This is a genomic window from Dokdonella sp. (assembly GCF_019634815.1).
Taxonomy (GTDB): Bacteria; Pseudomonadota; Gammaproteobacteria; order Xanthomonadales; family Rhodanobacteraceae; genus Dokdonella_A.
The window spans coordinates 57672-173014 of the sequence record NZ_JAHCAP010000004.1; the positions used below are offsets into that span (position 1 = coordinate 57672).

The 115343-nt window shown below is 65.2% G+C and carries 94 protein-coding genes, 1 tRNA gene and 1 riboswitch (2 of these 96 cut by a window edge); of the genes, 50 read left to right on the plus strand and 45 right to left on the minus strand.

What is annotated here, in order from left to right; all coding sequences use genetic code 11:
- Positions 1 to 14: the 3' portion of a 5-(carboxyamino)imidazole ribonucleotide mutase gene (purE, locus tag KF759_RS03480; RefSeq protein ID WP_291223009.1), read on the plus strand. The gene continues 496 nt to the left of window position 1, outside the view; only the last 14 of its 510 coding nucleotides appear in the window; its start codon lies off the left edge, out of view; its stop codon occupies positions 12 to 14.
- A gap of 111 nt (positions 15 to 125) precedes the next feature.
- Complete coding sequence (locus KF759_RS03485) at positions 126 to 1262, plus strand: 5-(carboxyamino)imidazole ribonucleotide synthase (RefSeq protein WP_291223010.1); 1137 nt, start codon at positions 126 to 128, stop codon at positions 1260 to 1262.
- A 56-nt stretch (positions 1263 to 1318) separates the two neighbouring features.
- Here the strand turns inward: KF759_RS03485 and KF759_RS03490 are convergent, their stop codons facing one another.
- Positions 1319 to 1897: a Fe-Mn family superoxide dismutase gene (locus KF759_RS03490; RefSeq protein WP_291223011.1), complete on the minus strand. Its 579-nt coding sequence runs from the start codon at positions 1895 to 1897 to the stop codon at positions 1319 to 1321.
- Positions 1898 to 2057: 160 nt separating this feature from the next.
- Between KF759_RS03490 and grxD the strand changes: the two genes are divergently transcribed.
- The 4 genes from grxD (at position 2058) to KF759_RS03510 (ending at position 7683) form a co-directional block, all read left to right on the plus strand.
- Entirely contained in the window at positions 2058 to 2375 is a 318-nt protein-coding gene (gene grxD, locus KF759_RS03495) for a Grx4 family monothiol glutaredoxin (protein WP_291223012.1), read from the plus strand.
- 2 nt (positions 2376 to 2377) lie between these two features.
- Entirely contained in the window at positions 2378 to 3142 is a 765-nt protein-coding gene (locus KF759_RS03500; protein ID WP_291223013.1) for an SDR family NAD(P)-dependent oxidoreductase, read from the plus strand.
- A 131-nt stretch (positions 3143 to 3273) separates the two neighbouring features.
- Positions 3274 to 3864, plus strand: a complete 591-nt coding sequence (locus KF759_RS03505) for a YhgN family NAAT transporter (RefSeq protein WP_291223014.1) — start codon at positions 3274 to 3276, stop codon at positions 3862 to 3864.
- 522 nt (positions 3865 to 4386) lie between these two features.
- Positions 4387 to 7683, plus strand: coding sequence for a TonB-dependent receptor (locus KF759_RS03510; RefSeq protein ID WP_291223015.1), 3297 nt, complete (start codon positions 4387 to 4389; stop codon positions 7681 to 7683).
- A 129-nt stretch (positions 7684 to 7812) separates the two neighbouring features.
- Here KF759_RS03510 and KF759_RS03515 read toward each other — a convergent pair whose 3' ends face one another.
- Positions 7813 to 8094, minus strand: a complete 282-nt coding sequence (locus tag KF759_RS03515) for a PsiF family protein (protein ID WP_291223114.1) — start codon at positions 8092 to 8094, stop codon at positions 7813 to 7815.
- A 274-nt stretch (positions 8095 to 8368) separates the two neighbouring features.
- Positions 8369 to 9862 (minus strand): aminotransferase class III-fold pyridoxal phosphate-dependent enzyme, encoded by a 1494-nt coding sequence (locus tag KF759_RS03520; RefSeq protein ID WP_291223115.1) that lies wholly within the window; start codon positions 9860 to 9862, stop codon positions 8369 to 8371.
- Positions 9863 to 10098: 236 nt separating this feature from the next.
- Between KF759_RS03520 and KF759_RS03525 the strand changes: the two genes are divergently transcribed.
- The 9 genes from KF759_RS03525 (at position 10099) to secF (ending at position 19831) form a co-directional block, all read left to right on the plus strand.
- A complete protein-coding gene (locus tag KF759_RS03525) occupies positions 10099 to 10989 on the plus strand; it encodes an ABC transporter ATP-binding protein (protein ID WP_291223016.1) in 891 nt (296 codons plus the stop codon).
- A gap of 28 nt (positions 10990 to 11017) precedes the next feature.
- A complete protein-coding gene (locus KF759_RS03530; RefSeq protein ID WP_291223017.1) occupies positions 11018 to 11812 on the plus strand; it encodes an ABC transporter permease in 795 nt (264 codons plus the stop codon).
- Between the two features lie 46 nt (positions 11813 to 11858).
- Positions 11859 to 13028: a sensor histidine kinase gene (locus tag KF759_RS03535; RefSeq protein ID WP_291223018.1), complete on the plus strand. Its 1170-nt coding sequence runs from the start codon at positions 11859 to 11861 to the stop codon at positions 13026 to 13028.
- 105 nt (positions 13029 to 13133) lie between these two features.
- Positions 13134 to 13736, plus strand: a complete 603-nt coding sequence (locus KF759_RS03540) for a response regulator transcription factor (protein WP_291223116.1) — start codon at positions 13134 to 13136, stop codon at positions 13734 to 13736.
- A 379-nt stretch (positions 13737 to 14115) separates the two neighbouring features.
- Positions 14116 to 15138 (plus strand): tRNA preQ1(34) S-adenosylmethionine ribosyltransferase-isomerase QueA, encoded by a 1023-nt coding sequence (gene queA / locus KF759_RS03545; protein ID WP_291223019.1) that lies wholly within the window; start codon positions 14116 to 14118, stop codon positions 15136 to 15138.
- A 195-nt stretch (positions 15139 to 15333) separates the two neighbouring features.
- Positions 15334 to 16452 carry a tRNA guanosine(34) transglycosylase Tgt gene (tgt, locus tag KF759_RS03550; RefSeq protein WP_291223020.1) on the plus strand — a complete coding sequence of 373 codons (1119 nt, stop codon included), beginning with the start codon at positions 15334 to 15336 and terminating at the stop codon, positions 16450 to 16452.
- 109 nt (positions 16453 to 16561) lie between these two features.
- Entirely contained in the window at positions 16562 to 16894 is a 333-nt protein-coding gene (yajC, locus tag KF759_RS03555; RefSeq protein WP_291223021.1) for a preprotein translocase subunit YajC, read from the plus strand.
- Positions 16895 to 16958: 64 nt separating this feature from the next.
- On the plus strand, positions 16959 to 18878 hold the full coding sequence (gene secD / locus KF759_RS03560) for a protein translocase subunit SecD (protein ID WP_291223022.1): 1920 nt from the start codon (positions 16959 to 16961) through the stop codon (positions 18876 to 18878).
- Between the two features lie 11 nt (positions 18879 to 18889).
- The gene (gene secF / locus KF759_RS03565) at positions 18890 to 19831 is read left to right on the plus strand and encodes a protein translocase subunit SecF (protein WP_291223023.1); all 942 of its coding nucleotides are present in this window, start codon (positions 18890 to 18892) and stop codon (positions 19829 to 19831) included.
- 52 nt (positions 19832 to 19883) lie between these two features.
- Here secF and KF759_RS03570 read toward each other — a convergent pair whose 3' ends face one another.
- Positions 19884 to 21980 carry a tetratricopeptide repeat protein gene (locus KF759_RS03570; RefSeq protein ID WP_291223024.1) on the minus strand — a complete coding sequence of 699 codons (2097 nt, stop codon included), beginning with the start codon at positions 21978 to 21980 and terminating at the stop codon, positions 19884 to 19886.
- Between the two features lie 104 nt (positions 21981 to 22084).
- Here KF759_RS03570 and KF759_RS03575 point away from each other — a divergent pair, with 104 nt between their 5' ends.
- Both KF759_RS03575 and KF759_RS03580 read left to right on the plus strand, forming a co-directional pair.
- The gene (locus KF759_RS03575; protein WP_291223025.1) at positions 22085 to 24022 is read left to right on the plus strand and encodes a hypothetical protein; all 1938 of its coding nucleotides are present in this window, start codon (positions 22085 to 22087) and stop codon (positions 24020 to 24022) included.
- A 280-nt stretch (positions 24023 to 24302) separates the two neighbouring features.
- Positions 24303 to 26300, plus strand: a complete 1998-nt coding sequence (locus KF759_RS03580) for a hypothetical protein (RefSeq protein WP_291223026.1) — start codon at positions 24303 to 24305, stop codon at positions 26298 to 26300.
- Positions 26301 to 26386: 86 nt separating this feature from the next.
- Here the strand turns inward: KF759_RS03580 and KF759_RS03585 are convergent, their stop codons facing one another.
- Positions 26387 to 28771, minus strand: coding sequence for a penicillin acylase family protein (locus tag KF759_RS03585; protein WP_291223027.1), 2385 nt, complete (start codon positions 28769 to 28771; stop codon positions 26387 to 26389).
- Between the two features lie 330 nt (positions 28772 to 29101).
- Between KF759_RS03585 and KF759_RS03590 the strand changes: the two genes are divergently transcribed.
- The 3 genes from KF759_RS03590 (at position 29102) to KF759_RS03600 (ending at position 42028) form a co-directional block, all read left to right on the plus strand.
- Entirely contained in the window at positions 29102 to 33514 is a 4413-nt protein-coding gene (locus KF759_RS03590; protein ID WP_291223028.1) for a GEVED domain-containing protein, read from the plus strand.
- Positions 33515 to 34143: 629 nt separating this feature from the next.
- Positions 34144 to 40446 carry a hypothetical protein gene (locus KF759_RS03595; protein WP_291223029.1) on the plus strand — a complete coding sequence of 2101 codons (6303 nt, stop codon included), beginning with the start codon at positions 34144 to 34146 and terminating at the stop codon, positions 40444 to 40446.
- A 304-nt stretch (positions 40447 to 40750) separates the two neighbouring features.
- Positions 40751 to 42028, plus strand: a complete 1278-nt coding sequence (locus KF759_RS03600; RefSeq protein WP_291223030.1) for a hypothetical protein — start codon at positions 40751 to 40753, stop codon at positions 42026 to 42028.
- 271 nt (positions 42029 to 42299) lie between these two features.
- On the opposite strand, the gene parC is transcribed toward KF759_RS03600, so the two are convergent.
- From parC to KF759_RS03620, 4 genes are all read right to left on the minus strand, one after another.
- Positions 42300 to 44540 (minus strand): DNA topoisomerase IV subunit A, encoded by a 2241-nt coding sequence (parC, locus tag KF759_RS03605; protein ID WP_291223031.1) that lies wholly within the window; start codon positions 44538 to 44540, stop codon positions 42300 to 42302.
- A gap of 279 nt (positions 44541 to 44819) precedes the next feature.
- Positions 44820 to 47360 carry a serine/threonine-protein kinase gene (locus tag KF759_RS03610; RefSeq protein WP_291223032.1) on the minus strand — a complete coding sequence of 847 codons (2541 nt, stop codon included), beginning with the start codon at positions 47358 to 47360 and terminating at the stop codon, positions 44820 to 44822.
- Positions 47357 to 48025 (minus strand): ECF-type sigma factor, encoded by a 669-nt coding sequence (locus tag KF759_RS03615; RefSeq protein ID WP_291223033.1) that lies wholly within the window; start codon positions 48023 to 48025, stop codon positions 47357 to 47359. The genes KF759_RS03610 and KF759_RS03615 overlap by 4 nt, the downstream gene beginning before the upstream one ends.
- A 445-nt stretch (positions 48026 to 48470) precedes the next feature.
- A complete protein-coding gene (locus KF759_RS03620) occupies positions 48471 to 49433 on the minus strand; it encodes a LysR family transcriptional regulator (protein WP_291223034.1) in 963 nt (320 codons plus the stop codon).
- Between the two features lie 389 nt (positions 49434 to 49822).
- Between KF759_RS03620 and KF759_RS03625 the strand changes: the two genes are divergently transcribed.
- A complete protein-coding gene (locus tag KF759_RS03625) occupies positions 49823 to 50440 on the plus strand; it encodes a DUF805 domain-containing protein (RefSeq protein WP_291223035.1) in 618 nt (205 codons plus the stop codon).
- 127 nt (positions 50441 to 50567) lie between these two features.
- On the plus strand, positions 50568 to 51410 hold the full coding sequence (locus KF759_RS03630; RefSeq protein ID WP_291223036.1) for a hypothetical protein: 843 nt from the start codon (positions 50568 to 50570) through the stop codon (positions 51408 to 51410).
- A 76-nt stretch (positions 51411 to 51486) separates the two neighbouring features.
- Here the strand turns inward: KF759_RS03630 and cfa are convergent, their stop codons facing one another.
- From cfa to crcB, 3 genes are read right to left on the minus strand one after another with little or no spacing between them, the layout of a single operon-like run.
- On the minus strand, positions 51487 to 52605 hold the full coding sequence (cfa, locus tag KF759_RS03635; RefSeq protein ID WP_291223037.1) for a cyclopropane fatty acyl phospholipid synthase: 1119 nt from the start codon (positions 52603 to 52605) through the stop codon (positions 51487 to 51489).
- Positions 52606 to 52647: 42 nt separating this feature from the next.
- Positions 52648 to 52971 (minus strand): DUF190 domain-containing protein, encoded by a 324-nt coding sequence (locus KF759_RS03640; protein ID WP_291223038.1) that lies wholly within the window; start codon positions 52969 to 52971, stop codon positions 52648 to 52650.
- Positions 52972 to 52984: 13 nt separating this feature from the next.
- Entirely contained in the window at positions 52985 to 53371 is a 387-nt protein-coding gene (crcB, locus tag KF759_RS03645) for a fluoride efflux transporter CrcB (RefSeq protein ID WP_291223039.1), read from the minus strand.
- Between the two features lie 77 nt (positions 53372 to 53448).
- Positions 53449 to 53509: riboswitch (Fluoride riboswitch) on the minus strand.
- 76 nt (positions 53510 to 53585) lie between these two features.
- Between crcB and KF759_RS03650 the strand changes: the two genes are divergently transcribed.
- From KF759_RS03650 to KF759_RS03665, 4 genes are all read left to right on the plus strand, one after another.
- Positions 53586 to 54470 carry a hypothetical protein gene (locus tag KF759_RS03650; RefSeq protein ID WP_291223040.1) on the plus strand — a complete coding sequence of 295 codons (885 nt, stop codon included), beginning with the start codon at positions 53586 to 53588 and terminating at the stop codon, positions 54468 to 54470.
- A gap of 105 nt (positions 54471 to 54575) precedes the next feature.
- A complete protein-coding gene (locus KF759_RS03655) occupies positions 54576 to 55796 on the plus strand; it encodes a multidrug effflux MFS transporter (protein ID WP_291223041.1) in 1221 nt (406 codons plus the stop codon).
- A gap of 227 nt (positions 55797 to 56023) precedes the next feature.
- Positions 56024 to 56692, plus strand: coding sequence for a hypothetical protein (locus tag KF759_RS03660; RefSeq protein ID WP_291223042.1), 669 nt, complete (start codon positions 56024 to 56026; stop codon positions 56690 to 56692).
- A gap of 109 nt (positions 56693 to 56801) precedes the next feature.
- Positions 56802 to 57773: a CPBP family intramembrane glutamic endopeptidase gene (locus KF759_RS03665; protein ID WP_291223043.1), complete on the plus strand. Its 972-nt coding sequence runs from the start codon at positions 56802 to 56804 to the stop codon at positions 57771 to 57773.
- Positions 57774 to 57833: 60 nt separating this feature from the next.
- On the opposite strand, the gene KF759_RS03670 is transcribed toward KF759_RS03665, so the two are convergent.
- The 6 genes from KF759_RS03670 to KF759_RS03695 all read right to left on the minus strand — a co-directional run bounded on the left by KF759_RS03670 (position 57834) and on the right by KF759_RS03695 (position 61241).
- Positions 57834 to 58079 (minus strand): hypothetical protein, encoded by a 246-nt coding sequence (locus tag KF759_RS03670; RefSeq protein ID WP_291223044.1) that lies wholly within the window; start codon positions 58077 to 58079, stop codon positions 57834 to 57836.
- A 90-nt stretch (positions 58080 to 58169) separates the two neighbouring features.
- Complete coding sequence (locus tag KF759_RS03675) at positions 58170 to 58649, minus strand: hypothetical protein (RefSeq protein ID WP_291223045.1); 480 nt, start codon at positions 58647 to 58649, stop codon at positions 58170 to 58172.
- Entirely contained in the window at positions 58646 to 58936 is a 291-nt protein-coding gene (gene minE, locus KF759_RS03680; protein ID WP_291223046.1) for a cell division topological specificity factor MinE, read from the minus strand. The genes KF759_RS03675 and minE overlap by 4 nt, the downstream gene beginning before the upstream one ends.
- 3 nt (positions 58937 to 58939) lie before the next feature.
- Complete coding sequence (gene minD / locus KF759_RS03685; protein WP_291223117.1) at positions 58940 to 59752, minus strand: septum site-determining protein MinD; 813 nt, start codon at positions 59750 to 59752, stop codon at positions 58940 to 58942.
- A gap of 80 nt (positions 59753 to 59832) precedes the next feature.
- Positions 59833 to 60624, minus strand: coding sequence for a septum site-determining protein MinC (minC, locus tag KF759_RS03690; RefSeq protein WP_291223047.1), 792 nt, complete (start codon positions 60622 to 60624; stop codon positions 59833 to 59835).
- Entirely contained in the window at positions 60621 to 61241 is a 621-nt protein-coding gene (locus KF759_RS03695) for a GNAT family N-acetyltransferase (RefSeq protein WP_291223048.1), read from the minus strand. Before KF759_RS03695 ends, minC begins: the two co-directional genes overlap by 4 nt.
- A gap of 192 nt (positions 61242 to 61433) precedes the next feature.
- Between KF759_RS03695 and KF759_RS03700 the strand changes: the two genes are divergently transcribed.
- The 3 genes from KF759_RS03700 to KF759_RS03710 all read left to right on the plus strand — a co-directional run bounded on the left by KF759_RS03700 (position 61434) and on the right by KF759_RS03710 (position 64655).
- Positions 61434 to 62621 carry a histidine kinase gene (locus KF759_RS03700; RefSeq protein ID WP_291223049.1) on the plus strand — a complete coding sequence of 396 codons (1188 nt, stop codon included), beginning with the start codon at positions 61434 to 61436 and terminating at the stop codon, positions 62619 to 62621.
- Positions 62618 to 63259, plus strand: coding sequence for a response regulator transcription factor (locus KF759_RS03705; RefSeq protein WP_291223050.1), 642 nt, complete (start codon positions 62618 to 62620; stop codon positions 63257 to 63259). Before KF759_RS03700 ends, KF759_RS03705 begins: the two co-directional genes overlap by 4 nt.
- Positions 63260 to 63500: 241 nt before the next feature.
- Positions 63501 to 64655 carry a polyketide cyclase gene (locus tag KF759_RS03710; RefSeq protein ID WP_291223051.1) on the plus strand — a complete coding sequence of 385 codons (1155 nt, stop codon included), beginning with the start codon at positions 63501 to 63503 and terminating at the stop codon, positions 64653 to 64655.
- A 122-nt stretch (positions 64656 to 64777) separates the two neighbouring features.
- Here the strand turns inward: KF759_RS03710 and KF759_RS03715 are convergent, their stop codons facing one another.
- On the minus strand, positions 64778 to 65716 hold the full coding sequence (locus KF759_RS03715; protein WP_291223052.1) for a hypothetical protein: 939 nt from the start codon (positions 65714 to 65716) through the stop codon (positions 64778 to 64780).
- Positions 65717 to 66061: 345 nt separating this feature from the next.
- Positions 66062 to 66568 (minus strand): transcription elongation factor GreB, encoded by a 507-nt coding sequence (greB, locus tag KF759_RS03720; RefSeq protein WP_291223118.1) that lies wholly within the window; start codon positions 66566 to 66568, stop codon positions 66062 to 66064.
- A 107-nt stretch (positions 66569 to 66675) separates the two neighbouring features.
- Here greB and KF759_RS03725 point away from each other — a divergent pair, with 107 nt between their 5' ends.
- Positions 66676 to 68172 (plus strand): rhomboid family intramembrane serine protease, encoded by a 1497-nt coding sequence (locus tag KF759_RS03725; protein WP_291223053.1) that lies wholly within the window; start codon positions 66676 to 66678, stop codon positions 68170 to 68172.
- Between the two features lies 1 nt (position 68173).
- On the opposite strand, the gene KF759_RS03730 is transcribed toward KF759_RS03725, so the two are convergent.
- On the minus strand, positions 68174 to 69451 hold the full coding sequence (locus KF759_RS03730; RefSeq protein WP_291223054.1) for a hypothetical protein: 1278 nt from the start codon (positions 69449 to 69451) through the stop codon (positions 68174 to 68176).
- An 88-nt stretch (positions 69452 to 69539) separates the two neighbouring features.
- Positions 69540 to 71027: a helicase HerA-like domain-containing protein gene (locus KF759_RS03735; protein ID WP_291223055.1), complete on the minus strand. Its 1488-nt coding sequence runs from the start codon at positions 71025 to 71027 to the stop codon at positions 69540 to 69542.
- Between the two features lie 143 nt (positions 71028 to 71170).
- On the opposite strand from KF759_RS03735, the gene KF759_RS03740 reads away from it, so the two are divergent.
- The gene (locus KF759_RS03740) at positions 71171 to 72679 is read left to right on the plus strand and encodes a transglycosylase SLT domain-containing protein (protein WP_291223056.1); all 1509 of its coding nucleotides are present in this window, start codon (positions 71171 to 71173) and stop codon (positions 72677 to 72679) included.
- Between the two features lie 44 nt (positions 72680 to 72723).
- Here KF759_RS03740 and KF759_RS03745 read toward each other — a convergent pair whose 3' ends face one another.
- The 3 genes from KF759_RS03745 to KF759_RS03755 are packed head-to-tail and all read right to left on the minus strand — an operon-like array spanning position 72724 to position 78218.
- A complete protein-coding gene (locus KF759_RS03745) occupies positions 72724 to 74334 on the minus strand; it encodes a Ppx/GppA phosphatase family protein (RefSeq protein ID WP_291223057.1) in 1611 nt (536 codons plus the stop codon).
- Positions 74335 to 74346: 12 nt separating this feature from the next.
- Positions 74347 to 76425, minus strand: coding sequence for a polyphosphate kinase 1 (ppk1, locus tag KF759_RS03750; protein ID WP_291223058.1), 2079 nt, complete (start codon positions 76423 to 76425; stop codon positions 74347 to 74349).
- Between the two features lie 56 nt (positions 76426 to 76481).
- Entirely contained in the window at positions 76482 to 78218 is a 1737-nt protein-coding gene (locus KF759_RS03755; protein ID WP_291223059.1) for a M48 family metalloprotease, read from the minus strand.
- 168 nt (positions 78219 to 78386) lie between these two features.
- Here KF759_RS03755 and grxC point away from each other — a divergent pair, with 168 nt between their 5' ends.
- Together grxC and KF759_RS03765 are read left to right on the plus strand one after the other, a co-directional pair.
- Entirely contained in the window at positions 78387 to 78650 is a 264-nt protein-coding gene (gene grxC, locus KF759_RS03760) for a glutaredoxin 3 (protein ID WP_291223060.1), read from the plus strand.
- Positions 78647 to 79015 (plus strand): carboxymuconolactone decarboxylase family protein, encoded by a 369-nt coding sequence (locus KF759_RS03765; protein ID WP_291223061.1) that lies wholly within the window; start codon positions 78647 to 78649, stop codon positions 79013 to 79015. The genes grxC and KF759_RS03765 overlap by 4 nt, the downstream gene beginning before the upstream one ends.
- Before the next feature lie 17 nt (positions 79016 to 79032).
- On the opposite strand, the gene KF759_RS03770 is transcribed toward KF759_RS03765, so the two are convergent.
- Entirely contained in the window at positions 79033 to 80148 is a 1116-nt protein-coding gene (locus KF759_RS03770) for a hypothetical protein (RefSeq protein ID WP_291223062.1), read from the minus strand.
- A 162-nt stretch (positions 80149 to 80310) separates the two neighbouring features.
- Between KF759_RS03770 and KF759_RS03775 the strand changes: the two genes are divergently transcribed.
- Both KF759_RS03775 and KF759_RS03780 read left to right on the plus strand, forming a co-directional pair.
- Positions 80311 to 81321, plus strand: a complete 1011-nt coding sequence (locus tag KF759_RS03775) for an isocitrate dehydrogenase (protein ID WP_291223063.1) — start codon at positions 80311 to 80313, stop codon at positions 81319 to 81321.
- A 342-nt stretch (positions 81322 to 81663) separates the two neighbouring features.
- Positions 81664 to 82692 (plus strand): hypothetical protein, encoded by a 1029-nt coding sequence (locus tag KF759_RS03780; RefSeq protein WP_291223064.1) that lies wholly within the window; start codon positions 81664 to 81666, stop codon positions 82690 to 82692.
- A gap of 94 nt (positions 82693 to 82786) precedes the next feature.
- Here the strand turns inward: KF759_RS03780 and KF759_RS03785 are convergent, their stop codons facing one another.
- The 3 genes from KF759_RS03785 to KF759_RS03795 all read right to left on the minus strand — a co-directional run bounded on the left by KF759_RS03785 (position 82787) and on the right by KF759_RS03795 (position 85319).
- The gene (locus KF759_RS03785) at positions 82787 to 84184 is read right to left on the minus strand and encodes a PhoH family protein (protein ID WP_291223065.1); all 1398 of its coding nucleotides are present in this window, start codon (positions 84182 to 84184) and stop codon (positions 82787 to 82789) included.
- Positions 84185 to 84267: 83 nt separating this feature from the next.
- Entirely contained in the window at positions 84268 to 84729 is a 462-nt protein-coding gene (locus KF759_RS03790; protein ID WP_291223066.1) for a peroxiredoxin, read from the minus strand.
- Positions 84730 to 84731: 2 nt separating this feature from the next.
- Complete coding sequence (locus KF759_RS03795; RefSeq protein WP_291223067.1) at positions 84732 to 85319, minus strand: glycine cleavage system protein R; 588 nt, start codon at positions 85317 to 85319, stop codon at positions 84732 to 84734.
- Positions 85320 to 85520: 201 nt separating this feature from the next.
- Between KF759_RS03795 and dapA (KF759_RS03800) the strand changes: the two genes are divergently transcribed.
- Together dapA (KF759_RS03800) and KF759_RS03805 are read left to right on the plus strand one after the other, a co-directional pair.
- The gene (gene dapA, locus KF759_RS03800) at positions 85521 to 86420 is read left to right on the plus strand and encodes a 4-hydroxy-tetrahydrodipicolinate synthase (protein WP_291223068.1); all 900 of its coding nucleotides are present in this window, start codon (positions 85521 to 85523) and stop codon (positions 86418 to 86420) included.
- Positions 86421 to 86453: 33 nt separating this feature from the next.
- On the plus strand, positions 86454 to 87098 hold the full coding sequence (locus KF759_RS03805) for a hypothetical protein (protein WP_291223069.1): 645 nt from the start codon (positions 86454 to 86456) through the stop codon (positions 87096 to 87098).
- A 48-nt stretch (positions 87099 to 87146) separates the two neighbouring features.
- On the opposite strand, the gene fdxA is transcribed toward KF759_RS03805, so the two are convergent.
- Positions 87147 to 87470: a ferredoxin FdxA gene (gene fdxA, locus KF759_RS03810; RefSeq protein WP_291223070.1), complete on the minus strand. Its 324-nt coding sequence runs from the start codon at positions 87468 to 87470 to the stop codon at positions 87147 to 87149.
- Positions 87471 to 87589: 119 nt separating this feature from the next.
- Positions 87590 to 87665: transfer RNA gene (locus KF759_RS03815), tRNA-Glu, on the minus strand.
- Between the two features lie 74 nt (positions 87666 to 87739).
- On the opposite strand from KF759_RS03815, the gene pcnB reads away from it, so the two are divergent.
- From pcnB to panD, 5 genes are all read left to right on the plus strand, one after another.
- A complete protein-coding gene (pcnB, locus tag KF759_RS03820; protein ID WP_291223071.1) occupies positions 87740 to 89116 on the plus strand; it encodes a polynucleotide adenylyltransferase PcnB in 1377 nt (458 codons plus the stop codon).
- The gene (gene folK / locus KF759_RS03825; RefSeq protein ID WP_291223072.1) at positions 89109 to 89612 is read left to right on the plus strand and encodes a 2-amino-4-hydroxy-6-hydroxymethyldihydropteridine diphosphokinase; all 504 of its coding nucleotides are present in this window, start codon (positions 89109 to 89111) and stop codon (positions 89610 to 89612) included. Before pcnB ends, folK begins: the two co-directional genes overlap by 8 nt.
- A gap of 57 nt (positions 89613 to 89669) precedes the next feature.
- Positions 89670 to 90485 carry a 3-methyl-2-oxobutanoate hydroxymethyltransferase gene (gene panB / locus KF759_RS03830; protein WP_291223073.1) on the plus strand — a complete coding sequence of 272 codons (816 nt, stop codon included), beginning with the start codon at positions 89670 to 89672 and terminating at the stop codon, positions 90483 to 90485.
- Positions 90485 to 91333 carry a pantoate--beta-alanine ligase gene (gene panC / locus KF759_RS03835; protein WP_291223074.1) on the plus strand — a complete coding sequence of 283 codons (849 nt, stop codon included), beginning with the start codon at positions 90485 to 90487 and terminating at the stop codon, positions 91331 to 91333. Before panB ends, panC begins: the two co-directional genes overlap by 1 nt.
- Positions 91334 to 91695: 362 nt before the next feature.
- Complete coding sequence (panD, locus tag KF759_RS03840; protein WP_291223075.1) at positions 91696 to 92076, plus strand: aspartate 1-decarboxylase; 381 nt, start codon at positions 91696 to 91698, stop codon at positions 92074 to 92076.
- Positions 92077 to 92107: 31 nt separating this feature from the next.
- Here the strand turns inward: panD and queG are convergent, their stop codons facing one another.
- The gene (gene queG, locus KF759_RS03845) at positions 92108 to 93169 is read right to left on the minus strand and encodes a tRNA epoxyqueuosine(34) reductase QueG (RefSeq protein ID WP_291223076.1); all 1062 of its coding nucleotides are present in this window, start codon (positions 93167 to 93169) and stop codon (positions 92108 to 92110) included.
- Positions 93170 to 93219: 50 nt separating this feature from the next.
- On the opposite strand from queG, the gene KF759_RS03850 reads away from it, so the two are divergent.
- The 4 genes from KF759_RS03850 to mutL all read left to right on the plus strand — a co-directional run bounded on the left by KF759_RS03850 (position 93220) and on the right by mutL (position 98530).
- On the plus strand, positions 93220 to 94710 hold the full coding sequence (locus tag KF759_RS03850) for an NAD(P)H-hydrate dehydratase (protein ID WP_291223077.1): 1491 nt from the start codon (positions 93220 to 93222) through the stop codon (positions 94708 to 94710).
- Positions 94707 to 95198, plus strand: coding sequence for a tRNA (adenosine(37)-N6)-threonylcarbamoyltransferase complex ATPase subunit type 1 TsaE (gene tsaE, locus KF759_RS03855; RefSeq protein WP_291223078.1), 492 nt, complete (start codon positions 94707 to 94709; stop codon positions 95196 to 95198). Before KF759_RS03850 ends, tsaE begins: the two co-directional genes overlap by 4 nt.
- Positions 95199 to 95281: 83 nt before the next feature.
- Positions 95282 to 96652 (plus strand): N-acetylmuramoyl-L-alanine amidase, encoded by a 1371-nt coding sequence (locus KF759_RS03860; protein ID WP_291223079.1) that lies wholly within the window; start codon positions 95282 to 95284, stop codon positions 96650 to 96652.
- Positions 96653 to 96727: 75 nt separating this feature from the next.
- A complete protein-coding gene (gene mutL / locus KF759_RS03865) occupies positions 96728 to 98530 on the plus strand; it encodes a DNA mismatch repair endonuclease MutL (protein WP_291223080.1) in 1803 nt (600 codons plus the stop codon).
- Between the two features lie 15 nt (positions 98531 to 98545).
- Here mutL and KF759_RS03870 read toward each other — a convergent pair whose 3' ends face one another.
- The 7 genes from KF759_RS03870 to KF759_RS03900 all read right to left on the minus strand — a co-directional run bounded on the left by KF759_RS03870 (position 98546) and on the right by KF759_RS03900 (position 106158).
- Entirely contained in the window at positions 98546 to 100114 is a 1569-nt protein-coding gene (locus tag KF759_RS03870) for an APC family permease (RefSeq protein ID WP_291223081.1), read from the minus strand.
- Between the two features lie 120 nt (positions 100115 to 100234).
- Complete coding sequence (locus KF759_RS03875; RefSeq protein WP_291223082.1) at positions 100235 to 101719, minus strand: aldehyde dehydrogenase; 1485 nt, start codon at positions 101717 to 101719, stop codon at positions 100235 to 100237.
- 4 nt (positions 101720 to 101723) lie between these two features.
- Complete coding sequence (dapA, locus tag KF759_RS03880) at positions 101724 to 102593, minus strand: 4-hydroxy-tetrahydrodipicolinate synthase (RefSeq protein ID WP_291223083.1); 870 nt, start codon at positions 102591 to 102593, stop codon at positions 101724 to 101726.
- Between the two features lie 17 nt (positions 102594 to 102610).
- On the minus strand, positions 102611 to 103903 hold the full coding sequence (locus tag KF759_RS03885; protein WP_291223084.1) for an FAD-dependent oxidoreductase: 1293 nt from the start codon (positions 103901 to 103903) through the stop codon (positions 102611 to 102613).
- Entirely contained in the window at positions 103896 to 104141 is a 246-nt protein-coding gene (locus KF759_RS03890; RefSeq protein ID WP_291223085.1) for a 2Fe-2S iron-sulfur cluster-binding protein, read from the minus strand. Before KF759_RS03890 ends, KF759_RS03885 begins: the two co-directional genes overlap by 8 nt.
- Entirely contained in the window at positions 104138 to 105235 is a 1098-nt protein-coding gene (locus tag KF759_RS03895; protein WP_291223086.1) for an FAD-dependent oxidoreductase, read from the minus strand. Before KF759_RS03895 ends, KF759_RS03890 begins: the two co-directional genes overlap by 4 nt.
- Positions 105232 to 106158 (minus strand): proline racemase family protein, encoded by a 927-nt coding sequence (locus KF759_RS03900; RefSeq protein ID WP_291223087.1) that lies wholly within the window; start codon positions 106156 to 106158, stop codon positions 105232 to 105234. The genes KF759_RS03895 and KF759_RS03900 overlap by 4 nt, the downstream gene beginning before the upstream one ends.
- Before the next feature lie 127 nt (positions 106159 to 106285).
- Between KF759_RS03900 and KF759_RS03905 the strand changes: the two genes are divergently transcribed.
- A complete protein-coding gene (locus tag KF759_RS03905) occupies positions 106286 to 106609 on the plus strand; it encodes a hypothetical protein (RefSeq protein WP_291223088.1) in 324 nt (107 codons plus the stop codon).
- Positions 106610 to 106615: 6 nt separating this feature from the next.
- Here the strand turns inward: KF759_RS03905 and KF759_RS03910 are convergent, their stop codons facing one another.
- Positions 106616 to 107617, minus strand: a complete 1002-nt coding sequence (locus tag KF759_RS03910; RefSeq protein ID WP_291223089.1) for a polyprenyl synthetase family protein — start codon at positions 107615 to 107617, stop codon at positions 106616 to 106618.
- Between the two features lie 87 nt (positions 107618 to 107704).
- Here KF759_RS03910 and KF759_RS03915 point away from each other — a divergent pair, with 87 nt between their 5' ends.
- The 3 genes from KF759_RS03915 (at position 107705) to KF759_RS03925 (ending at position 110569) form a co-directional block, all read left to right on the plus strand.
- Positions 107705 to 108283: a mechanosensitive ion channel family protein gene (locus KF759_RS03915; protein ID WP_291223090.1), complete on the plus strand. Its 579-nt coding sequence runs from the start codon at positions 107705 to 107707 to the stop codon at positions 108281 to 108283.
- Between the two features lie 88 nt (positions 108284 to 108371).
- Positions 108372 to 108896: a single-stranded DNA-binding protein gene (ssb, locus tag KF759_RS03920; protein WP_291223091.1), complete on the plus strand. Its 525-nt coding sequence runs from the start codon at positions 108372 to 108374 to the stop codon at positions 108894 to 108896.
- A gap of 269 nt (positions 108897 to 109165) precedes the next feature.
- A complete protein-coding gene (locus KF759_RS03925; protein ID WP_291223092.1) occupies positions 109166 to 110569 on the plus strand; it encodes a choice-of-anchor Q domain-containing protein in 1404 nt (467 codons plus the stop codon).
- A 19-nt stretch (positions 110570 to 110588) separates the two neighbouring features.
- Here KF759_RS03925 and KF759_RS03930 read toward each other — a convergent pair whose 3' ends face one another.
- The 5 genes from KF759_RS03930 to KF759_RS03950 all read right to left on the minus strand — a co-directional run.
- Positions 110589 to 110939 carry a hypothetical protein gene (locus tag KF759_RS03930; RefSeq protein WP_291223093.1) on the minus strand — a complete coding sequence of 117 codons (351 nt, stop codon included), beginning with the start codon at positions 110937 to 110939 and terminating at the stop codon, positions 110589 to 110591.
- 98 nt (positions 110940 to 111037) lie between these two features.
- Positions 111038 to 112273: a dicarboxylate/amino acid:cation symporter gene (locus KF759_RS03935; RefSeq protein WP_291223094.1), complete on the minus strand. Its 1236-nt coding sequence runs from the start codon at positions 112271 to 112273 to the stop codon at positions 111038 to 111040.
- A gap of 12 nt (positions 112274 to 112285) precedes the next feature.
- Positions 112286 to 113080 (minus strand): L,D-transpeptidase family protein, encoded by a 795-nt coding sequence (locus KF759_RS03940; protein WP_291223095.1) that lies wholly within the window; start codon positions 113078 to 113080, stop codon positions 112286 to 112288.
- A complete protein-coding gene (locus KF759_RS03945) occupies positions 113080 to 114174 on the minus strand; it encodes a dipeptide epimerase (protein ID WP_291223096.1) in 1095 nt (364 codons plus the stop codon). Before KF759_RS03945 ends, KF759_RS03940 begins: the two co-directional genes overlap by 1 nt.
- A protein-coding gene (locus tag KF759_RS03950; protein ID WP_291223097.1) for an SH3 domain-containing protein crosses the window boundary here: on the minus strand, positions 114171 to 115343 show its 3' portion. The gene runs 279 nt beyond the window's last position; the window shows 1173 of its 1452 coding nt (coding positions 280-1452); its start codon lies off the right edge, out of view — the gene reads right to left on this strand; it ends in the stop codon at positions 114171 to 114173. Before KF759_RS03950 ends, KF759_RS03945 begins: the two co-directional genes overlap by 4 nt.

Consider the following 115343-nt stretch of genomic DNA (forward strand, 5'->3'; position numbering starts at 1 on the left):
GTGAAGCGGTCTGAACCGGTGAAACGGATGGATTTGCCGAGCCAGTCCCGCACGTGCGGCGTGGAGCGCGCAAGATCGGATCACGCCGGCGCCTGCGTCGTTCCTTGCCACTGAGTCGAATGTCGATGCAGACCATTGGAATCCTCGGTGGTGGACAACTGGCACGCATGCTGGCGCTCGCGGGTGCGCCACTGGGCATGCGTTTTCTCGTCGTCGACAGCGTGGCCGATGCCTGCGCCGCCCAGGTGGCGCCGCTGGTACGTGCGGACTGGCGTGATTTCGAAGCGCTCGCCGATTTCGCGCAGCGCGTGGACGTGGCCACCTTCGATTTCGAGAACGTGCCGGCGCAGACAGCGCAGTGGCTCGCGCAGCGCACGCAGGTTTTCCCCAATCCGCATGCGCTGGCGATTTCGCAAGATCGGCTTGCGGAAAAGACGCTGTTCCAGCGCGTCGGCCTCGAGACGCCCGCCTTTGCCGCAATCGACAGCCGCGAGGATCTGCTGCGTGCGGTCGGAGAAATCGGATTGCCCGCAATCCTCAAGACGCGGCGTCTGGGCTATGACGGCAAGGGTCAGTTCCGCCTCAAGTCGGTTGCCGACGTCGATGCGGCGTGGCAGGCGCTGGGTGGCGCGCCTTCGATCCTGGAGGCGTTCGTACCCTTCGAACGCGAGCTGTCGGTGGTTGCGGTGCGCGCTCGCGATGGCCAGTTCCGCACCTGGCCGCTGACGCAGAACTGGCATGCCGATGGCATCCTCGCGGCCAGTCTCGCGCCGGCGCCCGACAGCGCAGAACTCGCTTCGCTCGCATTTGCGCACGCGCGGCGCATCGCCGAGGAGCTCGACTACGTCGGCACCTTTGCGCTCGAATTGTTCGTCCGTGACGGTCGTCTGCTCGGCAATGAAATGGCGCCGCGCGTGCACAACTCGGGACATTGGACGATCGAGGGTGCGCCGACCAGTCAGTTCGAAAACCACTTGCGTGCAGTCTGTGGCCTGCCCCTGGGAGACACCACCGCCCTGGGAGTTTCGGTGATGCTCAACTGGATCGGCGAACTGCCATCGGCGCTGCCGGTGCTCGCCGAGCCTCGGGCGCACTGGCATGACTACGGCAAGTCGCCGCGCGCCGGGCGCAAGGTCGGCCATGCCACCTTGCGTGCCGCCGACGGTGCCGAAATGGCGCAGCGACTCGCGCGCGTGGCGCGAGCGCTCGGTCGCGAATTGCAGGCGGCGCCAGTGCTCGCAGCGCTGCAAGCGAGCGCCTGACTGCGCCGACCATGCCGGGACGGCAGCGGCGGTCCCGGCAGGCGCAGGTGACGGCCTCAGGCCATCTGGCTGGCGACGAAGTCCCAGTTGACCAGATTCCAGAAGGCCTCGACGTACTTCGGCCGCGCATTGCGATAGTCGATGTAATAGGCGTGTTCCCACACATCGCAGGTCAGCAGCGGGCGATCAGTGCCGGTGATCGGCGTGCCGGCATTCGCCGTGCTGGCGAGCGCGAGGCCGCCATCGGGACGCTGCACCAGCCAGCCCCAGCCAGAGCCAAAGGTGCCCACCGAGGTCTTGGTGAATTCTTCCTTGAACTGGGCGAATCCGCCGAAGACCTTGTTGATCGCATCGGCCAGACGTCCGTCTGGTTCGCCACCACCATTGGGCTTGAGGCAGTTCCAATAGAAGCTGTGATTCCAGATTTGCGCGGCGTTGTTGAACATGCCGCCGCTGGCCTTGCGGATGATTTCTTCGAGCGAAAGATTCTCGAACTCCGTGCCCTTGATCTGGTTGTTGAGATTGGTCACGTAGGCCTGGTGATGCTTGCCGTAGTGAAAGTCGATGGTTTCCGCCGAAATGTGCGGGGCGAGCGCGTCGCGTGCCCACGGCAACTGGGGGAGTTCGATGGCCATGCTGGCTCCTTGCTGACAGAGGGGTCTTGCAGTGTAGCAGGCAGGCGCGGACGGGCTCTTGACCGTGCTGCCCATCGGCACGAATTGCGCAGTGCGCAGGAAACGGCAGTGCTAACATGGGCGATTGCCGATTCAATCAATCCACCCACGCAGGTCAGCAATGGACGTCATCGAACGCATCAACACCACGCTTGCGCAGCATCCGATCGTGTTGTTCATGAAGGGCACGCCGCAATTCCCGATGTGCGGTTTCTCCAGTCGCACCGTGCAGGCGCTCAATGCCGTCGAGGCGCAGTACCACGCGGTCAACGTGCTCGAAGATCCGGAGATACGCGCCAACCTGCCGCGCCATTCCAATTGGCCGACGTTTCCGCAGTTGTTCATCCGTGGCGAATTGATCGGCGGCTGTGACATCACGCTGGATCTGTACCAGTCGGGCGAATTGGCGCGGCTGGTGCAGGATTCGCACAAGGCCTGAGCATGTTCGATCTGATGGCCGTGGCGCAGGCGCATCGCGAGCCCGCGCCGAGTTCGTTGCGCGAGCGGGTGATCCTCGTCACCGGCGCGACCGGCGGGCTCGGGCGCGCAACGGCGATTGCGGCCGCGCAAGCGGGGGCCAGCGTGATCCTGCTGGGGCGCAAGCTGCGCGCGCTCGAGCGTGTGCATGACGAGGTGGCGCAGGCGGGCGATTCGGCGCCGGCGATCTATCCGCTCGATCTGGAGGGCGCGACGCCCGGCGACTACGCCGAGCTTGCCGGCACGATCGAACGTGAATTCGGGCGGCTCGATGGCATCGCCCATTGCGCGGCGCACTTCAACACCTTGCAGCCGTTCGTGCAGATCGAACCGCTGGAGTGGGCGCGCGCGCAGCATGTCAACGTGACCGCGCCGCTGTGGCTGAGCCAGGCCTGTCTGCCTCTGCTTGCCGCGGCGGATGATGCCGCCATCGTGTTCGTGTTTGACGACCCGCTGCGTATCGGCAAGGCCTATTGGGGATCCTACGGCGTGGCCAAGCAGGCCCTGCAGGGGCTGGCTTCGATCATCCACGAGGAAACCGAGAACTCTCCCGTGCGTACCCACGCCTTGCTGCCGCCGCCACTGCGAACGGCCTTGCGGCGAGCGGCGTATTACGGCGAAGACACGATGGCCCAGCCCGATCCCACCGCTGCCGGCGCGGCCTTGGCTTGGCTGCTCGGGCCGGCAGCGCTGGATTTGCGCGGCAGAACCCTCGACTTGCGTGACTGAGGTCCGCGGCGCGCCGGGACTGGCACCGGATCACGGGAAGCGACGGCAATCTTGCGCAAGCGGGGCTGCTCACGTCACGATCGCCGCCCGTCTCGCAGCACAATCCGGGTGAGGTCAGCGTGGAACCTTCGATGAGCACCTTGTCGGCCGGCATGATGCTGTTCCTGATCATGGACCCGCTCGGCAACGTGCCGCTGTTCCTGAGCTTGCTCAAGAACGTGGCGCCGGAGCGGCGGCGGCTGGTGCTGGCGCGCGAGCTGGTGATCGCGCTGGTCGTTCTGTTCGTGTTCCTGTTCGGCGGCCGCTATCTGCTGCAACTGCTCCAGCTCAAGGAAGAATCGGTAGGCATCGCCGGCGGCATCGTGCTGTTCCTGATCGGCGTGCGCATGATCTTTCCGCCCAAAAGCGGTGGCGTGTTCGGTGACGTGCAGGGTGAGCCCTTCATCGTGCCCATGGCGATCCCCGGCGTGGCCGGACCTTCGGCGATGGCTGCGGTGATGTTGCTTGCCAACGGCAATCCAGGTCGCGCCGCCGATTGGAGCGTTGCCCTCTTCCTCGCCTGGCTGGCGACGGCGGTGATCCTGATGTCCTCGACCTATCTCTACCGTTGGCTTGGTCGCAGCGTGCTCACCGCGCTCGAGCGTCTCATGGGCATGCTGCTGGTCGCGTTGTCGGTACAGATGTTTCTCGATGGCGTGGTCGCCTATTTGCGGATGCGCTGAATCCGCTCACACCGAGACGGGCGGGGTGGTGCGCCGCTGGATGGGCAGCCGATGCCCTCCGGCAGGCTGCGCCGGAATGACCACCTTGCGGGGAAGGCGCCGCCCGGTCGTGGGCGCAAGAACCCGCGTGCGGGAGGAGGGTTGGCGGATGGCGCATATCGATGCGGCCGTCAAACATGCGCCGATCAGCGCGCAAGTTCCGAGAATGTTTGCCGAACGGCTGGGACGGGAATCATCAAGACGGAAGCTTGCGCCGGCAGCGACCTGCCCGGCGGTGCATGGGATGCCGGCGGCCGAGGCGCGAGCGGGTCGGGCGCCGCGGATCGGCGCCTTCGCAACACGCCCAGCTTGTTAGATTACTGTCATTCAACCCTGTTAAACTCGGGTTAACGGTTTTGTCACGGGGTCCGCCAGGCCACGTGGCCCCGGGGGGTTGGCGACTCATCACGATCTGATTGACGGTCCGCCACGCGGCGCGACCGCCCAGTGGTTATTTTTTTGGCTCATTTCGAGGGACTCACAATGAAAACGCATTTCCGCATGCGGCTGCTGCCTTTTGTGATCGGCTCCTTGCTTGCCGTATCCACCGCATATGGACAGAACACTTCGTCGGCGTTGAGCGGGCGCATCGTCAATGCTTCCGGCCAGCCTGTTGCCGGCGCCACGGTCGAGATCATCCATGTGCCGTCGGGTACCTCGCGCACGGTCATGACCGACGCCAATGGCCGCTACTCGGTGCAGGGTCTGCGCGTGGGCGGTCCGTTCGAAGTCAAGGCTTCCGGCGACCATGGCGAAGCGGCGGACCAGAAGGATCTCTATCTCAAGCTGGCCGAGGAGGCGACGCTCAACCTCACCGTGGGCACGGCCCAGCAGCTCGAGAGCATCGTTGTCACCGGCGTTGCCCCGGGCGCGACCTTCCAGTCGGACAACAAGGGCATCAGCACCAATCTGTCGCAGCGCGCCCTGGTGGCGATGCCGCAGCCGGATCGCTCGATCCAGAACGTCGTGCGCGCCGATCCGCGCATCGTCGTCACCGATCGTGACCGTGGCGCGTTCTCGGCGATGGGCCAGAACTTCCGCTACAACTCGATCACCGTCGACACGGTCAACGCCGGCGACCCGTTCGGTCTCAACGACAACGGCCTGCCGACCAAGGGTTCGCCGATCTCGCCCGACGCGATCGAGGAATACAACATCACCACCGCCAATTACGACGTTTCACAGCGTCGCGGCGTGGGCGCGACCGTCAATGCGGTGACCAAGAGCGGCACCAACGAATTCCACGGGTCTGCCTACTACTCCTACACCAATGCCAAGGACCTCACCGGCGAAAATGAAGCCGGCAACGACTGGACCGGCTGGACCAGCAAGTACACCGCGGGTGCGACCCTCGGTGGTCCGATCATCAAGGACACCCTGTTCTTCTTCCTCTCGCTCGAGGAAAGCAAGAACAAGGCGCCTGGCGCAGTCTGGGGCCCTGAAGGCTCGGGCGCTACCAACATCGTGCGCGATCTGACCCAGGAACAGGTTGATCAGATCACCAGCATCGCCTCGGGTTACGGTATCGACGCAGGCTCGACCAAGGCTTCCAATCTTGATCTCACCAGCAAGCGCGTGCTCGGCAAGATCGATTGGAACATCAACGATTTCCATCGTCTGAGCTTCCGCGCCAGCCGCACCAAGGAAGACGAGCCGATCATCGTGCAGGGCTCATCCAACTTGCTCACCTTGTCGAGCAACTGGTATCTGTTCAACAAGACCAACGACAGCTTCGCACTCAATTTCTACGACGATTGGACCAGCACGTTCTCGACCGAAGCCTCGGTCAGCTACAACAAGTTCGACCAGGTGCGCGGTCCGCTCAACGGCCAGCATACGCCGGAGATCACCGTGCGCACGACTGGCGCTGACAGCGGTACGGCCGTCAGGTTTGGTTCCGAATATTCCAGTCAGGCCAATGTGCTTGGCGTGAAGACCTGGAACGGCTATTTCGCCGGCAACTGGTTCCTCGGCGACCACACCATCAAGGCGGGTGCGGATTTCCAGAAGGACAGCTACTACAACCTGTTCCTGCAGCGCTATTTCGGCCAGTACGAGTTCAACTCGATCGATGATTTCGCCAGCGGCACCTATCGCCGCTATCGTCTGGCCCAGCCCGCGCCCGGCTATACCTTGGGCAACGTCGCTGCCATTTACGACATGCAGCAGTGGGGCCTGTTCCTGCAGGACACCTGGCAGGCGACCGATCGCTTCTCGCTGATGTACGGCCTGCGTTACGACATGCCGCACATGTCGCCCTCGCCGACCGAGAATCCGTGCGTCGCCGCCGCGCCGGGCACCACCGGCAATTTCGGGGTCTGCGGCCTGCAGGCTTCGACCAGCAATCCGAACGCGGCCGTCGGTGGATTCGGCATCAAGAATACCGATCGTGTCTCGGCCGCGGTATTGCAGCCACGCGTGTCCTTCAATTACGCCTTCGACACCGAGCGTCTGACCCAGTTGCGTGGCGGCATCGGCCAGTTCATCTCCAACACGCCGGGCGTGTGGATGGCCAATCCGTATTCCAACAACGGTGTTGCGGTGGCCCAGTACGATGTCAATCGCCTGCGCACGCCGACCGATCCGGAGTTCAGTGCCGACCCCAGTCACCAGAACCTGCCGGGTGGCACGCTCACCCCGCCGGGACTGGGACGTTCGCAGATGGGTGTCGATCTCGTCGACAAGAACTTCCAGCTGCCCACCGTCACCAAGATCACGCTCGGTTTCGATCGTGAACTGCCGTGGCTGGGCCTGGTGGCGACCGCCGACTATGAGCGCCTCGATGTCAACAAGGCGGTGCAGTACAAGAACCTCAACCTCGGCGAACCGACCGGCCTGCTTCCCGATGGCCGTTACAGCTACTTCAAGAACCCCGATGCCGCACCGGGCAGCAGCAACCCGGGTCGCTGGAATGCCAATCCGTCGTTCGGCAACCTGATCTATCTCACCAATACCAACAAGGGCGAGTCCGAAGCGTTGACGCTGTCGCTGCGCAAACCCTTCGCCGACAACTGGTCAGGCATGCTGGCCTTCACCACCAGTCGCGCGACCGAAGTCAATCCGGGCACCTCGAGTGTCGCGTTCTCGAGTTATCAGTACCGCGCGATGTTCAATCCGAATGACGCCGAAGAGTCGACTTCGAACTATTCGGTGCCGCGCCGCGTGATCGCCTCGCTGAGCTGGCAGCACAATTTCTTCGGTGACTATGCCACCCAGATCAGCACCTTCTTCGACGGCCACTCCGGCACGCCCTACAGCTGGGTGTTCGGCAACGATGCCAATGGCGATACCCTGTCACGTGATCTCGCCTATATCCCGCGCGGCCTCGATGACGTGATGTTCGCCGGGAACTCGACCGCCGAGCAGCGCCAGGAATTCATGAACTACATCAACAACGATGAATACCTGAGCCGCTACAAGGGCCGTGCCTTCAAGCGCAATGGCGCGCGCGCACCGTGGGTCAACCAGATCGACCTGAGCTTCCGTCAGGAGATCCCGGGTCTGTTCCCGAGTGGTGCCAAGGGCGAGATCCGCTTCGACATCTTCAACCTCGGCAATCTCATCAACAAGGATTGGGGCGTCGAGCATCGCGCCGACTTCCCGCTCACGCGCAACCTCGGTGATTTCGCCGGAGTCGATCCGACCACGGGTCGCTACATCTACAACATCGATCGCCAGGTCCATGGCGGGCACTACGCGCCCAGCGGCCTGCCGGTGAACGAGTCGTTCAACCCGTCGCAGCGTTGGTCGGTGCTGGTGACCGTGCGCTACACGTTCTGAGCCATCGCCTTGGCTTGATCATTGAACGGCCGGCATTCGCCGGCCGTTTTTTTGTGCGCCCGGCATGGGCGCACAAAAAAGGGCACGCCGGCCTGCGCCGAGGTGCCCGTGAGGGTGCTGCGGTGTCGCTCAGGGTGTGGCTGTGTCGCCACGCAGGCAGGTACTCATGAAGGTCCTGCGGTCGGCGCCCTTGAGCTTCTTGGCGCTGGCGTCGGCGTTGCAGGTCTTCATCTTTTCCTGCTGCGTCTGCTTGGCGCTCGCGGCGGGCGTTTCACCCTTGAGACAGGAACTCATGAAGCCCTTGCGCTCGTCGCCTGCCTTGCCGGCAGCCTGCTTGTTGCAGTCGGCCATGCGTTGTTGCTGTGGCGTCAGCGTCTTGGTGTTGTTGGCAGCGGCAGTGTCACGCGCCATGGCGGCGCCTGCGCCAAAGGCAAGTGTCAGGGCCAGGGCAAGCAGTGAAGTCTTGCGAAGCATGGTGGCAATCCCTCCGGGTGGATGAGCCGATGCACCGGCATCGGTGCGGCGCAGTCTACTGCGCAGCGTGGTGTGCGCAGCGCTCGGAAACGGATTTTGACGCCGGGGTTGTCACCGATTCAGGCGCGCTCGATCGCGCGCCGATCGTTCGGACAGGGGCCGTTGCGGACCCTGTCGCCTTGCTGACAAAAAGCGCTCTGCAGGTGCCGCTTCAGGCCGCCTGCGCCTGCGCCTTGCGCGGGCCTTCGACCAGGGCGCGACGCACGCCGTCGACGAGCAGGTTGACTTCGGCTTCGCTGATCGCGAAATGCGGCGTGAAGCGCAATGAGTTGACGCCGCCATGGATCACGCCATAGCCGTGCTCGCGCATCCATTCCTCGGTGCTGGCGGTACCGTAGCACTTGAAATCGGCCGAAAGCTCGCAGGAGAACAGCAGGCCCGTGCCCTGCACCTTGGTGATCAGGCCGGGCAGCTCGCTCTTGAGCTGATTGAGCTTGGTGATGAACTCGGCACCGCGCGCACGGATGTTGTCGCGCAGTTCGGGCGTGAGTGACTTGAGCACCGTGAGCGCGACGTCGAGCGCGCGCGGATTGGTCGTCATCGTGTTGCCGTAGATGCCCTTGCGATAGAGCCCGGCAGCACGCTCGCCGACCGCGAGCACCGACATCGGATACTGGCCGGCGTTGAGTGCCTTGGAATAGGTTTCCATGTCGGGTGCATCGAGCTTTTCGAAGCCCGGGTAATCGACGATCGAAAGCACGCCATGGGCGCGCAGCCCGGCCTGGATCGAATCGATCAGCAGCAGGCTGCCGTGGGCGCGCGTGAGCTCGCGGGCAGCGGCGTAGAACTCGGGGGTGACACCACGGCCCGGGTCGCCTTCGCCCATCACCGGCTCGATGAACATCGCCTCGATGAACCAGCCGTGCTTGTCGGCATCGGCAAAGGCCTGCTTGAGCTGGGTGACGTTGTAGGGTTCGACGGTGATAACGCTGTGCTCGTCACGATAGCTGGCGAGCTGCGCCTCGTAAGTCTTGCGCGAGGAATCCGAATACAGCGCTGGCCGCTCGGTGCGGCCATGGAACGCGCCCTTGACCGCGAGCCGCTTGACCGCGCGACCGGCATGGCGGCCGCCGGCATCGGTCATGAGCTTGGCATTGACGTCGATGATGCGGGCGGCGAGCGTCACCGATTCCGAGCCTGAGTTCAGGCACAGGAAGTGGGTGTACGGACAAGCGCCGCGGCTCTGGCCGATCTCCTTCTTCATCGCCGCGCCGAAACGAAGCTGCGACAGGTTGGGCGTCATCACGTTGGCCATCACCTGCGGCCGCGACATCACCTTGAGGATTTCCTTGGGTGCGTGGCCGAGACCGAGCATGCCGTAGCCGCCGGCGTCATAGACCACCGCGCCCTTGAGCGTCACCAGCCAGGGGCCGTGGGCGGCGAGGGCGACATAGGGATTGACGCCATCGTCGGGATAGAAATTGATGAAATCAGCCTGCGTGCGTGCGATCTGGGTGGCTTCGTCCAGGTGCAGGAAATCGGACATGCACGAACGCAGGGCCAGATGCGCCGCGTAGGCCTCGTCGATCGCCTCGGTCAGCGCGGGGTCGCTGGCGAGGAAGCGTTCGATCGCCTCGTCTGGCAGCCCGACCGTGCGCAACGCACCCTCGTCGAACGTGCGCATCTCGTGCAGCTTGGCCAGCATCGGGTTCATGGTGCCTCCTGAAAACGCAGCGTGCCCGCCCCTGTCAGGTTGCGAGCACGGCGGTTTGGACGTTGATTTGAAAGGGATAAGTGGCCGTCATTGTAACACTCCGCCCAAGTGCCCGGTACCCCGTGCGCCGGATGACAAGCGTCATGGTCGATGGTTGATGCCTGTTTCTGCAGTACCGCAACGCATGTGGGCAAAGTGGCTCCATGGTTCCAACGCCGGGTGGCCTCATGAAATCCGTTGCCGTGCTCGAGTTCGCCGCCGCCAACAAGCGCTATGGCGCGATCCTGGCGCTCGATTCCCTCGACCTTGCCGTACGGCCTGGCACCTTGCTCGCACTGCTCGGCCCCAATGGCGCCGGCAAGACGACTGCGATCGCCCTGGCCCTGGGTTTGTTCGAGCCCGATGCTGGCAGCGTGCGCCTGTTCGGCCAGGCACCACACGCGCTCGCGGCGCGCCGTCATATCGGTGTGATGCTGCAGGACGCCGGACTGCCCGACACGCTGAAGGTGCGCGAGCTCCTGACGCAGACCTGCGCTGCCTATGCGCATGCGCTGACGCTCGAGCAATGCGTGCGCATGGCCGGGCTCGATGGTTTGCTCGAGCGCCGTTACGGCAAGCTCTCGGGCGGACAGCGGCGTCGCGTGCAATTTGCGCTGGCGATCTGCGGTCGCCCGCGCCTCTTGTTTCTCGATGAGCCGACCGTGGGCCTGGATATCGAGGCGCGTTCGATCATGTGGCAGACGATCCGCACACTGGTTGCCGACGGCACGGCCGTGGTGCTGACGACGCACTATCTCGAGGAAGCCGAGGCGCTTGCCGACAGCGTGGCCGTGCTCGCGAATGGCCGCATCGTCGCGCAGGGCAGTGTGGCGCAGGTGCGTGCGCGGGTGGCGCAGAAGCGCATCCGCTGCATCAGCACGCTCGATGTCGCCGTGATCGCCGCTTGGCCACAGGTGCGCAGCGCCGCGCGCGACGGCGTGCGCATCGAGATCGTCACCGATCTCGCCGAACCGGTGGTGCGCGCCTTGTTCGCCGCCGATCCCGCCTTGCATGAACTGGAAGTCGAGCGGGCCGGATTGGCCGAAGCCTTCGTCGAAATCACCCGCGCCGCCGCCTGATCGCGCAGCGCCGCACCGGAGCCAGCCTATGTCCGTCACCTTGATCGATTCGCAATCCGTGCCCGCCGCGCCAGCGCCGCCGATCGCGCGCTTGTATCTGCTCGAGGCGCGCCACGAGTTCCTGCGCCTGCTGCGCACGCCGATGTTCTGCATCCCGACCCTGTTGTTTCCGGCCATGTTCTATCTGCTGTTCGGCGTGGTGATGAACCGCGGCACGGTCAGCGGCGGCTTCATTCCCGCGGTGTACATGCTCGCCGGCTACGGCGTGTTCGGCGTGATGGCGCCGGGCCTGTTCGGCTTCGGTGCCTCGGTGGCGAGCGACCGCGACAGCGGTTGGTTGCGGTGGCGACGCGCGATGCCGATGCCACCGGGCGCCTATCTGCTCGCCAAGCTGGCGATGGCGATGCTGTTCGCGCTGCTGGTGGGGCTGATCCTTGCGCTGATCGCGGTCACGCTCGGCGGCGTGCGTCTGCCGCTGTCCTCATGGGCGCTGCTGTTCGCGGTCGAAGTGCTCGGCGTGCTGCCATTCTGTGCGATCGGTCTGCTGATCGGCAGCATGGTCAGCGCACAGGCGGCGCCGGCGATCATCAATCTCGTGTTCCTGCCGATGTCCTTCCTTTCCGGCCTGTGGCTGCCGTTGATGCTGCTGCCGAAAGTCTTGCAGGATGTCGCGGTGCTGTGGCCGGCCTGGCATCTGGGTCAGCTTGCCTATGCAGCCGTCGGTCAGCCGAACTCGGGTTCGATGATCGGTCATGTCGTGGTCCTTGCGGGCATCACGGGGTTGTTTCTCGTCCTTGCGCGTCGGCGTCTGGCGCGTGGCTGATTGCGGTCAGCGCGGGCGTATGATCGAGACCATCGGGAGCAGGCAGATGCAGCACACAGATCGCGGCGCATTGAAGGCACACTGGCAGGCGCTGATCGGGCCCGATCATGCGGAACTGGGCATGACGCCGCTGTGGAGCCTGCTCTATCTGTTCTTCCTGTTCGCCAACTGGGCCAATGCGCAGGGCAACGACTGGCTGTGGTGGACCTTGCTCAGCCTGATCGCGTTCCTGCCACTGTATTTCCTGCAATTTCGGCTCAAGGGCCGTGCGCTGCTGGCCTGTGGCGCGATGATGGCGCTGCTGGGGCTGCTGCTAACGCCGGTCAACCCCGGGGCCAATACCTATCTGATCTATGCCGCGATCGTGCTGCCCCACGCAGGCATCGCGCCGCGCGAAATCATCACCACGATCGCCGCGGTGACCTTGCTGTATTTCATCGAAATGAGCCTGATCGGCTTTCCGCAACGCTACGTGATCCTGATCGCGGGCATCACCTTCTTCCTCGCCACGGCGATCACGCTGGCAAATTATTTCCAGCGCGAGAAGGATCTGCGCCAGGCCGAGCTCAAGCTCAGCAACGAGGAAATCCGCCGTCTCGGCGCGCTCGCCGAGCGCGAGCGCATCGGCCGCGACTTGCACGACCTGCTTGGACACACCCTGTCATTGATCACGCTCAAGTCGGAGCTTGCAGCACGGCTGTTCGAGCGCGACGCGCAGGCGGCGCAACGCGAAATCGTCGAAGTCGAGCGCGTCGCGCGCGATGCGCTGGCCCAAGTGCGCCGCGCGGTCAGTGGCATCCGCGCCGCGGGTCTCGCCGCCGAACTCGCCTCGGCGCGCCTCTTGCTCGAGTCGGGCGACGTGCGGCTCGATTACCACCTCGATGACGTCGGCCTCACGCCCGAGGTCGAAACCGTGCTCGCGCTCGCGGTGCGCGAGGCGGTCACCAACATCCAGCGCCATGCGCGTGCGAGCCGCGCAACGATCCGCCTGAGCGCACAGGATGGGGTCGTTTGTCTGTCGATCAGTGATGACGGGCGCGGCGCCGTGATCGAGCCAGGCAACGGCCTGCTCGGCATGCGCGAGCGACTGCGCGGGCTCGGCGGCGATTTGTCGGTCCACTCCGAACGCGGCAAGGGAACCCGACTGGACATGCATGTGCCGTTGCCGGGCGTGACCGCGGCTGATTCCCGCATCGCACCCTCGCGCAGCGCCTGAGCGGATGCGACGCCGGCTGGTGTCGGGGCCAGCGGATTGCATTTGGCCGCCGCAATGCGTGTACTTGAGGCCCGCCTTGCCGACGAGATCCGAGGTGTGGTTGCAATGATGCGTGTGCTGCTGGCCGAAGATCAGGCAATGGTGCGTGGCGCGCTGTCGGCCTTGCTCGGGCTCGAGTCCGACATCGACGTGGTCGGCGCTGCCGCTGATGGCGAGGAAGCATGGCGCATGCTGCAGGCGTTCAAGCCGGACCTGCTCGTCACCGACATCGAGATGCCGGGCCTGTCCGGGCTGGAACTGGCGCAGCGCGTGCAGCGGCACGAACTCGCCTGCAAGGTCGTGATCGTCACTACCTTTGCGCGTGCGGGTTTCCTGCGTCGCGCGCTCGATGCCGGAGTCGGTGGCTACCTGCTCAAGGATGCGCCGGCCGAGCAATTGGCCGAAGCGCTGCGCAAGGTGCATCACGGTGGTCGCGCAATCGATCCGCAGCTTGCGGTCGAGGCCTGGTCGGAAGCTGATCCGCTCAATGACCGCGAGCGTCAGGTGTTGCGGCTGGCCGGCGAAGGCCAGTCGGCGGGCGAGATTGCGCAGCAGCTCAATCTCTCGCAGGGCACCGTGCGCAATTATCTGTCCGAGGCGATCGGCAAGCTGGGCGTTGGCAACCGCATCGAGGCCTATCGCCTGGCACGGCAGAAGGGCTGGTTGTAACTCGCCGCGCTTGCGCGATGCCGACGGGCATCGCGCGACGGGTTGCAGGTGAGCCATGGATGGCGAACGGCAACGCTCCAAGGATGGCTGCTTGAGGGAAGGTGGTATTTCGCCGCGCTTGTGCGATGCCCACAGGCATCGCGCGGCGGGTTACAGGTGAGCCATGGATGGCGAACGGCAACGCTCCAAGGATGGCTGCTTGAGGGAAGGTGGTATTTCGCCGCGCTTGCGCGATGCCGACGGGCATCGCGCGCGGCGGGTTACAGGTGAGCCATGGATGGCGAACGGCAACGCTCCAGGGATGGCTGCTTGAGGGATTTTCAGTCGCGCCGCGTCCCGCGCACTATCATGCGCTCCCCACGCCGCGCGCTCTGTCCCCTTGAAGAAGTCCGACTTCCATTTCGACCTGCCGCTCGAGTTGATCGCGCAGGTACCGCTGGCCGAACGCTCGGCCAGCCGGCTGCTGGTGGCCGATGCGCACGCGGCCAGGCTTGCCGACCGCGCATTCGTGGCCTTGCCCGAGCTGCTGCGCGCCGGGGACCTGTTGGTGTTCAACGACACGCGGGTGTTGCCTGCGCGCCTGTTCGGGCACAAGGACAGTGGCGGCGCAGTCGAGATCCTGATCGAGCGCGTCACTGGCACTCACGAGGCGCTGGCCCAGCTGGGTGTGAGCAAGAAACCCAAGGAAGGCGGGCGCATCGTGCTTGCCGACGGCAGCGTGCTGCGCGTGCTCGGTCGTGACGGCGAGTTCTTCCGGCTGCACCTCGAAGGCGCGGAACCGCTCGAAAAATTGCTGCTGCGCCTGGGCCGCATGCCGCTGCCGCCCTACATCGAACGCGCGGCCGACCGCAGCGACGAAGAGCGCTACCAGACGGTATTCGCGCGCAACAGCGGCGCGGTGGCGGCGCCGACCGCGGGCCTGCATTTCGATGCGGCGCTGCTCGAAGCATTGCGCGAGCGCGGCGTGGACAGCGGTCACGTGACCTTGCACGTGGGTGCGGGCACCTTTCAGCCGATGCGCAGCGAGCGGCTCGAAGACCACGTCATGCACCGCGAATGGCTCAATGTCGGTGCCGAACTGGTCGAGCAGATCCGTGCCACGCGTGCGCACGGCGGGCGCGTCATCGCGGTCGGCACCACGGTGGTGCGCGCGCTCGAATCGAGTCTCGTCGATGGGCAAGTCGCGCCGTTTGCGGGCGAGACGCAGATCTTCATCTTCCCCGGCTATCGCATCCGCAGCGTCGATGGTCTGGTGACCAATTTCCATCTGCCCGAGTCGACCTTGCTGATGCTGGTATCGGCCTTTGCCGGGCGCGAGTTCATGCTCGCCGCCTATCGCCACGCGGTCGAGCAGCGCTATCGCTTCTTCTCCTACGGCGATGCGATGCTGGTGTGGCCTTGATGACGGGAATCGGGAATGGAAGAGCCCCTCTCCCCACGGGAGAGGGCAGGGGTGAGGGCCGGTCGTTCGATTGCGCGCCGCCCTCATCCGGCGCTGCCCACCACCTTCCCCCGGTGGGGTAGGAACAGACGAATCGTAAAAACCGATCGGGTCTGCGATGCTTGCGCGATTTCCGACTCCCGACGCCCGACTCCTGTGAAATTCGATCTGCTTGCCACCGAGGGTGCCGCGCGCCGCGGCCGTCTGACTTTCGCCCGCGGGGTCGTCGAGACGCCGGCCTTCATGCCGGTCGGCACCTATGGCTCGGTCAAGGCGATGACGCCGCAGTCGCTGCGCGAGATCGGTGCGCAAATCATCCTCGGCAACACGTTTCACCTGTTCCTGCGCCCCGGGCTGGACGTGATCGGGCATTTCGGCGGCCTGCATCGCTTCATCGGCTGGGACGGCCCGATCCTCACCGACTCGGGTGGCTTCCAGGTGTTCAGCCTCGCCCACAAGCGCAAGATCACCGAGGCGGGCGTGACCTTCGCCTCGCCGGTCGATGGTGCGCGCGTGTTTCTCTCGCCCGAGGAGTCGATGCGCATCCAGCATGGGCTGGATTCGGACATCGTGATGATCTTCGACGAGTGCACGCCATATCCGGCCACCGAGAAGGTCGCGCGCACCTCGATGGAGCTGAGCCTGCGCTGGGCGCGGCGTTCACGCGATGCCTTCGATGAACTGGGCAACCCCAATGCGCTGTTCGGCATCGTGCAGGGCAGCGTGTATCCGGCGCTGCGCCGGCAGTCGGCGCAGGCCCTGATCGACATCGGCTTCGACGGCTATGCGATCGGCGGTCTCGCGGTCGGCGAGCCTGAAGCCGAACGCAATGCCACGCTCGAAGGGGTCGAACCCCTGCTGCCGCGCGACAAGCCGCGCTATCTGATGGGTGTGGGGCGTCCCGAGGACATCGTCGCCGCGGTCTGTCGCGGCGTGGACATGTTCGATTGCGTGATGCCCACGCGCAACGCGCGCAATGCGCATTTGTTCACCCGCCACGGCGTGCTGCGTATCCGCAATGCGAAGTTCGAGCAGGACACGCGCCCGCTCGACGAGGCTTGCACCTGCTACACCTGCCGCTCGGGTTTCTCGCGTGCCTACCTGCGCCATCTGGATCGTTGCGGCGAAATGCTCGGTCCGATGCTGGCGACGATCCACAATCTGCACTACTACCAGGAACTCATGGCCGGCCTGCGCGGGGCGATCGAGCAGGGCCGACTGGCCGCCTTCGTTGACCACTTCGAGGCCGAGCGCCGCGCCGGATCCGAGGCTTGAGGCCAATGCGGATGCGCCCGCCACGGCCCCGCATGGGCGCGACCGTGGCATAATCGCCGACCTTTTGGGCCCTTGCCGTGGTTTGGTCACGGCGAAACGTGGAGTTTCCATGGATTTCTTCATCAGCAACGCTTATGCGCAGGCCGCAGGCGCCGCCCCGGCTCCGAGCCCGCTGTTCCAGTTCCTGCCGCTGATCATCCTGTTCGGCATCTTTTATTTCATGCTGATCCGCCCGCAGATGAAGCGCAGCAAGGAGCAGCGCGCGATGATCGCGGCGCTGGCCAAGGGCGACGAGGTGATCACCAGCGGCGGCCTGCTCGGCCGAATCGAGGACATCGCCGAGCAGTTCATCACGCTTGAAGTAGCGCCCGGCGTGTCGATCAAGCTGCAGAAGCATGCGATCTCGGCCGTGCTGCCCAAGGGCACGTTGAAATCGGCCTGATCGCGCCACACTGATCGTCTTTTGCCGCAGCCGGTTCGGTTGCGGCGTCGAAACGGATCAAACCATGAACGATTTTCCACGCTGGAAATATGCGATCGTCATCGTCGTGCTGCTGCTGGGCATCCTGTATGGCGTGCCCAACCTGTTCGTGCAGCAACCGGCGGTGCAGGTCACCGCCAACCGTGGCGCCACCGTCGATCAGGCGCTCAAGGAGCGCGTGCAGGGCGTGCTGGAGAAGGACAAGATCACCTTCCAGGACGTCGAGATCAACAAGGATCACCTCCTGGTGCGCCTGCCGGTCGGCGCCAGCGACGATCAGAACAAGGCACTCGAGGCGATGAAACTCGAGCTGGGTGACCAGTACGTGGTTGCGCCCAACCTTGCCTCGACCGTGCCGGGCTGGATGCTCGCAATCGGCGCGCGGGAAATGCCCAAGGGCCTGGACCTGCAGGGCGGCGTGCACTTCCTCATGGAAGTCGACGACAAGGACGTGCTCGACAAGCAGGTGCAACGCTACACCGACGACATTCGCGGCGTGCTGCGCGAGAAGAACATCCGCTACCAGTCGATCGGGCGCGGCCCCGGCGGCGTGGTGGTGCAGCTGCGCTCGGCGGAAGACCGCGCTGCCGCGCGCAGCGCGATCGAGGTCAAGGTGCCCGACGTGGTGGTCAGCGACGGCACGACCAGCGGCGATTCGTTCACGCTCAATGCCAGCGTCAAGCCCGAGAAGGTGCGCGAGGCCGCGCTCAACACGATCCGCCAGAATCAGGCCACCTTGTCCAACCGCATCAACGCGCTCGGCGTGGCCGAGCCGCTGATCCAGCAGCAGGGCGAGTCGCGCATCGTGGTCGAACTGCCCGGCGTGCAGGACACCGCCGCCGCCAAGCGCGTGCTCGGTGCGCAGGCAACCCTCGAGTACCACGCGGTTGATCAGGACGCCAACGCCAATGACGCGATGCGCAGCGGCAACATTCCGCCCGACGACAAGCTCTACTACATGCGTGAGCTCGGTCCCGGCGGGCAAAAGGTACCGGTGCTGCTGAAGAAGAAGATCATCGTCAGCGGTGACGAGATGGTCGACGCTTCGAGCGCACCCGATCCGCAGTCGGGCACGCCGGCGGTGTCGGTGCAGCTCAACGCGACCGGTGGCCGCAAGATGCTCGACTTCACCACGCAAAATGTCGGCAAGCCGATGGCAGTGCTCTACATCGAGCGTACGCCCGAGGTGAAGGTCGTCGATGGCAAGGAAGTGCGCAGCACCAAGGTCACCGAAGAGGTGATCAGCGTCGCCAACATCCGCGGCGTGTTCTCAACCCGCTTCCAGACCACCGGTCTGGGCAGCAACAAGGAAGCCTCCGAGCTCGCCCTGCTGTTGCGTTCGGGCTCGCTGTCGGCGCCGATCGACATCGTCGAGGAGCGCGTGATCGGTCCGAGCCTGGGTGCCGACAACATCAGGAAGGGCGTGTTCGCGGTGCTGATCGGCCTCGCCGCCGTGCTCGTGTTCATGGCTTTCTACTACTGGCTGTTCGGCCTGATCGCCGACATCGCGCTGTTCTTCAATCTCGTGCTGCTGCTGGCGATCATGTCGGCGATCGGCGTCACCCTGACCATGCCCGGCATCGCCGGCATCGTGCTCACGCTGGGCATGGCGATCGACGCCAACGTGCTGGTGTGCGAGCGCATCCGCGAGGAATTGCGCCACGGTTCGACGCCGCTCGCGGCGATTCGCGCCGGCTATGACAAGGCCTGGGCGACCATTCTCGACGCCAACGTCACCCACCTGCTGGCGGCCTTGGCGCTGATGACGCTCGGCTCGGGCGCGATCCGCGGCTTCGGCGTGACGCTGTTCATCGGCATCCTCACCTCGATGTTCACCTCGGTCACGGTGACGCATGCGATCACCAATCTCATCCACAGCGGCCGCAAGAAGCTCAAGGGGCTGTCGATCGGCAGCGGCTATTCCGACCGCACCGCGGCCGCCTGAGGAGAATCGCCATGGAACTGTTCAATCCCAACAGCAACATCGACTTCCTCTCCTGGCGCAAGGTCAGCATGGTGATCTCGGCGATCCTCGTGATCGGTTCGCTGGTCCTGCTGGGCACTCGCGGTCTCAACTACGCGCTCGACTTCACCGGCGGCGTGCTGGTCGAAGTCACCTACAAGGATGCGGTGCAGGTCGACCAGGTGCGCAGCGCGCTCGAGGCCGGTGGTTTCGAGCACGCGCAGGTGCAGAGTCTGGGTGGCACGCGCGACGTCGCCATCCGCCTGCAGCCGCGCGCCGACCAGAAAGACGCCGAACAAGTCGGCAAGACGGTGATGGATGCGCTGCAGAAGGCGCGTTCCGACGCCACGCTCAAACGCCATCCCGACCTCGTCGGTTCCTCGGTCGGTGCCGAATTGCGCAGCGATGGCATCGTTGCCGCGGTGTTCGTGATGATCGGCATCATGATCTACATCGGCATCCGTTTCGAGAAGCGCTTTGCGATTGCCGCGATTGCCAGCGAAATCCACGACACCATCCTCACCATCGGCTTCTTCTCGCTCACCCAGATGGAGTTCGACCTGACCGTGCTCGCCGCCCTGCTCGCGGTCATCGGTTACTCGATCAACGACAAGGTGGTGGTGTTCGACCGCGTGCGCGAACTGTTCCGCCTCACGCGCAAGGCCGAGCCGTACACGATCCTCAACAACGCGATCAACCAGACCCTGTCGCGCACGATCATGACCTCGTCGACTACCGCGTTGACGATGTTCGCGCTGTATTTCGTCGGTGGTCCGGCGGTGCATGGCTTTGGCCTCACCATGCTGGTCGGTATCGTCATCGGCACCCTGTCGTCGATCTTCTTCGCCAATCCGATCCTGTATTGGCTGGGTGTATCCAAGACCGACCTGATGCCGGTGACCAGGGAAAATCCCGAACTCGCGCGCCGGCCGTAAGCGCTGCTGCTCGAAGACGCGCGGCTGGCCGCCCGGCCCGCCGCGCGCAGTTTCAACCAAGGTCCGCCGGCGCCAAACCCGCGCGCTGGCGTTCGACCATCTGCTTCAGCAAGGCCAGCAGATCGGTGGCGAGCGACTGCATGTCGAACAAGCCACTGTCGAGGCGTCGCTGCGCAAGCTGCGCGCGCAGCGCGGCGCGTGCCTGCGCATCCCGGCCCAGTGCGATCGCCTGGGTGATGAAGGCCTCGTCGTCACCCCGGTTGAGCTGCGGCATCCCCAGATGCACGTTGAGACTTGCGGCCACGCGCGCGGCGAAGGTTTCGCCCGCAACCGTGAGCACCGGGCAGCCGGCCCAGATTGCATCGGATGCCGTGGTGTGCGCGCCATAGGGCGCGGTGTCGAGAAACAGATCGGCGTGGCGATACAGCGCAAGGTATTGCGCATGCGGCAACCGAGCCTGGAATACCAGCCGTGCGGGATCAATGCCCTGTGCCTGCGCAGCTTCGCGCAGGCGCTGGTCGGCGCCGTCACGCGATGACAACAGCCACAGCACTGAAGATTCGACTGCGCGCAGCGGTCCGAGCAGGCGTTTGAAGGTCTGCGGATTGATCTTGTAGCTGTTGTTGAAGCAGGCGTAGACGACGCCATGTTCGGGCAAACCGCAGGCCTGCCGCGGAGGTGGCAGGCCGACCTCGCGGGTGGGATCGGATGGCTGGAAGCAGCGTGGCAGCCAGGCGATCGCTTCGCTGAAATGCGTTCGCAGCGATGGCGGCAGCACGTGGCGATCGGCAATCAGGTAGTCGATCCACGGCGCGCCCGAGGTGCCCGGATAGGCGAACCATGCAAGCTGCAGCGGTGCCGGTCGCAGGGCCAGGGTTTCCGCGACGCTGCCGCCGCCGTAGCCACGCAGGTCGATCAGCAGGTCGAGTCGCTGTGCGTCGATGGCCCGCGCCAGCGCGACCGCATCGAGGCCGTGCACGTCGTGGAGCGTCGCCGCAGCAGCCAGACGCGCGCGGATCGTGCTGCCATCATCGGCGCCGGTGGCAAACAAGTGGGTTTCGGGCGCGCGCCCGCGCAGGGCTTCGATCAAGGCCACGCACAACAGGCCGGTCGGGTGATTGCCAAAGCCGTTGGAGACCATGCCGATGCGCAAGCTCGACGGGTCGCCCGGGACCGGTCGATCCTTTCGCCGCGGGCGCAGCGGGGCCATGCGCGCCTCGATCCCGGCGGCGGCGATGCGGGCGCATTGCAGTTGCTCCGCCGCACTGGCCGGTTCGGCGAGAAAGCCGAACGGTGCGATGCCCGGGATTCCAGCGGCAATTCGCTGGCGCAAGGCGTGCGAGAGCACATCGAGTTCACGCCAGTCACACAGTTGTCGACGCAGGAACACGAGCTGGCCCAGCGCCTGATGCAGCGAGGGATCGAGTGCGAGCGCCCGCGCTTGCAGCCCGGCCGCGCGCGCGATCTGCTGGCGCTCTTCGGCAAGCAGGCCAAGCTGGTAGGCGAAACGCGCGTCGCGCGGATCCAGTGCGGCGCCACGCAGCCAGGCCTGTTCGGCGGCGGCGGCATCGCCTTGCGCGGAACGCATCTGGCCGAGCAGGAGGTAGGCCGGCGCATAGTCGGGTGCGTGGGCGAGCGCGTGGTCCAGGCTGCGTTGCGCGGTCGCGATTTCGCCGAGCGCGAATTCACCGGCAGCGAGATTGCACCAGGCACCGACGTGGTCGGCCTGTGCCTGTGTCGCCGCACGCCAGGCCATGCAGGCAGCATGCAGATCGCCCTTGGCGTGCAGCAGGTTGCCGAGCTGGTTGTGCAGGCCGGGGTGGTCGGGTGCCAGACGCAAGGCCGCGGCGAGCGTGGCCTGTGCTTGATCCAATCCGCCCGCGGCCGCCTCGGCGCTGGCGAGGTTGGCAAGGATTTCGAATGAGTTCGGCTGCAGCGCGCGCGCCTGCTCGAGTTCGCTGCGCGCCGAAGCCGCGTCGCCCGTTTGCAGCAAGGCCAGGCCCAGCAAGCGGCGGACCTGGGCGTCGCGCGGAAAGCGTGCGCACAGTGCGCGCGCTGCGCTGGCTGCGAGATCGAATCGGCCTTCGCCGAGCCGCGAGGTGATTTCGTGCAAGGCCGCGGCGGGTGCGGCGTGGGCATGGGCATTCATCAGCGCACGCTAACGCGAACGCCGTCAGTGGCGCCAGCGTTGCCCTGACGCGCCTGCCTGCTACGATCCTGTTTCGGGCAGATGCAGGAACAAGAGGGTCGGTCATGCCGAAATGGGCGCTGCGTGCGACGTGTGACTGGATCGTGATCGGCGTGTTCGTCTGCGTTTCAGTGGGCGCGGCTGCCGCCGAGCCCTGGTTGAACATTGCGCAACAGCTCGCCCCGCTGGGTGGTACCGACTTCACGCCACACGGCACGCAGCCGGGGTTGACGTATTCGCTGTACCGTTCGGATGACTGCTCCGGTTGCCACGGGCCGAGTTCAAGCGTGCCGACCTCGACGGCATTTCGTCCGCATCCGGGCTGGGCCGGCTCGATGATGGCCAACGGCGCGCGCGATCCCTTGTTCTGGGCCGCCCTCGATGTCGCCAATAACGACGTGCCGGGCGTGGGCGACTATTGCCTGCGTTGCCACACGTCGGAAGGCTGGTATGGCGGCCATGTGGTGAAGGCCGGTTACGGCCAGCCCGACAACGATGTCACGCTCGGCGCAGCCGGCTGCCTGCTCGAAGGCAGTTATGACGCGCCCGATGCCTTCAGCGATTTCAGCGGGCTGGGCTGCCATTTCTGCCACCGCAATCTCGCCCAGGGGCCGGGCGGTGAACCGCTGCCGCGCAACGGTGCAGTCTGGCTCGACGACAGCGACTGCAATGGCGCCGGCGAGCCTTGTCGACATGGGCCCTACAACTACAGCACAAACGAGCCGCCGCATCCGTGGCAGGCCTCGGCCTTCATGTCCGACAGCGCGATGTGCGGCCAGTGTCACGACGTCACCACGCCCGATACCGCGAATGGTCCGCTCAAGACCCTGCGCCTGGCCGATGGCACCGACACCGGCGTTCCGTTTCCAATCGAACGCACCTACAGCGAATGGCAGCGCAGCTCGTATTCGGCAGCAGTGGGTGGCCGCAGCTGCCAGAGTTGCCACATGCCGACCAGCGAGGATCCGTCGGCCAGCGCCTGCCTGCTCAACGGCTATCCCAATCGCACCGGCAACCTCGCAATGCATTCCTTCGTCGGCGGCAACAGCTGGATTCCCGGCGTGATCAAAGGCGAATTCAGCGATACCTCGGCGATTCCCGGATCCTGGCAAGGCATCGGGCGACAGGCTTCATTCGACCAGACCATTGAATGGGCGCGGCAAATGCTGCTGTCGGCGGCGAGCGTCGATGCCGCGGTCACCGCGTTTCGCGCGCCCAGCGCCACCAACGCCGGACGCATCGCGCTGGCGGTCAAGGTCACCAACCTCAGCGGTCACAAATTGCCGAGTGGCTACAGCGAGGGGCGGCGCATGTGGCTCAATGTCCAGGTTCACGATGCGGGCGGCAATCTGGTTGCCGAGAGCGCGCCGTACGATACCGCCAGCGCGTTGCTGGGCAACGATGCGCAGGCCCGTGTCTACGAGGTGCAGCAGGGCATCTGGAATCACAATGGCAGCGGTCAGTGCGACATCGTCGACGGTGTGGGCAAGAAAATGTTCCACTTCGCGCTCGGCGACTGCATTGCCAAGGACAATCGCATTCCGCCGTTGGGCTTCATGCCGGCGACACTCGATGATCCGCAGGGATACGAAGTGCGTCCGATTGCTGCGACTTATCCGGAAACGGCGCCGGGCTCGGGCATCCTCGTGAACTTCGACCAGGGCCACTATCGTTTCACGCTGCCCGCGGGCGCGCAGGGGCCGTTCAGTGTGAACGCGCGGCTCTACTACCAGACCGCGAGTCGTGAATATGTCGAGTTCCTGCGTGATCAGGCCCAGGCCAATGGCACGCCGGGCGAGAACACCCTGTGTGCGGGCGGGCCCGGTCGTCCATTCGTGGTCGGCCCCAAGGAACGCACGCGCGGCCAGTATCTGTACGAACTGTGGAACAACGCCGAAAACGACCCTGGTCAGCGCGGCTACGGCAAATCGCCGCCCGAGATCGTTGCCCTCGCCAGCGGCGACAGCGGCGATCGCCTGTTCGTCGATGGCTTCGACCCCTGAGTCGCGCCGCAGGCCCTCGGGTGGGGCCGGTGCGACCGCCGGCACCCCTGGCCATGCCCGATTGCGTACTGCGTCAATACCGGCAGCCGCGAAGGTGCTATGTTCTGTGGCTTGTCGGTCGTGATTGGCTGGCGCTCCGCGGATGTCGGAGCCAGCCAGCGCGCTGCCGCGAACGTGAATGCATGGGCATGTCAGTGAAGGATCGCCCGAAGCTGCGAGAGGTCCGCGGCAAAGTCTGCATTGGTCTTGTCTGCAATCCAATAACGAGGGGAACCGAACGATGAAGCCACGTATTCTCGCAGTCGCCGTGCTGATGTCCCTGGCACCGCTGCCGGCGCTGAGCGCGCAAGCCACTGCGCGGACGCCCGCTGACGCCCGTGTTGCGACGACGCAGCAACTGTGGGCTGCCTGGGGCGGCAGCCTGGAAGTGCGCTGGAACCGTGATCTGGCAGGCGACATCGGCCTGCGCATTTCGGCGCCGGCCGAAGCACTGCCGGGAAAGTCCACGCGCGGTCGTGACCGCTTCGAGGTGCGACGTTCGGGCAGCATCGAGTTCCATGTGGAGAACGGATATTTCCGCGGCTTCGATGGTGGCTCACTGCAGGCAGCCGGTGGTTACACGATGACGCTGCCCGATGGCAGTGCCATCGACTTCATGGATTTTCGTCTGGTGCCCAGCAAGCACGATCCGCTGATCCTCGACTTCGTCGGCAAGGACGGCAAGGCCTGGTTCTACATTGACCGCTTGATGTACGAGCTGCTCGATCATGACAGCGTGCTCTCGGTCGGCGCGATGGACATGCGCATCAGCGCCGAGCTGGCCAAGCGCATCGGTCATCCGGAAGTCGCCGGTTGGGCGATTGCCGACCTCGCGATGACGACCCAGGTGCAGACGCAGGGCAGTGGCGCGATGCCGCTGGCGAGCAGCCCGCACTGGCCCGGCACGCCGGCACCCAACGGCGGCACCTGGGAGGCCGACCTGTTCATGAAGGTCTTCTCGATGTCTTACTCGCGCTGCCAGGGATGCACCGGCAACGCGGGCAGCGGCAAGGTGGTGTTCACGCCCAGTTCGACGCTGCAGAACAACGTCAATGCAGGTTCGATCAACGTGACGGTTCCGGGCCAGGGCGATGCAGGCAAGAGCACCGCGCTGTGGGCGGCGAGCATTTCCTGGAACCAGAAATTCAGCAACCCGACAGCGCCCTACAACAACGACCAGCATCCGTTCCTGATCTGGAACCTCTACCGCATCAATGCCAATGGCACGATCAGCCAGATTGGTCGCTCGGGCGTCAAGCATGCGTGGCTGACGGTCAACGGCAGCTGCCTCGACCCCGGCGATCACGACTCGCACATCCTCGGCCGTGGTTGCACCGACACCTACGGCACCGGCAACAACGACACCAGCTCCGACCTGGGGCCGCGCTCGGAGATCGTGCCCGCAGCCGGCATCTGGGGTCGCTGCGGCTCGATCTACGATCCAGGCTGCGTCGGTTCGTCAACGGCCAGCCCCAACGGCAGCTATGACCAGCGGCTGATCGTGAGCGAGAAGCAGATCAGCGCCACGCGCAATCCCGGTGCGACTTATCTGTTCGAGTCCTGGTACATCGCGCGTGACGACATCAATCCGTACAACTCGATGGCGACCGTGAGTGGCACGCCGACCTGGACCGGAAGCACCTGGGCGCCGGGTGGCAGCAGCAACTACAAACTCGGTCCGGCGATCGATCGCTGGGTCGATCCGGTCAATCCGCCAGCCAATGCCAAGAACAGCGAACTGTCCGTGGGCGAAGGCCGTGCCAAGGTCGCGGTCAAGGTGACGAATCTGGGCGGCGGCAAGTGGCGCTACGCCTATGCGGTGATGAACGTCGATTTCGCCCGCGCGGTGATGTCGGGCAGCGCGCCCAATATCCGCGTGGATAGCAACAAGGGGTTCGATAGCTTCAGCGTCGCGGTTGGTGCGGGCGCGCGCGTCCTCGGTCCGGGCTCGGACCTCGGTGATGTCAATCCGAATGTGCGCTGGCGTGCGCAGGTCGCCAACGATCAGGTGACTTTCGACACCAGCACCGGTTCCGGTATCGGCAGCGGATCGAGTGCGCCCGGTGGTGCGCCTCCGACACTCGATTGGGGCACGATGTATTCGTTCGCGTTCACCGCGACGACGCCGCCGACCGAGGGTGATGCCACGCTGCACGTGGCCCAGGCCGGATCACCGGAGAGTTACAGCGTGACCACGCTGGTGCCGTCGGCTGCAACGGTCGAGCGCAGCTCGCGTTGAGTGAAAGGGCGGGGTGGCGCAGGCCACCTCGCCGCGGCCTGCCGCTGAAGGATCCCGGCAAGGCGCGCTGATCGCGCCTTGCCGCTTCAGTGTGCCGGCAACAGATGCAGAACGGTTTGCGCAGGACCCGGCAGGAACGGGGTCGGCCTGCCGCTGGCCCAGTCCTCGTGTCCGGCGCCGTACCAGGGTGAGAGTGGGTGGCCGCTCTGGCCGCCGGGCATCATGAAATGGCCGTGGGCCTCATCGCCCGGGCTCACCGCAAAGCGCTCGGAAGCGCCAAACCCTGGCGCCTGCACACGCGGCATGTTGCGGTCGCCGGACAGCGGCTCGTGAGGCATGTCGAGCCAGCGTGCCAGCCACGAGGGCAGGGCGCGTGAAAGCGGATGATTGATCTGTGCGGTGTTGGCTTCGCCCCAGGTCCGCGCGGCAATGCCCCCGGGCAGCTGGTCGAGGCGGGCGGCGACGCGGTCGGCGCAATCGAGCAGGTATCGAGCCCAGTCCTGCGCACCCGCCGGCACGAGATGCGCGGGGCGATCAGTGAGCAGTTGCCAGACGGCTTGTTCGACCTGCGGCAGACTCGGCACCTCGAAGTCGGCGAAGCGCGCGCGCACTGGTTGGGTGAAGGCATCGACGATGCCGTCACTGACTTCGTTGCGCCAGTCATGCACCACGCGGTAGGCGACCGAGTCGATCGCGGCGTGCCCGTTCCAGTCGGCCAGCGCGCGTTGCAGTTGCAGGCGCAGTGGCGTGGCAGGCGCCACGGCGAGCGTACTGTCGAGTTGCGCCTTCCAGCGTGCCAGCAACACGGCGCGATCGTCGAGCTGTATGGCCAGCATGTCATCAGGGGTGAAATGCGGGCGTGCGGCCAGGTCATCGCGGATCTGACCGGCGCGTGCGCCGAGGTCGTAGCCCCCATCACCGAGCCGCTTGAGCAGGTCGCCATCGACACTGCGCTGGTTGGCACTCCACAGCCGCGCGCCCGGTGGATCGATGATCTGCGGATGTTCGTCGCCGGCAAGCCAGCCGTCCCAGCCGGTGTCGGCGCGCGACCAGTCGGCCGGCAAGCGCGGGTCGAAGTCGCCGATGCGTCGCGGTATGCGCCCGGCGATTGTCCAGGCGATGTGTCCCTGGCGGTCGCCGACGATGAGGTTCTGCGGCGGGATGCCGATGCGATGCGCAAGTGCCAGCGCGGCATCGAGTGTACGCGTGGTTTCCATTGCGCCGATGCCGACGTCGATGCCGTCGGGCTGGCCCGCGCTCCAGGCGAGCGCGAGCGGTGCGCCGTCGACATCCCGTGCAAGGATCGGACCCCATCGGGTTTGTTCGACCGTGAGCGTCGCGTCGGTGTCGCCGGCGACCTTGATCGTCTCGTGCGTGACGAGAATGCGTTGCCAGCCGCTGGCCGTGCGATAGCGGAGACTGTCGTGCGGATCGCGTTCGACGCGAACCCAATCAGCGACATCGATGTAGCTGTTGGTGAACCCCCAGGCGATATGACCGTTGCTGCCGGCGATGACCGAAGGGGCGCCGGGCAAGCTCACGCCGCTGACATCGACCTGGCGTGCGGGATCGTCGGGATCGGGATAGATCAGGCGCGTGCGAAACCACAGGTTGGGCGCGCGCAGGTCCAGATGCATGTCATTGGCGACGAGGGCGCCGCCGCCGGTCAGCGCACCGCCCACCGCAAAGGCATTGCTGCCGATGGTTTCGGTGTGTCGGTGCGAATCGGCGCGTGAGCCAGTGGTTCGCTGCGAGCGCAGATCGAATTCCCCGGCCCCCGGCACTTGCGGCCAGGCCAGCGCTGAGCCGAGCAAAGGTGCATCGAGCTCGCCGCCTCTGCCGGCCAGGAACGCATGGGCCGCGGAGGGCAAGGCGGCGCGCATGCGCGACAGGGCAAGTTCGCGCTTGCCCTGTTCGCCATTGAGCATGAAGGACATCGCCGCAACCACCAACAAGGTGTCTTCGCTGCGCCAGGCCGCCGGCTTGCTTCGCAACAGCACATACTCGAAGGGTCGCACCGAGAGGTCGTCGAGGCCGGTATTGACACCATCGCGATAGGCGTCGATGAGTGTGCGTTGCGCTGGCGGCAGTTGCCGGTAGACCTGCGACATGCGTGCACGCATGCGCTGCGCGCGACTGTCACGATCGAGCGGCAACGCGGCCTTGCCGAACAATTCGGCAAGTTCTCCCGCAGCGCGCCGGCGCAGCAGGTCCATGCCAAAGTAGCGTTCCTGGGCGTGCACGAACCCGAGCGACCATGCTGCGTCACGGCGACTGTCGGCGCGGATCGTGACTGTGCCCAGGGCATCACGCGCGATGGTGGTCGCCCGCTCGATGCCGCGTACAGTCAGTTCGCCCTCGACGCGCGGCAGGCTCGCCCGCAACAGCAGCCAGGCCGCCGCAGCCACGATTGCGATCAGCGCCAGCGCGCAGAACAGGAACCGCGCGGGCGCGCGCAAACCTCGCTTCAAGGGACATCTCCACGAACTGAGTGAATCCGGATCAGCTTGGCTTCGGCAATCCGCATCTGCAAGAGGCCGATGCGCAGCAGCGACCATCCGGATTCGGTCCCGGGCCAGCAAGGCTGTTGCCGGATGACGAGATGGGTGAGGTGGTCCTTGAGGGATGTGCTTGCCCACGGCTACTCTGGTTTACGCTTCCGGTTCGGCGGCGATGCACCAGCAACCGGGCGGTCTGCTTCGAGTGCATGCGCACGGCGGGGTCCGGATCGCGGGGATCGGGCGTGCAGGAGATCGCGGGCACCGGCGCCTCACTGAACGATGACCTGGGAGTTGAAGGCAATGAAAAAGTGGATACCGGCAATTGTGTTGTTGCTCGTCAGCGCCGGCGTCGCGCATGCCCGGGGCAACAAGGACGAATTGGCGCGCAAGGCACGGCTGGCAGTAGCCGATGTCGCGCAGACAACCCATGTCCGATTGCAGCACGCGGCGGGCCGCGTGCTGCAGCCATTCCCGGTGGTCGCGCTGCAGGGCGGAAATTGTGGCACCGGCACGCCCGGCATCGTGATCCACGATGATGGCGAGGCCGAGAATGCTTATGGCTGGAATGCTTCGGCGGGTGTCGGTCGCATGGCGGACAAGTTCACGCCGGCGACTTATCCGGCCACGCTCGATACGATTTGCGCCGCCTTCATCACCAACACCGCGGCCACCACGGCCAATGTCAACATCGTGGTCTACGACGACGATGGCGCCGGCGGCACGCCCGGAGCCGTGCTCGGCAGCAAGGCGGTTGTTGTCCATCCGCAGAGTGTCGCCGGCGTGCCGGTCACGCCGACATTCGAGGAGTTCGATGTTTCGGACCTGCTCCTCACCATTGCCGATGGCAGCGTTTACATCGCGCTCGAGTGGGATGCCGAGGTCGAGCCTGCCGGCATCTTCGTCGCCGCCGACGAAAGTGCGGCGACGCCATTGGCGGGCGGCTACATGCGTGCCAATGCCGACCCGTGGGAGCCAACGCAGAATTCCAATCCCGACTATCGCGCGCTGTTCATCCGCGCGGTGATGCCTGTTGCCGGCCCGGGAGCACCTTCGATCAGCAAGAGTTTCGCGCCGGCCCAGGTGCTTGCCAACGTGCCCAGCACGCTGACGATCAAGCTCAACAACGTGAGTCAGCCGACGCCCGCCGTGCTTGGCACCGCGCTCATCGACAGCTTCCCCGCCGGGCTCGTGGTTGCGCCCACGCCCAACGCATCGACCACCTGTGCAGGCGGCGTGCTCACCGCCGCGGCCGGAGCGGACACTGTCAGCCTTGCCAGTGGCGCTTCGATTCCCGCAAGCGGCCATTGCACGGTCAGCGTCGATGTCGTTGCGGCCGCTGACGGCAGCTATGCAAACACCATCGCCGCCGGCGCACTGCAGACCCAACATGGCAGCAACGCCGGTGCGGCGAACGCGACGCTCAAGGTCGGTTTCACCTTCCCCGAGCCGTATTGCCCGGTGACATTCCCGTCGGCCGTCGAGCCGATCACCCATGTCGTGTTCGGCGACATCGACAACACCAGCGACGCGACGGTTGGCGGTTCACCCGCACTCGAGAATTTCACCGCGATCGTTGGCAATGTCGTGCCGGGCGATGTCGTCACGATTCAGGTCGAAGGCAATACCGCCGGCAATTTCACCACGCCGATTGCGGCCTACATCGACTGGAACCAGGATGGCAGCTTCGATTCGGTCGGCGAACATTACACGATCGGTGACCTGGTCAACTCGACCGGCACCGACGGCCAGCAGGTCAGCGTCCCGATTGCGATCCCGGTCGACGCGATGACCGGCAGCACGCGCATGCGCGTGATCAAGAAATTCTTCAGTGAGGCCTCCGCTTGCAACACTGCCGGCTACGGCCAAGCCGAAGACTACACCTTGAACGTTGCCGCGCCCGGCATCGAACCCAAGGTTTCCAAGGCATTCGTCCCGGTCCAGGTGCCGGCGAATGTCCCCAGTAGCCTGACCATCACGCTCAAGAACACCGACAACAGCGTGGACGCAACGCTGTCGGCGGATTTCGTCGACACCTTTCCGGCGAATCTGGTGGTGGCGGCAGTACCCAATGCATCCACGACCTGCGCCAGCGCAACGCTGACCGCGAACGCGGGTGACGGGTCGGTCACGCTTGGCAGTGGAGCGGTGATTGCGGCGGGTGCGACTTGCGTGATCAAGGTCGATGTCAGCTCGGCGATCGAGGGCAGCTATGCCAACACCATCGCGGCCGGCGCCTTGCAGACCGACCAGGGCAGCAATCCATTCGCCGCCAGTGCCACGCTCAAGGTCGGCTATACCTTCCCCGAGCCGTACTGCCCGGTGACCTTTCCGGAAGACGTCGAGCCAATCACCCGCGTGCGGTATGCGGGAATCGACAACGACAGCGATGCCACCGTCAATGGCTCGCCGGCACTCGAGGACTTCACGGCGATCACCGGCACCGTGATGGCAGGACGCAGCCTGCCGATGACCGTCGAGGGCAATACCGCGGGTAATTTCGCCACCCCCGTGGTTGCCTATGCCGACTGGAACCGGGATGGCGCGTTCGATCCGGTCAGCGAGAAGTACAGCATCGGTACGCTCAACTACTCCACCGGCACCGACGGCAAGCAGGTCTCGGCAGCCATTGCAGTGCCTGCGGGCGCGTTGCCGGGCACCACGCGCTTGCGCGTACTCAAGAAGTTCAGCGCGCAGGCCGACCCCTGCAATGCGGCCGGTTACGGTCAAGGCGAGGATTACAGCCTGATGGTAATGCCGCCGACGCCGTATCTGAGCAAGGCGTTCGAGCCGGCCAGCGTGTACGAGAACCAGACCAGCACCGCAATCATCACGCTCGACAACCCGACCTCGAGCAATGCGACGCTGACTGCGCCCCTGGTCGACAGTTTTCCGGCAGGCCTGGTAGTGAGTTCGGCGAGCACCACGTGCGGCCTCATCATCAGCGCGCAAGGCCCGGTGGTCCAGGCCGGCACAATCACCTTGCCTGCCGGCATCGTGGTGCCCGCGGGCGGCAGTTGCTCGATCAGCGCAACCGTGAGCGCTGCGGCGGCTGGCAGTTACCTCAACCTGATTGCCGCGGGGGGACTGCAGACCGACCAGGGCAACAGCCCCGAAGACGCCAGTGCAACGCTCACCGTCAACGTGCCGCCACCGGTCGCGCAGATCACCCCGGCCGCGTTCACCTTTGTGCTCGAACAGGGCGATACGGACACCGACGAGCTTTTGATCGCCAACATCGGTGGCGGCCTGCTGACCTATCTCATCGACGAAGCGCCGGCATTCGATTCGAATCCACCGAGCTACAAGAACACGCGCTCGGCGAAGGCAATGCCCACGACGGCTGCCGCAGCGCCAAGCTGGCGCAGTGGCCGCAGCTTGGGGCAAAACCGTTTCGGCGCTCCAGTGGTGATTGCCGCCAACGAAATTTCGCAGATGGCGGACAATTCGCCGGGTGATGAAGGCGTTGCCTGCAATGCGAACGACGGCAGCGCGATCCGCGACAACAGCTGGTGGCGGCGCTTCTACTTCGATGAACACGCGAACGTGGGCGGCGCAACCCAGGTGCAAAGCGTGACGATTTCAACCGGCTCGACCGAATTCCCGGGCGGCCTGCCTTCGACCATCAATCTGTACACGATTCCGCATGCGGTTGCGGTGGACACGATCGATACCACGCAGTTGACGCTGATCGGCAGCCAATCGTTCACGGCAGCGGGTTCGCTGACTTCGATCACGGTGCCGGTGACGGGCAACATCAGCGACACGTTGGCCAATGACTTGGTGGTCGAGTGGCACACCGATGGCGGCGAAGGCAGCGACTTTTATCCCGGCGCCAACGCCACTGCGCAAACGCATCCGACCTTCCTGTCTTCGAACGCCTGTGACATCGACACGCCCACCGATGCAGCCAGCGTCGGCGACGGTTTCCCCGATTTCCACCTGACGATGGTGGTGCAACTGGGAACCGGCACCAGCTGCGACAATCCGGGCAGTGTGGCCTGGTTGAGCACGACTCCGGCGTCGGGCACGGTCATCGCCGGCAGTACGGGCAGCGTGGTGGTCACGGCCGACGCGACCGGTTTGGCTGTCGGCACCTACGAGGCGAATCTGTGCGTAGTGACCAACGACGCGAGTCATGCGCTGGTGCCGGTACCGGTCACGCTCACGGTGAGTCTGCCCGACGCGATCTTCTGCAGCGGCTTTGAAACGGGGGATGACGGCAGTTGCGTTGCCGCGCCCGAAGGCGAAATCGTTGTCAGCGGTCCGCTCAACCATGCCATCGCCAACACGCTCGAAGGCACCTCGGTGAACTGGATCACCGGGGACATCCAGGATGCCGAAGTGCCAAACACGCACTTCAACCCGTACTTCAACACCCTGCAACTGACGTTCTATTGGCTCGGCGGTGCGCCGGACATCGCAGGCGTGTCTTCCGGCGCGGCCACCTCGGACTTCCTCGTGCTGGGTTCGGGCGCCGTGGTGGGCCCGGCTTCGGTTTGGTCGACGACGAACAACCCGGGACCGCCTGCATGGGCAGCAGGGGCCAACGGGTATTTGGGGTTCCGCTTCAATTGCGCATCGATTCCCGACCCGCCGGTAACGGGCATCTGTTACGGCTACGTGCACCTGTCGACGACCGCGCCCGCAGGCTTTCCGGCGACGATCCTCGACTACGCCTGGAACAAGGCAGGCAATCCGATCACTATCCCGTGATCACTCCCTGCCAGGGACGCAGCACGCACGGCCCCGCAACGGGGCCGTCACTTTCTTGGCACTCGTTCTGGCCGATTCGCGGCAGCGCAGCAGATTGAACATGCGAATTGCGCGCACTCGGATGGCTACTCGCGCAAACCCGCAGGTCCGATGCTGCACCTTCGGGATTCGACTTTGATTGCGTTGCAGCATTCCTTTCGGGCTTGGGATTTCCTGTTCCCCCCATCGCATTCAGTCGTTCAGGCAAGGTTGTGTTGTTCGCCAAGACGACGCTATAGTCGGGACGTTCCGTGGTCTCGGCCAGACCCTGCGCAGGATCCTATCCGCGCAAGGTGGGCGGTGGTTTTCGCATGCATTCACTGGGGGATGCGCGTGGAAGGATGGAATTCAGCGACATTGCATGTCGCAACTGGGGCAAGCCTTGTTTCGAACTCGCGTTCGTCGGTGATCCGGCGTGCGCTTTTTTGCGTGACCGGGAAGCACCCGGTCTTCACTTCGTGGGGGTACACCGCATGAAACGTCTGATCAGAACGATGGGTTTCACGGCCGCGAGTGCCGTATTGGCGGCATTGTTGCCAGCCTTGGCATCCCATGCAGGGGAGCGCAAAGACAGAGTTGTTTCCGATCCATTGGCTTTTGACAGCCGCGGGGAAATTTCCGTCAAGAGCCTGCCGGCGGGTCCAACGGCTGCCAACGCCTACACTTTCGCGCAGTCTGTCGGCACCTACACCCCGATCAGCGGTGGCACGGTGCTCGCCACCAGCTGCGACGACAACAACTACAACGCCAACGCGATCCCGTTCACGTTCAACTACAACGGCACGGACTACACGCAGTTCAGCGTGAACTGCAACGGCTTTCTCGCGATGGGCGCGGCGGTCACGAGTTCGTATGCACCGCTCAGCACGGGCGTGACCAACAACGTGATCGTCGCGATGGGCATGGACCAGCAGACCAACGCGGCCAGCAGCGACCTGAGTTTCGATACCCTGGGTACCGCGCCCAATCGCGTGCTCGTCGTGCAGTGGAACAATTTCCGCAACTGGAACGCCACGGGCGACTCGTACAACTACCAGATCCGTCTGCACGAAACGAGCAACGTGATCGAGGTGGCCTATGGTGCCTTCACCAAGAATGCGAACAGTCGCACGCCGCAGGTCGGCCTTCGTGGCGCATCGAATGCGGATTTCAACAACCGCACCGGCACCGGCGCCTGGCAGGCCTCGACTGCTGGCGGCACGAATGCGGCAACACGCACTCTGAACCAGGCCAACCTGCCCGATCCCGGCCTGACCTGGACCTGGACGCCGCCGAATTTCCCGCCGGTCGTCAGTTTCATGCCACTGGCAAATACCACCAGCACCGCCAACCGCACGCTCGCTGGCGTGTCCATCGTTGATGCCGATGGCGTGAACTCGACCGCAGGCACCGCGCCGCGTGTCTACTTCAAGCGCGCCAGCGACGCCAATGCCTGGAACGACAACACCAGCGGCACCGACGGCTGGAAGTATGCCGAGGGCACGGCCAACGGTCCGGCGTTTGATTTCACCATTGATTACTCCCTGCTCAACGGTGGCACCGGTGTCAGTACTGGCGATCAGGTGCAATATTTCGTCGTCGCGCAGGATCTCGCTGCCACGCCGCTGGTCGGCATCTTCCCAGGCAGCTTTGCTGCAACCCCGGCGAGCGTCAATCTCGACGCAAGTGCCTTCCCGATCGGCGGCACGCCGGCCAGCTACATGATTTCCAGCCTGATGTCCGGCACCTACCAGGTGCCAGGTGCTTACGCCTCGCTGACCAACGCGGGCGGCATGTTCGAGGCGCTCAACAACAACATCCTGTCGGGCAACGTGGTGATCGAGATCGCAGGAGATCTGACCGCTGAAACGGGCGCCGTCATGTTGAACCAACTTGGCGAACAGCCGGCCGGCAGCAATTTCACGGTGACAATCATGCCGGTGGGTGCACCACGCGTGATTTCCGGCAGCTCCGCGTCGGCCTTGATCACGCTCAACGGCGCCGATCGCGTGACGGTCGACGGTTCGGCCAGCGGCGGCACGGACCGCAGTCTCACGGTCACCAATACATCGACCGCAGGCACGGTGTTCTGGCTGCGCAGCGCGGGCGTCGGCAATGGCGCGACGGACAACACGATCGAAAACTGCCTCATCAGCGGCGCCGGCGCCACGGTTGGCGGCATCCTCGCAAGCGGTACGGTGCTGGGCGGCGATGCCGAAGCGGCCAACTCCGACAACACGGTCCGCAACAATGTCATCACCAAGGTGCAGAACGCGATGTACCTGCGCGGTGGCGCAACGGCCGGTACCTTCGACCAGAACTGGCTGGTGACGGGCAATACCATGGGTTCGACGGTTGCCGCCGACAAGCTCAGCTACCGCGGCATGCTGATCGGCAACGCAGCGAACTTCACGATCAGCGGCAACACGGTGCAGGGTGTGGTGTCCTCCACCACCTCAACTTCGACGATGACTGGCATCCAGGTGGCCTTGGCCATTGGCGGTGGCCTGATCGAAGACAACCGCATCAGTGACATCAAGCAAACCAGCACCACGGGTTGGGGCAGCAACGGAATCTTCCTTGCTGCTTCCTCGGCAGCATCCGGCCTTGTTGTGGCAAACAACTTCGTCTCTGATGTGGCTTCCTATGGCTACGCCTCCGGCACCACGGCAACGGACAATGGCTACGGCATCATGGTCAACAGTGGCGGCGGTTATCAGATCGTCTTCAACAGCGTATTGCTGGCCACCGACCAAGCCAATGGTGGCGTGCCGGCGGCTATCAACTTCGCAGCCGGGTTGCCTGCAGCGTCGATCGATCTGCGCAACAACATCTTTGCCAACACGCAGACCACCGGCACCCGCTACGCGATCTACAGTAGTTCGGCCAACACGATCTTCGCGACGATCGACCACAACGATTACTACCCCGGGACCGGAAGCTTGGGCTATCTCGGTGCGGCCCAGACTACGCTCGGCGACTGGCAGACGGCGACGGGTCAGGATGCCGCTTCGATTTCGGGCGATCCGCTGTTTGTTTCGGCCACCGACCTGCACATCAGCACAGGCTCGCCCGCCATTGGCGCCGCTACGCCGATCGCGGCCGTCACCACCGATATCGATGGCGGCGTGCGCAATGCGACCACGCCGGACATCGGCGCCGATGAATTCGGCGTCGTGGCCCCGGTTACCCACACCGTGAGCACCGCAGCGGTTCCGGTTGCGGGCGGCTCCTTCACGCCGATTTCGGCCACGGTCATCAATGGCGCGACAACCACGTTCAACGTGGCGGCGAACATGGGTTACACCATCAACAGCGTGAGCGGTTGTGGTGGCTCGTTCGATACCGGCAGCGGCGTCTACACCACCGGCGCGATCACGGCCGATTGCACGGTCACCGCCAATTTCGACGTGGCGACACCAGCGACGATCAGTGTCACGCCGGCCAGCCTGAGCGCCTCGCAAGGTGCCGACGCGAACACCGCGCAGACGCTGACGATCGGCAACACCGGTGGCGGTACGCTCACTTGGTCGATCAACGAGCAAAACCTGCGTCCGTTGCCGGCGATGCCGTACTACCCGCACGTGGCGCAGCCTGCGAGCGAAAAAGTAGGCGCTCCGGCCGCGAACGTTCCAGCCCAGGCCAATGCGGGCACGGGTCCGCTCTGGGTTGCGCCGCTGGCCATGCTGCATGACAACGGCCCGCTGGTCACCAATGCAGGCGCCGGTGCGGGTGGCGCCGATGCCAGCGCATTGCAATTGACGAACACCGACTATGGCGCGAACATCTCGGTAGCCGCCGGCTTCCGCGCGGCCGACGATTTCACCGTGCCTTCCAGTGGCTGGAACATCAACACGGTTACGGTTTTCGTCTACCAGACCGGATCGACCACGACCTCGACGATCAATGCCGCCAACCTGCAGATCTGGGATGGCCCGCCGGGTCAGCCCAGCAGCAACGTGGTGTTTGGTGACACGGCCACCAACCGTTTGGCGAGCAGCGCCTTCACCAACATCTATCGCGTGACCTCGACGACCCTGACCAACAGTCAGCGTCCGATCATGGCGGTCGTGATGACCGTGGGTACCACGCTGCCTGCAGGAACCTACTGGCTCGACTGGCAGGTCGGCGGCTCGCTGGCTTCGGGTCCGTGGGGACCGGCGGTCACGATCGCCGGTGCCGCCGGCAAGCCGGGCGCCAACGCGATGCAGTTTGCGAATAGTGCATGGGGTCCGCTGACGGACAGCGGTTCGGCAGTTGCCCAGGATTACCCGTTCATCGTTGATGGGACCTCGGCCGTTCCCGCGTGTTCGACCACGGCCGACATGCCCTGGCTGTCGCTGAGCGCAACCTCGGGTTCCACCGCGGGTGGCGGCAGCTCGCCGGTCACGGTGACCTTCGACTCGACCGGCATGAGCGCGGGCACCTACGGCGGCAATTTGTGCGTGTCGAGCAACGATGCGGGCAATCCGATGGTCGCCGTGCCGGTCAGCATGACCGTGCTCGCCGCCCATACGGTGAGTACCGCGGTGACTGGAGACGGTACGATCTCGCCGACCTCGGCCACGGTCCTGAATGGCCAGACCACCACGTTCAACGTGGCAGCCAATACCGGCAACCACATCTTCAGCGTCACCGGTTGCGGCGGCAGCTTCGACACGGGCTCCGGCGTCTACACCACCGGCCCGATCACCGGAGACTGCACGGTGTCTGTGTTGATCATCCCCGACGGCGCCAGCAACGGCATCATCCATGCCGCCAATCTCAACCACGCAATCCAGGCGACCACGGGAGGCACCTCGATCAACATGATGACGAGTGCTTTCGACGATGCCGGTCCGATCAGCGGTGACTGGGATTACAACTTCTGGGCGTCCAGCGGTGCACTGCGGTTCTGGGGTGTGTCCACTCACAACGCGCAGATCGCGGTCGATGGCAGCGGCCAAGCGATTGCCTTCCACAACGGGGATCTGATCGGCCCGGCGCTCACGTTTGCGGGCAGCAACCATGTTCCGACTCCCGAATGGCTCGGTGGCACCATCGCCGCGCTCGGCATCAAGTTCGACTGCGATGCCCGTGGCTTGACCTATCCGGTTCCGGGTGGCGTCTGCTACGGCTTCATCCAGGTCTCGACCACGGCGCCGAACGGCTTCCCGGCTTCGATCATTGACACCACCTTCGATGGCGATGGTCTGCCGATCACGGTCACGGGCATAACGGTGCTCAACCCGCCGGCTGCGACCGTCACTCCGAGCGGGCTGTTCATGTCGGCACCTGCCAACGGCAATGCCACCGTGCCGATGAACATCGCCAATGCGGCCGGCAGCGCCTCGCTGACCTGGTCGATTGCTGCCCAACAGGCCAGCCTGCAGCCGCATGTCAGCAGCATCGGTGGTGACACCACCAAGAAGACGTTGCAGCGCAAGTCGATGCCCGACAATGCCAACATCCAGCCCAAGATCGATTGGCTGGCGGCGCATTCGAGCCCGAACCGCGCGATTGCCCAGGGCGGTCGTCATGGTGGCGTCACCAACCGGTCCACTCCGTGGATGCCGACCGGGTCGCTCGCCTTCATCCTCGATGACGGCAGCTACGAGAACAACATCGGTTGGGGCGACAGCGTGGCGGATGTCGAGAACAGCGCGGTTTGGCTCAACCGCTTCGGTGCCACCGGTGCGCTCAACGTCGACTCGGTATCGATCCTGTGGCCGACCAATACCAGCGGCACCCTGATCGGCAAGTCGGTCAACATCGTCGCCTACTACGACGCCGATGCCGATGGTGATCCGAGCAATGCGGTGCGTCTGGGTACCGACAATCCGCAAACGATCGTGTCGCTCGATGCCTACGAGACCTACGCGACGAACTTCAGCGTGCCGGGTTCGGGTGATGTCTACATCGGCTTCTTCAACACCTACGCCAATGGCGGCACCACGCCGATGCTGTTCCCGGCGGCGATCGATACCGATTCGGTCACCAGTGCCTCGTGGATCGCCGCAGCTTCGACTGGCGATGGCAATCTGAACCTTGGTGCCAACGATATCGTCGGCACGATCGACGATCTGAGCAGCGGCTCACTCACCGGTACCTGGCTGATCCGCGCCACGGCGACCGTGGGCGGCGGAGCCGGTCCGTGCACGGGTCCGGTGGTGTCTTGGCTGACCGCCACGCCCGCCAGTGGGACAGTCGTTGGTGGTGCAAACAGCACCGTCAATGTCACCGCCAACCCGGCGGCTGGCAGTCTCGCCCCCGGCAACTACTCGGCCGAGTTGTGCGTGACCACCAATGATCCGCTGCAGTCGCTGATCTCGGTGCCGGTGTCCCTCACGGTCACTGCGCCGCCGCCCGCGTTCTGTGATGGCGGCGCCGACGAGGTCTTCTGTGACGGCTTCGATCCGGTCGTTGCTGCCTGCACGCCGGCGCAATTGCTGGCGGACACGAGCTTCGAAGCGAGCTTGGCCGCGGGCACGCCGTGGGCGTCGACCTCGACGAACTTCGGGACGGCCTTGTGCGATGAAGCTGGGTGCGGGACGGGTGGCGGTACTGCCGCGCCCCGCACGGGCACTGTGTGGGCTTGGCTGGGTGGCGCAGGCACGAGTGCGGAAACTTCGACCGTGTCGCAGGCGGTGACGGTCCCCAGTGGCAGCCCGCGGTTCCTCAACTTCTACCTGCGTATCGGTTCCATCGGTGATGGCTCGACCAGCATGTCCGTGAAGGTCGACGGCACCGCCGTTCAGGCTTATCCGGAACCGGGTACGGCCGAGGCGGACTACAGCCTGCGCTCGGTGGACCTGAGCAGCTACGCAGATGGCAACTCGCACACCGTGTTGTTCGAGTACACCAGTGGGGGCACCGGCTCGTCGAACTACAGCATCGACGATGTCACGCTCGATTGCGCCGCTGGAACGCCGTAATCAACACAGGCACAGGCACAAGCCGGTGTTGCCTCGGGGCCTCCTTCGGGAGGCCCCTTTTCTTTGGTGCGCCTGATTGGGCGAGCCTGCGCGAAGGGGAATCCGGCCCCTGACAGGCTCGTGGACAGGTCCACAGGGAGAGGCTTGCCTTGAATCAAGGTTGCGTGTCGCGGCATGGAATCCTGCGGCAATGCGTGCAAGGATTCGATTCGCCCTTGTCGGGAATGTGCCTTTGCCCTCCTTGGACATCGGCTGGTTCGTGCATGCGGCACCCAGCCGAACCCTTCTTCAGGAGAATTTCCGCATGAAGCATCAGTCGCAGGCAGTATTCGGACTCTCGCTCGCCGGCATGGTCATTGCCGCAACCTGTCCAGCTTATGCGTTTGCCTCATCAATCACGGGCGGAACGCATGGACCCGCGCTTGCTTCCGCTGCGCCGAGCGGATCGCAGCCGCCGTCGATTACGGTGACACCGAGTGGCTTGGCCATGTCGGCTTCGATGCTTGGCAGCGCAACTGCGGAGTTGAACATCGCCAACGCGGTGGGCAGCGATGCGCTGACCTGGTCGATTTCGACACGGCAGGCGAACCTGTTGCGGAAACTGGGCAGCAGTTCATCCGTCACCACCTACAACGGCTTGCGGCGCAGCCCGATCGCGGCATTAGGCGGACACAGCTCCGCGATCTCGCGTGGCGGGCATCAGGGGGGTGTCGCCCAGCATGCGGCACCGTGGCTGCCCGCCGGCTCGATAGCATTCACCCTCGACGATGGCAGCTACGAGGACACCATCGGCTGGGGCGACAGCCAGGCCAATCTCGAGCGCAGTGCCTTGTGGCTCAATCGCTTCAGTGCTGCGGGCGCGCTGAACATCGATTCGGTTTCGATCCTCTGGCCAAGCAATTCCGGCGGCACCCTGGTTGGCAAGCAGATCAACATCGTCGCCTATTACGACGCCGATGCCGATGGTGATCCGACCAATGCTGCGCGTTTGGGCACCGACAACATCAAGTCGATCGCAGGCTTGAATGTCTTCGAGACCTATGCGGCAAATTTCAGTGTGCCCGCAGCGGGCGACGTCTATGTCGGCTTCTTCAGTACCTATGCCGATGATGGTTCGACTCCGATGCTGTTTCCGGCCGCGATCGACCTCGACTCGATCTCGCATGCATCCTGGATGGCTGCGAATTCCGCAGGTGACGGCAGTCTGGATCCGGGCGCCAACGACTTGATCGGCACGATCGAGGATCTCAGCGCCAACGCGGTGACCGGCACGTGGTTGATTCGCGCGACGGCAACTGAAGGTGGTGGCGGCGGGCCCTGCACGGGTCCGGTGGTTTCCTGGCTCTCGGCTGTTCCTGCGAGCGGTACGATGCCCGGTGGTGCCAACACCAATGTGAATGTCACCGCCACGCCGGGCGCCGCAAACCTGACGACTGGCAGCTACTCCGCGGAGCTGTGCGTGACCAGCAACGACCCGGTGCATCCACTGATTGCGGTGCCGGTGTCGCTGGTCGTCACACCCGACGAAGGCATTTTCTGCAGTGGCTTCGAGAGCGGTGAAGACGGGGTCTGCGGGGTCTGAGTCGGCGGCTCGATTTGCGCCGGCGCCTCATCCGGACCCCGGCTCGGATTGCCTGCATCGGCCGCTCCGGTGATGGCGATGACTTCGCTGGCCTGATCCGCTTCGAACCTCAGCCGACAGTGGCGCGGAGCACCGGCGCAAACCCTCCTCCCCTTCGGAGAAGGAGCCGGCAAGCAGAAGAACGTTCTTCGCCTTCACATTGAGCGACACAACGGCAGCAACTGCCGCGCGTCCAGCTGCAGCGGCGTGCCTTCGCCGTCACACCGACGCATCAAGCCGTGGTTTCGATGCGGTCCACGCGCTGCAGTCCGCGCGGGAGCAGAGCGCCACGCGCGGCGCGATGGCCACCGTATTCGACGAGGTCATTCCAGCGCAGCGTGAGCTTGCGCTGGCCGGCAAACAAGGTGACTTCGCCGCTGCCTTCGGCCACCACGGCGATACCGGTCACACGCTCGCCGTCGGCGAGCCTGGACTTGGGAATTTCGACCAATTTGTTGCCCTTGCCGCCCTTGTCGAGTTCGGGCAGTTCGGCGACCGAGAACATCAACAGGTGTCCGGCATTGGTGACCACGACGATGCGATCGCGCGCGCTGTCGGCAACCGCAGCCGGTGCCACCACATGCGCACGCTCGTCGAGGCTGATGACCTGCTTGCCAGCCTTCTTGTTGGCGAGCAGGGACTCGAACGGCATGACGAAGCCGTAGCCGAAGTCGTTGGCGAGTACGAGTTTGCTGCCGGGCTCGCCGAGTGCGAGCGCTTCGAATTGCGCGCCCGCAGGCAAGCTGAAGCGTCCGGTGAGCGGTTCACCATTTCCGCGCGCCGAGGGCAGGGTGTGTGCGGGCGCGCTGTAGCTGCGCCCACTTGAATCGATGAAGGCGACTGACTGGGTAGTGCGGCCGCGTGCGCTGGCCAGATAGCCATCGCCTTCGCGGTAACCCAGTTCGCGCGCGTCGATTTCGTGTCCCTTGGCAGCGCGCACCCAACCCTTGGCCGAGAGGATCACGGTGATCGGCTCGCTGGCAACCAGCGCGGTTTCGTCGAGCGCCTGCGCAGCGGCGCGTGCGACCAATGGCGAGCGGCGCGCATCGCCGTACTTCTCGGCATCCTTGCGCAGTTCGTCCTTGAGCAGGGTCTTCAATCGCGCCTTGGAGCCAAGGACCACGTTGATGCGCGCGCGTTCTTCCTCGAGCTCGTCGCGCTCGGCATTGATCTTCATTTCCTCGAGTCGCGCGAGCTGGCGCAGGCGCGTTTCGAGAATGTAGTCGGCTTGCATCTCGCTCAGGCCGAAACGCGCCATCAACACCGGCTTGGGCTCGTCCTCGCTGCGCACGATGCGAATGACTTCGTCGAGGTTGAGAAAGGCAACGCGCAGGCCTTCGAGGAGGTGCAGGCGGCGTTCGACCCTTTCGAGTCGGTGCTGCAGGCGGCGCGTTACCGTGTCGGCGCGAAAGCGCAGCCACTCGGCGAGGATCTGCTTGAGATTCTTGACCTGCGGTTTGCCGTCGAGGCCGATCATGTTGAGGTTGACGCGGTAACTCTTTTCCAGGTCGGTGGTGGCGTTGAGATGCTGCATCATCTCGTCGAGATCGATGCGGCTCGTGCGCGGAATCAGCACGATGCGGATCGGATTCTCGTGATCGGACTCGTCGCGGATGTCCTCGAGCATCGGCAGCTTCTTGGCGCGCATCTGCGCCGCGATCTGCTCGAGAATCTTCGAGGGCGACACCTGCCATGGCAGCGCCGTGACCACGACGTTGCCGTCTTCCTTGCGCCACACCGCGCGGCAGCGCACCGAGCCGATACCGGTCGCGTACATTGCCGCCAGTTCACTGGCCGGGGTGATGATTTCGGCGGCGGTGGGGAAGTCCGGCCCCTTCACGTGCTCGCCAAGCTCGGCGATGCTCACCTCGGGCTCGTCGAGCAGGCGAATGCAGGCACTGGCCACCTCACGCAGATTGTGCGGCGGAATGTCGGTGGCCATGCCGACCGCAATGCCGGTCGAACCATTGAGCAACACGTGCGGCACGCGCGCGGGCAGCCACGACGGTTCCTTGAGTGTGCCGTCGAAATTGGGCACCCACTCAACCGTACCCTGGACGAGTTCATCGAGCAGGAGCTGAGCCATCGGCGTGAGGCGCGACTCGGTGTAGCGCATCGCCGCGAACGACTTGGGATCATCCTGCGAACCGAAGTTGCCCTGGCCGTCGATCAGCGGATAGCGATAGGAGAACGGCTGTGCCATCAGCACCATCGCCTCGTAGCAGGCGCTGTCGCCGTGCGGATGGAACTTGCCGATCACGTCACCGACCGTGCGCGCCGACTTCTTGGGTTTGGCGCTCGCATCCAGCCCCAGTTCGCTCATCGAATAGACGATGCGCCGCTGCACCGGCTTGAGGCCATCGCCGACGAAGGGCAGGGCGCGATCGAGCACGACATACATCGAATAGTCGAGGTAGGCGCGCTCGGCATAGTCCTTGAGCGGGATTTGTTCGTGGTTGGTCTGCAGGTTCATTGCGCCGGTCGTCGAGACAATCGGTCAATTTTGCCGGAAAGCGATGCGGAAGTGGCACTGGCTTGCGCCTGCAGGCCGCGCTGCGCCCTGCCGGATCGCAGCGTGTCGGTCCGCTCGCAAGGCCGGCGGAACGGCAGAGGAAGCTGCTGCGGGCGGCGTATCCGCGATCGCGCGCATCCAGTGCTCGCCGAGGCCGGCGCGCCGGCATGGAGCAGGCAGGCAATGACGGGACCTTGGCGCAAGCCATCAGCATGGACCTTGAACGGCCGTGCGAACGCTTCAGTGCATTGCGTCCAGCCCATTGGCTTGCGCGCGCGTGAAGAGAGGCGAGTCGCCATACACCTGCCGAAATCCCACGACGGCCAGTTCGCGCCGCGCACGCGCTTGCATGCGCAGGCCTTGCGCCGCAAGGATGTCGGCGAGATAGGCATCGATCCAGCCAAGTTTTTCGCCGCCGGCCGGGTGGAGCGTGAGGAATTGCGCGCGAGCGGCGCGCACTTGGTGTTCACCTGCGACTGCATTGCCTGCCTGCGCCATGGCTGCGCCATGTGCCGCCTGCGCGAGCGCCAGATTGCCCGCGTTGCCCGCCGCGCGGGAAATGTCGGCCTGCAACTGTTCGCGTGCCGTGGCCAGTGTTTGCAGCGCTGCCGGATCCTTGTCTTGCAATTGCACGCGCCCGAGATTCAGTTCGGCGTTGCCAAGAGCCGGCGATTTCGCCGCATGCAGGATTGCGATCGCCGACTGCAGGTTTGTGCGCGCCGCGGCAAGGTCGCCGGCCAGCCATTGAGCCTGGCCCAAGGCCGATTGCACGATGCCGATGTGCGCCGCTCCCGGCTTGAAATTTGCGCGTGCGATGCGCAGCGCGTTTGCCAAGGTCTTGCTGCCTGCATCGACGTCGCCGGTCTTGCTCTGGGCCAGGCCCAGGCCCAGATCGACATACGCGAAACGAGCGTGATCGGGTCCGAGGGTGCGCGCAAGCATCGCGTGTGCGCGCTGCATCAGCGCGCGCGCCTGCTGGTAGTGTTCCTGATACAAGGCACAAGCGCCCACGTCGTACAGGTCCATGGCGATTGCCGGGCTCTCGGGGCCTTCGTGGGCGATTCGCTCGCGCAGAACCCGCTCGTACCACCGCTGGCCCGTGGAAAAATCGCTGCGGCGATTGGCCATTTTCGCCAGCCCCGTCATGGTGGCCATGCGTTCGTCGCGATAGGCATCGCCAGCATTTTCGAGCAGCCCCCAGGATTGTTCGAAGAGCGAGCGCGCAGCTTCGATGTCGCCGCTGTCCTCCCTGGTTTGCGCGAGGTTGGCAAGCGCGACCCCGACTTCGCTGGAGCGCTCTCCATGCAACTGTCGCGCTTGTTCCAGGTTGCGTTCTTGCAGTTGGGTGGCGAGCTTCGACTCGCCCACGCGCGCCAGTGCGTTGGCGACGATCTGGCGCAACTGGAGTTGCTCTTCCGGGGCCGAGAAAAATTCGTTGTCGATGCGTTTTGCAGCGCGCTCGAGCAGATCGACATTGCCTTTTGTGGCCGGCGTCGGCTGGAATGGATTGGCGTCGTTGAGGAGGGCGACCATGAACGCCCTGCTGTGCTCGGCGCGCGCTGCCATGCGCGTGGCATTGCGCGCTTGCCACAGTGCGAAGCCGGTGGTGCCGATCAGCGCGAGCGCAACGAATCCGGCAATGCTCACTGCGACAAGGTTGCGAGCCACGAAGCGCGTGGCGACATAAGCCGCGCTTGGGCGCGCTATGGCCAGCGGACGGTATTCGAGCCAGCGACGCAGATCGTCACGCAAGTGCAAGGACGAGGCGTAGCGACGCTCCGGAGCGGGGGAGATCGCATGGGCAATGATGCGACCGAGATCGCCGCGCAAGTCTTGCCGGGTGGCCAGCGAATGCGGCGTGGTGGTGGCGGCGCGTTCCAGCTCGGCCGTGGTCCAGTCCTCGCTCGTGCTTGTTCGGTCCAATGTCGACAGGCGTGTGCCGGAGACAAGTTCGAACAACATTAGTCCGAGCGCGTGGATGTCGGTGGCGGTCGTCGTGGGCTCGCCTCGCAGTTGCTCGGGTGCCGCGTATTCAGGCGTGAACACGCGTGTCGCGGAAGTCTGATCGGCATCGGGTTCGAGAATCAGGGCGATGCCGAAATCCAGCAGCTTGACCGTGCCATCCGAGGCAACCAGCACGTTGGATGGCTTGAGATCGCGATGCACGACCCGTTGCGAATGGGCATGCGCGACCGCCATGCAGACCTGTTCGAACAGGCGCACGCGCGCGCGCAGGTCCAGTCCTTGCTGGCGGCAATGCTCGAGCAAGGACAAGCCATCGACGTATTCCATTGCCATCCAGGCGTAGCGGGCATCGGCTCCGGCATCGATGAATGCGGTGATGTTGGGATGGCTGAGTGCGGCCAGTGCGCGGCGTTCGCGGCCGACCAGGCGTGGCATGCGCAGCGCATGGCCGTCGAGCAATTTCAGTGCGACCCGCTGGGTGAACTCTGCATTGGCGCGTTCGGCCAGATGGACTTCGCCCATGCCGCCTCTGCCCAGGAGGCGCAGCAGCCGGAAGGGTCCGACTTGCGTCGGAGGGTCTGCTGGCGGGTCGGGCAGCGCGCGCGGCATCGCGCCAGCCAATTCCTCGGTCTCTTCATCCGCATCCAAGGCCAGCAAGGCGCGTGCATCCGCGGCCAGTTTCGGGTTTGCCAAAGAGGCCTCGCGCAGGATGTCGGCCGCTGAGCCCGTCTCGCGTCCGTTCACGCAGGCAATCAGTTCGCGCAGCCGGCGCCAATGCGCGGCATCGTAGAGGGGCTGGCCGGTGTTCAGGCTCATTCGATCCCAAGTGCCAGGCGCAGATAGTTGCGCGCAACGCCCAGCTCCCGTTGCACGGTGCGTTCGCTGACGCCGCGAAGTTGCGCGATCTGTGCCGTGCTCAAGCCTGCGAACACGCGCCAGGAAATCATTTCGGCCAGCTCGCTGTCCTGACCGTCAAGGGCATTCAAGGCCTGGTCGATGGCCAGCGCCTGTTCGGCATCGAGCGCGGGATCGGCAACGCCAGCCTCATCCAATTGGGCGTGCAGGAGGCCGCCGCCGCGCTTCTGTGCCAGCCGCTCCCTTGCGTGATCGATCACGGTCTGCCGCATCGCGCGGGCCGCCAGACTGAAAAAATGACGACGATCATTGATGTCGACGCGCGTGCCTTCGGAAAGCTTGAGAAAGGCTTCGCTGACGAGCGCGGTCGGGGTCAGCGTCTGCGCCGGATCGCGGCCAAGCTGGCGTGCCGCTATGCGTCTGAGTTGCGAATACACGAGTGCATATGCACGCCCGCTGGCGGCAAGGTCGCCGCTGCCGGCCTCGCGCAGCCATTGTGTCAGGGGAAGCTGATTGGCAGCTTCCTTCTCGCGAGCCTCGTTGCCGCTGGATCCGACCATGCGATGCAGGTGCGCAGGGGCCGGGTCATTCGGGCAGCGGAACCGCAGCAGCACGGCAGTATTCATGGCGAGGGCAAACCTCTGGCTGTGGCATCGGGTGGTATGTGGATTGCGCGCCGTGCATCACGCCCGCGCGCACAGTCTGCGAATGCTTGCAGCCGCGCAGGCATGCCCAACGAGGGGCGCCACGCACGAGGCGGCATGCAACAGCCCAATCCAGCGTGACTGGATGCGGGCGAACCGGACCACGGCGCAAAGTCGCCGATCTCGCATGTGCTGGCGCGCGGGCAATGCCGTCGGGGCCGAAGCGGCAAGCCGGTTGCAGCTGCGACAGACGCCTTCGGAGGGGTGGTCGGATGGCAAGCTTCAATCGTCACTGCGCGCTGCCCTGGCGGAGCCGGATCAATGGCAGTGTCGAGACGTGGCTTCGGCACGTCCAATGAAAGCTTGCAATGCGGCGATAGGGAAGGCTTATGCCGATAACCGCAAGGAATCGGTCTATTACCGCAGGCTATTGCCCGTCGACGGGCCGCACGCGGCGGCGATTGGCCGCCACCAGGGCATCGTCGGCGATGGCGCCGTCACCGTCGCCTTGCATGCGATTGTAGGCGAGCAAGGCGGGGCATTCGCGGGTCAGCGTGTCGATGACTGCATGCTGCAGGCGCGTGTAGTAAGCCTGTTTGTGGAATTGCAGGATCACCGGAACTTCAAATGGACGATAGCCCGCCACCGCGCGCACATTGTGCTCGGGTTTGACCAGGTGAACCGGTACCACGGCGCGGCCGATGCCTTCGGATACGGCATCGATCAGGCCGTAGATGTCATCGAAGTAGGCACGCAACATTTTCGGCACCGTGGCGCCTGTTTGACTGAGAAAGAATCTCTCGGTGAAGTTGTCGCGCGGCTCGTGGTCGATGTAGCAGTCCTCGCGGCTGTCGTAGCGTGCTGATTCGATCAGCACGTTGCGCTCGATGCCGATTTGCAGGTTTTCCACGCCCATGCGTTCGCATTCTGCCAATGAGACGACGAAGTCGACCTTGCCGTCCGCGAGCCAGTCATGCAATTCATTGGCTTCGGTTTTGAAGGTTTGGCAAGACAGGCGCGGATGCGCACGCAGCAGTGTGCCCAGTGCCGGCACGATCACCGAGCGCAGTGCCGAAGAGAACGAAGCGATGCGAAAGAACCCGGCCAGGCTCCGCTCGCTTCCGTCGCCCATCAGACTGGCGAGCAATTCGGCTTCATGGTGCGCGATGGTCGCGCCGTAGCGTTGCAGCATGCGCCCCGGCTCGGTGAGTTCCAGTCCGCCGTGCAGACGCGCGAACAAGACCTGCTCGAGCGCTTCCTCCAGCCCCTGGATGCGCTTGGTCAGCGCTGGCTGGGTAATGTTGAGAAGTTGCGCCGCGCGTGAAAAATTGAGTTCGCGCGCAAGCGTCATGAACGATTCGATCTGAATCGATGACAGGCGTGTGCCCACGATGCCACCCCTTCCCCAATCCCTGCCAACAATCATAACAGCCAGTCATCGCGTCATTCGCGCAGTTTATGGCGGTCGCGCCGCGTGGATCGCTGCGCATCCAGCCCCAGGCAAGCCGTCAAGGCGGCAACCAGCTTGTGCGGGGGTGTCGCGCAGGCGGCCCGGGCCGCGAACGGACGATCCTCAATCTTGCGAACGTTGGCGGGCGGCTGTCGGATTTGTCGGTGAATTGCGTTTCCAACTGCACGGAACGGCCGTGGCTCGGTGCAGGAAGCGGGCGCTGGAGAGCCGCCGCGCATGGGTGCGACTGAAGGGGATTCCACCGGAGCGATGGACCTTCGGAGCGCACGGAGACCTGTTCGATCCGCCGCGGGCAGGTGTTTTTCCTGATGTTCCTGGTATTCGAGGGCGGAACGGAAGGCAGCTGTCACCTGAATGCGCCGATTTGCGTTATTCGAAGGTCAAGGAGTCGCACAAGGTGGGCGCAGGGAATGCAAGCCTGCTGGATCGGGCCTGCAGGGATCGGCGAGGCCGCTAGGGAGCAGGTTGAAAGATGGAAAAGCCAGGGTATTCACGCGGCGCGAACGGCGCCGGAGCAAGCTGACATCAACGAGGGAGGGTATTCCATGAGTTTGACGCAATTGCTGTTTTCGTTCGAGGGTCGGGTTGGGCGCGCGCCTTATTGGTATTTCGTGCTGGCCGTGACGGTGCTCTTTGGCGCGGTCTTCGCGATCGTCGGTGTCTCGCTGTTCAATGCCATGGCGGCCGGTGCTGATGCCGGGGCTGCCCCGAGTCCCGGAATGGCCGCCGCCGTACCCCTGTTGTCCCTGCTGTTGTTGTGGCCGAGTCTGGCGATCTGCGCCAAGCGCTGGCATGACGTCGACAAGTCGGCCTGGTGGATTCTGATCGGCTTGGTGCCCGTCGTCGGCGGACTGATCGCATTGGTGTTCAACGGTTTCATCGCCGGAACGCCGGGCGCCAATCGTTACGGAAACCCGCCTGCCTGAAGAGTCACCCCGCGGCTTGCCGCGCCGTCGACCTGCCCATTGCAAGTCGGCGGCGTGGCGAACTGTATTGCCGCGCGCGGGCGTGGCGACCGGTTGGTCGGGATTGAAACTGTCGAGGAGTGCGCAAATGAAAACGTGGGTTCGATTGATTCCGGCATCCCTGCTGCTTGGCTGCGGCGCTGTTTTCGCATCAGGCTCTGGCACCTTGTATCAGCAAGGCGAGGCAACCGTCCTCAAGAATGCCTATGCATTCCGGCTGGCCGATCCATTCGAGGCCGGCAAGCAGATCACCCGGGTGGTATTCGCCGACCAACCGATTGACGCGGCGACACTCGACGATTCCTCTGATCGGGACAGCGCGATCGACGACATGCTGCGCCAGGCCACGCGGATCGAGCTCAATATCGAAGCGGATGGCAGCGTTCAGAACGTAAACCTGAAAACCCTTTCGGGCAGCGGTTCGCAAAGCGGCAGTGGCTGGTACACGCTTGATCTCAAGCACAACGACGACAAGCGCATTGAAGGCACATTCCGCAGCAACGACGAGTCTGACAAGCAGAACGGTCGTTACTACGATCTCGCCTTTGCCCTGGACTTGCCAGGCGCGCCCAATCTCGGCACGCCGCTGCCAGCCGGAGGCGGCGAGCAGGGCAAGGTCTATCTTTCGCACCTGGCGATGCTCAAGAAGGGCGATATCGACGGCCTCGCCAAGACCATGTCCAAACAGCGCGCAGAGCAATTGCTTGCCCATCGCGGCGATGCCGATTTCAAGATGATGTTCGGCTTCATCCAGAGTCGGGCCTTGCGCGATCCAAAGTACGTCAAGGGGCACGTCAAGGGTGATGCCGCGACGCTCGAATACACTGGCAAGGACGAGGAAGGCAATGTCGTGACGACCACGGTGTCGATGAAGCGCGAAGCGGGCGCCTGGAAGATTGAAAAGGAAGCTTCGAGCACCACGCTGAATTGAGTGGCGACAGGGGGTGTTCCGTGCTGGCGAGATGCCAAAATGCATCGCGCCAGAAGACTCTCAGGTTCCCGGCCGTTCAGCGCGGCGCGCGATAGCCGCCGCGCATGCCGCGCGGGCTCAGCACGAGTTGCCAGAGCTGGTCGCGGCGACTGCGGAACACGGCTGCCGAGGCCGACAGGTAGTAGCGCCACATGCGGCGGAAGCGTTCATCGTAACGTGCACGCAAGCCAGGCCAGGCGGCGTCGAAATTGTCGCGCCAGGCCATCAGCGTGCGATCGTAATCGGCGCCGAAATTGTGCCAATCCTCGATCACGAACAGGTGTTCCCGCGCTTGGGCAATCTGTTCGGCCGAAGGCAGCATCGAGTTGGGAAAAATGTATTTTGCAATCCACGGATCGGTGTGGTTGCTGGACACGTTTGCGCCGATGCAATGCAACAGGGCGAGGCCATCGTCGACGAGGCAGCGGCGTTTGACTTCAAAGTAGGTGCGGTAGTTTTTCACGCCGACATGTTCGAACATGCCGATCGAGAATACCCGGTCGAATCGTTCGTCCAGTTCGCGGTAGTCCTGCACCCGGATTTCGATCGGCAATCCCGCACACAGACGCCGCGCAAAGTCGGCTTGCTCGTGCGACACGGTGACGCCGACTCCGGCAACGCCGTAGCGTTCGGCCGCGAACTTGAGCGCCTCGCCCCAACCGCAGCCAATGTCGAGCACGCGCATGCCCGGTTCGAGCTGCAGCTTGCGGCAGACCAGATCAAGCTTGGCTTCCTGCGCGGCGTCGAGATCGCTGGCGTCCTTCCAGTAGCCGCATGAATACACCAGTCGCCTGCCGAGCATGGCCTCGAACAGATCATTGCCCAGATCATAGTGGCGCTCGCCGATGGTGAAGGCGCGCCGGCCCTGCTGCAGATTGAACAGGCCGGACTTCAACCACAACCACAGATCATCGATGCCGTGCACGCGCTCGTCGAGGTGCGCGTCGAGGAGCCGAAACAGGAAACCGTCGAGGTCCCCGACATCCCACCAACCGTCCATGTAGGTTTCACCCAGGCCGAGCGAGCCATGCGTGATCAGTCGCTGGAACAGACGCGCGTCGTGGACTTGCAAGTCGCTGGCGGCAGGACCATCAACCTGCACACCCGCCTGCGCGAGCAGTTTGTCGATGCGGACGTTGGCGGCGGACGCGGCCATGCATTGGAAATGCAGTCGATCGTGCACTTTGCAAGTACGCACTCAGCCCGTAGTCGGGCTGGTGCCGAATTCGATCGCGCTGCGGACGTGGAACAAGGGCAGGTGCTCGCCCTCGACCAGAGCCAGCAATTGATCGGCCTGCCGCGTGTCGACGATGAACTCGACCATCATCGTCGATTGACCGGCGAGTTCGAAGAAGTGTTGCTCGTTCAGCACGTGATGTCGGCCAAAGCCGGCCACGGCCCTGAAGGCCGAACCGCCCGGCACGTCATGGGCGCGGGCAGTTTCGAGCAGCCATTGGTAGAGCGGGCGGCCGGCGTGGCGCTGGCTCTCATGAACGTAGAAACGCAATGACCAGCCGTGCATGGATGTCTCCCGATCAAGTGCGCAGCAAGGTGCGGGCAATCTGGATGCCGGCAAAGGTAAGCAGCAGCGAGCCGAGCACGTGTGCGCCGACGGCCGCTGCAGCCCAGCCGTATTGCTGGCGCAGGAACAAGGTGACGGTTTCGCCGGAGAACGTCGAAAACGTCGTCAGCCCGCCGAGAAAGCCGGTGGTCAGGGCCAGGCGCCAGGCCACGGGCAGGGCCTCGAAATGCGCGAACAACCCCAAGGCCAGACCCATGATGAGGCCGCCGACCAGGTTGGCGGTGAGCGTGCCCAGCGGCAATTGCGGAAACAGTGGATCGAGCGTGAGGCCGAGCAGCCAGCGCAGCACCGCGCCTGCAAAGGCTCCGAATCCCACCGCCAGAAACGCCATTGCTTGCATCGCAGTCCTCGTCGGGTCGAGGCTGCAGAAGCGGGAGGTGATTGGGCACGCCACCTGACCGATTCCGCCGCCGGAAATCGTGGTCAGGCATCATCAGCCTTGCGGCGGTTCGCGGAGGATGCCATCTCCGTCGTGCCATCATGCCAGCGCCGCGGCGCCATGCCAATCAGGCCGCGTGCTACATTCACTGACCGTTTCGTCGCCGGAGGTGCGCATGAGAGTCTGGGCGACATTCGCGCTTGCATCCCTGGTTATGGCCACGCCAGGCCACGCCGCCGACAAGCGCGATCCGCTGCGGATTGCGCTCAAGGCGCCAGCGCATGTGGAAAGCGAGTTCGAATTCGATACCGTGCCCGCGCGCAGCCTCGGCGTGCGCGCCGATGCGGGCGCCTGTCAGGTTGCCGGTGGCACGATCGGTTTCGCGAGTTCCGATGACGAACGCCTGTATCCGATCATCGCCACCAATGCGCTTGCGCCCTTCATCGAGGAGGTTGCGCGCAAGGTATTGACGGCGTGGGGAGTGGACGTGACCTCGTCCAGGGACGGCAGCCTGCAACTGCGTTGCCTGAACTTGAGCATCGAGCATCGCAATCGCGCCGTCGGTGCGACCTATGCTGGCGAAATCCGCATGGAATGGACCCTGCTCAACCGCAACGGGCAAGGCATTGCGCACGGTGTGATCACGGCCGCGGTTGACCACTACGGCCTCGGCCGCAGCGCCGTGAACGTCAACCAGACCCTTGCCGACACCATCGGCAGTGCGCTCGATCAGGCCTCGAACGAGCCTGGTTTCGCCAAGCTCTGGTCCGATGCATTCCAGAAGAACGTGGTCGAGCCGGCGTCGGAAAAGCCTGCGCCGGTGAAGGCGCCCGCAACGAAAACAAGTGTCGTGCGGCCAACGCCGGTGCGTTCGAGCGCGCCCAAGGCATCCTCCGAGGCGCCCGTGGCGAGCACGCCGGGTACCGCAACGGGATTGTCGTCGCAGTCCAGGCGCAGTGTCGAAGAGCGCTTGCGCGAGCTCGACAGTCTCTACGAGCGCAAGGCGATCACGCGCGCCAAGTATGAAAAGCGCCGCGCGCAGATTCTCGACGAGCGGTGAGCGGCCGATGAATCGTCCGGCAATGGCGGCGGCCGGCCGGTCGCCACGCCTCGCCGCGCGCAGCTGTTGGCATGCGGTGTCCTGCACGTCTGCGGTGCGGCCGCAATGACGCAGGTGGTGCCGGCGATTCCCACGCCGCGACCCCGACGGCGCATCCTCGCGCCCCTGCTCGGCGGCCTGTCGATGTTCGGGCCCTTCTCGATCGACACGATTTTTCCCGCGTTTCCGGCATTGGAAGCTGATCTGCGCGCGAGCCCGATCGCCGTGCAGCAGACGATCAGCACCTACCTGGTCGCCTATGCGGTAATGGCGCTGGTATACGGGCCGCTGTCGGATGCGCTCGGCCGTCGCCGCGTGATTCTCGCCGGACTGTTCGTTTACGCGCTGGCCTCGATCGGCTGCGCGCACGCGCATGATCTCGATACCCTGCTGGTGTTCCGCGCCCTGCAAGGCATGTCGGCGGGAGCCGGACTCATCGTCGGCCGCGCCATCATCCGCGACTGCTTCGACGGTGCCGAGGCACAGAAGCTCATGGCCACGGTTTCGATGATCTTCGCGGTCGCACCTGCGCTCGCGCCGATCGTCGGCGGCTGGGTGATCGCCTTCGCGCACTGGCCGATGATCTTCCATCTGCTGGCAGGATTTGCCGTTGTGCTCACACTGGCCTGCGCGGCATGGCTGCCCGAAACGCATCCGCGCGAGCGGCGCGTGGGCCTGTCCCTGCGCGAACTGGCGGCCACCAACCGTTCGATCGTCACTGATCGTGCCTTCTTTCCGCTGATGCTGTCCGGCTCGTTCAACTTCAACGCGCTGTGGATCTACATCTCCTCGGCGCCGGTGTTCGTCATCGACATGCTCAAGCTCGATGCGCAGCAGTTCGGCTGGCTGTTCGTGCCGGCGATCAGCGGCATGATGCTCGGCTCGTTCCTGTCCGGACGCGTGGCGGGGCGCCTGACGGCCGCCGCGACGATCCGCATCGGTTACGCGATCATGCTGCTGGCCTGCGCGATCAATCTCGGCGTCAGCTGGGCCCTGCCGCAACCGCAGTTGCCGTGGTCGGTGCTGCCAATCGGCCTGCATGCAATCGGCATCGGCCTGAGTTTCCCGACGCTCACCTTGCTGCTGCTCGACCGCTTTCCCCACCATCGCGGTGCGGCCTCGTCGGTACAGGCTTTCGTGAGCCTGCTGATCAGCGCGCTGATCGCGGGTGCCCTTGCGCCGGTGTTGTCGGCATCGCCGATGCGACTCGCGCTCGCGGCAACGATCGTGACCGCGCTTGGCCTGGTCAGTTGGCGCATCTACCTCGCGATCGTGCGGCGCTGGTGATGCCTGCGTCGCATTTCAGACTGCAATTGCAGGCCCGCGATGCACACACTGGCTCGTGCGCGGCGAGAATCTTGCTCAGTTCCGGAGCTTCGCGAAGTTGCGCCGCAGTTTTTCTGCGCTGTGCACCGTTTCACAGTTCCAAGAAATGGAGATTGACTTTGTAGTGGTGGGGGGGGGCATCATTCATTTGCCTGCGCAGGCATTCCCTATGGATACGGAGAATGCAAATGAAGAGATCGATTTTCACAGGCATGTTGGGGCTTGGGCTCGCAGTGGCAATGCAACCAGTGAGCGCGCAGGGTTGGCATGGAACGATTTCAGCCACCAACGTCTACACCCAAGGCGATCAAGCCACTGGCGACATTCTGATTCAAAGCGTCAATGGATCAACGGAGTTGGTTCCGTTCATGGCGACTGCAACTGGGCAATACGCCGTCTCGGTGGCGGTTGCCGGATCCAGCCATGTGCCTGCCGGCTCTTTCACGGTCGGCTTTGGAGGGCCTGGAGCGGGCGCCGGCAACCCACCTGGCAATGGCGGCGGCCCACCGATCGTGATCTTGGGTGATGACTCGGGGAGACTCGATTTTTCAACCGTCGGCATCGCTGATGCCAGCGTGCCGGACGGATGGGGAGTGAGAATTCTGACGGGCCTTGGTGTCTGTGCTGCCCTTTCAGCCCTCCAGCACGCGACGGCCGTTTATGCATGCTCAGGGTCCGGTGGTGGGTTGGCAGAGTTTTCAATGGACGAGTGTGGCGCACATCTTGAATACCGATGCATGAATTCGCCCCCGCCGTTTCCGTCGCAACCGCCGCTGACGCAATATTCCTTCCCTTTCGGACCTTTCAGCATTTGGGATGAGGCTGGGCGTCTTGACCTGTTCTGGATGGGGTATTGAGCGATAGCCGTCAAATGGACTGGGCGACACTCCACGATGTCGCTCAGTCCGTCGTTGCGTGACATTTTACATGTCATGATGATCGGCTCGATGAATCATGGTGGTGATCATGGGCGAACGCAAATTCAAGATCCGCCTCATCATGCGCGCCCTCCTCGTGACGCTGGGCTGGCTGCTGCTCAGCAATTCCATCACGATGGCCCTGTTGGTTTTCGGCCCCCAAGTCGTTTCGATGGACTCGGCATATGTCTTGCCGGCAAGCGTCGATATCACGGCGCAGGCGCGCAAGGTTGAAGACAGGCTGGCCGAGGCGCTGGCTGGTATTGCGATCGAGTCGATCGACGTGGGGGCTGTGCCTGCGGGCGTGGAGTACGCGGCATGTGGCAGCCATGCCTTGCGCATCAAGGTCGCGGCCAGGGTGGTGCCGACCGAGCAGCGCGTCTTGCTTGGGCAGGTGAACGGCGCAGTACGTGCTGCCGGTCTGGGCCAAGCTTGTCTGGACCGTGGCGTGCATGTCTCGATGAATGGTGCGACGTCGGTTTGGCTTGGACAGGCTGCCTTGGCGCTGCTGGTGCTGCTGCTGGTCTGGCGTCGCCGCAGCGGCAGCAGTGGCTCAGGCCTGATCGCGGATTGGACGCCGCGCATGGTTGGCAGGGCCGCCTTGCATTGGGGCGTTGGTGGTGGCCTGGGTTTGATCGGGTTCTCCGTCGCAGCCGCCGCGCTCTGGTATCTGAGCGGCGTGGATCTTCCTCCGCAGCGCCCGCCGATGGGCACCATGGCTGCGATCACGGTGTTGGTGGGCGGCGTCTTGATCGCGCCGATCTTCGAGGAATACGTGTTTCGAGCCTGGTTGCTCGAGCAGTTGTCGCGTGTGATGCCGACTTGGTTCGCGCTGTCCTTGAGCGCGCTGGTGTTCATGCTGATTCATGCGCCGCGCTATTGGCCCCTCGTTCTGATCTACATGATCGACGGGATCCTGCTGGGCCTGTTGTGGCTGCGCACCCGTTCCCTGTTGAGCAATGTCATCGCCCATGGCCTCACCAATCTGGTGTTGTTTGGCAGCGGCATGATTGGAGGCTGAGCGACAAGTCGCGTGCCGAGTCAATTTGCACGGCTTGCCCTTGCCGGTCCATGTCCTTCCTCAGCTTGCTGGCGTGCCTTCGGCGCGACCGAGAATGTTGCGCAGGATGCCGAGCACTTCGTCCTTGCTGCCGGTCAGGGTGAGCTGTGATTCGCGCGGGAAATCGGTGCCGAGGTTGACGGCGTAGCCGAGGCCGAGGTCGTTGCCGTCTTCGTCGATGCGCGTGAAGGTTTCGGTCTTGCCGATGTAGGCGATGCGATTGGCGTCGATGACGCGGCCGTCGGGAAGCTTGATCCAGCGTTGCATGGCTGACTCCAAAGGGTTGGGGCGCGAGACGCCGGACGCGCGTCGCTGCGGCATTCTACCGTTGCGCTGCCGGATCGGCGTTGCCTTGGCTCAGGCGTTTGGCAGGCCGCGTTCGGCCAGCCAGGCGCGGGCGTCTTCGGCATCTCGCTCGAACCAGGCGCGCGCCGAGCCGAGCCGGAACGAGTAGCCCCAGGCATCCATGTCGGCCATTTGCCGCGCGCGACCGACGCCGGGCAGGGCATCGGCGAGCACGATCTGCAGGCAGCAGGTCGAATCCTCCTCGATCTGAGAATCGGACGCGTCGGTGTGGACGAGGTCGCGCCGCGCGGGCGGAATCACGATCAGATGGCAGGCCTCGTGCAGCAGCGAATGCACCGGCGTATCGGCGCGCGCGTAGACGCGCGATCCGATCACGCCGGCTTCGCACTCGCCCCAGTAACTGCCCGGGATCATTTCGCCGTCGGCGACTTCGAGCAGTTCGAGGCCGTAGCGTTCAAGCAGAATACGTGGCGCATCGAAGCCGATTTCGCCGAGCAGCTGCACCGACGTGGCGGCGTCGACGCCGCTCACGCTTCGTCGCTGGCGACTGCCGCCGGAGGCGCCGAGGGTTTTTCGGGCAGGGCCACCGAGAGCTCGAGTACTTCGCCTTCGCCTTCGCGCGTGACGTGGATGTCGATTGCATCGGGGTCGACATTGACGTACTTGCGGATCACCTCGAGCAGTTCACGGCGCAACATCGGCAGGTAGTCGGGACGGCCGCTGGCCGCGCGTTCCTGCAGCACGATGATGCGCAAGCGCTCGGTGGCGAGTGCTGCGGTGTTTTTCGGGCGCGCGCGGAACAGGTCGAACAAGCCCATGATTCAGCCTCCGAACATGCGAGAGAGGAAGCCCTTCTTCTGCGCCTGGGTGAAGCGCATCGGCAGGGTTTCGCCGCACAGCCGTGCAACCGCGTCGGCATAGGCCTGGCCCGCGGCCGAGGCTTCGTCGAGGATCACCGGCACGCCGGAGTTGGAGGCGGTGAGCACGCCTTCGGATTCGGGCACCACGCCAATCACTTCGAGACCGAGGATCTCCTTGACGTCGTTGACGCCCATCATGTCGCCGTTGGCGACGCGCTCGGGGTTGTAGCGGGTGAGCAGCAGGTGCTGCTCGACGCCGGCGCCGCCTTGTTCGGCGCGACGCGTCTTGCTCGAGAGCAAGCCGAGAATGCGGTCTGAATCGCGCACGCTGGAGACTTCGGGGTTGACCACCACCACTGCGCGGTCGGCGAAGTACATCGCCAGCGCCGCGCCCTTCTCGATGCCTGCGGGCGAGTCGCAGATGACGATGTCGAAGCCGTCGTCGCCCAGTTCCTTGAGCACGCGCTCGACGCCTTCCTTGGTGAGCGCGTCCTTGTCGCGCGTCTGCGAGGCGGCGAGCACGAACAGGGTGTCGATGCGCTTGTCCTTGATCAAGGCCTGCTTGAGCGTGCACTCGCCCTGGATCACGTTGACGAAGTCGTACACCACGCGTCGCTCGCAGCCCATGATGAGGTCGAGGTTGCGCAGGCCGACGTCGAAATCGATCACCGCGACTTTCTTGCCGCGCTTGGCCAGACCCATCGCGAGCGAGGCGCTGGTGGTGGTCTTGCCGACGCCGCCTTTTCCTGACGTGACTACGATGACTTCAGCCAATGGAGTGTCCTCGGTTGCGGGGTTCGATGCGGGTGCCGGGCCGTCGCTGGCCTCGTCGATGGAAGGTTTCGGATCGTTCATCACAGTTTCTTCAGCAGCAGCTTGTCGCCGTCCAGCCAGGCTTGCACCGGCTTGCCGCGGATGTCGGCGGGGATGTCTTCGAATACGCGATACTGGCCCGCGATCGACACCAGTTCGGCGTGGAATTCCTGACAGAAAATCCGCGCACGGGTATCGCCCTGGGCGCCGGCGAGGGCTCGGCCGCGCAAGGCACCGTAGACGTGGATCGAACCATCGGCGATCACCTCGGCACCGTTGCCGACGAGGGCGGTGACGGTGAGATCGCGGCCGCGCGCATAGACCTGTTGGCCGGAGCGCACCGGTTTGTCCTGCAACTGGCTCGCGGCATCCGCGCCGACCACGGCCGTCTGTTCGACGGCCTTGGCTGCAGGCGCCGGTGTGGGTTCGGGCGCGGCGGCGACCGGTGCAGGCTCGGGGGCCTGCGCTCCGCTGCGCTCGTAGGCCGCGCGGAACTTGGCGATCACCGGCAGGCCCAGCTCCACCGCGAGGCGTTCGTTCTCGCTGGTGCCGTAGGACAGGCCCACCGCAAGCATGCCGGCGCGATGGATGCGTTCGAGCAGGTCACGCACAGTGGCGAGATCGGGCAGGCTGGGCAGGTGGCTCAGATCGAGGACGACCGGTGCGCGCAGAAACAGTTTCTGCGCGCCGGCGACCTTGTCGCGCAGTTCGGCCTCGAGCGCCTGCGCATCGAGCTTCTTGAGTTTGAGGTTGGCGATGCCGACCTGGCCAAATTTGATTTCCGCAACGGGTTCGAGCGAAAGCGGCGCCGTGGCCGCATCACGCGCGCTCATGCGCCCCCCGCAAGGCGCGCGTCGGTCGGCACGGCATGCGTGGCGCGTTTGCGCTCGCGCAGCCACGGCAGGTCGGGCAGGTGGCCGCCGTTGGCCTGCAGATAGGTGTCGGCCACGAACGGATAGCTGCACAGTGTCTTGGCCAGCAGGGCCACGCGGCGCTCATTGGCGGGCATCACCTGCTGACCGACCTCGGCGAAACCCGAGGTTCCGTGGAACAGCAGGGAGACGTCGTCGCGCGGCTCGAGGAAGACCTCGCAGGTCAGCACTGGCGAGCGGGTTTCGGCATAGCTGGTGACGTCGGCGTAGAACACGCGGCCAAGGCCCAGACCGCGCTGACCACGCGCGACGACGATGCGGTCGATGTAGACGAAGCGTGGATAGCGCTCGGCGAACCAGCGGAAGTTGGGGCTGGTGTAGTCGGCGTCCTGATTGAGGGCAACGAGAAAGCCGGCAACATGGCCATCGACTTCGGCGACGCGGAAGTAGCAAGCCTGTTCATACAGGTCACGCAAGGCGGCGGCGCTCAGGGGCAGGATCGTCGGACCGGCCGCATTGTTGAGCGCGAGCACCGAATCCAGATCTTGCGACGCGACGTCGCGAAAGCGTACTGCCATGAACTTGCTCCCGTGGAATGCGGCCCGTCGCCGAAGAGTGCGGTGGGCCGCATCGCCAATTATCGCATGCGCGCACGGCAAGAACAGGGCATGTTGGAGGCCTTGGTGTTAGCGAAGCGTTATGTTGCGGCCGCAGCATCGCAGTGACTTCGGACAGGGTTGCCGGAGCCGGCCTCGCCCTATGATGGCGCCATGATGCTGCCGCAATTCAGTCACATCCAGTTGCTGCGCTTCGCCGGACTGTTCCAGTACGCAAGCGTGGGCACGCCGTTCCTGCGCTATCGCGTGGTGGTCGATGATCTGGCGGCCAAGCAATTGCCCACGAGCTATGCGCACCTGTGGCTGGGCTGCTACATCGTGTTCGGCATCGTCTATTGGTATCTCACGCGCGATCTCGGTGCGCGCGAGCGCACGCCACTGCGCAGTGGCGTGCAAATCGCCTTGCTGGTGGTGCTCAACCTGATGGCGGTGGCGATCGGCTGGTTCAGTCAAAGCGGCATTTCGGCGCTGCTGCTGGCGGTGGTCGCGGTGGTGTTGCCGTGGTTGTTGCCGCTGCGCGTGGGCATCGCCTGGATGGTGCTGCAGAATTTCTCGCTGGTGCCGGTGTTCGCGAGTATCCGCGAGCCGGCCTTCAGCCTCAGCGATGCCTTCCTGCAATCGAGCCTGTATTCGGGCTTCATCGTGCTCGCCTTCGTCACCGCACTGGTGACCAAGCAGCAGGTCGAGGCACGCGAGGAGCAGCGCCGGCTCAATGCCGAGCTGCGCGCAACCCGCGCCCTGCTCGCTGAATCGAGCCGGCTTGGCGAGCGCATGCGCATATCGCGGGAATTGCATGACCTCATGGGTCATCACCTGACCGCGCTCAGCCTCAATCTCGAAGTGGCCAGCCACCTCGTGCAGGGGCAGGCACAAACCCACGTGCTGCAGGCGCAGTCGGTCGCCAAGCTGCTGCTCGGCGATGTGCGCGAAGTCGTCAGCCAGTTGCGCGAAGACGACAGCATCGATCTGACCCAGGCCTTGCGCGACCTCGTCGAGGGCGTGCCGGGCTTGCAGATCCATCTCGATCTGCCGGCACAGTTCGGCATCGAAGACCCGCGCCGCGCCCAAGTGCTGTTGCGCTGCGCACAGGAAATCATCACCAATACCGTGCGCCATGCCCAGGCGCGCAATCTGTGGCTGGGTTTCGAACTCGACCCGCGGCGACAGATGATCATTCATGCACGCGACGACGGTCGCGGCGCCAGTGAACTGGTGCAGGGCAACGGTTTGTCAGGCATGCGCGAGCGCCTGGCCCAGTTCGGCGGGCGCGTCGAGATCCAGACCACCGCAGGGCGCGGTTTCGCCCTCGATGCACTCCTGCCCCTGGAGGGAAGCACATGATCAAAGTCTGCCTCGTCGATGACCAGACACTGGTTCGTCAGGGCATCCGCTCGCTGCTGGAACTGTCCGATTCGATCCGCGTGGTCGCCGAGGCCAGCGATGGCGCCCAGGCGGTGGCGACGATTCCGCAGGTGCAGCCCGACGTGGTGCTGCTCGACATGCGCATGCCGGGTCTGTCCGGGCTCGACGTGCTCAACGCGCTGGCCACGCGCCAGCAGTTGCCGCCGACGATCATCTTGACGACGTTCGACGATGACCAGCTCGTGCTGGCTGGGCTCAAGGCCGGTGCGCGCGGCTATTTGCTCAAGGATGTCTCGCTCGACCAGCTCGTCGATGCGGTCAAGACGGTCGCCGCTGGCGGTTCCCTGGTGTCGCCGGTGGTGACCCAGCGCCTGCTGTCGGGGTTGGAACGCATGCACAACGAGTTCACCAGCCTCGATCGGCCTGATCCCTTGACCGACCGGGAAACCGAGATCCTGCGTCTCATGGCCGGCGGCTACAGCAACAAGGAGATCGCCAATTCGCTGGGCGTGGCCGAGGGTACGGTGAAGAACCACGTTTCCAACATCCTCTCCAAGCTCGGTGTGCGCGACCGCACGCGCGCGGTACTCAAGGCGTTTGAGCTGGGCATCGTCTGAAACGAGCGGTGTTGCGCGACCACAGCCGTGCATTTTCCCGGGCGGGCTTCACAAGTCTTGATCCGGAATTGGCCTCGCCTGCGCCCGGGAGCGTAGCGCGCCTGCCCGGAAGTCCAGTACCATCGGCGTTCCGCTCCGCCTCGGCGGGGTTGCTTGCGCGCGGGGAATGGCGTCGCGGGCCGGGGCAATCCCTGTGCCCGTGCGTGGCAACGCCGCTCATGTAAGTCCTGGAGATCGTCGGATGATTCGTATTTTCGAGATGCTGGTCGCACTGTTCATCGTGTTCGTGCTGGCCGTGCTGGTTGGTCTGGCCCTGCCGTCGCATGGTCACGTCGAACGCAGCGTGCAGATTCCCAGCCCTGTGCGGCAGGTCTACGATACCGTCAACACCTTCCGCCGCTTCCCGCAGTATTCGGGCTTGCGCGCGTTCGATCCGGCGATGCAGTCCACGCTGTCGGGTCCGGAGTCGGGCGTAGGCGCGAAGATTTCCTGGACCAGTCAATCTCCCAAGGTCGGAAACGGCAACCTGACCGTGACCAAGTCGACCTCCGACAGCGACGTCACCATGACGCTCGACAACGACTGGATCGGCGAAAACAAGACCTACACGATCACGCTGACGCCGGCCGCCAACGGCCGCACCGTCAAGGTGACCGAAGCCTATGACGTCGACTACGGTTGGAACCTGCTGTGGCGCTATGGCGGCCTGTACATCAATGGCGAGCCCTCGGCGATCGTGCAGACCACGCTGGCAAGCCTGTCGGCGATGATGGCGGGTTTCCCCAATACCGACTACACCAATCAGGACATTCGCATTGCCGAGATCTCGGCCAAGCCGCTGTTCCTGGTGTCGACCAAGGCCGAGCGCTCGCTCGACGCGGTCGAGGAAGCGACCCTCGCGGCGAGGGAAAAGATCGATGCCGCGCTGAAGAAGGCCGGCCTGACCGCAGCGGGCCCGCAGATGACGATCACCACCGAGTGGGGTGAGAGCGATTACACCTTCGCCGTGGCGGTTCCGGTCGACCAATCGAGTTTCACCATCGATGGCAATACGTTCACGATCGATGCCGCAGCGCCCAAGCCCGAAGAGGACAGCGACACCGCCGGCGAGCCCAAGCCGCTGGTGACCGGTGAACGCGACAACAAGGGCCTCTTGGTCGTGGATGGCGATGTGCGTGCGATGATCGGCTATCAGGGCCAGTCCCTGTACACCGAATACACCGGCAGCGCGGCGCAGTTGCCACTCATGCGCCTCAACCAGAAGGCCTATGCGGAAACGCACGGCTACCGGTACAGCGAGAGCGGCCTTGGCCGGCCTTGGGACGAGAACATCTCGGCACCCGATGTGGCCGTCGACGCCCAGACTTTCCGCGTCTATCTGCCGATCACGCGCTGAGAGATTGCGGCAATCCGAGAAGGAGGGCGCCCCTGCGGCGCCCTTTTTCATGGGGATGACCCGGCATTGGCTCGGGCTTCGTCACGTGGGGCCAGACGGCCGTTGCCGCTTGCGGGGTGCGCTCAGGAATTGCGCTTGATGCCAAGGCGCGCAACCAGCCGTGACCAGATGCTGCCTGCAGCGGGTTCGCTTTTCGGCGCGACATCGACGCTGGCGTCGGCCTTCCTGCCAAGCAGGATGTCTGCAGCCGCTAGCGCCCACAGGCAGGCACTGACATCCTGTTCGGAACGGCGGCTGGAGCGAACGATGTCGGCGATGTTTGCCCGCTCGCGCAGCAAGGCGCGCACGATCGGCAGTGCCTCGGAAAACTCCGCCGCAGCGCCGAGATCCGGCCAGTCGCGCAGGTGATAACCCCCTTCGGGGAAAGCGGGCAGACGGTCACGCACGCGCCAGGCCGCTTCCATGAAGAACGCGTCCAGGCTGGTCGGGATTTCGGCCGGCGGCGGCGACAACTCGGCTGGCTCGAGCAATCGGAAGCGCCAGCCCGGTGAGCCCATGCGCGTACGCGCGTTGAGGGCGTCGCCCACGGCGTGGCTGAGTACGTGTCCGCTCTGCGGGATCAGCCAGATCGTGATGCTGCCGTGGCTGGCCATCACCGGCTTGCCGACCAGATCGCCGCGGGTCACGAACTCGACCAAACCCATCGGCGATTTGTCGTTGGCGACTGCCGTTGCCATGCGTGTGCCGCCCTCGCGTTCGCGCAGCATTTGATGCAGGGAGCGGGTAAGCCAGACCACGCTGGCCACCGCTTGCATCGCGCTGCGTTCGGGGCGATGCAGGTCAAGGGCGGGGATGCGGTCGGTTCGTGCGCGCTCCAGCGCCTTGGCGCCGATTTCGTCGCGGCTGTCGAGTACGAGGAGGTCACAGTGCCCGCCGTCCCAGGAATCGGTACGCACGGCCAATTGATGGGCGGCCAAGGCGGTGGCCGCCAGCTTCACGCGGCGCTCGTCTGCACGTCCGAGTCCGGCGTAACGGAGGTCGATGTTGGAGGCTTGGTTCATGGGGGCAAAAGTCTTGCGTTCATTCATCAGTCCCGACGCATTGACCGCGGGCGGCAAGCTGCGGGATGCAGTTCCAATTGCGCGAATCCGTCCGGCCGCGGCCCGCTCCGGGGGCGGAGCGAATTCGGGCAGGACCCTGTCCAACGCAGATGCATGACACATGCCACGATCTTCCGCTCATGGTACCGCGGTTGCTGGACAGATTCGGCGCCCTTGACGGAAGTTTGCCTGCCATCGGAGTGCACATTCGTGTCACAACGCGACCATTGCCTTTGGCAAACGCCTGCCGAGCCTCGGGGCGCCCGGGTTTACGTCTGCTCCATGGCAACTCGCGCTTGGCGGGACTCAGGCAAGGGCTTCGTAGCGCACGCCCAGAATGGCAAAGCTGGCCGTGCCGCCGGGCAGCTGCGCTTCGAATTCATCGCCGATCCGTTTGCCGAGGGCGGCACGTGCAAGAGGCGAGTCGATGCTGATCCAGCCGTGTTCGGCATCCGTCTCGTCAGGGCCGACGATTCGGAAGGTAGCTTCCTCTCCATCTTCGTCCTCGACGCTGAGCCAGGCGCCGAAGTACACCGCCGCGCGATCGCGTGGCTCGCCTTCGGCCACGCGCAGTTCCGGCAAGCGTTTGCCCAGGTAGCGCACGCGGCGATCGATCTCGCCGAGCTGCTTCTTGCGGTAGGTGTATTCGGCGTTCTCCGAACGATCGCCTTCGGCGGCAGCGGCGGCCAGGGCGCGCACGACCTCGGGGCGGCGCACGCGCCAGAGCTCGTCGAGTTCAGCCTTGAGACGGGCGTGACCGTCGGCGGTGATGATGGCGGTCGAGGCGGGTGCGGGAGGACGCCAGCGGCTCATGGGGGGAGAAGGCTGCGGGAATCGCGCAACGCTAGTGCCGCGCGGCGAGTGCGTCAACGCGCCCGCCGTCAGCACATACAATCCCGGCGAACATCCGGATTCCACGCATGTTGATCATTCCGCTGCATCGCGCGCCGACTTGGGCGAACCTGCCTTGGGTGACGCTGGCACTGATTCTCGCCAACGTGTTCGTGTTCGCCTTTCTGCAATCGCAGGATGGGCGTGCCGAACAGCGGGCGCTCGACTATTACCTTGCCCAGGATCTGGCGCGATGGGAGTTTCCGTCCTATCACCAGTGGCTCGATGCGCACCCCGAGGATTCACGCCGCGGGGCTGCCTTCGACCACTATGCCCGCATCGATCCGGCAGTCGCGGTGCGCATCCTGCAATCGGATGCTGGATTCCTCTTCCAGTTGCGCAGTCAGGGGCTGCAGCCCGCGCCCGCAGCGGACACAGTGCATGATGGGGCCCCATGGCACGAGCGGCGCGCCGAATTCGATCGGCTGTGGAATCGTGCCTTCACCCAGCGCTGGATGATCCATTACTCGCAATTTTCGCCGGCGCGCATGTTCGGCGCGATGTTCCTGCATGGCAGCGTCGGGCATCTGCTCGGCAACATGTTGTTCCTTGCCTTGCTGGGCCTGCTGGTCGAGGGCGCACTCGGCCATGGCCTGTTCCTCGCGCTGTATCTGCTCGGCGGCATGGGCAGTGCCTTGCTCAGCGTGGCCTGGCGCTGGGGCGAAACCGGCAGCGCGCTGGGCGCATCGGGCGCGATTGCCGCATTGATGGGCGCGTACTGCGTGTTGTGGGGCATGCGCAAGGTGCGCTTTTTCTGGTGGTTCTTCGTCGTCTTCAACTACATCAAGGCACCCGCGCTGGTATTGCTGCCGTTCTGGCTCGGTTGGGAGCTGTTCAACCTGTTCTGGAACACGCAGGCGCATGTGGGCTTCGATGCGCATGCGGGCGGCATCGTCTGCGGTGCGTTGCTCGCCCTGGTCGTTCGTTGGCTGCATTGGGAGGACCGCGCATTCCTCGACGAGGATGCGGTGATCGAGGCGCGAGCCGATCGCGGCGCTGCACTGAACAAGGCGCGTGACTTGTTGGGACATTTGCAGGTGCCGGCAGCGCGCGCCTTGCTCGATCCGCTGTTCGAGGCGGATCCGGGCGATGCGCAGGTATGCGCGGCGCTGTATCGCTGCGCGCGGCTCGAGCCACGCATGCCGCGACTGGCCGCCGCAACGGATGCCGTGATGGCCGTGCCGGCGCGCACGGCAGCACAGGCGCGCGAACAGAAGGCGGTCCTCGACGATGCGCTCAAGGCGGGATTGTCATTGACACGGCTGGACGCCTCCGTGTTGCTGGCAATGCTGCAGCGCTGGATGTTGCTGGGTCTGGGCGCGCAGGCTGCGCAACAACTCATGCAATGGATTGCGCAGGCGCCGACGACGCCCGGCCTGCCGGCCGCATGTCTGCGCATGGCGCGGGATCTGCATGCGCGCAGCCAGTCGATCGAAGCCAGGGCACTGCTGGAAACGGGCCTGCGCGCGTGGCCGCAGGGCAGCGATGCCGAAAAGGCACGCCTGCTGCTGGACGACCTGACCTGAATCAGGATCCAGGCGCGGGCAATTTCGGCTTCGGCGCGAGCGTGTCGAGAAACTTCCGGTACGCGGCGATTTCCCCTGCCAAAGGGTGATTGGGGTAATGATCGATGAGCTGGTCGAGCAGGCCGCGCGCCTCCTGGTCCTTGCCCATCCGCTCGGTGAGCAGCTTGGCGGCGAGCAGGTAATTCTTCGGAATGTCGGCGTGCTTGGGATGGCGCTTGTGGAAACCCGAAAGCAGGCGCAGCGCGACCTGGGAATTGCCCGATTCGACTGCCTTGTGCGCGATGCGCGAGACTTCATCGGGTGAGCTGGGCTGGAATGCGGGATCGAGTTCGAGGCATTCGCGCGCCACGTCGACCGCGCGGCGATCCTTGTCCTGGCCAAGCAGGATGCTGATCCACTCGCGACCATGGCGCAGTTGCTCGTCGCGATGGCCGCCGAGTGCAAGCAGCTTGCGGTACTGCGTGTGCAGGGCCTCGGTACCGCCGCGCGAACGCAACTGCTCGGCGATGTGCGTGCGCGCCGCGTCCACTTCGCCATCGCGCACGAGTTCGGCCGCCTCATCGAGCGTCGCCTGATCGGGATCGGCCTGCGCCGGTCGACGCAACGGCGCCTGCACGGGCTCGGGCACGTAGCCGACCTCGTCGTGATACTGGTAGATGAGATAGCCCATGAGGTGGAAGGTCGCCACGATCACGTAGAAGGTGATGAACGCGAGCACCACGTTCGACACGACCGGGGGCAGGAATGGCAACACCAGTGCCTGCGCCTGGGCCTGGCTGATGTTGAACACGAAATACAGCGCCGCAACGGCGAAGTAGGGCGCGCCGAAGCGCGACATGACCGCGATCCAGGTGGCCGGGTTGAGCGCATGGCCGAGGTTCTCGTCCATCGCCAGCGCCATCACGGCGGCCGGCAGCGCGACCGCCAGCACGATCGCGATCACGGTGCCCAGCACCGGCCCGAGCAGCAGGAAACCCAGCACGTTGAAGACCACGAAGGCCACTTGCAGCCAGATCTGCGCCCAGCCCAGGCTGTCATCGACGGTGTAGGACACATCCGGCGGCTCCAGGCGCCCGTTGGCGCTCGCGCGCAGGCATTCGAAGGCGTACTTGTAAATGGCCACCCACAGCAGCAGGCGAATGATCCAGCCCATCGGCAGCAGGGTGAAGATCTGGCACAGCGACAGCACGAACACGGTCGCCAGCGCGCCGCCCTTGGCGGGGTAGAGCGAAATCTGGTCGAGCCGATTCCAGAAAGGAACGATGTCGGGATTGTTCATGGCGACCGCTGCAGGGTGAGTGCCAAGGGATGTGCAGGGAATGCCGACTCCAGTTGCAGCCGGCAGGCATTGGACCGGTGTGCCCGACTCAGCGCTTGATCGAGCCGAACACGCCGCGCAGGATCGTGCGGCTGAGCTGGCCGCCCGCGTTGCGCACGAAGGACTTGGCCAGTGCTTCGAGCATGCCCTGGCGGCGACCGGTGCCGAGCACCATGTCGCGCGCCATGCCGGTCCAGCCACCGTCCTTGTCCTTGTCGGCAGCTGCCGCCTTGCCGGTGGGTGCGGGTGCTTGCGCTGCCGTATCGCTGGCTCGTTGCGCGAGAATTTCGGCCGCTGATTCGCGGTCGATGGCGGTGTCGTATTTGCCGCCGACCGGCGAGCGCATGCGCACTGCCGCACGTTCTTCGTCGGTGATCGCGCCAAGGCGACAGCCCGGTGGCGCGACCAAGGTGCGCTCGACCGGCATCGGCACGCCGCCGGCCTGCAGGGTCGACACCAATGCTTCGCCGACGCCGAGCTGACTGATCGCCTGCGTCACGTCGAGCTTGGGATTGGGGGCAAAGGTTTCGGCCGCGGCCTTGACCGCCTTCTGGTCGCGCGGCGTGAATGCGCGCAGCGCGTGCTGGATGCGATTGCCCATCTGGCCGAGGATCACGTCGGGCACGTCATCGGGATTCTGTGAGCAGAAATACACGCCCACGCCCTTGGAGCGAATCAGGCGCACCACCTGTTCGATGCGTTGGCGCAAGGCGGGTGGCGCATCGTCGAACAGCAGATGTGCTTCGTCGAAGAAGAACACCAGCTTGGGTTTGTCCAGATCACCCACTTCGGGCAGCGTCTCGAACAATTCCGAGAGCATCCACAGCAGGAAGGTCGTGTAGAGCTTGGGCTTGAGGATGAGCTGGTCGGCGGCGAGGATGTTGATGACACCCCGTCCTGACAGATCCTGACGCATGAAATCGGCCAGATCGAGCGCAGGTTCGCCGAAGAAGGCATCGCCACCCGCCTGTTCCAGCGACAGCAGGTCGCGCTGGATGGCCGCGATCGAGGCGGGTGCAATCAGGCCATAGTGCTGCGAGATGTCCTTGGCGTGCTCGCTTGCCCAGGTCAGCAGCGCGCGCAGGTCCTTGAGGTCGAGCAGCAGCAAGCCGTTGTCATCGGCGGCCTTGAACACGATTTCGAGCACGCCGGCCTGGGTGTCGTTGAGTTCGAGCAGGCGCGTGAGCAGGGTAGGCCCCATTTCCGAAATCGTGGTGCGCACCGGATGGCCAGCCTTGCCGAAGATGTCCCAGAACACCACCGGGTTGTTGGTCGGTGCCCATTGCATGCCGAGTTTGTCGATGCGTGCCTTGAGCTTTTCGCCCGCCGGCGCGGCTGGCTGCGAGAGACCGGCAAAATCGCCCTTGACGTCCGCGAGGAACACCGGCACGCCCAGGCGCGAGAACCCTTCGGCAAGCAGCATCAGCGAGACGGATTTGCCAGTGCCGGTGGCACCGGCCACCATGCCGTGGCGGTTGGCGTACTGCGCGTGCAGGAAGACGTCGGTGTCGCCTTTTCCGATCAGGATGTCATTCACGATGGATTCCCGGTGGCGTGATATTTGCGGAGGAACATCGATTGTAGCGGCGATTGCGGAGAATCGGCCGCTGCGCACTTGTCCGCCCGGGCGCGCATCGCTAACTTTCACGGTTGGATCCTGCAGCATGGCGGAGCGTCTGGATGGGTGATTTCCGATGGTTGATGGTGGGCACGGTGGTGCTGACACTGGCCGCGTGTGCGACTACCCCTGGCAAGCCGCAGCCACCTGCGGCGACTCAGGCAGGCGATGGTGTGGCCCAGCTCTACACGCGACTTGACACTGCCACCCAGCGCTATGCCAATGGCATCCAGTCGCAGCGCGGCGGGGACATGCAGGCCGGTCAGGCGGAAACGCGCGCGGCACTGGATGAATTGCGCGATGCCTCGATCCAATGCGTGCGCGTCGCCGGCTGCGACGTGCAGCGCTTCATCGCCGCTTTCGATGCCTTGTTGCGGCGAGACGCTGCCGGGCCGATGGCCGATGCGGATACCGCATCGGATGCACCGCAGACGGTTGCGCAAGGTGAGGAGCATGAGCCTGCCACGCGGGGCATTCCCGAACTCGGCCGCAGCATGAGTCTGCTCAAGGGGCGTGAACTGAGCGACCTCATTGCGATGAACGGCCCGGTGCAGGTCGCGCTTGAGGAATGGCTCACGCAGTACCGCCCCAATCTCATGAATGCCTATGTCAATTACCAGTACCTGCGCTTCGAGATGTATCCCGAGTACCAGAAGGCGGGGCTGCCCGAGGCGCTGTTGTTCGGCATGATGGCCAAGGAGTCGGGTGGCAAGGTTCACGCAGTCTCGCGCTCGGGCGCATCGGGGCCATTGCAGTTCATGTACGCCACCGGCCTGCGTTTCGGTCTGGGCATGGTCGACGGATTCGACACGCGCTTCGATCCGCAGCTTTCGGCGCGCGCCAATGCGGCATACGTCAACGAGCAACTGGCGATCTTCAACAACAACCTCGAGCTGGTGATCGGCGCCTACAACGGTGGCGAAGGCGCAATGCAGCGTCGCGCCGGCCGTGGCGAGGCTGCGCTGAGCTTCTGGGATCCGCAGGTCTACTACGGGGTGTCGCAGGAGACGCGCGACTACGTGCCGATGGTGCTCGCTGCGGCCTGGCTGTTCCTGCATCCGGAACGCTACAACCTCCAATGGCCGAAGGTGAACATGAAACCCGGCAGCGTCACTCTGGAGCAGCCTGCTTCGCTGGCCGAACTGACGATCTGCCTGGGTCAGGACGGCGGTGCGCCCGATGGCTGGTTCCGCGTACTGCGCAACCTCAACCCGCAACTCGATCCGCAGCAACCCGAACCGATCGGTGCCAAGCTCGTGGTGCCGCAGCAACTGGAAAAGGTCTATGCGCGCGACTGCGCCGGTGGACGCTGGCAGCGGCTGGCGAGCGAGTTGCATGCGGCCACCTTGCCGACGCCGCCGGCGGGGATGCAGCGGCAGCTTGCGTCGCGCAAGGGCGGCGCCACGGGGAGTCGCGCCTACGTGGTCAAGAAGGGCGACACCGTTGCGGCGATTGCCCGCAAGAGCGGCCATTGCAGCATTCGCGACATTGCCGATCGCAATGCGCTGCGCGCACCGCACTACCGACTGAAGCCGGGTCAGGTGCTGCAGTTGCCTTCCTGCGCCCGCTGACGGGACTTCGCCGGCGCGCTTGAAGCTCGCCCGGCCAGCGCGCCTCAGCGATTGCGTGTCGTCGTGGCGCCGGGGTCCGCAGCGGGATCGGCCAGGCTGCGCACCTGGAGCTTGAGGTCCAGTTGCTTGATGTGATCGCGCTCCTGATCCAGATCGGCGCGCGTCAGCGGATGCTGTTGCAGCCAGCGTTCGGGCAGGTCCAGTTGCAAGTTCCGATCGTCGATCCGCAGCCGCAAATCCGGCAATGGTTCGGGTGTACGCGCGCGTTCGAGCAGGGCAGCCAGGCGCAGGAGTGCGGTGATCTTGCGCACGCCCGAACGCAAACGCAGTGGCAGCGCTTCGATACTGGCGCGATCGGGCTTGCGGCGATGCGAACGCACGATTGCCGCCAGCGCCTGTTGACCTTGGCGCGTGAAGCCGGCCAGATCGGAGTGGGCGATGATGTAGGCGCCGTGTTGATGGTGCAGGCTGTGTGCGATGGCCAGTCCGACTTCGTGGATGTCGGCAGCCCAGCCGAGCACGTCGCGCTCGAGGTTGCCCAAGCCCCATTCCGCGGCGACCTGATCGAACAGGGCCAGGGCGGCGTGCTGCACGCGCTTGGCCTGGGCGCGGTCGACGCCATAGCGCGAGGCCAGCGTGGCGATGCTGCCAGCGCGCGGGTCGCCATCGAGCGCGCGTCCGACGAGGTCGTAGAGCAAGCCTTCGCGCATCGCCGTTTCGCAGACCGACATCTGTTCGAGGGCGAAGGTGGAAAAGACCGCTTCGAGGATCGCGGTACCGCCTGCGAGGATCGGAACGCGCTCCTCGGACAAGCCTGCCAGCCGCAGCCGATCGACGTGGCCGGCTTCGAGGATTGCCCCACGCAGGCGCGCCAATGCTTCCGCACTGATGCCTTGTTCGCACCAGCCGTTGGCCTGAACCACGCTGCCAATCGCCTTGGCGGTGCCGGATGAACCGATCGCCTCACCCCAGCCGACATCGCGGTAGTCTTCGGCGAACTGCTGCAGTTCCACGCCGATCTCGGCCTGGGCCTGCTGCCAACGTCGCGCGGTGTACCTGTCATCGGCAAAGAAGCGCAGCGTGCTGGCGATGCAGCCGACCTGCACGCTCTCGGTGCGCAGGGCATCGAAACCCTTGCCGATGATGAACTCGGTGCTGCCGCCGCCGATGTCGACGACCAGACGTCGCTGGCGGGTTTCGGGCAGGCCATGGGCGACGCCCAGATAGATCAGGCGCGCTTCTTCGCGACCACTGACGATTTCGATCGGATGGCCGAGCGCGGTTTCGGCTGGCAGCAGGAAGGCTTGCGGAACGGCAAGCTGGCGCACCGCGTTGGTGGCCACCGCATGCACGCGCTCGTGCGGCAGCGCGCGCAAGCGTTGTCCAAAGCGCGCCAGACAGGCGAGCGCGCGTTCCCGGTATTCGGCATCGAGGCTGCCATTGGCATGCAGACCCATCGCCAAGCGGATGCTCTCGCGCATGCGGTCGATGATGCGCAGACCGCCGTGTTCGTAACGCGCGACAAGCAGGTGGAAGCTGTTGGAGCCGAGGTCGATCGCAGCCAGCAATTCACCATCGCGGATGTCGGCGGCCGGTGCGCCGATCAGGCTGGCTTCCCGGGTTCGGTCGGGGTTCGGGGGGACGCTCAGGCTCATGTCTGCTGCGCCTTACCGGGTGTAGTGGGCAAGCAGCATCTGCTGCGCGCTGTGCGGCGGCGCACCGTCTGGCTCACTGCGCTGGTAACTGCCATCACTTTGCAACAACCAGGCCTGGGTGTTGTCGGCAAGGTAGTTGGCCAGCGTTTCGGCATGCACGCGCCGCGCCATCTCGGGGTCGCGAATCGGAAAGCAGGTTTCGATCCGCCAGCGCAGATTGCGCTCCATCCAGTCCGCGCTCGAGCAGTACAGTTCGGGTGCGTCGTCGTTCTGGAACCAGTAGACGCGGCTGTGTTCGAGGAAGCGGCCGATGATCGAGCGCACGCGAATGCGCTCGGAAATGCCGGGTAGTCCCGGTCGCAATGCGCAAGCGCCGCGCACGATCAGATCAATCTCGACGCCAGCCTGCGAGGCGCGATACAAGCGGCGGATCACCTGCCGCTCGGTCAGCGCGTTCATCTTGGCGATGATGCGGGCCGGACGCCCCTTGGCGGCATTTGCGGTCTCACGCTCGATCTTCTCCATCAGCACCTTGTGCAGGGTGAACGGGGAATTGAGCATGCACTTGAGCTTGATCACCTGACCCAGTCCCGACAGTTGCAGGAACAGAAGGTGCACGTCTTCGCCGATGTCGGCATTGGCGCTCATCAGGCCGAGATCGGTGTACAAGCGGGAGTTGCCGTGATGGTAATTGCCGGTCGAAAGGTGGACGTAGCGGCGCAGGACGCCTTCTTCGCGGCGGACGATCAGCAGCATCTTGGCGTGGGTCTTGAAGCCGACCACGCCGTACATCACCTGCACACCGGCTTCCTGCAGGCGATTGGCCAGACGCAAGTTGGCTTCCTCGTCGAAGCGTGCGCGCAGCTCGACCACCACGCTGACGTCCTTGCCCATGCGCGCGGCGTCGATGAGGCATTCGACCAGCGGCGAGTCGTGACCGGTGCGATACAGCGTCTGCTTGATCGCCAGCACTTCGGGGTCGAGGCTGGCCTGACGCACGAGCTCGATCACCGCGTTGAAGGATTCGAATGGATGGTGCAGCAGGATGTCGCGTTCCGCGATCGCGTCAAACAGGTTTGCGTTGGCGGCCAATGCAGCGAGCGGGCGCGGCGAAAAGGTGGCGAACTTGAGATCGGGACGCTCGATCTGATCGTAGACTGCATTGACGCGGTTGACGTTGACGGGTCCTTCGCAGCGATAGACATCGGTTTCGCCGAGGTCGAAGTTCTGCATCAGGATTTCGGCGACCGCCTTGGGGCAGTTGTCGGCCACTTCGAGTCGCACCGGACGCGCGAAGCCGCGACCCTTGAGTTCGTCGTGCAAGGCCACGGCGATGTTTTGCACTTCGTCCTCGTCGAGCACCAGTTCGCTGTTGCGGGTGACGCGGAACTGGTATGAGCCTTTGACCTGCATGCCCGGAAACAACTCGTCCATGAACTCGTGCAGCACGCTGGAGAGGAAAACGAAATCGTGCGTCGATGCGGCAACCGCCGCGGGCAGGCGAATCAGGCGCGGCAACGAACGAGGTGCGCGCACCAGGGCCATGTGTCCCTCGCGGCCAAAGGCGTCCTTGCCGCGCAGGACCACGGCGAGGTTGAGGCTCTTGTTGAGAATGCGCGGAAAGGGGTGCGCCGGATCGAGCCCGAGTGGCGACAGCACCGGCAGGATTTCATTGCGGAAATAGCCTTGCAGCCAGCGTCGTTGCTTGTCGCTCCAGGCTTGGCGTTGCGCAAATCGGATGCCTTCCCGTGCGAGCGCCGGTTGCAGGGTCTTGTTCCAGCATTCGTACTGCGCCTGCACCAGGGTCAGGGTGCGTTCGCGTATGCGCGCGAGCACCGCTGCGGGCGGCATGCAGTCAGGTCCGAGGCGGGCCTGCACGAGACTGGACTGCTCGCGCAGCAGAGCCACCTGCACCTCGAAGAATTCATCGAGATTGGTGCAGGAAATGCACAGATAGCGCATGCGTTCGAGCAGCGGCACGCTGGCGTCCTGCGCTTGGGCGAGCACGCGGAAATTGAACTCGAGCTGGGCGAGTTCATGGTTGAGGTAAAGCGAGGGGTGGTCCAGCTCCGGACCGGCGGCCTTGTTCATGGTTTGCATGTTGGCACGTAATCGATGACGCCGGCGTGACAGCCGCGCGGCCAGGATCAGAACGCGGTTGGGCGACAACAGGCGAGCTTGCTGTCCTTGCTGTCGGGTTCGCTCGGGCTGCCGCGTTTGCGCAAGGCGAGTACCTCGGGCGTCATGCGCGCGATGCGCGCTTCGACCCGGCTGCGTTCGTAGTAGGACAGGTCATCACGCTTGGCCAGCGCCTTGAGCTGGTTGAGCGCGTCCTCGGCATGGCCGGTCAGCCAAGCGGCTTCGGCGAACGCCTCGGCGGCGCGTACCTTGTCACCAGCCAGTTGGTTGGCGCGGGCGAAGGCGCGCTGCAAGTCGGCGTCGTCGGCATTGCGGGCAAGCAAGGGGCGCAGCAGATTAAGAGCCTTGCGCGCGCTGTCTGCGTCGGCGCGACCGAGCAACGCATCGGCATAGGCGAGGGTAATTGCGCGATTGCCCGGAAAGCCGCCATGCAGGCGTTGGTAGAGCGCGAAGCTCTCGCCACCTGCGCCGGATTGGTTGAGCGCGTCGGCCAGGGCCAGTTGCAGAGGCAGCGAATCGGGTTCGGCGGCGATCAGTGGCCGCAGCTGGCCAATCGCAAGGCGGGCCTGCTGGGTACGTGTCAGCGCCAGGGAATAGCCATAGCGGTTGGCGGTGGTGTCGAATTCGGGATCGTCATGGAGATTGCGGGCGTAGTAGTCACGCACCGTACTCGTTACCGGTGCCGACAACACGCGCGTCCGTTCGCGCATGAGCAGGAAGTAGCGTTGTGCGGCGGGGTCATGGGGCGCGCAGGCAGTGACGGTGACTTCAGGCAGGGCATTGCCTTCGCCTCGGGCCGCGACACGGGTCGTGGTCTCGACGGGCGCGTCTGCCGGTGTTGCCGGGGGCCCATCCATGGCTGGCGTTTCCACGACAGGAAGGGGGGCGAGATCGAGATTGAGTGCGCCCTGCCTGATCGCGGGCGCCGCGCGCACGGCACGCGCAGGTTGCGGGCAACCCAGTTGCCGTGCGCGCTCCTTGGCTTCGGCAATGCGTTTGGTGTCGACTGGATGGTCGAGCAGGAATTCAGGGATGTCGATGCCATTGACGCGCATCACTTTCTGCAATTCCTGAAATGCGCCAGCCATCGCGTTGGGGTCGAAGCCCGCACGCGCCAGCGTCTGGATGCCGACGCGATCGGCCTCGGCCTCGTCGCTGCGGGTGAAGTTGATCTGGCGCTGGATCATCAGCGATTGACCGGCGACCAGGGCCGCCGGTGCCGCATCATCGGTGCGGCCGGCAGCGGCGATCATCACGCCGACCATTGCCAGCATGATCGGTATCGACATCTTTTGTTGATCTTCAAACGCACGCAGGATGTGCAATTGCTGCACGTGCGAGATTTCGTGGGCAAGCACGCCGGCGAGTTCGTCTTCGCTGCTCATCGCATTGATGAGGCCGGCATTGACTGCGACGTAACCGCCTGGTGCGGCGAAGGCATTGATGTCCTGCTCGCGCATGATGAAGAAGGTGAAGCCCGAATCCGGCCGTTGGCTCGCCGCAACCAGGCGGTAGCCGAGCGCGTTGATGTAGTCGGCGAGCAGCGGATCGTCGAGCACCATCTCGTGGGCACGCATTTCCGCCAACATGCCGGCGCCGTATTCGCGCAATTCCTGTGGCGTTGCCAGCGCCGCGGCGGAGCTGCCGATGTCCGGGAGCTTGACGCCGCTGCCAGGCTCGCCGGCGCCCGCGAGGGTGGCCAGGCAGGCGGTGATGAGGGCAGTGGCAAGAGTATGCAAACGCATCGGAAAACCAGACGGCGACAGTGCTCGTTCGACCACCTTAGCGCGCGCGTGTTCATGCCGCCAGCCGCCCGCGCGGCGTGCGCAGGCCGGGCGCTCAGGGCTGATTCATCGGCGCTTGCAAGTTCCTGCGGCAGCATCCAACCTGCGCGCCACGGGAGGCAGCAGACGATGAGCAGAATCGAGGTCTATTCCACCGCCAGTTGTCCGTATTGCGTGGCCGCCAAGCAGCTGCTGGCGCGCAAGGGCTTGGCATTCGACGAGGTCCGCATCGATCTCGAACCGGCGCGGCGCGAGGAGATGCTTCAGCGCGCCGCGGGTCGGCGCACGGTTCCGCAGATTTTCGTCAATGACACCCACATTGGCGGTTTCGATGATCTGGCTGCCGCCGAGCGCAGCGGTCGTCTCGATGAGCTGACCGGAGTCGGCCAGTGAGCGAACGAATCCGCGATTTCAATGCCTTCCGCAAGCGCCTCAACGAGCGCATTCTCGGCCATGACAATCAGGTCGTGCGGCGCTTTTTCGCACTCGACACCCAAACCTACAAGGCTGGTGCGCTCGATGTGCGCACCAAGGAAATGCTCGGTCTGGTCGCCTCGCTCGTGTTGCGTTGCGACGACTGCATCAGCTATCACGTCGGCAAGTGCCTGGAAGCAGGCGTCAGTGAGGATGAGTTCTTCGAGGTGTTCAGCGTCGGTCTCGTGGTCGGCGGCTCGATCGTGATCCCGCACCTGCGTCGCGCGGTCGATTTTCTCGATCAGATGAGCGCGCAGCGCAGCGAATCGAACGTCGAGACCTGAGCGCAGATGCCGTCTGCTTATTTCGTCTGCGGCACGCGCAACAGCTGCACCCTCGCGCCATCTCCGCCTCGACCGACCAGACGATCAATGCCGATGCGGTCAAAATCGGCAAGTACGGCCCCGGCAACCGCAAGGCTGCATAGAGTGGCCGTTCGGCGGACTGGATCAACGGCGCAGGAAAGCTCGGCATCGGCATCGGCGTCGGCAAAGCGGGCATCGGCGGTTGAAGTACCGCCGCGCGACAGCAGGCTGAACTGGCGTGGCGCGGATTCGGCGTCGGACACCAGCACCCAGCGTCCGGCGAGGTACGCAAGCGAATCAGCACTGCGCGCAAACGCAGTTCGGGCCAAGTCGAATGTGCGCAGCTTCGGGCCTGCATCGGTGTCTTCTTCGAACAGCCAGGCGCGCGCCTGCGACGGAGATTCGAACTCGATGTCCAGGCGCGGCCCGGGGCGGGCAGCAGGTTGCTTGCCGGCATCGCCGAACAGCGCCTCGCCGTGCTGAAGTTCGAGCAGATCGACCGAGGCGACACGACCTTGCTGATGCGCGGTGCCGAAATACCAGACAGGACTGCCCTGCGCGTTGAAGCCGAAAACGTTGACCGCGAGCTGACTGCCCTGCGCCTCGATACCGACGCCACTGCCGAGGGCGATCGCCGATCCCGAGCCCTTGGACTCCCGCGGCCACCAGAAGCCGTTCTCGGGTACCGGCCCCGTGCGTCCCGGCTCTGTTTCGAAGATGCGGAACGCGAGCAGGCCGCCATTCTGGTCGCGAACCAGAAGTCGATAGACCTGCCCGCGCGGGAGGGCGCGACCGCTGAGCGCGGCGATGTCGGCGGTCAGGGTGAAGGCAAACTGACGGTGTTGCGCGCAGCCGGTCGAAGGCAGGTTCAGGCGCAGCTCGATATCGCTGCCGACCACGCTGGCACCACTGATCGTGGGGGTGCAGTTCCGCGCGGCGTTTCCGTTCAATTCGAATACCAGTGAACCCGGCGCGGATTGGAAGCTGGATGACTGCTTGGCAATGCGCACGAGCAGGCCGCCGTCGGGCGCCGCTGCCAGCATGGATGCCGGAAGCAGCAGGGCGAGTATGCCCACGGCCATGCGCAGAGGCCGGGCGAATCTTGTAAGCATCTGGAACATTTGGGGATAATGCGCGACTGCGCCGCGCGGGACAAGACCGCGCGGCTCCAAGTTCGATCAATCTTCCCCCCGTTTCGACCTTCGGTCCTGACCGTGCGGCGATGTGCCGTCGACGCAGGCTGGAGCTGCGATCCAGGCGCCAGGAGTTTCCCAATGAAGACGACAATCGCGGTGATCCGCGGTGATGGCATCGGCCCAGAGATCATGGACGCCACCCTGCATGTGCTCGATGCGCTTGGCGTCGGCCTCGACTACGAATTCGTCGATGCCGGCCTGGCCGCCTACGAAAAAACCGGTGAGCTTCTGCCGCAGGCGACGCTCGATGCAATCGCCCGTCACCGCATCGCTCTCAAGAGTCCGCTGACCACGCCGGTGGGTGAAGGTTTCAGCTCGATCAATGTCGAATTGCGACGCCGCTTCGACCTGTATGCGAATGTGCGCCCGGCCATCTCCTTTCCCAACACGCGCTCACGCTTTCCCGAGAACGTCGATCTCATCACCGTACGCGAGAACACCGAAGGCGCGTATGCCGGCGAAGGCCAACAGGTGTCCGAGGATGGCGCCACGGCAACCCTGATCCAGAAGATCACGCGGCGCGGTTCCGAGCGCATCGTGCGCTATGCCTTCGATTTGGCCGCACGCAGCGGCCGGCGCAAGGTCACGATCGTGCACAAGGCCAACATCCTCAAGTCGACCTCGGGCCTGTTCCTCAAGGTCGCGCGTGAAGTCGCGGCGCAGTATCCGTCGATCCAGTGCAACGAATTGATCGTCGACAATTGCTGCATGCAACTGGTGATGAAGCCAGAGCAGTTCGACGTGATCGTCACCACCAACCTGTTCGGCGACATCATCTCGGATCTTTGCGCCGGCCTGGTCGGCGGTCTGGGTCTCGCCCCGGGAGCGAACATCGGTGCCGACGCGGCGATCTTCGAAGCCGTTCACGGCTCGGCCCCCGACATCGCCGGCAAGGGCATCGCCAATCCCTGCGCCCTGCTGCTTGGCGCGGCGCAGATGCTCGACCATCTCCAGCGCCCCGAATTGGCCGTGCGCCTGCGCACCGCAATTCGGGCCACGCTGGCCGCAGGCGATCGCCTCACGCCCGATCTGGGCGGCCAGGGGACCACCACGAGCTTCGCCGCTTCGATTGCCTCGCGGTTGAGCTGATTCGCTAACACGGAATCCGAGCCGTGTTGCATTTTGGAGACGCCTGATGGTGGGCAGGGGCTTGCATCCGCCGCGGGAAATGTGCCGGAAATGTGCGATTTTGCTTGCTTTTTGGATACGCGGCGCTTGACTTGTGTTGCATTTTCGCCAACGATAGCTCGTCATCGCAGCAACACCTTCCAAATGGGGCCGCCGCAAGGCATGCGGACGCAACGCAACAAATCAGGGAGATGGATGGGAGCGCTCGGCACAGGGCTGGCGCTTCCGTTCTTTTGCGCGTCGCTGCAGGCTTCGCCCACTCCCGGCGCCGATGCCATGCAGGCAGCCGCCAGTTCATCGGTCATGTCGCGCTGGCACGATTACGCACGGGCGAGCATCACACCCCGGTTTTCGTGGGCATTGCAGCCGCAGGCCTTTGCAGTGCCCGATGTGCGCGACAGCTATTTCGAAGCACCCGAGCGCCCTTCGCTTCTTGGAGCGCTCGGCAATGGTCCAAGCCGGATCGCGGTGTCGGTGGCCACCGGCCTGGTCGCCGATACGCCAAGCGTCGTGCCGGCACAATCCTCGCAATTCTCGGCCCTGCCGTCAGCCGGCTTGCAGCGCACCGTGGTTGCGCCGAGCCTGGTGACGCGCTGGGGCGATGCCGGGTCGGTCAGGCTGACCGGAATCCTTGCCTATCAGCGTTTCGCCAGCATCGACATCGGCACCAGTTCCGGTTGGAGCCAGCTTGCGGCGCCGGTGAGTTCCTCGTACGGCGCCGGTGCGCGCGTCGACTTCGATAACTGGCTCGGCGAGCGCTTGCGCTGGAATGTCGGCGTGCAGTCCCGCGTCGGCATGAGTCCGATGTCCAATTACCGCGGCGTGTTTGCCGACAGCGGCGATTTCGACATCCCGGCCAGCGCCTCGGCTTCGGTCAACTGGCTGCTGACGCCGGATTTCTCGCTCGATGCCGGCGTGCAGCGCGTGCAGTACAGCACGATCAAGCCGTTTGCCAGCACCAATCTGCCGCGTCGCTTCCTCGCCCTGCTCGGTGACAGCTCGAGCCCGGTGTTTGCCTGGCGCGATCTGGATATCTACAGCGTCGGTTGGACTTGGCACCAATCCGAAATCGGCAACCTGCAGATGCGCTACACCACGCGCCAGCAGCCGGTGCCGACGTCGCGCCTGCTCGCCGACGCCCTCGATCCGGTTACCGCCAAGCGCATGCTCGCGCTCGGCTGGTGGCGGTCGTTTGGCCCGTGGAACCAGCTCAGCCTTCAGGCCAGCTATGCGAGTTCTCCGTACTATCTGCTGATGCCGACCTATGTCGCGCATGACGATGCGATGGCCGGTCGTTTCGAATTCCAGGCATGGTGGACGTCGCGGTTCTGAGCGCGTGACGGCCGCTGCCCGCGGCCGCGCTTGTGCTGTTTAAGATTCAGCAGGGCCTTGCCGCGGCGGGCACGTGGCCCGCCGCGCTGCGTGCTTACAGGACTTCCGATGCGTAGTCGGCCAGACGCGAACGCTCACCGCGGCGCAGGGTCACGTGCGCGCTGTGCTCCCAACTCTTGAAGCGGTCGACCGCATAGGTCAGGCCCGAAGTCGTCTCGGTGAGATAGGGCGTATCGATCTGTTCGACGTTGCCGAGGCAGATGATCTTGCTGCCGGGGCCGGCGCGCGTGATCAAGGTCTTCATCTGCTTGGGCGTCATGTTCTGCGCTTCGTCGATGATCACGTAACGGTTGAGGAAAGTGCGTCCGCGCATGAAGTTCATCGAGCGGATCTTGATGCGCGAGGTCAGCAGGTCATTGGTGGCAGCGCGGCCCCAGGCGCTGTTTTCCTGCGGATTGGTCAGCACTTCCAGGTTGTCGGTGAGGGCGCCCATCCACGGCGTCATCTTTTCTTCTTCGGTGCCAGGCAGGAAGCCGATGTCCTCACCGACTGACACGGTCGCGCGCGTCATGATGATTTCGCGGTAACGCTGCTGGTCCATCACCTGCGCCAGCCCGGCCGCCAGTGCCAGCAAGGTCTTGCCGGTGCCGGCGGTGCCAAGCAGGGTGACAAAGTCGATTTCGGGATTCATCAGCGAATTGAGCGCGAAATTCTGCTCGCGGTTGCGCGCCTGAATGCCCCACACGGTATGCGAGCCGTGGCGGTAGTCGTCGACGATGCGCAGCAATGCCTTCTTGTCCTTGACCTGCTGCACGCACAACTCGACCTCGTCGTCGCCGGCCAGATAGAGGTTCTCGTTGGGATGCCAGTCCTCGCCCTTGCGCATGCGCACTTCGTAGTAGGTGTGACCACGTTCGGTCCACGAGCGCAGTTCCGGGTGACGATCCCAGAAATCGGCTGCGAGCTGGCTGACGCCGTTGTAAAGCAGGCTGAAATCATCGAGCGCGCGGTCGTTCTCGTAGTCTTCGGCCGGGATCGCGTGGATCTTGGCCTTGATGCGCAGGTTGATGTCCTTGGACACCAGCACCACGGCCTCGCGCGGTCGCGAATGGCGCAGGCTGACGATCGCGGCGAGGATCAGGTTGTCGGGCAGGGTGTGGGTGGCACGCTTGTCGGCGACGACGTGGGCGGTGGTCTGGAAATAGAGCCTTCCCGGCTTGCCGCGACGCCCAAGCTGCAGACCCTGCGGCATGCGCAGCTCGACGCCTTCCTCGATCGGGCGACCATTGGCGCTGACCATGAGCTCGTTGAGGAAACGGCTCACCTGGCGCGCGTTGCGTGAGGTTTCCGAGGTGCCCTTCTTGGCGGCGTCGAGTTCCTCGAGCACGGTCATCGGGATGAACACGTCATGTTCCTCGAAGCGGAACAGCGCGGTCGGGTCGTGCATGAGCACATTGGTGTCGAGTACGTAGATGCGCTTGCCTCGGGTCATGCGGCGCCCTTGTCGGAAGTTGGATGGATTGGAGGTGCCGCGGGTACGCGGCGGATTGGAAGCCTGGCGCGCGCGTGGCGTGGTCACGGGTGGCTGAGCCGCTCCAGCACGGCATCGACATGACCGGGCACCTTGACGTTGCGCCATTGTGCAACCAGCACGCCTTCGGAATCGATGAGGAAACTGCTGCGGATCACGCCGACGAACTTGCGTCCGTACAGCGTCTTCTCGCCGAGCACACCGAAGGCTTTGCACCAGGACTCGTCGCTGTCGGCGACCAGCGGGAAAGGCAAGTCGTGCTTGGCGCGGAAGCGTGCATGCGAGGCCACCGAATCACGCGATACGCCGATGATCGCGCAGGCGAATTTGCGGAAGCGGGCTTGCTGGTCGCGGAACGCGATCGCCTCGTTGGTGCAGCCGGGCGTGTTGTCCTTGGGGTAGAAATAGACCAGACAGTGCGCTCCGCGCAGATCCGCCAACGCCAGTGTCGTACCGTCGTCGATGACGCCGCGCAGACGGGGAACCTTCTTGCCGATTTCGAGCATGGTCAGAATTTCATCGGGTCCATGATGGCATCGAGGTTGAGTCCGTCGCAGAACTCGAGGAAGTCGTCACGCAATGCGGCAATGTGCATCGTGTTGGGAATCCCGATTGTGATCTGGGCAGAAAACATGTCTGCGCCCGTCTGCATTGCGCGGTAGCGCGTCGATTGCAGCTGTTCGATGGTGATTGATTGGCGCGCGAAGAATTCGGCGAGCTGGAACAGTACGCCCGGCTTGTCGGCGGCAATCACCTCGACCACGTAGGGCAGCAGGCTTGCCTGGGGCTCGCGTGCGCTGGTGCGGAAATGGGTCAGGTGCAGCGCGCCGTCGCGATCGAGGCGACCCAGCGCGTTCTCGAGCTTGGCGATCGCATCCCAGGCGCCTTGGGCGAGTGCAAGAACATGCAGCTCGTTGCCGAGCGTGCTCACGCGCGCCTCGGCGACGTTGCAGCCGCATTCGGCGATGCGTTTGCTCAAGGCAAGGAAGGGCGACTGACCGGGTGTGCCGAAGGCGCTGATCAGCAGATGATTCTCGCTCGATGTCGGGCGCGGGCCCGCACTGGCCGCCGGAGTCTGCTTGCCTGCCTGCTTCACGTCACCGTTGCCTGCACGTCCGAAGATGGATGTTGCGCGGTCAGAATACTGGTGCGCCGCGGGGCTCGCAAGCCGAAACCGCGAGCTGCGGATGGATGCGCATCGAATGATGTTTGCGCTGGGCTTTTCCACCTTTCATGCGTGGACTTGGCGCGGCAATGGCTCGTACCATGGTCAGCTTGGCATCATCAGGTTGTGCCCATGTCCCTGTCCGGCAGCATCTGCGCATTGGCCACGCCGTTTCACTCGCGTGATGACACGATTGACGGCGCGGCGCTGCAGCGCCTGATCGATCTGCAAGTTGCCGGCGGTACGCGCGCCTTGGTGGTTGCCGGTTCCACCGGTGAGGCGGCGGCGCTCGATGAAGCCGAGTTCAGTCAGTTGCTGGCGTTGGCCGTGCGGCACATCGGCCAGCGCGTGCCGAGCATTGCCGGCACCGGCCAGTCGGGAACGCAACGCACGATTGCACAGACCCGTCGCGCGCGTGATGCCGGCATCGAGTATGCGCTGGTGGTGGCGCCTGCCTACGTACGTCCGACCCAGGAAGGGATGTATCGGCATTTCTGTGAAGTCGCCGATCACGGTGGCCTGCCGGTGATGCTCTACAACGTGCCTTCGCGCACGGCCTGCGACCTGTTGCCTGAAACCGTGGCGCGCCTGACCGCGCATGGCAACATCATCGGCATCAAGGAAGCCGTGGCCGATCCTGCGCGCATGCAGGCCTTGTTGCCCTTGCGCAGCGAGCGGTTCTCGGTGTTCTCTGGTGATGACGGCAGTGCCACATCGGCGATGCTGGCCGGCGCGGATGGTGTGGTCTCGGTTGCCGCCAATGTCGATCCGGCACGCATGGCCCGACTGGCGGAGGCCTGTGCCGACCATTCCGAGGTGGCGGCCGTGCTGGAGCGCGAACTGCAGCCGTTGTTCACGCTGCTCGGCTGCGAGCCCAATCCCATCCCGCTCAAGTGGTGCCTGTCGCGCATGGGGATCGGCGAACCGCACCTGCGGCTGCCCTTGCTTCCCCTCGGCACGCGCCACCACGCGCATGCGGATTCGGTGCTTGTGGGCCTGGGACTGGTCGAGCCGGCTGCCGTGGTCGGGTAGACTACGATGATTCACCGACGACGGGATCGACCTGTGAGACGCGCCACCATTGCCTTGCCTGCCGCGATTGCGGCCACCCTGCTGCTTGCCGGTTGCGGCTATTTCACCCGCCAGTCCGACCGTCGCGCGAACGAATACAAGAGCGCGCAGGAAACCCGCCCGCTTGAAGTGCCGCCTGGTCTGGATACACCAAATGGCAACTCGGCTCTGGTGGTTCCGGCGGCAGGATCGCCGTCGCCGATGATGCGCAACGCCAGCGCGGAATCCGTGCCGCCGATGTCCGCCGTGGAGGGGGCGCCGCCCACCGCGATGGGCGCTGCGGGAGGCACCAGCCTCAGTGGCGATGGATTGGACGTGAACGACACGGTGGCGAGTACCTGGTCACGCGTCGGGCTTGCGCTCGAGCGCTCGGGCGCAGCCAAGGTGCTCGGACGGGATGAGTCGGCCAGCACCTACACGATCGAGACGACCGGCCAAACCACGGTGCGCTCGGGTTGGTTCAAGCGCGCAATCACCCTGGGCCGTGCCGGCAACAAGGTGACGGCAAAAGTCGAGCTGACGGTGCGTGTCGCCGCCAGCGGCAGCGGCAGTCGCGTCAGCGTCGAGGGGGCCGACAACGAAGCATCCCGCGATGCTGCGCGCGCCTTGCTGCAGACTTTGCGCGAGCGCCTGTCCTGAGATCGGGAGACTGCGACCGCTTGTGTCGCAGCCGTGCCGCAAGGGGCTTCAGCGCTGCAGCAGTGCGCGCTTGTCGGGTTTGCCGTCCCATTCGACGGCATCGGCAGGCGCTTCGATGCGCTCACTCAGCACGGGCCAGAGTTTGGCCAGTTCGGCATTGAGCGAAATGAAGACTTCCTGCCCGGCAGGCACGTCATCCTCTGGATAAATTGCATGCGCCGGGCACTCTGGTTCGCACAAGGTGCAGTCGATGCATTCTTCGGGATCGATCACGAGGAAATTCGGCCCGGCATGAAAACAGTCGACCGGACAGACCTCGACACAGTCGGTGTACTTGCACTTGATGCAATTCTCGGTGACGACGAAGGGCATGACGGCTGGGTTCGATCCGGTTTTCGGCTGCGGGATCGCCGGCGGAAACGCGGCCGACGCTGCGCGGATGCGGCCATTTCGGGCGATCGATCCGATCGTTCCTGGCCGCGCGCTGCGACTGGCGCTCCCTACGAGGTTCGAACTCGTGTTCCCGCCTTGAGAGGGCGGTGTCCTGGGCCACTAGACGAAGGGAGCGTCTTGGGAATCGCGGGGCCGCGTAGTATAACGAATGCGCAACGAGCGGCAACGTACCCGATGGCGAGCAGCGGATGACCCCCAACATCGATGATGGACCCGCGCCTGAACAAGGTGCCTTTCGCGTCATTCCCCGCTCACAGCATTCGCTCTCGCGCAAGAGCATCTCCACCGGCGCGCTGCGAGTGCTCTATCGCCTGCACGAGGCGGGGTTTCGCGCCTGCCTGGTCGGTGGTGCCGTACGGGACCTATTGCTCGGCAACCGACCCAAGGACTTCGACGTGGCCACCAACGCCACGCCCGAACAGGTACGCACGCTGTTTCGCAATTGCCGGTTGATCGGACGTCGTTTCCGCCTCGCCCATGTGGTGTTCGGGCGCGAGATCGTGGAAGTCGCGACCTTTCGTGGCAGCAGTGACGATGGCAGTGGTGACCGCCACCTTGTTGATGGTCGGCTGGTGCGCGACAACGTCTACGGCACGATCGAAGAAGATGCGGTTCGCCGCGACTTCACCGTCAACGCGCTGTATTACGACATTGCCGATTTCTGTGTACTTGACGCGATCGGTGGCATGGAAGATCTGCAGCGGCGCGAGTTGCGTCTGATCGGTGATCCGCAGCAGCGTTACCGCGAGGATCCAGTGCGCATGCTGCGCGCGGCTCGCCTGGCAGGCAAGCTCGGTTTTTCAATCGAGGCCGCCACTGCCGCGCCCTTCGCCGCGCTCGGCTCGTTGCTTGACGAGGCATCGCCCGCGCGCTTGTTCGATGAATCCCTCAAGCTGTTCCTCGGTGGTTATGGTCTGGCGAGCTTCCACGCGCTGGAGCGGTACGGTCTGCTCGATCGCGTGTTCCCGGCCACCGCACGCGCGCTGCGCGGTGAACACGCCGCGCTGTTTCGCGTACTGGTCGAACAGACCTTGCGCAACACCGACGAGCGCGTGCGTGCGGACAAACCCGTCACGCCGGCCTTCCTGTTCGCGGCATTGTTGTGGGAGCCGGTGCGCGCACAGACACGCGCTGCGATCGAGGCCGGCACCGAGCCACTCGCAGCCTGGGCGCAGGCGAGTGCGCGTGTGCTTGGCGAGCAGTCCCGGCATGTGGCGATTCCGCGTCGCTTCACCCTCGCGATCGAGGAAATCTGGGAGATGCAGCCGCGCTTCCTGCAGCGCACGCGCAAGCGTGTGTTCCGACTGCTCGAGCATCCGCGCTTCCGCGCAGCCTACGATTTCCTGGTCATGCGCGGCGCCGAGTCGCCGGAAATCGCCGAGCTTGCCGCGTGGTGGACGCAGGCGCAGGCGCTTAGTCACGAGGAACTGAGTCAGCAACTGGCGGGCGCGCCGGCGGCAGCGTCCGAAGGTGTGGCGAAGGCGCCCGCCAAGCGCAAGCGTACGCGTCGCCGCCGCAAGGCCAAGGCGGCCAGCGCGGCGCCGGTGGCTGAAGGCGGTGAATGAACCCGCAGGCGTTGCCGCCTGGATCGGACTTGGCGGCAATCTCGATGATCCGCGTGCGCACCTGATGGCGGCCTTCGCCGACCTGGCTGCGCTGCCTGTCACGCAACTGATCCAGACCTCGGCGCTGTATCAAAGCGCGCCGTGGGGCGGCATCGAGCAACCTGTCTTCGTCAATGCCGTTGCCCGCTTGCAGACGCAGCTCGCGCCGCGCGAACTGCTCGAAGGCCTGTTGGAGATCGAGCGCCGGCATGGCCGTGTGCGCGACGGACAACGCTGGGGGCCGCGTACGCTTGATCTCGACCTGCTCATGCATGGCGAGTCGATCATTCACGAGGACGGTTTGGAAGTGCCGCATCCGCAATTGGCGCAGCGTGCCTTTGTATTGGTGCCGCTGGCGCAGATTGCCCCGCAATGGCGGGTGCCCGGCGCGGGCACCGTCGCCGAGCTGCTGGCACGCGTGGACGCCAGTCAATGCGTGCCGCTCGACTCGGCTTGAGCTTGCGCAAGCATGCGGGAAATAATGCAGGTTGCCTTCGCCGCACCTGAGCAACCCATGTACGTCAGCGACATCGACAGCCAGCCGATCACCTTGCCCGACCTGCGGCGCTGCAAGCGCGACGGCGTCAAGATCGTGTGCGTGACGGCTTACGAGGCCAGTCTGGCGGCGCGTGTCGACGAGGCCGGCATCGACCTCGTGCTGGTTGGCGATTCGTTGGGCATGGTCGTGCAAGGTCACGCGAGCACCTTGCCGGTGACGATGGATGCGATGGTCTATCACACCACGTGTGTCGCGCGTGGCTTGCGCCGCGCTTTCCTCGTTGCCGATTTGCCATTCATGGCCTATCGCGACGTGCCGACTGCGATGGTCAACGCAACTCGCCTGGTGGCCGAAGGCGGCGCGGCAATGGTCAAGCTCGAAGGTGCCGGTTGGGTCTGCGAGGTCATTGAAGCGTTGAGCAAGCGCGAGATTCCGGTGTGCGCGCATCTTGGCCTCACGCCGCAATCCGTTCACCGCCTGGGTGGTTATCGCGTGCAGGGCCGTGAGCAGGCCGATGCCGATCGCCTGCGCGCCGATGCCCGGGCGGTGCAGGATGCGGGTGCGCAATTGCTCGTGCTCGAATGCGTGCCCACGGCGTTGGCCGCGACGATCGCCCGCGAGTTGGAAATTCCGGTGATCGGCATTGGTGCAGGTGGCGGCTGCGATGGGCAGATCCTCGTCCTGCACGATCTGCTCGGCATCACGCCGGGCAAGCGGCCGCGCTTCGCCAAGGACTTCCTTGCCGGCCGCGGTTCGGTTGTTGCCGCACTCGCCGAGTACGCGCGCGCGGTACGCGGTGGCGAGTATCCCGCAGCCGAGCACAGCTACTGATGCGTATCGTGCATTGCGCACTTGATCTGCGCGCCGCAGTGGATGCGGCGCGCGCGGCAGGGGATTCGATCGCCTTCGTGCCGACCATGGGCAATCTGCACGCCGGTCATCACTCGCTGCTGCACCGCGCGCGTGAGCATGCCGGTTTCGTGGTCGCCAGCGTCTTCGTCAATCCGACCCAGTTCGGACCCAATGAAGACTTTGCCCGATACCCTCGCACGCCGGAGGCGGACGCGGCGGGTCTGGCGGCGCAGGGTTGCGATCTGTTGTTCCTGCCCGGGGTTGATGAGATCTATCCGCTGGGTGCCGAGGCTGCGGTTCGCGTGCACGTGCCGGGCGTGACCGAATCGCTCGAGGGCGCAATTCGCCCCGGTCATTTCGATGGCGTGGCCACGGTGGTGGCGAAGCTGTTCAATCTGGTGAGGCCGGATGTTGCGGTGTTCGGTCAGAAGGACTATCAGCAGCTGCTGGTGATCAGGCGCATGGTGCGCGATCTCGCCTTTCCGCTGGAAATCCTTGCCGCGCCAATCGTGCGCGAGGCCAATGGTCTGGCGATGAGTTCGCGCAACCAGTATCTGGATGCCGCCACGCGCGATCGCGCCGGGGCGATCCACGCGACCTTGCTGGCGATGCAGGCGGCCATTCATGCCGGGACAATGCAGCGTGACCAGATCGAGGCGATGGCATGCGCGCAGCTTGAGCAGGCTGGTTTCCTGCCCGATTACGCGGTGCTGCGACGGGCCGATGATCTGTCCGAACCGGTCGGCGATGAGCGCGCCGGCCTGGTGGCCCTGATTGCGGCACGCTCGGGCCGCACGCGCTTGATCGACAACCTGCTGATCCGCTGATGCGCAGCTCCGGCGTCAAGGCGATCAGGCCCGCTGGCCCGGCCACGCGATCCGCGAATTCATCTTGTTCATCGCCGGTGTAGCTTTTTTCTTTTGTGATGTGGTATTCTCCCCACGTCGACGGATTTTTCCGCAACACTACGGCAAGATCCCAGACAGCAGGGCGCATCGCAGGTAATCGTCACTCCAAGATTGAAACCCTCGCAGCGGATTCGCGCGAGGGTTTTTTTTGCCTTGAAATCATGAACTTGCGCGTGTCGCGGCGGCTGGGTCGTGATTTTGTGCGGTGCCGCGAAAAGCTTTGCTATACTGCCCGGCCCGCAACTGTTGCTTGGATGCAACATCCGCATCGGAATCTCCCCATGCACCTGAACCTGCTCAAGGCGAAGATCCATCGCGCCAACGTCACCCAGGCCGAACTCCATTACGAGGGTTCGTGTGCAATCGATGGTGAGCTCCTCGACCTCTCAGGCATCCGCGAGTACGAGCAGATCCACATCTACAACGTCAACAACGGCGAGCGGTTCTCGACTTACGCGATCCGCGCCGATGAAGGCTCGGGCGTGATCTCGATCAATGGCGCCGCCGCTCACCGCGCGCAGCCGGGAGACATCATCATCATCTGCGCCTACGGCGTGTATGCCGAGGCGGAGGCCGCGCAGCACAAGCCGACCCTCGTCTACGTCGACCGTCACAACAAGGTCACGCACACCAAGCACTCGATTCCAAAGCAGGCCGCCTGAGCGTGCGGGCGCGTCGCGCTCGAGCGACGCATCAGGCCGAAGCCTCGTGTGCATGTCGCGTCAGCGCCCATGCCACATGTTCGCGCACCAGTTCCGACGGATCGTGTTGGCGTGCGTGCAGCGCCGCGATGACCTCCGCGGTTGACGGCGCATTGCCGAGCGCGACCGCGATATTGCGCAGCCAGCCTTCATACCCTGCGCGGCGGATCGCCATGCCTTCGGTGCGGCTGAGGAACTCGGCCTCGGTCCAGGCGAAAAGGTCGACAAGCCTGGCCTTGTCCAGGCCGTGCCGGACACGGAAGTCGGCTTCGCCGGTGGGCTGCGCGAACTTGTTCCACGGACACACCAACTGGCAATCATCACAGCCAAAGATGCGGTTGCCGATCAGCGGCCGCAAGGATTCCTCGATCGCGCCCCGCTGCTCGATCGTGAGATAGGAAATGCAGCGCCGCGCATCAACCTGGAACGGCGCCACGATCGCTCCGGTCGGACAAACCTCGATGCAGCGCGTGCAGGTCCCGCAATGCATGCTCGCCGCGTCATCGGTCGGCAGCGGCAGGTCGGTGTAGATCTCGCCGAGAAAGAACCATGAGCCGGCATCCCGGTTGATGACCAGGCTGTGTTTGCCGATCCAGCCCAGGCCGGCATTGCGCGCGATTGCTTTCTCCAGCACAGGTGCCGAGTCGACGAATACGCGATGACCGAATGGCCCGGTCACCGCGGCGATCCGGTCGGCAAGCTTCTGCAGCCGACCGCGCAGGAGCTTGTGGTAATCGCGGCCGAGCGCATAGCGCGAGATGTAAGCGCGCTCGCCATCGGCGAGCACCTTCCAGCCTTCGTCGATGTCGGTTGGCGCATAGTCCATGCGTGCCGAAATCACCCGCAGCGTGCCCGGTTGCAGCTCGGTCGGACGCGAGCGGCGCGTGCCGTGGCGCTCCATGTAGTCCATCTCGCCGTGGCGGCCAGCCGCGAGCCATTCGAGCAGGTGGGTTTCATCGGCGCCCAGTTCGACATCGGCAATGCCGATTTGCTGGAAGCCGAGTTCGGCTCCCCATTGGCGCAGCTCGGCGACGAGATGGCTGAAGTCGATCATGGCAGCAACGGCAAACACATCACGCGCAGGATGGCCGATAGAATGCGCCGATGGCAAACGATCCGCGCGAACAGGCTCTCTACACCGCGACGCAGGTGCGCCTGATCGACCAGGTGGCAATCAGCCGTCTGCACATCCCCGGCCCGGACTTGATGCGGCGCGCGGCGCGGGCGGCCTACGCCTTGCTGCGTCGACGTTGGCCGCAGGCACGGCGCCTGTTGGTGCTCGCCGGTGGCGGCAATAACGGTGGCGATGCTTTCGAAGTGGCGAGCCTGGCCCTGCACGATGGCCTGGCGGTCGAGGTGCTGGCGCTGACGGCTGCGTCGACCGGCGACGCCGCGGTGATGCGTGCCGGCGTGCTCGCCGCGGGCGGCGCGATCCGTGTGGTTGTGCCGGACGGGAACTTGCCCGAGGCCGATGTCTGTGTCGATGGTCTGTTCGGCAGCGGACTGGCGCGTGATGTCGACGGTGTGGCGCGCGGTCTGATCGAGCAGGTCAACGCGAGTGGCGTGCCCGTGCTCGCGCTAGACGTACCCTCGGGGCTGGATGCCGATCGAGGGATGCCGCGCGCCGTGGCGATGCGCGCGGCGGCGACGATTTGTTTCGTAGGCTGGAAACGCGGGCTGTTCACGGCGCAGGGTGCGGAATACTGCGGCGCACGCGAGCTGGCAAGCCTTGATATTCCGCAAGCGGCCTACGAAGAGTTCGCACCGGCCGCAAGCCTGCTCGATGAAGCAATCTTCAGTGCACTGCCGCGTCGCCGCGCCCATGCGAACAAGGGTGACTGCGGTCACGTGCTCGTGGTCGGTGGTGATCACGGCTTTGGCGGCGCGGTGCAGATCTGCGCGTCGGCGGCGCTGCGCAGCGGTGCGGGACTGGTGAGCGTGGCCACCCATGCGACGCATGTGGGCGCGATCAATGCAGGATTGCCCGAGGCGATGGCGTTGGGCGTCGAGGAAGATGCCGAGCTCGAGATGCTGCTCGCGCGCGCCAGCGTGATCGCGCTTGGCCCCGGTCTGGGGCAAAGCGACTGGTCGCATCATCTGTTCGCTGCGGCGCTCGCCGCAGGCAAACCAGGTGTCGTCGATGCCGACGCACTCAACTTGCTGGCACAGGCGCCGCGGGAATTGGGTTTGCGTTGCGTGATCACGCCGCATCCGGGCGAGGCTGCGCGCCTTCTCGGTTGCGGCGTTCAAGAAGTTCAGGCCGATCGCTTCGAGTCTGCGAAGGCGCTCGCGCGACGCTTCAATGCAATGGCAGTGCTCAAGGGCAGCGGCAGCCTGATCGCCGCGCCCGATGGTCGCATCGCGGTGTGCGGCTGGGGCAATCCCGGCATGGCCAGCGGCGGGATGGGTGACTTGCTCACCGGCGTCATCGCCGCGCTGCTCGCACAAGGGCTCGATGCCTGGAACGCGGCTTGCGTCGCTGTGGCTGCACACGCACGTGCGGGAGATCTTGCCGCTACAGGCGGGGAGCGCGGCCTGATCGCCAGCGATCTGCTGCCGCATTTGCGTGCACTGTTGAACGGAAAGCCGGCGTGAAGACGTACTGCATTCTGCCCGGTCTGGACGAATCCGCACTGATCGCAGTCGCGCAAGGCCTTGCCGATGCGCTGCGCGATGGTGCGGTGGTGTATCTGCGCGGCGAACTCGGTGCGGGCAAGACCACGTTCGCGCGCGCGCTGCTCAAGGCACTTGGTGTGGGCGAGCGAGTCAAGAGTCCGACCTACAGCTTGATCGAGTCCTATCGCGTCGGCGCACTCGACATCCACCATCTGGATCTGTATCGCATTGCCGACCCGCAGGAACTGGAGTGGCTCGGCCTCGCGGAGCTCGCTGCCCCGTCGGCCTTGTTGCTGGTGGAGTGGCCTGAACGTGGCGGCGACGCGTTGCCGGCCGCCGATATCGAGCTGATTTTGAGCCATGCCGATCGTTCGCGCGATCTTGAAGTGCGGGCAGGGACGCGTGGTGGCGATCTGCTCAGGCGCGCCGGCATGACGGCCTGCACGGGCGGCCAAATGTCGAGTTGAGCCTCACGAACATCACGCACCTGTCGGATTTGAAAGGAGAATTCACTTGATTTCCTGCGTACTGTTCGGTTTGAATACACGCCATGTGGGGATTCGGCCGCCATTGCTTGCTCGTGTTCGGTCTGGCTGCATTGATGGCGGGCCAGGATGTCGGCGCGGCTGAAATCAAATCGCTGCGCATCTGGGCCGGTCCCGAATCCACACGCGCGGTGTTCGATGTCTCCGGACCGGTCGACTACAAACTGATCGAACTGAACAAGCCCGATCGCCTGGTGCTGGATCTGCGCACGAGCCGAATCGAGGCGGGCTTCGAGGTTCCGTCGTTCACGCAAGGCTTGCTCAAGGGCGTACGCGCCGGGCGCCAAGGCAAGAACGATGCGCGCGTGGTGTTCGACCTTGCCGATGGCGTGCGCCCCAAGAGCTTCCTGCTCGCGCCCGCCGACAAGTTCGGCTACCGCCTCGTCATCGATCTGTATCCCGCCAGGAACACCAAGCCCGAGCCGGTCAAGAGCGTGGCCGACATCGACAAGGGCAAGCCGCGCAAGGTCATCGTCGCGATCGATGCCGGGCATGGCGGCGATGATCCCGGCGCGACCGGCGCCAGTGGCACGCACGAAAAGAACATCACCCTCGCGGTCGCGCGCGAACTCAAGAAAGTGATCGACGCGGCGCCCGGCATGAGCGCGGTGCTGACCCGCGACGGCGATTATTTCATTCCGCTCGAGCAGCGCTACCTCAAGGCACGCGAAGCCAAGGCCGACCTGTTCATCTCGGTGCATGCCGACGCCTTCACCAACAGCGATGCGCGCGGCTCGTCGGTGTGGGTGCTGTCGCCGCGTGGGGCCACCAGTGAAGCGGCGCGCTGGCTGGCCGACCGGGAGAACCGCGCCGACCTCGTTGGCGGCATCTCGCTCGACGACAAGGACGATACCCTGGCCAAGGTGCTGCTCGACCTGTCACAGGGCGCGACGATGGGCGCGAGCAATGCGGTGGCCGAAAATGTGCTCAAGGCCTTGCGCAAGCTCGGACCCACCCATCGCAGCTACGTCGAGCGCGCCAATTTCGTCGTGCTGCGTTCGCCCGATGTGCCGTCGATCCTGGTCGAGACCGCCTTCATCACCAATCCGAGCGAAGAAGCCCGCCTGACCGATCCGCGGCACCGCGAAAAGCTCGCCGACGCGATCCTCGATGGCGTGCGCGGCTATTTCCGCGCCACCCCTCCGCCGGGCACGCTGTTCGCACAGGAGAACGCACGCGCCAAGCCGGCAGTCAAGCCGGTCGCGGCAGCACCGGCGAGCAGCAAGAAGGCGGCGCGCTATGTCGTGCGTCGTGGCGAAACGCTGCGCACGATCGCCCATGCGCATGGCATCTCGGTGGCGCAATTGCGCGATGCCAACGAGCGCACCGGCGAGCGCCTGCGCGCAGGCGAAGTACTGGAAATTCCGTCGGGCTGAAGTGCGCGGCGGCGCCGTTGGCAGCTGCCGACGGCGGGCTTTCCGCGCGGCCGCTTCCGCTATCATTTGCGCACGATGTCGCGCATCCGTCCGCTGCCCCCCGAACTCGTCAACCAGATCGCCGCCGGCGAGGTGATCGAGCGCCCGGCCTCGGTGGTCAAGGAGCTGGTGGAAAACTGCCTCGATGCCGGTGCGCGGCGCATCGAGATCGAGCTCGAACAGGGCGGGGCGCGCCTGATCCGCGTGCGCGACGATGGCGGCGGCATCGAAGCCGATGACCTGCCGCTCGCGGTGAGCGCGCACGCGACCAGCAAGATCGCCAGTTTCGATGATCTCGAGCGCGTCGCCACGCTTGGCTTTCGCGGCGAAGCCCTGCCTTCGATTGCTTCGGTGTCGCGCTTCGCGCTGACTTCGCGCCGGGCGGGCAATGATCAGGCTTGGCGCATCGAAGTCGATGGTGGCAAGGCGCGCGCGGTGGTGCCGGCGCAGCATGCGCAGGGCAGTTGCGCGGAAGTGCGCGACCTGTTCTACAACCTGCCGGCGCGACGCAAGTTCCTGCGCGCCGAGCGCACCGAATTCGGGCACGTCGAGGACTGGGTCAAGTCGATGGCGCTGGCGCGGCCCGAAGTCGAGTTTCGTCTCGCTCACAACGGCAAGGCGGTGCGCTGGTTCAAGGCGGTGCGCGAAGCGGCTGAACTCGAGCAGCGCCTGAGCGACGTGCTCGGCAGCGAGTTTCCCGGCGCGAGCCTGCGCATCGAGCACGCTGCTGCGGGGCTGCGCCTGCATGGTTGGGTCGGCCTGCCGACGGCCTCGCGTGCGCAGGCCGACCAGCAGTATTTCCACGTCAATGGCCGCCTCGTGCGCGATAGGCTGGTCGCGCATGCGGTGCGCCAGGCGTATGCCGACGTGCTGTTTCATGGCCGCCATGCCGCCTTCGTGCTGTTCCTCGAACTCGATCCGGCATTGGTCGATGTGAACGTGCATCCGGCCAAGCATGAAGTGCGCTTCCGTGAAGGCCGCCTCGTCCACGATTTTCTCTATCGCACGCTCGATGAGGCGCTGGCACACGCGCGCGCGGGTGGCGCGATGGGCGCCGCGCCTGCAGCGATCCCCGAGATGCGCGGGCCCGCCGCAGCGCAAGCGTGGATGCCGACGCAGGCCGGGCTCGGTCTTGGCGTGCGCGAACCACTCGCCGATTACGCCGCCCTGCTGGGACGCGGGCCGTCGCTGCCGCAGTCACCGGACGCAGTGATGCCGGCGTCTGCAGCTGGAACTGTCACCGGCGACAGCGAAGTGCCGCCGCTGGGCTTTGCGCTGGCGCAACTGCACGGCATCTACGTGCTCGCCGAGAACGCGCATGGCCTGATCCTCGTCGACATGCATGCCGCGCATGAGCGCATCACCTACGAGAAGCTGAAGAATGCACGTGCCGGCGAAGGCATCCGCTCGCAATTGCTGCTGGTGCCGCTCAGCGTGGCCTTGAGCGAGCGTGAGGCAAACCTCGTCGAGGAGCGTCACGCCGACTTTGCCGCCTTGGGTTTCGAGCTCGTGCGCAGCGGGCCACAAAGCGTGGTGGTCAAGCGCATTCCGGTCGTGCTCGAAGGCGCCGATGTCGGCCAGCTCGTGCGCGACGTGATCGCCGATCTTGCCGTGCACGGACAGACCCGGCGCATCGAGGAATGCAGCAATGAACTGCTCGCGACGATGGCCTGCCACGGCTCGGTGCGTGCCAATCGGCGCCTCACGCTCCACGAAATGAACGCGCTGCTGCGCGAGATGGAAGCCACCGAACGCTCGGGCCAATGCAATCACGGTCGGCCGACCTGGGTACAACTCGCGATTGCCGATCTCGACCGCCTGTTCCTGCGCGGGCGCTGAAGTTTCGCCCTGTCTTCATTCGTCGCCCGCGGCGAGGATCGCAGGCTGCAGGTGCTGGCCACTGCGGGCGCCCCAGCTGTAGGTGAGAAGGGCGATCGCGCTCACCATGAGCAGATCCCAGGGGTGCGTGATGCTGGCGCGGCCGCCGAACGGGCCGAGCCACGAGGCGAGCATGAGCAGGACATAGAGCGCGATCAGCCACAGCGAGGAGCGCACGTCGGCAATCAGGCCGGGTCGGCGTGCGGGGCTGCGTGCGATCCAGCCGACGTAGCCGACGTACAGCACGATCTGCAGTCCCAGCAGCCACGATACGGTGGTCCAACCCGACCAGAACACGATCAGGCTGGCGATCACGAACGAAGTGGGGCCGAGCACGCCGAAGGCACTGACCTTGAACGGTCGCCGCAGATCCGGCGCGGTGCGGCGCAGCGCGGCAGCCGTCACTGGTGCGACGGCGTAGCTGAGCACGAGCGCGGCCGAGACCACTTCGATCATCGCCGACCAGGATGGAAACGGCAGCGTCCAGAACACCGCGAGCGCGAAGCTCAGCCACAGCGCGGGGCGCGGAATGCCCGATCTCGCATCGATCCGCGTGAAGAGCTTGAAAAACGTACCGCCGCGCGCCCAGCCATAGACCACGCGTGGCGTGGCATTCATGTAGATGTTGCCGGTGCCGCTGGGCGAAACCACGGCGTCGCAGACCACGAGGAAGGCAAGCCAGGTGACGCCGAGCACCGCGGCGATATCGTGGAACGGCAGCGAGAACATCTTGCTGATGCCGCTCCAGCCGTTCGCCAGCAGATCGGCCGGCACGGCGCCAAGAAACGCGATCTGCAACAGCAGGTAGATCAAGGTGGACAGCACCACCGACAGGATCAGCGCAACCGGAATCGTGCGTTGCGGATCACGCACCTCGCTCGCCACGGCCACGATCGGGGTGAGACCGAGATAGGCGAAGATGATGCCGCCTGCCGACACCGCCGCTTCGACGCCGGAAAACCCGGACGGCGCGAAGCCATGCACGGCGAGATTCTCCGGCTTGAAGAACGCGAGCAGCACGAGGATCACCAGCAACGGCACGACGAACTTGAAGAGGCTGATGAGGTTGTTGGCGCGTGCAAAGGTCTTGACGCCCGAGTAATTGAGACCGAAGAACAGCAGCAGCAGCGCAAACTGCAGGCTCCAGCCGAGCGCGCTTGGAGCGTCCGATCCGGCTGCATTCAAGGTCGGGAACCAGGCGGCGGCGTATTGGCGACAGGCCACGACCTCGATCGCGATCAGGCTCGAGAACGCGATCAGGGTCATCAGACCCATGAGGAAGCCGAGCAGGGCGCCATGCGAATAGGCGGGATAGCGCACCGGTCCGCCCGCGTGCGGCAAGGCCGCGCCGAGTTCGCAGTAGACCAGGCCGAGCAGCAAGACAGCGGCCCCGCCGATCAGCCACGACAGAATGCCCGCCGGCCCCGCCAGTGATGCGACATGACTGGCCGAGAACAGCCAGCCGGAACCGAAGATCGAGCCGAGGCCAATGAAGGTGAGGTCGGTGAGGCTGAGGCGCTGCTGAAACTTGCCCGATGACGACATGCGCGTTCTTCCGTAGCAAGTTGAGTGTGGTTCAGAGCGGGCAAGAATACGGCGGCCGGGTTCTTTCGGCTCGCCTTTCCCGAGGCGGCGCGATGGGTAACCGCTCAAGGCGCGCGGCGATCATCGGTTGACGTACCAGATGGTCTTGGTTTCGAGGTATTGGTCGAAGGCTTCGAGGCCGTTGTCGCGGCCACCGAAGCCCGATTGCCGATAGCCACCGAAGGGCGTGGTGATATCACCCTCGGAAAAGCCGTTGACCGACACCGTGCCGGCGCGGATCGCGGCTGCGACGCGCTGTGCACGATGCAGGTTCTGCGTGTAGATCGACGCGGTGAGGCCGTAGCAGGTGTCATTCGCAAGCGCGATGGCTTCCTCTTCGCTGTCGAAGCCCGTCACCGCGAGCAGCGGCCCGAACACTTCCTCGCGGAACAGGCGGTTGCCCGGCGGGACATCGACGAACACCGTCGGCTCGACATACCAGCCGCTGAGGAAGTCGCTGTGGATCTTGCCGCCGGCGATGCGGCGCAGGCCATCAGCACGGGCCTGATCGAGAAAGCCTTTGACCTTGGCCAGATGCGGACCTTCGACCAGCGGGCCGATGCGCACGCCCGGCGCGCGCGGATCGCCGAGCTTCCAGTCGACCAGGCCCGCGACGAGTCGTTCCAGCAGCGCATGCTTGATCGTGTTGTCGACCAGCAGGCGCGAGCCGCAACTGCAGTTCTCGCCCATGTTCCAGAATGCGGCGTTGAGGATTTCGCCGACCGCGGTGTCGAGATCGGCATCGGCGAACACGACTTGCGGATTCTTGCCGCCGCATTCGAGCACGACTTGCTTGAGATTGCTTTCGGCCGCGTACTTGAGGAACAGGCGTCCGACTTCGGTGGAGCCGGTGAAGGAAACGACATCCACATCGGCGTGGCGACCGAGCGCTTCGCCCGCCTCCTCGCCCAGACCATTGACGACGATCAGCGCAGCCGCGGGAATGCCGGCTTCGTGTGCCAGCTCGGTCATGCGCACGGCCGACAGCGGCGTCAGTTCGGCGGGTTTGACGATCACGCTGTTGCCGACGGCGAGTGCGGGTCCGACCTTCCAGGCGTACATCTGTGCGGGGAAATTCCACGGCAATACCGCGCCGACCACCCCGACCGGCTCCCTGACGATCAGGCCGGTGGCCTTGGCGCTGGTCGGCGCGATCCGGCCATAACACTTGTCGATCGCTTCGGCATACCAGCGCAGTGTGTCGATCGTCGCCGGGATGTCGGTGTTCATGCATTCGTCGATCGGCTTGCCGGCATCGATGCAGTCGAGCGCGGCCAGTTCCTCGGCATGCACCGCAAGCAGGTCGCACCACTTGAGCATCGCCGCCTTGCGCTCGCCGGGACTGCGATGTCGCCACGTGCCTGCCTCGAAACACGCGCGTGCGACGCGCACCGCTGCATCGACTTCGGCTTCGCCGCCGGCGCCGAGCGTGCCGATCACGCTGTCGTCTATCGGCGTGCGGTTGATCAGGCCCGCATCGTTGCCGGCGAAGCCCGCGATCAGTTGCGGTGCCCTCAATTCACCACGCGCCGCCCGCGCGAACACGTCCTGCCTGCTCAGTGCCATGGTTTCAGGCTCCCCGCACCAGATCGATGAATTGCTTTCGCTCGGCCGCGTCGAGTGGCAGCAGCGGCAGTCGTACCTCGCCGGCATCGAGCGACGCATTGAGGCAGCCGGCCTTGGCCTTCTGGTTGTAGTCACCCGATTCCATCGAGTGCAGTGCCGGATACATCGCACGCATGAGCTCACGCGCGCGCTCCCAGTCACCGGCGCGTGCGGCCTTGTGCAAGGCCACCTGTTCACCGGGAAACACGTTGGCAGCGCCGGCGATCCAGGCGCGCGCGCCCCAGAAGAAATAATCGATCGGCTGGTCGTCGCAGCCGCAGATCACCTCGAAGTCGGTGAAACCGGCCTGCAGCATGCGCAGCGCCTGACTGAAGTTTCCGCTCGACTCCTTGATCGCGACGATGTTCGGATGGCGGGCCAGTGCCGCGACGGTGTCGAACTCGATGTTCACGCCGGTGCGCGCGGGGAAGTTGTAGAGGATGATCGGCAGCGCGCAGTGTGCGGCAGCCTGCTCGAAATGCGCGCGAATGCCGTCCTGACCGGGCAGGCTGTAGGGCGGCGGTGACAGCATGAGGGCGTCGTAGCCGAGCGCCTTGGCCTGCGCCGCGCGCTCGATCGAACGTCGCGTGGAGAGATCGCCGATACCCGCGATCAAGGTCGCGCGCTGGCCGGCCACACGCTGCACGGTCTGCAACACCAGGCTGCGTTCGGCGTCGCTCAGCGCGTAGTACTCGCCGGTGGTGCCGCAGGCAACGAGGCCGGCGACGCCCTTTCCGAGCATGGCCTCGACCAGGGTTTCGAGTTTGTGCGTGTCGATTTCGCCCTCGCCATCGAAGGGCGTCACCAATGGAACGTAGATGCCATCAAATCGCATGAGTGTCCTTGAAGTGATCAAGTGGCAAGGGAAGCTGCGATGCCGTCGGCGGGCGCGAGCGCGAGGGTTTCCAGACGCGCGGGAAACAGCGGCGGACGTGCGGCAATGCCAGCCGCGCGTCCCAGTTCGGCCAGTGCGGTTGCGCAGATGCGCCCTTGGCATGGGCCCATGCCGCAGCGCGTGGCGAGCTTGGCGCCGCGCGCATCGACGTGCGCGTCGAGCGCACCCAGGGTCACGTCCTCGCAGCGACACACCAGGGTGTCGGGCTGCGCCAGCGCGCGCACGCGCTGGTCGATCGCGAAGGTCTCGCGCAACTGGCGCGCAAACGCACGCGCCTGCGCGCGCCGTCGCTGCAACGAGGCGATGCCGGTTCTCGCGCCGGTTGCAGCGAGGCCGGCGATTGCGCCTTCGATCAGGGCACTGTCGCGTCCGCCAATGCCGCAGACTTCGCCCGCGGCATACACCCCCGGCACGCTGGTGTGCTGGCGCGCGTCAACGCGCACGCGCTGCTGCGCGCCCTCGGCTTCGAGCTGACAGCCGAGCATGCAAGCGAGCTCGACATTCGGCGCGAGGCCGAAGCCGACCGCGAGCTGATCGCAGGCAATGCGCCGCTGTCCGCGGGGTCCGCTCACTTCGATCTCGCGCAAAGCGTCCTCGCCTTGTGCGGCGGTGACCACGCTGCCGAAGTGGTAAGGCACGCCGGCGAGCTGCGCACGCAATACGGCGGCTTGCATCACGCGTGCGGGCCAACGCCACAGGCCGCGCGTGAAGCGCAGCATCGCCGCGCGATCGGCCTGTTCGAATACGGCGAGCACGCGCGCGCCATGGCGACGCGCGGTTGCCGCCGCGGCGAGCAGCAGCGGGCCGCTGCCGGCGACCACCACGCGCTTGCCCGCGAGCGGCCAGCCTTGCTTGGCAAGCGCCTGCAGGCCGCCCGCGCCGGTGACACCGGGCAGGGTCCAGCCGGGGAACGGCAGCAACACTTCGCGTGCGCCGGTGGCGAGCACGAGCGCGCCGTACTTGAGCCAGCGCGCGCTGCGCGGATCCTCGACCAGCAAGCGACCGGGTTCGGCGCCGACCACGCGGGTCTGCGGCAGCCAGTCGATCTTGATGTGTTCGAGCGTGGCCTGCATGCAGCGACGCGCGAATGCGGGTGCGCTGAAGCGCACATCGTGGCGCCAGACCTGTCCGCCCGGCAATGCCTGCGCATCGACGAGGCCGACGCGTGCACCGTGCCGTGCCGCCGCATGTGCGGCCGTCAAGCCAGCCGGCCCGCTGCCGATCACCAGCACGTCATAGCGCTCAGCCATCGGTACGCACCTGCATGCCTGCGCGCGCGATCAACATGCAGGCCTGTTGTTGGGGCACGCCATCGATTTCGACGCGACATTCGAAACACACGCCCATGCCGCACAGGGCCGCGCGCGCTTCACCGCTGCGCGAGCGGCGGAACCGTGATCCGGCCCGCGCCACCGCGGCGGCCACGCTGGCACCGGCCACGACCTCGACCGGCTTGCCGTTGACGATCACGCAGATGCACGTGCTCATGCCGCTGCTCGCATCGGGTCGTAGGGCCGCGCATCGATTGCGGGCGTGCGCGCGAGCAGTTGGTCGACCAGAAGACGCGCGGTGCCCGGCGCGGTGGTGACGCCCAGTCCCTCATGACCCGCCGCGACCCAGATGCCGCGGCGCTGGGCGACGCGACCGATGTAGGGCAGGCCGTCGATGCTGGCCGGGCGCAGGCCGGCCCAGGCGCGCAGCGCCTTGAGCTGACGCAGGCTCGGCAGGAACTGGAATGCACAGCGCAGCATGCGTCGCAGCATCGGCAACGAGATTTCGCTGTCGCTGACGCCGTACTCGCGCGATGAGCCAACCAGCAACTGGCCCGTCGGACGCGGCTGCACATTGCAGGCGACGCTGTCGGACTGGCCGTGTGCGCTGTCGGTGTAGCCCATGTGCACGAGTTGGTGATGCAGCATGTTCGGATAGCGCTCGGTGATCAGCAGATGGCCCTTGCGCAGATGGATCAGCAGTTCGGGCAACAACGCCTGCAAGGCGCCGCCGGTGGCGATCAGCACATTGCCGAGCAGGCGCTGACCGTCATCGAGCGTGACCGCATGCTCGCCCAGTGCAATCGCGCGGGCATGGATCAGGGTCGCGCGGCGCCGGCAGGCTCGCTCGACGAGGCGGCGCGCCATGACCGGCGGATAGACGACCGCTTCATCGGGCACCAGCACGCCGCCGGCAAGACCTGGTGACAGCGCGGGTTCGAGTTCGCGCAACTGCGCCGCGTCGACGGCTTCGGCCACGGCGCCCGCTGCGCGCAGGCGCGCGAGCTTGTCGGGAATGCGTGCGAGCTCGTGTTCGTCGCGGGCAAACCAGAGCGTGCCGCAGCGGCTGAATTCGCCGCCGGGCAAATCACGCAGGTCTTCCCACAGGCCGAGCGAATAGCGAGCCAAGGCGAGCTCGGCCGGCAGGCCATCGACGGCGACGAGGTGACCCATGCCGGCCGCGGTGACGCCGGCGCCGATTGCGCCCGACTCGACGATTGCGACCTTGAGTCCCTCGGCACTGGCAACGTCCGCGCAGGCAGCGCCGATGATGCCGGCGCCGACCACGATCAGATCGTAACTGTGCGTCATGTCGCCACGCCCCAGGTGAGCGCATCCCGACCGTCGATGAAGAGACTGCCTGCGGCGGTGATGTAGGCCGTGCCGACGATGCGCGGCAGCACGCCGAGCTGTCCGGGTTGGTAGCTGCCCTCGAACACGCTGCCGAGGACGCCGGCCTGACGCCAGATCGCGCCCGGTGCGAGCTTGCCGTCGGCCGCCAGACAAGCCAGCTTGGCACTGGTGCCGGTGCCACAGGGCGAGCGGTCGTAGGCGCCGCCGGGACACAGCACGAAATTGCGCGCATCGATGTCGTCGCGGTCGGCCGCGCCAGTGATTTCGATGTGATCGATATCGGCTCCGACCGGCGCACGCTCGAGCGCGGCGCGGATCGCCAGCGCGTAGTCGGTGAGCGCACGCCAGTTCGCCAGCGCGATGGGCTGTGGACAGTCGCTGGTGACGAAGAACCAGTTGCCGCCCCAGGCCACGTCGCCCCGCACGCTGCCGTAGCCGGGCACGTCCAGCGTGATGCCGGCGGCGAGGCGATAGCTTTCGACGTTGTCGACCGCGATGCGGCCGTCGTCGAGGAGTTCGGTCCACACCGGGCCCACCGGTGTTTCCAGCAGATGGCGCCCGGGCGCGATGCGGCCCAGGTGCTGCAAGGTGCGCACCACGCCGATCGTGCCGTGGCCGCACATGCCCAGATAACCGACATTGTTGAAGAAGATCACACCGGTGCAGGCGCGGGCATCGACCGGATCGAGCAGCAAGGCGCCGACCAGGGTGTCCGAACCGCGCGGTTCGAGCACGGCTGCGCGGCGCCAGTGGTCGTGTTGCGTGCGCAGGCGGTCGAGGCGCTCGGCCATGCTGCCGTTGCCGAGATCGGGAAAGCCGGTGGTGATGACGCGGGTCGGTTCGCCGCCGGTGTGGGAGTCGATGAAGTCGATGGTCTGCATGGCGGGCATGCTCGTGGGTCGCAGCATCCACGGTCTAGAATCGCTTGCACTGCATCGACGGTGAAAATTGCACAATCGGCCTGAATGCAGCGTCGCCTTGATGCATCGTGCGGGACGGAGGCAGGCAATGAACGTGATCAGCCGAATACGTGGGCCGATCGTGATGGCGGCAATCGTGTGCATGGCAGCGCTTGCTGCCTGCGGCGAGGCTTCGGCACCGGCCACGCCGGTTGCGCAGCACGCCGGCGCGCAAGCCGATGCGGCGATCGAATGTGGTGGCAAACCCGGCTGGCAGCGTGCGCGTGCGATCACGCCCGACGTGGTGCCACCGTGTTTTTCAGGCAGTGGCGGGATTTGCGCCGAGGGTTTCGGCTACGTGCGCAGCAGCGGCTGGTGTCGGCCGCTCGACGGCAAGGCGCAGGCTGCGGCCAAGACGCAGGAACGGAAGTGACGCGCGTCAGCGGCTGCGGTCGATCGCGTAATCGGCAAGCAGCGCGAGTGCATCGCGCGCCGGCGAGGCCGGCAAGGCGCGCAGCGCCGTGCGCGCCGAGTCGGCATAGCCATGCGCATGGGCGCGCGAGGCGGCGAGTGCGTCAGTGGCGTGGATTGCCGCAAGCACTTCGGGCAGGGCGTCGCGGCCTCCGTTCTGCACCGCCTGCTTGAGCAAGGCTGCCTGCGCCGCGGAACTGCGCTCGATGGCGAGGATCAGCGGCAGGGTCGGTTTGCCTTCGGCGAGATCGTCGCCGATGTTCTTGCCGAGCGTGTCGGCGTCGGAAGCGTAATCGAGCACGTCGTCGGCGATCTGGAACGCGAAGCCGAGGTCGAGGCCAAAGCGTGCGAGCGCGTCTTCCTGCTCGCGTGGCAGACCAGCAAGCACCGCGCCCAGCCGCGTGGCCGCCGCGAACAGTACCGCGGTCTTGCGTTCGATCACCTCGAGATAGGCGTGCTGCGTGGTGTCGGGATTGCCGATGTTGAGCAGTTGCAGCACCTCGCCTTCGGCGATGCGGTTGGTGGTGTCGGCAAGGATGCGCATGATGCGCATGCTGTCGAGCTCGACCATCATCTGGAACGAGCGCGAGTAGAGGAAATCGCCGACCAGCACGCTGGCGGCATTGCCCCACATCGCGTTGGCGGTCTTGCGGCCGCGGCGCAGGTCGGATTCGTCGACCACGTCGTCATGCAGCAGGGTCGAGGTGTGGATGAATTCGATCACCGCCGCGAGTTGCGCATGCTGGTGGCCGGTGTAACCCGCGGCTCGTGCGGCGAGCACGTGCAACATCGGTCGCAGGCGCTTGCCACCACCGCCGATAATGTGCTCGGCAATCTGGTTGATGAGCACGACATCCGAAGCCAGGCGGCTGCGGATCAGGGCGTCGACCGCGGCCATGTCGGCCATCGCCAGTTGCTGCACGTCGGCGAAGCTCGCGATGGAGACAGAGGCTTGCGGCAGGGCGGACATGCAAATAGCCGGCGGTTCGGTTGGGGCGCAAGTATAGCGGGCGCGGTTGCTAGAATCGGGCTTCCGTGACGCAAGGACCCGGTGCCGATGAAGCAATACCTGCCTGTCTGGCTGCAGCCCTCGTTCGATGGGCTCACCGTCGTCGCGCTGGTCGTGCTGGTGCTGCTGGTGGCCTGGCTGGCGCGCGCCGTGGTGCGCGGCATCGCCCGCCGCATGCGCGCGCGCTACCAGTTCTCCGAGCAGATGATTGCGGTGCCGTTGCGCGTGGCCGGTGCGGCGATCAACCTCGCCGCGCTGTTCGCGATCCTGCAGATCCTCGGGGTGTCGAGCACGGTGCTGTGGACAGCCTTCACCGGCTTCGCCGCGGTCGGCGCGATCGCGTTTTTCGCCGGCTGGAGCGTGCTGTCGAACCTGTTCTGCACCCTGTTGATCGTGGTGATGCGACCGTTTCGCCTGCACGATCGTATCGAGCTGCTCGAAGGCGGTGACAAGCCCGGTGTCAAGGGCGAAGTGGTCGACATCAACATGGTCTACACCAGCCTGCTGGAGGCCGACGGCAGCACCCTGCAGGTGCCCAACGTGCTGTTCTTCCAGCGCATCACGCGGCGCTGGCCGCTGCCCGATGATGCGCGCGCCCGGCTGACACCCGGTGACGGCAACGGCTGACACGCGCGCGCGTCAGCGGCCGACACCGCGCATGCAGCGGCATGCGATACTGCGTGCCGTTTCCATCCGCAGCATGGCAGAGGCTTCCATGGCACGTGGCATCAACAAGGTCATCCTCGTCGGCAATCTCGGCGCCGATCCCGAAACGCGCTACACGACGGGTGGCGGTGCAGTCACCAACATCCGTCTGGCGACCTCCGAGCAGTGGCGCGACAAGCAGACCGGCGAGAACCAGGAACGCACCGAGTGGCACCGCGTGGTGCTGTTCGGCAAGCTCGGCGAGATCGCCGGCGAATACCTCAAGAAGGGTCGGCAGGTCTATATCGAAGGATCGCTGCGCACCAACAAGTACACCGACAAGGAAGGCATCGAACGCTACACCACCGACATCGTTGCCAACGAGATGCAGATGCTCGGCGGCGGTGGTGGCGAAGGCCGTGGTGGTGGTGGCGGCGATGAAGGCGGCTACTCGCGTGGCGGTGGCGGCGGTGGTGGTTATGGCCGCGGCGAACGCGGCAACGCACCCGCGCGCTCGGCGGCGCAAGATGCGCCGTCACGCCAGGCGCCGCCTGCGGCCGACAATTTCGTCGACGACGACGAGATTCCGTTCTAGCGCAACACTTGTCAGGCGGTCCTGCCGTCACCATCGAATCCTGCCTGCGGCGCGCGGCGCGCGCCGCAGGCAGACTGGCGAATTCGCGCGAATGCACATGAAGACGACGCGCGCCAACGCACGCCATCGCGGCGCGCGATCCGCTGTCGCGGGGATGGCCGTTTCTGGGTGATCAATGCGCTTCCCCGCGCCGGAAATCCGGCCGCCGTCACGTTCGCCCGCTTGACGCTATGCTGCAATCAGCGTCCATCGTCCATTCGGGGGCTGCCATGCTGCGCCGCACATGCCTGTTTTCGTGTCTGCTCTTCGCTTCCCTTGCGCAGGCAGCCACCTTCCACATCGATCCGGTGGTCGGCAGTGATGGCGGCGACGGCAGCGCCGCCAATCCGTGGCGTTCGCTTTCGACCGTGCTCGACTCGGGGCTGATCGAGACACGCGACTGGCCGGACTATCCCTACGCGCCGGGCATGCAACTGCAGGTCGTCCATGCCGGTGCACCCGTGCGCGCGGGCGATACCCTGCTGCTGCACACGGGCTATTACGGCGACGTCACGATTGCCCACGCCTACAACACGACAGCGATCACGATTGCGGCCGCGCCCGGTGCGCAGGCGCGTTTGCGCAGCCTGCTGGTGCGTTCTGCTCAGAACTGGATCGTGCGCGGCCTTGCGGTGAGTCCATCGTTCGGGCCGGCGTCCGATCCCGACACCATCGTCGAGGTGCAGAACCACAACTGGTTCGGACCGAGCTGGGACATCGAACTCGATGATCTGGATATCTACTCGATCGATGACGCGTCCGCGTGGGGGCCGATCGAGTGGGTCGATCAGGCCTGGAGCGGCGTCGGCATCGGTGCCGACCGCGTGAACCTGCACGACAGTCGCGTCCGCAACGTGCGCTTCGGCATCGCCGTCGATGGCGCCGATGCGGTGATTCGGCGCAACCTCGTCGATGGCTTCTCCGCCGACGGCCTGCGCGGTTTGGGCGATCGCGGCCTGTTCGAATACAACCGCGTGCAGAACAACCTGATCGACGACGAGTTCGACGCCAACCACGACGATGGCTTCCAGAGCTGGTCAGTCGGGCCCGGCGGGGTTGGCACCGGCGAGGTGGTTGGCGTGACCCTGCGCGGCAACGTGTTCATCAATGCCACCAATCCGGCGAATCCGCTGCGCAGCTCGATGCAGGGCATCGGCTGTTTCGACGGCTTCTTTCGCGGTTGGGTGGTCGAGAACAACGTGATTGTCACCGACCACTGGCACGGCATCAGCTTCTACGGCATGCGTGACTCGCGCATCGTCAACAACAGCGTGATCGATCTCGTCGAAGGCGCGCCCGGCGCGCCGTGGATCATGGTGCATGCACACAAGGATGGCCGGCCGAGCGAGGCCGTCGTGGTGCGCAACAATCTGTCGGCGGACTTTTCGCTCGATGGCAACGCCCTCGTGGTCGACCACAACTTCGAGTTCAGCGATGCCGCAGCCTTGTTCGTGGCGCCGCCTTTCGATCTGCATCTGCGCGCAGGCGCGAGCGCGATCGATGCCGGCAGCGCGGTACTCGCGCCCGCGGTGGATGTCGAAGGAGTGCCACGACCGCAGGGCGCGGGCTTCGATCTGGGTGCCTACGAATGGCGCGGCGACGCGATCTTCAGCGACGACTTCGAGGCATCCTGAGCGCGCGCAGGATGCGCGCCTATTCGCTGCGTCCGTGCTCGAGGTGAAAGCGGTGAAGGAAGCGATGCACGATCGGTGCGAACACGATCGCGGTGATCGCGAGCACGGCGATGCCGCAGTAGAGCGCATAGCCGCCGGCGAACAGCTTGCCGCAGGTCGTGCGCACTGGATCGACCGGGCACATGCCGCCAAGCAGCATCGCGGCGTTGAGGAAGGCATCGAGCCAATTGAAACCTTCACAGGCGCGGTAGCCGATCATGCCGATCAGCAGGGAGGCGCCGACCACGCCCGCACCGAGCAGGGCCGAGCGGATGAGGCGGCCGAGCAAGGCGCGCCGTGGCAGCAGGGGGTCCTTGAAATGTTCGTACATGCTCGACCTCGTGACGGCTCCTGCGGATGATGGATCGGCAAGGCTGACGAAATCCTGTTTGCCGCCAGCGGCTGGCGCGGATTGTGCGCGCGGGCGACTCAGGGGTCACGTTCGGCGCGGCGCGCGACGAGCGTGGATGCAGCGAGATCGGCGCTGACATTGCCGATCGTCGCGAACAGATCGGGAATCGTGTCGACCGCGAGCAAGAGGCCGAGCGGCGCCACCGGCAAGCCCATCGCCGAGGTCACCGGCAGGGTCGTCGCCATGAAACTGACCTGGCCGGGCAGGCCGACCGCGCCGAGGCTGATCACCACCGCGAGCGCGGCGCCGACGGCGAGCTGCGCAGCGGAAACGTCGATCCCGTAGATCCAGGCCACGAACAGCGCCGAGCCGATGTACTGCATCGGACTGGTGATGCGAAACAGCGAGGCCGCCAGCGGCAGCACCAGTGCGGCAATCGCGTTGGGCTGGCCCAGTCGCGTGGTCGCCGATTCGAGCATCGCCGGCAAGGACGCGAGTGAGGATTGCGTGCTCGCGGCGACGACTTGTGCGGGCACGATGCCGCTGGCAAAGCGGCGCAGCGGGATGCCGCCAAACAGCATCACGGTTGGATACAGCAGGGCGGTGGCGAGCAGATACATCGTGCATTGCATCGCGATGTAACCGCCGAGCGCGCCGATCACGCCGTGGCCCGCGCGTGCGCAGACCGCGAGCACGAGCGCGAACACGCCCAGCGGCGCAACCCACAGCACGCCGCGCACGATCACGATCATGGTGTCGGCGAGCGCCTGGAACAGTTCGATCAGGCGCGCGCGGCGCGTGGCCTCGATGCGCGTGAGCGCAAAGCCGAAACACAGCGCGAACACCACCAGCGGCAACATCGCCGCCTGCGCCGCGGCGGCGATCGCATTGCTCGGCACGATGCTCGCGAGCCAGTCACCGAAATTCGGCGCAGCCGCCACGGTCGTCGCCGTGGGTATCGCCGCGCGCAGCGCCTCGACGGTGGCTGGGTCGCGCGGCAGCAGGGCGAGCAGCAGCGGCGCCAACAGCGCCATCAAGGCCGCGCCGGCACTGAGCAGGGCCGCGAACACGAACAGCGCGCGGCGTGCGGTGCGTCCCGATGCAGCCGCTTCGCTGGCGGCGCCGACACCGACGATGACGAGGGCGAGCACCAGCGGCACCACGGTCATCTGCAAGGCGTTGAGCCAGAGCCGTCCGATCGGCTGCACGAGGTCTGCTGCGCGCGTCGCCAGTGCAGGATCGAACCATGCCAAGGCCAGACCGACGAGGGCGCCGAGGATGAGTCCAAGCAGGATGCGGGCGGTCGATGACATGGCGGCGTCGGCTCAAGGCGGGTCTTGCGGCGTGGATTCGGGCAGGTTCCAGATGCGATGCAGGCGCTGGTACTCGAGACGTGGCAACAACACGAACACCGGCGCAGCCTCGGGTTGGAGCCAGCCGAGCAAGGCGTTCATCGCTGCGTTCGACATCGCGGTACAACCCGCGGTCGGCTCGCCCGGCGTGCGCCACAGATGCAGGAAGATGCAGCTTCCTGCGCCCTGCTCGTGCTGCGGATTGTCATCCACGACCACGCCAAGCATGTAGCGCGGATCGCCATGCAGATGCAGGTCGCGTCGCATCGGTTCGGACGAACCGGCCACCGCCGCGCTGCCGACGGTGCGTGCATCGACGATGCGGTCGTACCAGGGCGAGCCGACCACGTCGATGCACCAGTGATCGGCGCTCATCGGCGCATACGGCCACGCCGAGTGCAGTGCAGCGGCGGCGCCAAAGGCGGTGCCCAGCGCGAACACGCCGGCCGGACTGCGGCCATCACCCTCGCGCTTCTGCAAGCCGGGCTGTGGCGGATGCAGGCCGATGCCCCAGGCCGTGCCCTTGCGTCCGATGCTGACTGGACTCGCTTCGCCCTGCGCCTGCCAGCCGCTGGCACCACGTTCGAAGGCCTGCATGCTTGCCTGCGCAGCATTCCAGTCGGGAGTGATCACGAGGATCATCTGCCGCGACTGCGCCCACGGCAGCGGCTTGCGCACGGGCGCGTGGCAGGCCGCGATCAAGGCCAGAATCAGCAGCGTCGCAATGCGTGCGGGCGTGCTCGAGCGGGAAACGCAAAACCTGCGCATCAGGCGATCTCCTCGAGTCCGGCGATGGCGCGGATCCCCAGCCCCGGACCGTCGCCGATCGTGATGCGTGGGCCATCGAAGCGTGTGCCGCCGTCGATCGGATCACGGCTGCACAGCGAAGGCGCGTCGAGGTCGATGCGCGTGATCGTGCGCGCATGGGCGGCCGCGATGTGGGCCGCGGCGGTGACTGCGATGCCGCTTTCGAGCATGCAGCCAAGCATGCATTCGATGCCATGCAAGGCGGCGATGTCGATGATGCGCAGCGTGTTGCCGATCCCGCCTGCCTTCATCAATTTCACGTTGATGATGCGTGCCGCACGTCGCTCGATCAGGGCGAGCGCCGCGCGCGCATCGAATGCGCTCTCATCGGCCATCAGCGGCACCTGCACGCGCTCGGCGATGTGGCACATGCCCTCGATGTCGGCCGCGGGCACCGGCTGTTCAATGAGGTCGATCTGCACCCCCGCGTGTCCGAGTGCCTGCATCACCTGAACGGTTTGCGCCGCGGTCCAGCCCTGATTGGCATCGAGTCGCAGCGCGGCGCGACCGGCCACCACGCGATCGATCGCGCAGACGCGTTCGATGTCGGCGTCCACCTGCTTGCCGACCTTGATCTTGAGCGCGCTGAAGCCGCGCGCGAGTGCGCGGCGTGCTTCTTCCACCATCGTCTCGACGCTGCCTAGACTGATCGTGAGGCTGGTTTCGAGCCGCGGCGTTCCGCCTCCGAGGAGTTGATACAGCGGCGCCTGATGCAGCTGGCCCCAAAGGTCGTGCAGCGCGATATCGACTGCCGCCTTGGCGCTGCCGTTGCCGGGCAGGGCGGTGTCGATGAGCGCGCCGAGATGATTGCGTTGGGCGACCTCGACACCAATCAGGCGCGGCGCGATGTGGTCGCGAATCGCGGCGATGAGCGTGGCATGCGTCTCGCCGGTGATCGCCGCGGTCGGCGGCGCCGAGCCATAGCCGATCGCGCCGCTGTCGGTGTGCATCCTCACCACGATGTCATCGACTTCATCGACGCTGCGCAGTGCGGTGCGAAACGGCGTGCGCAGCGGCACGCGCAGGCGGCGCAGTTCGATCGCGGTGATCTTCATCGCGGTAGTCTGTTCGCGGGAACGTCGGCGTCGCCCGGCACGTCGGCAGCGATGCGCACGATCGCGGTCATCACATCGACCCAGGGCTCACCCTTGCCCGTGCGCAACGGTGCCAGCGGCGTCACCACCACGCCATTGGCCGTTTGCTGCAACAAGCGCCCCGTGCCATCGGTGTAGGCAAAGCCGGTGGTGTCATGAATCACCCACGGCAAGCCGTCGAGCTGGCCGATCACCAGCATCACGTGACCGGGCAGATAGACGAGATCACCCACGCGCGCCGCGCGCAGCGCGGCGATGCGCGCGGCGTGATCGTCGCCCGCGCCGAACACGCGCTTGCGCAAGACCGGACTCGCGGCCTGATCGCCGGTATTGCGTGGCAGCTTGAGCCCGAAGCTGCGGTAGACCTCGCTGACGAAGCCCGAGCAGTCGCGCGCGCCATCGGCATGGCCCCAGCCATAGCGCTCGCCGAGAAACTTGAAGGCCTGACGCAGCACGTTCGCTTGCGTCAGCGGCAGGTAATCGCTGCTGCTGTCGGCGCTGCGTGGCAACAATGCGGGCGCGAACATGAGGCGACCATCGGCACGCCGCCACGGCAGTTCGAGCACATGACTGCCGAGCGCGCCCTGACCATGGATGATGCTGCGCGGGGTTTCGTTGCGTGCGAGCGGCAGGCGCAGTCCCATGTCGAGCTGCAAGCGCGACAACGGCGCTTGCTCGGGCGTCGAGGCTGTTTGCGTGGTTGCCGCGGTGATGATCCGGAAGGGCGTGGCCTGGGCATAGCCGAACACTTCGTCGGCGCTGCCGATCGCCACCGCTGCGTGTTCGATCCACGCCGCGTAGGTCTCGCTGATGACGAAAGCCCATTGTCCATCGCGGCTGGCATGCGCGAGCACCACCGCATCGCCGGGAAACAAGGCACTTTCCTGCAATCGATCGAGTTTGAATGGATCGTCGGCACGGTAGGCAAACTGGTGGCTCGGCAGTCGACGCAGTGCTGCGCGGTGCACCACGAGGCCGTAGCGCATCGGATTGGTCGCGGCGATCGCATCGAGGTTGCGATTGGCGAGGATCGCCGCAAAGGTCGGGCTCGAAATCGGCGCGCCGCGCAGATCCATCAGAGGGCCTTGCGGCGCCGCGCCCAAGGCCTTGATCCAACGAATCACCTGATC

Excerpts from the sequence above, each read along its gene's own strand:
- KF759_RS03485 (WP_291223010.1), top strand. The coding sequence starts at position 126 with ATGCAGACCATTGGAATCCTCGGTGGTGGACAACTGGCACGCATGCTG.
- KF759_RS03490 (WP_291223011.1), bottom strand. The coding sequence starts at position 1,897 with ATGGCCATCGAACTCCCCCAGTTGCCGTGGGCACGCGACGCGCTCGCC.
- grxD (WP_291223012.1), top strand. The coding sequence starts at position 2,058 with ATGGACGTCATCGAACGCATCAACACCACGCTTGCGCAGCATCCGATC.
- KF759_RS03500 (WP_291223013.1), top strand. The coding sequence starts at position 2,378 with ATGTTCGATCTGATGGCCGTGGCGCAGGCGCATCGCGAGCCCGCGCCG.
- KF759_RS03505 (WP_291223014.1), top strand. The coding sequence starts at position 3,274 with ATGAGCACCTTGTCGGCCGGCATGATGCTGTTCCTGATCATGGACCCG.
- KF759_RS03510 (WP_291223015.1), top strand. The coding sequence starts at position 4,387 with ATGAAAACGCATTTCCGCATGCGGCTGCTGCCTTTTGTGATCGGCTCC.
- KF759_RS03515 (WP_291223114.1), bottom strand. The coding sequence starts at position 8,094 with ATGGCGCGTGACACTGCCGCTGCCAACAACACCAAGACGCTGACGCCA.
- KF759_RS03520 (WP_291223115.1), bottom strand. The coding sequence starts at position 9,862 with ATGCTGGCCAAGCTGCACGAGATGCGCACGTTCGACGAGGGTGCGTTG.
- KF759_RS03525 (WP_291223016.1), top strand. The coding sequence starts at position 10,099 with ATGAAATCCGTTGCCGTGCTCGAGTTCGCCGCCGCCAACAAGCGCTAT.
- KF759_RS03530 (WP_291223017.1), top strand. The coding sequence starts at position 11,018 with ATGTCCGTCACCTTGATCGATTCGCAATCCGTGCCCGCCGCGCCAGCG.
- KF759_RS03535 (WP_291223018.1), top strand. The coding sequence starts at position 11,859 with ATGCAGCACACAGATCGCGGCGCATTGAAGGCACACTGGCAGGCGCTG.
- KF759_RS03540 (WP_291223116.1), top strand. The coding sequence starts at position 13,134 with ATGATGCGTGTGCTGCTGGCCGAAGATCAGGCAATGGTGCGTGGCGCG.
- yajC (WP_291223021.1), top strand. The coding sequence starts at position 16,562 with ATGGATTTCTTCATCAGCAACGCTTATGCGCAGGCCGCAGGCGCCGCC.
- secD (WP_291223022.1), top strand. The coding sequence starts at position 16,959 with ATGAACGATTTTCCACGCTGGAAATATGCGATCGTCATCGTCGTGCTG.
- secF (WP_291223023.1), top strand. The coding sequence starts at position 18,890 with ATGGAACTGTTCAATCCCAACAGCAACATCGACTTCCTCTCCTGGCGC.
- KF759_RS03570 (WP_291223024.1), bottom strand. The coding sequence starts at position 21,980 with ATGAATGCCCATGCCCACGCCGCACCCGCCGCGGCCTTGCACGAAATC.
- KF759_RS03575 (WP_291223025.1), top strand. The coding sequence starts at position 22,085 with ATGCCGAAATGGGCGCTGCGTGCGACGTGTGACTGGATCGTGATCGGC.
- KF759_RS03580 (WP_291223026.1), top strand. The coding sequence starts at position 24,303 with ATGAAGCCACGTATTCTCGCAGTCGCCGTGCTGATGTCCCTGGCACCG.
- KF759_RS03590 (WP_291223028.1), top strand. The coding sequence starts at position 29,102 with ATGAAAAAGTGGATACCGGCAATTGTGTTGTTGCTCGTCAGCGCCGGC.
- KF759_RS03600 (WP_291223030.1), top strand. The coding sequence starts at position 40,751 with ATGAAGCATCAGTCGCAGGCAGTATTCGGACTCTCGCTCGCCGGCATG.
- parC (WP_291223031.1), bottom strand. The coding sequence starts at position 44,540 with ATGAACCTGCAGACCAACCACGAACAAATCCCGCTCAAGGACTATGCC.
- KF759_RS03610 (WP_291223032.1), bottom strand. The coding sequence starts at position 47,360 with ATGAGCCTGAACACCGGCCAGCCCCTCTACGATGCCGCGCATTGGCGC.
- KF759_RS03615 (WP_291223033.1), bottom strand. The coding sequence starts at position 48,025 with ATGAATACTGCCGTGCTGCTGCGGTTCCGCTGCCCGAATGACCCGGCC.
- KF759_RS03625 (WP_291223035.1), top strand. The coding sequence starts at position 49,823 with ATGTTCCTGGTATTCGAGGGCGGAACGGAAGGCAGCTGTCACCTGAAT.
- KF759_RS03630 (WP_291223036.1), top strand. The coding sequence starts at position 50,568 with ATGAAAACGTGGGTTCGATTGATTCCGGCATCCCTGCTGCTTGGCTGC.
- cfa (WP_291223037.1), bottom strand. The coding sequence starts at position 52,605 with ATGGCCGCGTCCGCCGCCAACGTCCGCATCGACAAACTGCTCGCGCAG.
- KF759_RS03640 (WP_291223038.1), bottom strand. The coding sequence starts at position 52,971 with ATGCACGGCTGGTCATTGCGTTTCTACGTTCATGAGAGCCAGCGCCAC.
- crcB (WP_291223039.1), bottom strand. The coding sequence starts at position 53,371 with ATGCAAGCAATGGCGTTTCTGGCGGTGGGATTCGGAGCCTTTGCAGGC.
- KF759_RS03650 (WP_291223040.1), top strand. The coding sequence starts at position 53,586 with ATGAGAGTCTGGGCGACATTCGCGCTTGCATCCCTGGTTATGGCCACG.
- KF759_RS03655 (WP_291223041.1), top strand. The coding sequence starts at position 54,576 with ATGACGCAGGTGGTGCCGGCGATTCCCACGCCGCGACCCCGACGGCGC.
- KF759_RS03660 (WP_291223042.1), top strand. The coding sequence starts at position 56,024 with ATGAAGAGATCGATTTTCACAGGCATGTTGGGGCTTGGGCTCGCAGTG.
- KF759_RS03665 (WP_291223043.1), top strand. The coding sequence starts at position 56,802 with ATGGGCGAACGCAAATTCAAGATCCGCCTCATCATGCGCGCCCTCCTC.
- KF759_RS03670 (WP_291223044.1), bottom strand. The coding sequence starts at position 58,079 with ATGCAACGCTGGATCAAGCTTCCCGACGGCCGCGTCATCGACGCCAAT.
- minE (WP_291223046.1), bottom strand. The coding sequence starts at position 58,936 with ATGGGCTTGTTCGACCTGTTCCGCGCGCGCCCGAAAAACACCGCAGCA.
- minC (WP_291223047.1), bottom strand. The coding sequence starts at position 60,624 with ATGAGCGCGCGTGATGCGGCCACGGCGCCGCTTTCGCTCGAACCCGTT.
- KF759_RS03695 (WP_291223048.1), bottom strand. The coding sequence starts at position 61,241 with ATGGCAGTACGCTTTCGCGACGTCGCGTCGCAAGATCTGGATTCGGTG.
- KF759_RS03700 (WP_291223049.1), top strand. The coding sequence starts at position 61,434 with ATGATGCTGCCGCAATTCAGTCACATCCAGTTGCTGCGCTTCGCCGGA.
- KF759_RS03705 (WP_291223050.1), top strand. The coding sequence starts at position 62,618 with ATGATCAAAGTCTGCCTCGTCGATGACCAGACACTGGTTCGTCAGGGC.
- KF759_RS03710 (WP_291223051.1), top strand. The coding sequence starts at position 63,501 with ATGATTCGTATTTTCGAGATGCTGGTCGCACTGTTCATCGTGTTCGTG.
- KF759_RS03715 (WP_291223052.1), bottom strand. The coding sequence starts at position 65,716 with ATGAACCAAGCCTCCAACATCGACCTCCGTTACGCCGGACTCGGACGT.
- greB (WP_291223118.1), bottom strand. The coding sequence starts at position 66,568 with ATGAGCCGCTGGCGTCCTCCCGCACCCGCCTCGACCGCCATCATCACC.
- KF759_RS03725 (WP_291223053.1), top strand. The coding sequence starts at position 66,676 with ATGTTGATCATTCCGCTGCATCGCGCGCCGACTTGGGCGAACCTGCCT.
- KF759_RS03730 (WP_291223054.1), bottom strand. The coding sequence starts at position 69,451 with ATGAACAATCCCGACATCGTTCCTTTCTGGAATCGGCTCGACCAGATT.
- KF759_RS03740 (WP_291223056.1), top strand. The coding sequence starts at position 71,171 with ATGGGTGATTTCCGATGGTTGATGGTGGGCACGGTGGTGCTGACACTG.
- KF759_RS03745 (WP_291223057.1), bottom strand. The coding sequence starts at position 74,334 with ATGAGCCTGAGCGTCCCCCCGAACCCCGACCGAACCCGGGAAGCCAGC.
- ppk1 (WP_291223058.1), bottom strand. The coding sequence starts at position 76,425 with ATGAACAAGGCCGCCGGTCCGGAGCTGGACCACCCCTCGCTTTACCTC.
- KF759_RS03755 (WP_291223059.1), bottom strand. The coding sequence starts at position 78,218 with ATGCGTTTGCATACTCTTGCCACTGCCCTCATCACCGCCTGCCTGGCC.
- grxC (WP_291223060.1), top strand. The coding sequence starts at position 78,387 with ATGAGCAGAATCGAGGTCTATTCCACCGCCAGTTGTCCGTATTGCGTG.
- KF759_RS03770 (WP_291223062.1), bottom strand. The coding sequence starts at position 80,148 with ATGCTTACAAGATTCGCCCGGCCTCTGCGCATGGCCGTGGGCATACTC.
- KF759_RS03775 (WP_291223063.1), top strand. The coding sequence starts at position 80,311 with ATGAAGACGACAATCGCGGTGATCCGCGGTGATGGCATCGGCCCAGAG.
- KF759_RS03780 (WP_291223064.1), top strand. The coding sequence starts at position 81,664 with ATGTCGCGCTGGCACGATTACGCACGGGCGAGCATCACACCCCGGTTT.
- KF759_RS03785 (WP_291223065.1), bottom strand. The coding sequence starts at position 84,184 with ATGACCCGAGGCAAGCGCATCTACGTACTCGACACCAATGTGCTCATG.
- KF759_RS03790 (WP_291223066.1), bottom strand. The coding sequence starts at position 84,729 with ATGCTCGAAATCGGCAAGAAGGTTCCCCGTCTGCGCGGCGTCATCGAC.
- dapA (WP_291223068.1), top strand. The coding sequence starts at position 85,521 with ATGTCCCTGTCCGGCAGCATCTGCGCATTGGCCACGCCGTTTCACTCG.
- fdxA (WP_291223070.1), bottom strand. The coding sequence starts at position 87,470 with ATGCCCTTCGTCGTCACCGAGAATTGCATCAAGTGCAAGTACACCGAC.
- pcnB (WP_291223071.1), top strand. The coding sequence starts at position 87,740 with ATGACCCCCAACATCGATGATGGACCCGCGCCTGAACAAGGTGCCTTT.
- panB (WP_291223073.1), top strand. The coding sequence starts at position 89,670 with ATGTACGTCAGCGACATCGACAGCCAGCCGATCACCTTGCCCGACCTG.
- panC (WP_291223074.1), top strand. The coding sequence starts at position 90,485 with ATGCGTATCGTGCATTGCGCACTTGATCTGCGCGCCGCAGTGGATGCG.
- panD (WP_291223075.1), top strand. The coding sequence starts at position 91,696 with ATGCACCTGAACCTGCTCAAGGCGAAGATCCATCGCGCCAACGTCACC.
- queG (WP_291223076.1), bottom strand. The coding sequence starts at position 93,169 with ATGATCGACTTCAGCCATCTCGTCGCCGAGCTGCGCCAATGGGGAGCC.
- KF759_RS03850 (WP_291223077.1), top strand. The coding sequence starts at position 93,220 with ATGGCAAACGATCCGCGCGAACAGGCTCTCTACACCGCGACGCAGGTG.
- KF759_RS03860 (WP_291223079.1), top strand. The coding sequence starts at position 95,282 with ATGTGGGGATTCGGCCGCCATTGCTTGCTCGTGTTCGGTCTGGCTGCA.
- mutL (WP_291223080.1), top strand. The coding sequence starts at position 96,728 with ATGTCGCGCATCCGTCCGCTGCCCCCCGAACTCGTCAACCAGATCGCC.
- KF759_RS03870 (WP_291223081.1), bottom strand. The coding sequence starts at position 100,114 with ATGTCGTCATCGGGCAAGTTTCAGCAGCGCCTCAGCCTCACCGACCTC.
- KF759_RS03875 (WP_291223082.1), bottom strand. The coding sequence starts at position 101,719 with ATGGCACTGAGCAGGCAGGACGTGTTCGCGCGGGCGGCGCGTGGTGAA.
- dapA (WP_291223083.1), bottom strand. The coding sequence starts at position 102,593 with ATGCGATTTGATGGCATCTACGTTCCATTGGTGACGCCCTTCGATGGC.
- KF759_RS03885 (WP_291223084.1), bottom strand. The coding sequence starts at position 103,903 with ATGGCTGAGCGCTATGACGTGCTGGTGATCGGCAGCGGGCCGGCTGGC.
- KF759_RS03890 (WP_291223085.1), bottom strand. The coding sequence starts at position 104,141 with ATGAGCACGTGCATCTGCGTGATCGTCAACGGCAAGCCGGTCGAGGTC.
- KF759_RS03895 (WP_291223086.1), bottom strand. The coding sequence starts at position 105,235 with ATGACGCACAGTTACGATCTGATCGTGGTCGGCGCCGGCATCATCGGC.
- KF759_RS03900 (WP_291223087.1), bottom strand. The coding sequence starts at position 106,158 with ATGCAGACCATCGACTTCATCGACTCCCACACCGGCGGCGAACCGACC.
- KF759_RS03905 (WP_291223088.1), top strand. The coding sequence starts at position 106,286 with ATGAACGTGATCAGCCGAATACGTGGGCCGATCGTGATGGCGGCAATC.
- KF759_RS03910 (WP_291223089.1), bottom strand. The coding sequence starts at position 107,617 with ATGTCCGCCCTGCCGCAAGCCTCTGTCTCCATCGCGAGCTTCGCCGAC.
- KF759_RS03915 (WP_291223090.1), top strand. The coding sequence starts at position 107,705 with ATGAAGCAATACCTGCCTGTCTGGCTGCAGCCCTCGTTCGATGGGCTC.
- ssb (WP_291223091.1), top strand. The coding sequence starts at position 108,372 with ATGGCACGTGGCATCAACAAGGTCATCCTCGTCGGCAATCTCGGCGCC.
- KF759_RS03925 (WP_291223092.1), top strand. The coding sequence starts at position 109,166 with ATGCTGCGCCGCACATGCCTGTTTTCGTGTCTGCTCTTCGCTTCCCTT.
- KF759_RS03930 (WP_291223093.1), bottom strand. The coding sequence starts at position 110,939 with ATGTACGAACATTTCAAGGACCCCCTGCTGCCACGGCGCGCCTTGCTC.
- KF759_RS03935 (WP_291223094.1), bottom strand. The coding sequence starts at position 112,273 with ATGTCATCGACCGCCCGCATCCTGCTTGGACTCATCCTCGGCGCCCTC.
- KF759_RS03940 (WP_291223095.1), bottom strand. The coding sequence starts at position 113,080 with ATGCGCAGGTTTTGCGTTTCCCGCTCGAGCACGCCCGCACGCATTGCG.
- KF759_RS03945 (WP_291223096.1), bottom strand. The coding sequence starts at position 114,174 with ATGAAGATCACCGCGATCGAACTGCGCCGCCTGCGCGTGCCGCTGCGC.